Origin of the sequence: Salinicola sp. JS01 (genome assembly GCF_030284585.1) — a bacterium.
In the GTDB taxonomy this organism is placed as follows: Bacteria; Pseudomonadota; Gammaproteobacteria; order Pseudomonadales; family Halomonadaceae; genus Salinicola.
In genome coordinates this window covers 3,435,762-3,551,104 of sequence record NZ_CP127244.1, presented here as the reverse complement: position 1 = coordinate 3,551,104, position 115,343 = coordinate 3,435,762, and the positions used below count along the sequence as shown (strand labels likewise).

87 protein-coding genes, 3 tRNA genes, 3 rRNA genes and 1 CRISPR repeat array (2 of these 94 cut by a window edge) are annotated in these 115,343 nt (G+C 63.9%); of the genes, 49 read left to right on the top strand and 44 right to left on the bottom strand.

Going from position 1 to position 115,343, the window contains the following annotated elements; translation table 11 throughout:
• Window positions 1-653, top strand: partial view of a 3,4-dihydroxy-2-butanone-4-phosphate synthase gene (ribB, locus tag QO259_RS16130; protein WP_285950722.1) — the 3' portion only. The gene continues 511 nt to the left of window position 1, outside the view; 653 of the gene's 1,164 nt are visible here — the last part of the coding sequence; its start codon lies off the left edge, out of view; it ends in the stop codon at window positions 651-653.
• On the opposite strand, the gene QO259_RS16125 is transcribed toward ribB, so the two are convergent.
• From QO259_RS16125 to QO259_RS16100, 6 genes are all read right to left on the bottom strand, one after another.
• Window positions 638-1,213 (bottom strand): NUDIX hydrolase, encoded by a 576-nt coding sequence (locus tag QO259_RS16125; protein WP_285950721.1) that lies wholly within the window; start codon window positions 1,211-1,213, stop codon window positions 638-640. The genes ribB and QO259_RS16125 overlap by 16 nt on opposite strands.
• Window positions 1,210-1,947: a GntR family transcriptional regulator gene (locus QO259_RS16120; RefSeq protein WP_285950720.1), complete on the bottom strand. Its 738-nt coding sequence runs from the start codon at window positions 1,945-1,947 to the stop codon at window positions 1,210-1,212. The genes QO259_RS16125 and QO259_RS16120 overlap by 4 nt, the downstream gene beginning before the upstream one ends.
• Before the next feature lie 110 nt (window positions 1,948-2,057).
• Window positions 2,058-2,567 (bottom strand): flavin reductase family protein, encoded by a 510-nt coding sequence (locus QO259_RS16115; protein ID WP_285950719.1) that lies wholly within the window; start codon window positions 2,565-2,567, stop codon window positions 2,058-2,060.
• 16 nt (window positions 2,568-2,583) lie between these two features.
• Window positions 2,584-4,065 carry an aldehyde dehydrogenase gene (locus tag QO259_RS16110; RefSeq protein ID WP_285950718.1) on the bottom strand — a complete coding sequence of 494 codons (1,482 nt, stop codon included), beginning with the start codon at window positions 4,063-4,065 and terminating at the stop codon, window positions 2,584-2,586.
• Complete coding sequence (locus QO259_RS16105) at window positions 4,062-4,892, bottom strand: alpha/beta fold hydrolase (RefSeq protein WP_285950717.1); 831 nt, start codon at window positions 4,890-4,892, stop codon at window positions 4,062-4,064. The genes QO259_RS16110 and QO259_RS16105 overlap by 4 nt, the downstream gene beginning before the upstream one ends.
• A gap of 17 nt (window positions 4,893-4,909) precedes the next feature.
• Window positions 4,910-5,503: an amino acid synthesis family protein gene (locus QO259_RS16100; RefSeq protein WP_285950716.1), complete on the bottom strand. Its 594-nt coding sequence runs from the start codon at window positions 5,501-5,503 to the stop codon at window positions 4,910-4,912.
• Window positions 5,504-5,786: 283 nt separating this feature from the next.
• Here QO259_RS16100 and QO259_RS16095 point away from each other — a divergent pair, with 283 nt between their 5' ends.
• Together QO259_RS16095 and QO259_RS16090 are read left to right on the top strand one after the other, a co-directional pair.
• Window positions 5,787-7,361: a BCCT family transporter gene (locus tag QO259_RS16095; RefSeq protein ID WP_285950715.1), complete on the top strand. Its 1,575-nt coding sequence runs from the start codon at window positions 5,787-5,789 to the stop codon at window positions 7,359-7,361.
• Window positions 7,362-7,392: 31 nt separating this feature from the next.
• Window positions 7,393-8,433: an LLM class flavin-dependent oxidoreductase gene (locus QO259_RS16090; RefSeq protein ID WP_285950714.1), complete on the top strand. Its 1,041-nt coding sequence runs from the start codon at window positions 7,393-7,395 to the stop codon at window positions 8,431-8,433.
• A 162-nt stretch (window positions 8,434-8,595) separates the two neighbouring features.
• Here QO259_RS16090 and QO259_RS16085 read toward each other — a convergent pair whose 3' ends face one another.
• Window positions 8,596-9,120 carry a GNAT family N-acetyltransferase gene (locus QO259_RS16085; RefSeq protein ID WP_285950713.1) on the bottom strand — a complete coding sequence of 175 codons (525 nt, stop codon included), beginning with the start codon at window positions 9,118-9,120 and terminating at the stop codon, window positions 8,596-8,598.
• A gap of 179 nt (window positions 9,121-9,299) precedes the next feature.
• On the opposite strand from QO259_RS16085, the gene QO259_RS16080 reads away from it, so the two are divergent.
• Window positions 9,300-9,488 (top strand): hypothetical protein, encoded by a 189-nt coding sequence (locus QO259_RS16080; protein WP_285950712.1) that lies wholly within the window; start codon window positions 9,300-9,302, stop codon window positions 9,486-9,488.
• Window positions 9,489-9,655: 167 nt separating this feature from the next.
• On the opposite strand, the gene QO259_RS16075 is transcribed toward QO259_RS16080, so the two are convergent.
• Complete coding sequence (locus tag QO259_RS16075) at window positions 9,656-10,291, bottom strand: peroxiredoxin (protein ID WP_035475066.1); 636 nt, start codon at window positions 10,289-10,291, stop codon at window positions 9,656-9,658.
• Between the two features lie 213 nt (window positions 10,292-10,504).
• Window positions 10,505-11,572, bottom strand: a complete 1,068-nt coding sequence (locus QO259_RS16070) for an aldo/keto reductase (protein WP_207033949.1) — start codon at window positions 11,570-11,572, stop codon at window positions 10,505-10,507.
• A gap of 198 nt (window positions 11,573-11,770) precedes the next feature.
• Here QO259_RS16070 and QO259_RS16065 point away from each other — a divergent pair, with 198 nt between their 5' ends.
• On the top strand, window positions 11,771-12,757 hold the full coding sequence (locus QO259_RS16065) for an AraC family transcriptional regulator (RefSeq protein ID WP_285950711.1): 987 nt from the start codon (window positions 11,771-11,773) through the stop codon (window positions 12,755-12,757).
• On the opposite strand, the gene QO259_RS16060 is transcribed toward QO259_RS16065, so the two are convergent.
• Entirely contained in the window at window positions 12,727-13,269 is a 543-nt protein-coding gene (locus tag QO259_RS16060; protein WP_285950710.1) for a C40 family peptidase, read from the bottom strand. The genes QO259_RS16065 and QO259_RS16060 overlap by 31 nt on opposite strands.
• Window positions 13,270-13,545: 276 nt before the next feature.
• On the opposite strand from QO259_RS16060, the gene gloA reads away from it, so the two are divergent.
• From gloA to QO259_RS16045, 3 genes are all read left to right on the top strand, one after another.
• Window positions 13,546-14,076, top strand: a complete 531-nt coding sequence (gloA, locus tag QO259_RS16055) for a lactoylglutathione lyase (protein ID WP_285950709.1) — start codon at window positions 13,546-13,548, stop codon at window positions 14,074-14,076.
• A gap of 285 nt (window positions 14,077-14,361) precedes the next feature.
• A complete protein-coding gene (locus QO259_RS16050; RefSeq protein ID WP_285950708.1) occupies window positions 14,362-16,017 on the top strand; it encodes an OpgD/OpgG family glucan biosynthesis protein in 1,656 nt (551 codons plus the stop codon).
• Window positions 16,018-16,382: 365 nt separating this feature from the next.
• Window positions 16,383-17,741 carry a Na+/H+ antiporter family protein gene (locus QO259_RS16045; protein ID WP_285950707.1) on the top strand — a complete coding sequence of 453 codons (1,359 nt, stop codon included), beginning with the start codon at window positions 16,383-16,385 and terminating at the stop codon, window positions 17,739-17,741.
• 46 nt (window positions 17,742-17,787) lie between these two features.
• Here QO259_RS16045 and QO259_RS16040 read toward each other — a convergent pair whose 3' ends face one another.
• Window positions 17,788-18,699: a polysaccharide deacetylase family protein gene (locus QO259_RS16040; RefSeq protein ID WP_285950706.1), complete on the bottom strand. Its 912-nt coding sequence runs from the start codon at window positions 18,697-18,699 to the stop codon at window positions 17,788-17,790.
• 164 nt (window positions 18,700-18,863) lie between these two features.
• Here QO259_RS16040 and QO259_RS16035 point away from each other — a divergent pair, with 164 nt between their 5' ends.
• Complete coding sequence (locus tag QO259_RS16035; protein WP_285950705.1) at window positions 18,864-20,060, top strand: M42 family metallopeptidase; 1,197 nt, start codon at window positions 18,864-18,866, stop codon at window positions 20,058-20,060.
• A gap of 56 nt (window positions 20,061-20,116) precedes the next feature.
• Here QO259_RS16035 and QO259_RS16030 read toward each other — a convergent pair whose 3' ends face one another.
• The 9 genes from QO259_RS16030 to QO259_RS15990 form a co-directional block, all read right to left on the bottom strand.
• Window positions 20,117-21,061, bottom strand: coding sequence for an efflux RND transporter periplasmic adaptor subunit (locus QO259_RS16030; RefSeq protein ID WP_285950704.1), 945 nt, complete (start codon window positions 21,059-21,061; stop codon window positions 20,117-20,119).
• Between the two features lie 125 nt (window positions 21,062-21,186).
• On the bottom strand, window positions 21,187-21,402 hold the full coding sequence (locus QO259_RS16025) for a DUF1656 domain-containing protein (protein WP_110675987.1): 216 nt from the start codon (window positions 21,400-21,402) through the stop codon (window positions 21,187-21,189).
• Entirely contained in the window at window positions 21,392-23,671 is a 2,280-nt protein-coding gene (locus QO259_RS16020; protein ID WP_285950703.1) for an FUSC family protein, read from the bottom strand. Before QO259_RS16020 ends, QO259_RS16025 begins: the two co-directional genes overlap by 11 nt.
• A 248-nt stretch (window positions 23,672-23,919) precedes the next feature.
• Window positions 23,920-24,549 carry an OmpW/AlkL family protein gene (locus QO259_RS16015; protein ID WP_285952787.1) on the bottom strand — a complete coding sequence of 210 codons (630 nt, stop codon included), beginning with the start codon at window positions 24,547-24,549 and terminating at the stop codon, window positions 23,920-23,922.
• Between the two features lie 151 nt (window positions 24,550-24,700).
• Window positions 24,701-25,927: a winged helix-turn-helix domain-containing protein gene (locus QO259_RS16010; RefSeq protein ID WP_285950702.1), complete on the bottom strand. Its 1,227-nt coding sequence runs from the start codon at window positions 25,925-25,927 to the stop codon at window positions 24,701-24,703.
• 91 nt (window positions 25,928-26,018) lie between these two features.
• Window positions 26,019-27,092, bottom strand: coding sequence for a metal ABC transporter substrate-binding protein (locus QO259_RS16005; RefSeq protein ID WP_285950701.1), 1,074 nt, complete (start codon window positions 27,090-27,092; stop codon window positions 26,019-26,021).
• 99 nt (window positions 27,093-27,191) lie between these two features.
• Complete coding sequence (locus QO259_RS16000) at window positions 27,192-28,076, bottom strand: metal ABC transporter permease (protein WP_035475051.1); 885 nt, start codon at window positions 28,074-28,076, stop codon at window positions 27,192-27,194.
• Entirely contained in the window at window positions 28,073-28,783 is a 711-nt protein-coding gene (locus QO259_RS15995) for a metal ABC transporter ATP-binding protein (protein ID WP_285950700.1), read from the bottom strand. Before QO259_RS15995 ends, QO259_RS16000 begins: the two co-directional genes overlap by 4 nt.
• A 2-nt stretch (window positions 28,784-28,785) precedes the next feature.
• Window positions 28,786-28,932: a hypothetical protein gene (locus QO259_RS15990; protein WP_207033974.1), complete on the bottom strand. Its 147-nt coding sequence runs from the start codon at window positions 28,930-28,932 to the stop codon at window positions 28,786-28,788.
• 379 nt (window positions 28,933-29,311) lie between these two features.
• On the opposite strand from QO259_RS15990, the gene cas3 reads away from it, so the two are divergent.
• The 8 genes from cas3 to cas2e all read left to right on the top strand — a co-directional run bounded on the left by cas3 (window position 29,312) and on the right by cas2e (window position 38,529).
• Window positions 29,312-31,990, top strand: coding sequence for a CRISPR-associated helicase Cas3' (cas3, locus tag QO259_RS15985; protein WP_285950699.1), 2,679 nt, complete (start codon window positions 29,312-29,314; stop codon window positions 31,988-31,990).
• A gap of 275 nt (window positions 31,991-32,265) precedes the next feature.
• The gene (casA, locus tag QO259_RS15980) at window positions 32,266-33,966 is read left to right on the top strand and encodes a type I-E CRISPR-associated protein Cse1/CasA (protein WP_285950698.1); all 1,701 of its coding nucleotides are present in this window, start codon (window positions 32,266-32,268) and stop codon (window positions 33,964-33,966) included.
• On the top strand, window positions 33,963-34,646 hold the full coding sequence (casB, locus tag QO259_RS15975; RefSeq protein ID WP_285950697.1) for a type I-E CRISPR-associated protein Cse2/CasB: 684 nt from the start codon (window positions 33,963-33,965) through the stop codon (window positions 34,644-34,646). The genes casA and casB overlap by 4 nt, the downstream gene beginning before the upstream one ends.
• 69 nt (window positions 34,647-34,715) lie before the next feature.
• Window positions 34,716-35,816, top strand: coding sequence for a type I-E CRISPR-associated protein Cas7/Cse4/CasC (gene cas7e, locus QO259_RS15970; RefSeq protein WP_285950696.1), 1,101 nt, complete (start codon window positions 34,716-34,718; stop codon window positions 35,814-35,816).
• A gap of 11 nt (window positions 35,817-35,827) precedes the next feature.
• Entirely contained in the window at window positions 35,828-36,610 is a 783-nt protein-coding gene (gene cas5e, locus QO259_RS15965) for a type I-E CRISPR-associated protein Cas5/CasD (protein WP_285950695.1), read from the top strand.
• Window positions 36,610-37,314: a type I-E CRISPR-associated protein Cas6/Cse3/CasE gene (cas6e, locus tag QO259_RS15960; protein ID WP_285950694.1), complete on the top strand. Its 705-nt coding sequence runs from the start codon at window positions 36,610-36,612 to the stop codon at window positions 37,312-37,314. Before cas5e ends, cas6e begins: the two co-directional genes overlap by 1 nt.
• Window positions 37,311-38,231 (top strand): type I-E CRISPR-associated endonuclease Cas1e, encoded by a 921-nt coding sequence (cas1e, locus tag QO259_RS15955; RefSeq protein WP_035475045.1) that lies wholly within the window; start codon window positions 37,311-37,313, stop codon window positions 38,229-38,231. Before cas6e ends, cas1e begins: the two co-directional genes overlap by 4 nt.
• A 1-nt stretch (window position 38,232) precedes the next feature.
• Window positions 38,233-38,529, top strand: coding sequence for a type I-E CRISPR-associated endoribonuclease Cas2e (gene cas2e / locus QO259_RS15950; RefSeq protein WP_285950693.1), 297 nt, complete (start codon window positions 38,233-38,235; stop codon window positions 38,527-38,529).
• Between the two features lie 110 nt (window positions 38,530-38,639).
• Window positions 38,640-44,771: a CRISPR direct-repeat array (repeat unit 29 nt; unit sequence CCGTTCCCCGCAGGCGCGGGGATCAACCG).
• 90 nt (window positions 44,772-44,861) lie between these two features.
• On the opposite strand, the gene katG is transcribed toward cas2e, so the two are convergent.
• The 4 genes from katG to QO259_RS15930 all read right to left on the bottom strand — a co-directional run bounded on the left by katG (window position 44,862) and on the right by QO259_RS15930 (window position 48,409).
• Window positions 44,862-47,150 (bottom strand): catalase/peroxidase HPI, encoded by a 2,289-nt coding sequence (katG, locus tag QO259_RS15945; protein WP_285950692.1) that lies wholly within the window; start codon window positions 47,148-47,150, stop codon window positions 44,862-44,864.
• A 244-nt stretch (window positions 47,151-47,394) separates the two neighbouring features.
• Window positions 47,395-47,745, bottom strand: coding sequence for a hypothetical protein (locus QO259_RS15940; protein WP_285950691.1), 351 nt, complete (start codon window positions 47,743-47,745; stop codon window positions 47,395-47,397).
• 245 nt (window positions 47,746-47,990) lie between these two features.
• On the bottom strand, window positions 47,991-48,185 hold the full coding sequence (locus QO259_RS15935) for a hypothetical protein (RefSeq protein WP_035475037.1): 195 nt from the start codon (window positions 48,183-48,185) through the stop codon (window positions 47,991-47,993).
• Window positions 48,182-48,409 (bottom strand): hypothetical protein, encoded by a 228-nt coding sequence (locus QO259_RS15930; RefSeq protein ID WP_207033980.1) that lies wholly within the window; start codon window positions 48,407-48,409, stop codon window positions 48,182-48,184. The genes QO259_RS15935 and QO259_RS15930 overlap by 4 nt, the downstream gene beginning before the upstream one ends.
• Before the next feature lie 488 nt (window positions 48,410-48,897).
• On the opposite strand from QO259_RS15930, the gene QO259_RS15925 reads away from it, so the two are divergent.
• Together QO259_RS15925 and QO259_RS15920 are read left to right on the top strand one after the other, a co-directional pair.
• A complete protein-coding gene (locus QO259_RS15925; RefSeq protein ID WP_285950690.1) occupies window positions 48,898-50,046 on the top strand; it encodes an AI-2E family transporter in 1,149 nt (382 codons plus the stop codon).
• Window positions 50,047-50,157: 111 nt separating this feature from the next.
• Window positions 50,158-51,648 carry an efflux transporter outer membrane subunit gene (locus QO259_RS15920; RefSeq protein ID WP_285950689.1) on the top strand — a complete coding sequence of 497 codons (1,491 nt, stop codon included), beginning with the start codon at window positions 50,158-50,160 and terminating at the stop codon, window positions 51,646-51,648.
• A gap of 73 nt (window positions 51,649-51,721) precedes the next feature.
• Here QO259_RS15920 and QO259_RS15915 read toward each other — a convergent pair whose 3' ends face one another.
• Entirely contained in the window at window positions 51,722-53,296 is a 1,575-nt protein-coding gene (locus QO259_RS15915) for an EAL domain-containing protein (protein WP_285950688.1), read from the bottom strand.
• A 134-nt stretch (window positions 53,297-53,430) separates the two neighbouring features.
• Between QO259_RS15915 and QO259_RS15910 the strand changes: the two genes are divergently transcribed.
• The 6 genes from QO259_RS15910 (at window position 53,431) to rrf (ending at window position 59,951) form a co-directional block, all read left to right on the top strand.
• A tRNA-Thr gene (locus QO259_RS15910) sits at window positions 53,431-53,506 on the top strand.
• Window positions 53,507-54,531: 1,025 nt separating this feature from the next.
• Window positions 54,532-56,072, top strand: a 16S ribosomal RNA gene (locus QO259_RS15905).
• A 94-nt stretch (window positions 56,073-56,166) separates the two neighbouring features.
• Window positions 56,167-56,243, top strand: a tRNA-Ile gene (locus QO259_RS15900).
• A 121-nt stretch (window positions 56,244-56,364) separates the two neighbouring features.
• A tRNA-Ala gene (locus QO259_RS15895) sits at window positions 56,365-56,440 on the top strand.
• A 347-nt stretch (window positions 56,441-56,787) separates the two neighbouring features.
• Window positions 56,788-59,676, top strand: a 23S ribosomal RNA gene (locus QO259_RS15890).
• Window positions 59,677-59,835: 159 nt separating this feature from the next.
• A 5S ribosomal RNA gene (gene rrf / locus QO259_RS15885) occupies window positions 59,836-59,951 on the top strand.
• Together the 16S, 23S and 5S rRNA genes with 2 tRNA genes alongside form the textbook arrangement of a ribosomal RNA operon.
• Window positions 59,952-60,253: 302 nt before the next feature.
• Here the strand turns inward: rrf and QO259_RS15880 are convergent.
• Window positions 60,254-60,943, bottom strand: coding sequence for an FMN-dependent NADH-azoreductase (locus QO259_RS15880; protein WP_285950687.1), 690 nt, complete (start codon window positions 60,941-60,943; stop codon window positions 60,254-60,256).
• A 182-nt stretch (window positions 60,944-61,125) separates the two neighbouring features.
• On the opposite strand from QO259_RS15880, the gene QO259_RS15875 reads away from it, so the two are divergent.
• The gene (locus QO259_RS15875; RefSeq protein ID WP_285950686.1) at window positions 61,126-62,040 is read left to right on the top strand and encodes a LysR substrate-binding domain-containing protein; all 915 of its coding nucleotides are present in this window, start codon (window positions 61,126-61,128) and stop codon (window positions 62,038-62,040) included.
• An 88-nt stretch (window positions 62,041-62,128) separates the two neighbouring features.
• Here QO259_RS15875 and QO259_RS15870 read toward each other — a convergent pair whose 3' ends face one another.
• Window positions 62,129-62,431 carry a hypothetical protein gene (locus QO259_RS15870; RefSeq protein WP_035474774.1) on the bottom strand — a complete coding sequence of 101 codons (303 nt, stop codon included), beginning with the start codon at window positions 62,429-62,431 and terminating at the stop codon, window positions 62,129-62,131.
• A 179-nt stretch (window positions 62,432-62,610) separates the two neighbouring features.
• Here QO259_RS15870 and QO259_RS15865 point away from each other — a divergent pair, with 179 nt between their 5' ends.
• A complete protein-coding gene (locus QO259_RS15865; RefSeq protein ID WP_285950685.1) occupies window positions 62,611-63,813 on the top strand; it encodes an ABC transporter substrate-binding protein in 1,203 nt (400 codons plus the stop codon).
• Window positions 63,814-64,058: 245 nt separating this feature from the next.
• Here QO259_RS15865 and QO259_RS15860 read toward each other — a convergent pair whose 3' ends face one another.
• The 5 genes from QO259_RS15860 to typA form a co-directional block, all read right to left on the bottom strand.
• Entirely contained in the window at window positions 64,059-65,354 is a 1,296-nt protein-coding gene (locus tag QO259_RS15860) for a branched-chain amino acid ABC transporter permease (protein ID WP_207033598.1), read from the bottom strand.
• Window positions 65,354-66,352, bottom strand: coding sequence for a branched-chain amino acid ABC transporter permease (locus tag QO259_RS15855; protein WP_285950684.1), 999 nt, complete (start codon window positions 66,350-66,352; stop codon window positions 65,354-65,356). The genes QO259_RS15860 and QO259_RS15855 overlap by 1 nt, the downstream gene beginning before the upstream one ends.
• Window positions 66,353-66,391: 39 nt before the next feature.
• The gene (locus QO259_RS15850; protein ID WP_285950683.1) at window positions 66,392-67,096 is read right to left on the bottom strand and encodes an ABC transporter ATP-binding protein; all 705 of its coding nucleotides are present in this window, start codon (window positions 67,094-67,096) and stop codon (window positions 66,392-66,394) included.
• A 65-nt stretch (window positions 67,097-67,161) separates the two neighbouring features.
• Window positions 67,162-67,932: an ABC transporter ATP-binding protein gene (locus QO259_RS15845; protein ID WP_035474779.1), complete on the bottom strand. Its 771-nt coding sequence runs from the start codon at window positions 67,930-67,932 to the stop codon at window positions 67,162-67,164.
• 406 nt (window positions 67,933-68,338) lie between these two features.
• Window positions 68,339-70,183 carry a translational GTPase TypA gene (gene typA / locus QO259_RS15840; protein ID WP_285950682.1) on the bottom strand — a complete coding sequence of 615 codons (1,845 nt, stop codon included), beginning with the start codon at window positions 70,181-70,183 and terminating at the stop codon, window positions 68,339-68,341.
• 488 nt (window positions 70,184-70,671) lie between these two features.
• Here typA and QO259_RS15835 point away from each other — a divergent pair, with 488 nt between their 5' ends.
• Both QO259_RS15835 and QO259_RS15830 read left to right on the top strand, forming a co-directional pair.
• Window positions 70,672-72,249: a TerC family protein gene (locus QO259_RS15835; protein ID WP_285950681.1), complete on the top strand. Its 1,578-nt coding sequence runs from the start codon at window positions 70,672-70,674 to the stop codon at window positions 72,247-72,249.
• Window positions 72,246-72,815, top strand: coding sequence for a nucleotidyltransferase family protein (locus tag QO259_RS15830; protein ID WP_285950680.1), 570 nt, complete (start codon window positions 72,246-72,248; stop codon window positions 72,813-72,815). The genes QO259_RS15835 and QO259_RS15830 overlap by 4 nt, the downstream gene beginning before the upstream one ends.
• A 226-nt stretch (window positions 72,816-73,041) precedes the next feature.
• Here the strand turns inward: QO259_RS15830 and QO259_RS15825 are convergent, their stop codons facing one another.
• Window positions 73,042-74,037 carry a polysaccharide deacetylase family protein gene (locus tag QO259_RS15825; protein WP_285950679.1) on the bottom strand — a complete coding sequence of 332 codons (996 nt, stop codon included), beginning with the start codon at window positions 74,035-74,037 and terminating at the stop codon, window positions 73,042-73,044.
• 437 nt (window positions 74,038-74,474) lie between these two features.
• Here QO259_RS15825 and glnA point away from each other — a divergent pair, with 437 nt between their 5' ends.
• The 5 genes from glnA to QO259_RS15800 all read left to right on the top strand — a co-directional run bounded on the left by glnA (window position 74,475) and on the right by QO259_RS15800 (window position 81,174).
• Window positions 74,475-75,881: a glutamate--ammonia ligase gene (gene glnA, locus QO259_RS15820; protein WP_233076632.1), complete on the top strand. Its 1,407-nt coding sequence runs from the start codon at window positions 74,475-74,477 to the stop codon at window positions 75,879-75,881.
• Between the two features lie 190 nt (window positions 75,882-76,071).
• Window positions 76,072-76,635: a DUF4124 domain-containing protein gene (locus QO259_RS15815; RefSeq protein WP_285950678.1), complete on the top strand. Its 564-nt coding sequence runs from the start codon at window positions 76,072-76,074 to the stop codon at window positions 76,633-76,635.
• 158 nt (window positions 76,636-76,793) lie between these two features.
• Window positions 76,794-77,837, top strand: coding sequence for a nitrogen regulation protein NR(II) (glnL, locus tag QO259_RS15810; RefSeq protein ID WP_207033587.1), 1,044 nt, complete (start codon window positions 76,794-76,796; stop codon window positions 77,835-77,837).
• Between the two features lie 88 nt (window positions 77,838-77,925).
• Window positions 77,926-79,335 carry a nitrogen regulation protein NR(I) gene (gene glnG, locus QO259_RS15805; RefSeq protein WP_285950677.1) on the top strand — a complete coding sequence of 470 codons (1,410 nt, stop codon included), beginning with the start codon at window positions 77,926-77,928 and terminating at the stop codon, window positions 79,333-79,335.
• 90 nt (window positions 79,336-79,425) lie between these two features.
• Window positions 79,426-81,174: an alpha-amylase family glycosyl hydrolase gene (locus QO259_RS15800; protein ID WP_285950676.1), complete on the top strand. Its 1,749-nt coding sequence runs from the start codon at window positions 79,426-79,428 to the stop codon at window positions 81,172-81,174.
• Between the two features lie 47 nt (window positions 81,175-81,221).
• On the opposite strand, the gene QO259_RS15795 is transcribed toward QO259_RS15800, so the two are convergent.
• Window positions 81,222-82,331, bottom strand: coding sequence for a cobalamin-independent methionine synthase II family protein (locus tag QO259_RS15795; RefSeq protein ID WP_285950675.1), 1,110 nt, complete (start codon window positions 82,329-82,331; stop codon window positions 81,222-81,224).
• Between the two features lie 439 nt (window positions 82,332-82,770).
• On the opposite strand from QO259_RS15795, the gene QO259_RS15790 reads away from it, so the two are divergent.
• The 7 genes from QO259_RS15790 (at window position 82,771) to QO259_RS15760 (ending at window position 90,785) form a co-directional block, all read left to right on the top strand.
• Window positions 82,771-83,634, top strand: a complete 864-nt coding sequence (locus QO259_RS15790; protein ID WP_285950674.1) for an oxaloacetate decarboxylase — start codon at window positions 82,771-82,773, stop codon at window positions 83,632-83,634.
• A 143-nt stretch (window positions 83,635-83,777) separates the two neighbouring features.
• The gene (locus QO259_RS15785; RefSeq protein WP_207033579.1) at window positions 83,778-85,112 is read left to right on the top strand and encodes a deoxyguanosinetriphosphate triphosphohydrolase; all 1,335 of its coding nucleotides are present in this window, start codon (window positions 83,778-83,780) and stop codon (window positions 85,110-85,112) included.
• Window positions 85,113-85,368: 256 nt separating this feature from the next.
• Entirely contained in the window at window positions 85,369-86,301 is a 933-nt protein-coding gene (locus QO259_RS15780; RefSeq protein WP_285950673.1) for a formylglycine-generating enzyme family protein, read from the top strand.
• A gap of 65 nt (window positions 86,302-86,366) precedes the next feature.
• On the top strand, window positions 86,367-87,293 hold the full coding sequence (locus QO259_RS15775; RefSeq protein WP_285950672.1) for a formylglycine-generating enzyme family protein: 927 nt from the start codon (window positions 86,367-86,369) through the stop codon (window positions 87,291-87,293).
• A 224-nt stretch (window positions 87,294-87,517) separates the two neighbouring features.
• A complete protein-coding gene (locus QO259_RS15770; protein ID WP_285950671.1) occupies window positions 87,518-88,105 on the top strand; it encodes a formylglycine-generating enzyme family protein in 588 nt (195 codons plus the stop codon).
• A gap of 587 nt (window positions 88,106-88,692) precedes the next feature.
• Entirely contained in the window at window positions 88,693-89,631 is a 939-nt protein-coding gene (locus QO259_RS15765; protein ID WP_285950670.1) for a formylglycine-generating enzyme family protein, read from the top strand.
• A gap of 251 nt (window positions 89,632-89,882) precedes the next feature.
• Window positions 89,883-90,785, top strand: a complete 903-nt coding sequence (locus QO259_RS15760) for a formylglycine-generating enzyme family protein (RefSeq protein ID WP_285950669.1) — start codon at window positions 89,883-89,885, stop codon at window positions 90,783-90,785.
• 43 nt (window positions 90,786-90,828) lie between these two features.
• Here QO259_RS15760 and QO259_RS15755 read toward each other — a convergent pair whose 3' ends face one another.
• From QO259_RS15755 to QO259_RS15745, 3 genes are all read right to left on the bottom strand, one after another.
• On the bottom strand, window positions 90,829-93,030 hold the full coding sequence (locus QO259_RS15755) for a hypothetical protein (protein WP_285950668.1): 2,202 nt from the start codon (window positions 93,028-93,030) through the stop codon (window positions 90,829-90,831).
• Complete coding sequence (locus QO259_RS15750) at window positions 93,027-95,816, bottom strand: type VI secretion system Vgr family protein (RefSeq protein ID WP_285950667.1); 2,790 nt, start codon at window positions 95,814-95,816, stop codon at window positions 93,027-93,029. Before QO259_RS15750 ends, QO259_RS15755 begins: the two co-directional genes overlap by 4 nt.
• Window positions 95,817-96,104: 288 nt before the next feature.
• Window positions 96,105-97,031 carry a LysR family transcriptional regulator gene (locus tag QO259_RS15745; RefSeq protein ID WP_035477269.1) on the bottom strand — a complete coding sequence of 309 codons (927 nt, stop codon included), beginning with the start codon at window positions 97,029-97,031 and terminating at the stop codon, window positions 96,105-96,107.
• Between the two features lie 210 nt (window positions 97,032-97,241).
• Here QO259_RS15745 and QO259_RS15740 point away from each other — a divergent pair, with 210 nt between their 5' ends.
• From QO259_RS15740 to betT, 5 genes are all read left to right on the top strand, one after another.
• Window positions 97,242-98,330: a 4-oxalomesaconate tautomerase gene (locus QO259_RS15740; RefSeq protein ID WP_285950666.1), complete on the top strand. Its 1,089-nt coding sequence runs from the start codon at window positions 97,242-97,244 to the stop codon at window positions 98,328-98,330.
• 70 nt (window positions 98,331-98,400) lie between these two features.
• Window positions 98,401-99,516 (top strand): Bug family tripartite tricarboxylate transporter substrate binding protein, encoded by a 1,116-nt coding sequence (locus QO259_RS15735; RefSeq protein ID WP_285950665.1) that lies wholly within the window; start codon window positions 98,401-98,403, stop codon window positions 99,514-99,516.
• 39 nt (window positions 99,517-99,555) lie between these two features.
• Window positions 99,556-101,511 (top strand): tripartite tricarboxylate transporter permease, encoded by a 1,956-nt coding sequence (locus tag QO259_RS15730; RefSeq protein WP_285950664.1) that lies wholly within the window; start codon window positions 99,556-99,558, stop codon window positions 101,509-101,511.
• A 375-nt stretch (window positions 101,512-101,886) separates the two neighbouring features.
• A complete protein-coding gene (locus QO259_RS15725) occupies window positions 101,887-103,941 on the top strand; it encodes a choline transporter (RefSeq protein ID WP_285950663.1) in 2,055 nt (684 codons plus the stop codon).
• 281 nt (window positions 103,942-104,222) lie between these two features.
• Window positions 104,223-106,286 carry a choline BCCT transporter BetT gene (betT, locus tag QO259_RS15720; RefSeq protein WP_285950662.1) on the top strand — a complete coding sequence of 688 codons (2,064 nt, stop codon included), beginning with the start codon at window positions 104,223-104,225 and terminating at the stop codon, window positions 106,284-106,286.
• Window positions 106,287-106,313: 27 nt separating this feature from the next.
• On the opposite strand, the gene QO259_RS15715 is transcribed toward betT, so the two are convergent.
• Window positions 106,314-107,165, bottom strand: a complete 852-nt coding sequence (locus tag QO259_RS15715) for an ATP-grasp domain-containing protein (RefSeq protein ID WP_285950661.1) — start codon at window positions 107,163-107,165, stop codon at window positions 106,314-106,316.
• Between the two features lie 358 nt (window positions 107,166-107,523).
• Between QO259_RS15715 and QO259_RS15710 the strand changes: the two genes are divergently transcribed.
• Both QO259_RS15710 and QO259_RS15705 read left to right on the top strand, forming a co-directional pair.
• Window positions 107,524-109,155 (top strand): sodium:solute symporter family protein, encoded by a 1,632-nt coding sequence (locus QO259_RS15710; RefSeq protein WP_285950660.1) that lies wholly within the window; start codon window positions 107,524-107,526, stop codon window positions 109,153-109,155.
• Entirely contained in the window at window positions 109,142-109,672 is a 531-nt protein-coding gene (locus QO259_RS15705) for a hypothetical protein (protein ID WP_285950659.1), read from the top strand. Before QO259_RS15710 ends, QO259_RS15705 begins: the two co-directional genes overlap by 14 nt.
• A 15-nt stretch (window positions 109,673-109,687) precedes the next feature.
• On the opposite strand, the gene QO259_RS15700 is transcribed toward QO259_RS15705, so the two are convergent.
• The 3 genes from QO259_RS15700 to QO259_RS15690 are packed head-to-tail and all read right to left on the bottom strand — an operon-like array spanning window position 109,688 to window position 112,723.
• Window positions 109,688-110,659, bottom strand: a complete 972-nt coding sequence (locus QO259_RS15700) for a sugar kinase (protein WP_285950658.1) — start codon at window positions 110,657-110,659, stop codon at window positions 109,688-109,690.
• A gap of 26 nt (window positions 110,660-110,685) precedes the next feature.
• Window positions 110,686-111,600, bottom strand: a complete 915-nt coding sequence (locus QO259_RS15695) for a nuclease-related domain-containing protein (RefSeq protein ID WP_285950657.1) — start codon at window positions 111,598-111,600, stop codon at window positions 110,686-110,688.
• 37 nt (window positions 111,601-111,637) lie between these two features.
• Entirely contained in the window at window positions 111,638-112,723 is a 1,086-nt protein-coding gene (locus tag QO259_RS15690) for a diguanylate cyclase (protein WP_285950656.1), read from the bottom strand.
• An 85-nt stretch (window positions 112,724-112,808) separates the two neighbouring features.
• Here QO259_RS15690 and QO259_RS15685 point away from each other — a divergent pair, with 85 nt between their 5' ends.
• On the top strand, window positions 112,809-113,687 hold the full coding sequence (locus QO259_RS15685) for an NAD-dependent protein deacetylase (RefSeq protein WP_285950655.1): 879 nt from the start codon (window positions 112,809-112,811) through the stop codon (window positions 113,685-113,687).
• Here QO259_RS15685 and QO259_RS15680 read toward each other — a convergent pair.
• From QO259_RS15680 to QO259_RS15670, 3 genes are all read right to left on the bottom strand, one after another.
• Window positions 113,662-114,654, bottom strand: coding sequence for an aldo/keto reductase (locus tag QO259_RS15680; protein ID WP_285950654.1), 993 nt, complete (start codon window positions 114,652-114,654; stop codon window positions 113,662-113,664). The genes QO259_RS15685 and QO259_RS15680 overlap by 26 nt on opposite strands.
• Before the next feature lie 85 nt (window positions 114,655-114,739).
• Window positions 114,740-115,171: a YbaY family lipoprotein gene (locus tag QO259_RS15675; RefSeq protein ID WP_285950653.1), complete on the bottom strand. Its 432-nt coding sequence runs from the start codon at window positions 115,169-115,171 to the stop codon at window positions 114,740-114,742.
• A 68-nt stretch (window positions 115,172-115,239) separates the two neighbouring features.
• On the bottom strand, window positions 115,240-115,343 hold the final stretch of the coding sequence (locus QO259_RS15670; protein ID WP_207033538.1) for a translation initiation factor Sui1. The gene runs 271 nt beyond the window's last position; the window shows 104 of its 375 coding nt (coding positions 272-375); the start codon falls outside the window, past its right edge; the stop codon is at window positions 115,240-115,242.

The window sequence follows — 115,343 nt, the reverse complement described above, 5'->3', positions numbered from 1 at the left end:
CGGTGATCGTGGAGGTGATGGAGGAGGATGGCAGCATGGCCAAGCGCGACTCGCTGCTGGCCTTCGCTCGGCAGCATGGGATCCGCATCGGGACCATAGCCGACCTCATCCATTATCGCTCGAGTACCGAGCAGACCATCGCCAGCGTTGGCCACCAGGCGCTCGACACCGTGCATGGTCGGTTCGAGCTCTACAGCTTCGCCGATAGTGTCGACGATGAGGTTCATCTGGCGCTGATGATGGGCACGCCCGATGCCGAGCGCGCTTTTCCGGTATATGTCCATGTCACCGATCCGCTGCGCGATCTGGTCGGAGCGCGGGTGCCCGGCGCCCCGCTGGGCTGGACGCTGTGGCAGGCACTGGAAACGATCGCCGCGCAGGGCGAGGGCGTCGTGGTCATCCTTGCGCACCAGGACTCGCCGACTTCGTTGCTGTCACGGGCCGTGCACATACAGCAGGGTGACCTGACCAGGCTGCGTCGCGACAAGGCGCGTACCGGCACCGGATCGCAGATCCTGGCGCGGCTTGGCGTGACTCGGATACAGCTGTTGGGCGCGCCGGGCCCCTACCGCGGGTTGGCGGGGTTTGGGCTGGAGGTCGTGGATACGCTGACGCCGCAAGGGGCAGAGGATGGCACTCACGAGATGAAGTGAATGTGCCCGCTTTCCATGCTGCCACTGTAGACGCCGTGGCGGCCGGTAAGGCCTTCGTCGAAGTAGCGCGTGAGAATCTGGCCGATGGCAGGGTAGAAGATCTCCTGCCACGGCAGATCGTCGGCGCCGAACCACTGCACTTGCAGGCTTTCGGGGCCAGGCTCGGTCTCCTGGACGACCAGGGTGGCGCGATAGATCAGATAGATCTCGTTGGTCGGCGGGACGCTGAAAATCGAGTAGGGGGAGCGGATCTCGACCCGCATCCCGGTCTCTTCCATGACCTCCCGCGCGGCGGCCTCCTCGACGCTCTCGCCGTGCTCCATGAACCCCGCCGGTAGCGTCCAGCGCCCGACGCCGGGCGGAATGCCGCGCTGACACAGCGCGATGCGCCCGCCTTCATCGATGATCGCCCCGGCGATGACGCGCGGGTTGTCATAGATCAGGTGGGCACAGGCAGGGCAGCGTAGCCGCATGTGGGTATCACCCGGCGGCACGCACTGCTCCAGCGGCGCGTGGCCGCACTGGGGGCAGTGGCGGGCGGCGGGGTGGAGTGGATTCACGGCAGGTTCTCGACCGGTAAGGGAGGGGTGATGGGATCGGCGCTGACACCGTCGCGCTCGGCCAGCATCTCCAGCGCGATGCGACTGGCGGACTCGATATGGGCGACACAGGCCTGATGCGCCGCGGCGGCGTCGCGCGCCCGGATCGCCTCGACGATGCGCGACATCTCGCGGAAGCTCTCGCGATAGCGCCCCGAGCGCGAGACGGTGGTTGCACGCAGATAGCTCACGCGGGCCTGTAACTGGGCCAGCAACTGCCCGGCGACGCGGTTGCCGGAGCCATCGTAGAGCACGCCATAAAACGTACTGACCGCTTCCACGATGGCATCTGTCTTGCCGCTGCGCAGATGCGTCTTGAGTACCTCCCAGGCGGCATCGAGCTGAGCCATCTGCACGGCCGTCGCCTTCTGGGTGAACAGCTGCACGACCAGGCTCTCCAGACTGCAGCGCAGCTCATAGATGTCGCGGGCGTCCTGCAGCGAGATCACCGCCACGCGCGGCCCGCGGGTGCCGCTCTGCTCGACCAACCCTTCGGCCTGCAGATGCCGCAATGCCTCGCGCACCGAGGTGCGGCTGACGCCGAGGCGTTCGCACAGGTCGCGTTCGACCAGGCGATCTCCGGGCAGGAACTGAAAGTTCATGATCGCTTCGCGGAGCTTTTCGAGGACCATTTCGCGCAGGGTGACCTGGGGGCGGGTCACCTTGAGGCTGTCGTCCATGGGGGTTCTTTTCATCGCTGACGTGTCCCTGGCGTCCGATTGAGCGAGCGAGAGGCCGCCGTCGGCAGGGCCGACGCACGTGCCTCGAGAGCTCGATCTTAGCATGGCGCCGGGGCCCGCCGCGGCTAGCCGCACGGACGCGTGGTCAGCGCCTCGGGCAGTCGACTCATCATGCCGCGGCAGTAGAGCAGCGGATCGGGGCTGTCATCGCACAGCGTCAGATGTTCCACTTCGCCGACGATGATGGCGTGGTCGCCCCCGGGATAGTTCTCCCATAGCCGGCACTCCAGGTAGGCGGCAGCGCCGGCGAGAATGGCATGCCCTCGCGGCGAACGCTGCCAGGCGATGCCTTCGCTCTTGTCGGGGCGCTTGGAGGCGAAGCGGTAAGCAGTCTCTTCCTGGTCGTGGCCCAGAATATGGATGGTGAAGCGCCCGCTTCTGCAGATCACCGGATAGGAGTCCGATGTCAGGGCAGGACAGACCAGCACCAAGGGCGGGTCCATGGAGACGGCCGAGAAGGCGCTGGCGGTGAAACCGACCAGGCGCTCCTGCTCATCCAGGGTGGTGACGACGGTGACGCCGCTGGGGAACGAACCCAGTACGCGCTTGTAGTTGTCGCTGACGCTCGGGGTCATGACGGTCTCCTCTCTCTCAACGCATGACGAAGGGGTCTGGCATCGGCTCATCGGAGAGATTGATCCAGATCGTCTTCAGTTCGGTGTAGTCCTTGACGCTGTCCGGGCCGCACTCGCGACCGTAGCCGCTGGCCTCGAAGCCGCCGATGGGCGCCATTGCCGATACCGCCCGATAGGTATTGACCCACACGATGCCGGCGCGGATGTCGCGGCTCAGTCGGTGCGCCCGTGCCACGTCGCGGGTCCAGATACCCGCGGCCAGGCCATAGTCGGCGTCATTGGCCAGCGCCAGGGCTTCGGCCTCGTCGCGGAAGGGCATCACCACCATCACCGGGCCGAAGACCTCCTCGCGCACGATGCGTGCCTGCGGATCGCGGGTGAGCAGGATGGTGGGCTGGAAGTACCACCCCGCGGCGTCGCCTGACGGACGGCGGCCACCGTGGATCAGCTCCACGCCCTGCGCTTCGGCATCGCGTACGCGGCGCTCGACCGCTTCGAGCTGGGCCTGTGTGGCCATCGGCCCCATCTCGGTCGCGGGGTCGTCGGGGCGGCCGATGACGATGGTCTCGGTACGCCGGCGCAGGGTCTCCAGCAGCGCGGGCAGAACCTGCTCCTGGACCAGCACCCGCGAGCCGGCGACACAGCTCTGCCCGGCGGCGGCGAAGACGCCGGCGACGATACCGTTGGCGGCGCTGTCGAGATCGGCGTCGGCAAAGACGATGTTGGGCGACTTGCCGCCGAGCTCCAGCGATAGCTGGGCGAAGTTCTCGGCGCTGCCGCGGACCACATGACGGGCGCTCTCGGCGCCTCCGGTGAACGCGATCTTGCGCACTTTGGGATGGCGTGTGAGGGCAGCGCCGGCGGTGGCGCCGTAGCCGGTCACCAGATTGACGACGCCCGCCGGGAAGCCGGCGCGCTCGACCAGCCTCAGCAGCCCGACCAGGCTGGCGGAGGCGTGCTCCGAGGGCTTGATGACCAGGGTGTTACCCGCTGCCAGCGCTGGTGCGAGCTTGATCGCGGTCAGATAGAGCGGGCTGTTCCAGGGGATGATGGCAGCGACCACGCCCAGCGGCACACGCACCGTGGCACCGAACATGTCGGGCTTGTCCAGCGCCAGGGTATCGCCGGTGACCTTGTCGGCCATCCCCGCGGCGTAGCGGAAGAAGGCAGGCAGATAGGCGACCTGGCCGCGGGTTTCGCGGATCAGCTTGCCGTTGTCACGGCTCTCCAGCTGCGCCAGCGTTTCGGCTTCCGAGGCGATCAGGTCGGCCAGGTGGTTGAGCATCTGGCCACGGCGCGAGGCAGTCAGCGTCGGCCATTCGCCCTGCCTGAAAGCGCGGTGAGCGCTCTCTACCGCGCTGTCGATATCCTTCTCGCCGGCATCGGGGAAGCGGCACCAGGGCGCGGCGGTGACCGGATCGAAGCTCTCGAAAGTGGCGCCGTCCTGCGCATCGCACCACTGTCCGTCGATGTACATCTGCATGTGCTCGAGTGTCATGACTGCATCTCTCCACGCGAGTGAGCGCAATGGTGGGTCGTGAGGAAGTTGGCGATCAGCTCGGTGGCGACGCGTGGATGCTCCATCACGAACATGTGCCGCATGGCCGGCAGAATCCGGCACTCGGCGTTGGCCAGCCGCTGGCTCAAGCGCCGGGCCATGGCCGGGGTCGAGCCTGGGTCGTCGTCGCCGGTCGCGACCAGAACCGGCACATCGATCTGTGACAGGCGGTCTCGCCCGACGTTGTGCTCGCTGCCGAACAGCGCATAGCTGGCGGTGTAGCCATCTGGATCGTTACTGGCCACCATGTCGCGAATGTGCGCGATGGCCTGTGGATGAGTGGCTCGGTAGGCGGGGCTGAACCAGCGCTCGATAGCGCTATCGACGTTGGCAGCCGGGCCCTCGGCACGCACCTGTGCCAGGCGCTCGCCCACGCCCTCGATCTGGCTCGGGCTGCGCTCGAAGACGCTGGCCAGAATCACCAGCGCCCAGCAGCGCTGGGGGTGATCCAGCGCCATCAGCCTTGCCACCAGGCCCCCCATCGAGAAACCGACGATCGCTGCCGTGTCTATCTGCAGGGCATCCATCAGCTCGCAGGTCTGGGCGGTGTAATCCTCCAGGGTGCAGCCGGAGGGCGGCCGCGGGCTCGCGCCATGGCCTAGCATGTCATAGGCGATGACGTCGTAACGCTCGGCCAGCGCCGCGAACTGGGCCGACCAGATCGTGGCATCGAGACCGACGCCATGGATCAGCACCACGCTGGGGCCATGGCCCGCCCGCCAGTAGCGCGTGCCCGCTGGCGTCTCGCGCGCCTGGAGGGTGTGCATGCTCGCGTCCCGGGAACTCATTGTCCGGTGTCACCCTCCGCCGCAAGCTCCTCGAGGTCCTGATAACGGTTGCCGATCCTCGGATGCAGGCGGCCACCGTCTGCGGCACCCAGCGCGACCACGATTTCGTTGGCGCGGGGGGAATCCTCGATACGCATCTCGAGCGTGATGTAGTGCGAGCGGAAGCCCTCGTCGTCCTTGTGCATCATCGGGATCTGAATGGATGTGCCCGGGGCGCCGCGCTTGTTGGTGAAGCTGAGATAGCTCTGAGCGTTGACCGCACGGCGGTAGTGATTGCCGAAGCGCAGCGTATGGATGATCGCCGAAGCGTGCTCGATCTCACCCTCTGCACCCACCACGGCCGCCTTGCCGTAGGCCTCGATGGTCTCACCCGGCATCTCGCGCAGGAGGCGCGCGACGATCTCTTCACCCAGCGCCGAGCAGTGCTGCCGAATTTCGGGCTTCAGGTCCTCGACGAAGCCCCGGCCGGCCCACGGATTAGTCACCACGGCTGCGATACCCAGCATGGTCACAGGCCGGTCGCCGGCGCGGCCGCCTTCGATGAAGGTGGTCTCGCGGTAGCTGACGATCTTGCGAATCTCGAAACTCATGGCGCTCTCCCTTGAGCTGGTGAACAGGCCGGCGCGCGGCTCTGCGATCGTTTTTATTTTTGGCATACCATAATACAAAAAGTCAAACCCCATGAATCGGCAGCGAATCTCGCGGAAGTTACGAATTGAACTTTGGTATCAGGCGGCCTTTTTTGAGGTGACTGGATACCTCTCTGAGTTTAGAGTTTTGTATTACGGTATACCAAAATCCAAAAAACAATGACGCGCTTCGGCTGACAGTGGCGGGACCGGTTCGGCCCGAGGCACCCGACAGGAGAGGCAGATGCACGATACGCGAGAGGACATTCCTCGATCCGGGCCTTTGGCCGGTGTCGACGTCACGACCACGGTGGCAGCGACGACCATGGTCATCGCCTTCATTCTCTTTACCGTGCTGATGCCGGATACGGCGCAGGCGGCCTATACCTCGATCAAGAACTTCATCACGCAGCGGCTGGGCTGGTACTACATCGCCACCGTCAACCTGGTGCTGCTGGCGGCCGTGGTGCTGATCCTCTCTCCATGGGGCGGCATCCGCCTCGGGCGTGACGAGGATCGCCCCGAATTCAAGTGGTTCAGCTGGTTCGCGATGCTGTTCAGCGCCTCGGTCGGCACCGGCCTGATGTTCTTCAGCATCGCCGAGCCTCTCACCCATATGCAGGGCAATCCGTTTCAGCGCATGGCGGGGATCGAGGCGGGGTCACTGGCCAGCGGCGAGCAGGCGCTGCGGATCACGCTGTTTCACTGGGGCCTGCACGGCTGGGCGATCTACATCCTGATCGGAGCCATGCTCGGCTACTTCTCCTATCGGCGCGGCCTGCCGTTGACCATCCGCTCTGCGTTCTATCCGCTACTGGGACGTCACATCTACGGCCCGCTGGGTCATGCCATCGATCTGCTGGCGATCTTTGCCACCCTGTTCGGCACCGCGACCACGCTGGGACTGGGGGTGGCGCAGATGAATGCCGGGCTCAACCAGCTCTTCGGTCTGAGCATCAGCACCACGCACCAGGTGGTTCTGGTCGTGATCGTGAGTGTGCTGGCGACGCTATCGGTCGTCTCCGGGCTGAAGAAGGGGATTCGGCTGCTGAGCGAATGGAACATTCATCTCAGCATGATTTTGTTCGCGTTCTTCATCATTGCCGGGCCCACGATCTTTCTGCTGACCACCTTCGGCAAGACGATCGGCGGCTATCTACTCGACATGATCCCGATGGGGCTGTGGGTCAATACCGATCCCAGTGACCAGTGGCAGAGTTGGTGGACCCTATTCTATTGGGGCTGGTGGCTCTCCTGGGGCCCGTTCGTGGGCATGTTCATCGCGCGGATCTCCTACGGTCGCACCATTCGGCAGGTGCTGCTCGGCGGCATGGCGGCGTCGCTGCTGGCGGCGGGAGCCTGGATCGCCATCTTCGGTGGTACCGCGCTGCACCTGCAGTTCTTCGCCGGAGTCGATCTGGCCAGCTTGGCGTCGCAGGATCTCGCCTCGGTGCTGTTCCACACCATCGACTCCGTCGCTGGTGGCGCGCTCGGCATCACCATGATCGGCATGGCGACGCTGATGATCATCACCTGGTTCGTCACCTCGGCCGACTCGGGAACCCTGGTGATCTGCACCATCCTCTCGCGCGGGGAGGCGCACCCGCCGCAACTGCAGCGCGTCTTCTGGGGGCTTTTCCTCGGTGCGACCTCTGCCGTCCTGCTGGTCGCCGGCGGCCTGCAGGCGCTGCAGACCGCTGCCATCGCCTCTGCGCTGCCTTTCTCGGTGGTACTGCTGCTGATGTGTTTCTGCCTGTTCAAGGCCCTGGTCGAGGACGGCCGCAGCCCCAGCCCGAAACGCTACGCATCTTGGCAGTAATGACCCCACCACGTTCACCTTGGAGGCAATGATGAAGTTCTCTCTCTTTCTGCACATGGAACGCTATCAGGACAAAGAGTACCGGCAGCTGTTCGAGGAGCTGTGCGAACTGGCCCTGATCGCCGAACAGGGCGGTTTCGACAAGATCTGGATCGGTGAACATCACGGCATGCAGTACACGGCGTCGCCCAGCCCGAGCCAGCAACTGGCCTACCTGGCGGCCAAGACTTCGCGGATCCGGCTGGGCGCCGGCACCTTCATCGCGCCGTTCTGGGATCCGCTGCGCCTGGCCGGCGAAGCCGCCATGCTCGATGTGATCAGCAACGGCCGTCTCGAGTTCGGGATCGCGCGCGGTGCCTACCAGTACGAGTTCGACCGCCTGGTGCCCGGTATGAAGGCCTCGGAGGGCGGTGCCGCGCTACGTGAGATGGTGCCGGCGATCAAGGCGTTGTGGCAGGGCGACTATGCCCATCAGGGCGAGGTCTACCAGCTCCCTACCAGCACCTGCGTACCCAAGCCCCAGCAGTCGATGCCACCGATGTGGATCGCGGCGCGCGATCCCAGCTCGCACGAGTTTGCGGTCGCCAATGGCTGCAATGTCATGGTCACGGCGCTGATGAAGGGGGACGAGGAGGTGGCCGACCTGGCGGACAAGTTCGCCACTGCCTGCGCCAAGCATCCTGAGGTGCCGCGGCCGGAGCTGATGCTGCTGCGCCACACTTATGTCCACGAAGAAGACGATCCGGAGGGCTGGAGGGTCGGTGCCGAAGGGCTCAACCGCTTTTACCGCCACTTCCTTGGCTGGTTCAAGAACGAGTCGCCGGTGACCGATGGCTACATGCCCCCGGCCAGCCCCGAGAGCGTGGCCGACAATCCCGAATTCACCCTCGAGAGCCTGCACCGCAACATGATGGTGGGGACGCCGGGCGCCTTGACCGAGCGCTTGCGCTATTACGAGTCCCTGGGCATCACCGAGTATAGCTACTGGACCGACAATACCCTGTCGTTCGAGGAGAAGAAGCGCTCGCTGGAACGCTTCATTCGCGACGTGATGCCGCGCTTCGCAGCCTAGCACGCCAGCGCCCGGTTGCACGGTTGCGGGGTGTCGTGGCCGCCTATGGGCCGCGACCCCCGCTCTCGATCTGCTCACGCGGCTGGTGCAGGAGGCGCTGCTAGCGGGGGGCTCGAAGAGAACGTGGTGAGTTTCTTCGCAGGGCTGCTCGACCGTCGAGACTTACTTCAGGCCGTTATGCCGACGGTAGATGTCGATTGTCGAGTCATGGTACCGGGATCGTGCCTCACGGCGCATGCCGGTCTTTTGGGCGACCCTGGCCGACGCTCGATGGCCGATGTCGACGATCGCAATGATGGAATCCAGGCCGCATTGCTCAAACCCGTAGCGAAGTGCGGCGCTGGCCGCTTCGGTGGCGAGGCCGGTACCCCAGGCTCTCCTGGCGAGACGATAACCGAGCTCGATCTCTTGCCTGCCATTGAGTTCTGTCTGACTCAGTCCGCAGAAGCCGAGCAGCACCCCGTGGGCTCTGTCTTCCAAAGCCCACAACGCGAAGTCTCGCTCTGCCTGACAAGCCCGGTTGGCTGCAATAAAATCACGAGTCTTTTCAGTGCTGTAAGGGCCATGAAGCGAAAACCGCATGACCCCTGCATCGGCCAGAATCTTTGACAGCGCGCCAATATCGGCTGGCTGAAATCCGCGCATTCGGAGTCTGCCGGTATCTGCAATGACGATGCTGTCGGTCATGTTGCCGCCCACTTGCTCCGCTTCTGGGAACAGTCTAATCGGAGAGCGTGAGTCAGGGGCATTCGAGCTCATCGATGACCCGCATACCGATTATCGACGCCTTCAATTTTCCGTCACACTCTTGTGCTTATATCCTTGCTGTCAATCCCCCCAATATCCCTCTCGCAAGGAGACGCAGCGTGAAAATCTCAGGGCGCATCAAGGCGTTGATCATCATGGCCGTGGTTATCTACGTGGTTGCCCACGTAGTGCGTGTCATGGTGATGATGCTGGCGCGCTCGGCCACGCTGCGCTTGCCGGCCCGCGAGGCGCAGCCGCGCCTGACGCGCGAAGTGCGCAAGGCGCTGAAGTCCTGCTCACGTTGCTGAGTCATTGCTGCTCGCTCGCAAGACAAGACTGCAAGCCAAGACCGTAAGCCAAGACTGCCAGACAAAAAAGCCCGCGCTCGATGAGCGCGGGCTTTTTTTCAGGACTTGCTTGTCGCGCTTTTTACGGCGCTTTTCATACAACGATCTTACGAGATCGGGCAGCCGGCTTATTTGTTGGGCTGCTTGGTCACGCGCAGGTAGGGCTTTTTCTCGTCCCAGCCGTTGGGGAACAGCTCCTTGGCCTTCTCGTTGTCGATCGACGGCACGATGATGACGTCGTCGCCGTCCTGCCAGTTGACCGGGGTGGCGACCTTGTAGCCGTCGGTCAGCTGCAGGCTGTCGAGCACGCGCAGGATCTCGGCGAAGTTGCGCCCGGTGCTGGGCGGATAGGTAATGGTCAGGCGCACCTTCTTGGCCGGATCGATGATGAACACCGAGCGCACGGTGTTGGTGCCGCTGGCGTTGGGATGGATCATGCCGTAGGCCTCGCTCACCGAGCGGTCGGCATCCGCCAGCAGCGGGAAGTTGAGCCCGCAGCCCTGGGTCTCTTCGATATCGCCGACCCAGCGCTGGTGGTCGTCCAGCGGGTCGACCGAGAGGCCGATCGCCTTGGTGTTGCGGCGCTCGAACTCTGGCTTGAGGCGCGAGACTTCGCCGAGTTCGGTGGTGCACACCGGGGTGAAGTCGGCCGGGTGGGAGAACAGGATGACCCAGCTGTCGCCTGCCCACTGGTGGAACGAGATCGGCCCTTCGGTGCTCTCCTGGGTAAAGTCCGGGGCGGTATCGCCGAGCTGTAACGCCATGACACTCTCCTGTTTGCCTGTTGACCTGGGGTGGCCGTGAAGCCGGAATCGGACACTCATCATGACGCAGCGCCGGGAACGTGTGAAACAACCGCTGGCGCTAACGACATGCCCGACACCCCGGGTGGCAGCGCCGCCCCGGAATGTCGCTCTCTGTCTGAGGTGGTAGCGCTGCAGGCGTTTCTCAAGCCCTGCGCAGGATTCGACGCGGTATTAGCGCTTGCGCGCCTGGCGCAGCTGCTCGCGGCGGTAGTCGCCCTGGCGCTCGAGCATCCAGCCTGGGTACTCGGCGGGCAGCGCGCTGACCTGGTCGAGCCGCGCCAGTTCGTCGTCGCTCAGCGTGACACCGGTCGAGGCGATATTGTCGTCGAGCTGATCGAGGCGCTTGGCGCCGACGATCACGCTGGTCACGCGGGGCTGGTGCAGCAGCCAGGCCAGGGCGATCTGGGCCACCGAGACGCCCTTGGCGTCGGCGATCTCGCGCATGGTGTCGATGCAGTCGAAGCCGCGCTCGCGGTCGACCGGCGGGAAGTCGAAGCTGGCGCGGCGGTCACCGGCCTGGGCTTCGCCGTCACGGCTGTACTTGCCACTGAGTAGCCCACCCGCCAGCGGGCTCCACACCATCAGCCCCAGATCCTCGCTCTCGAGCAGGGGGATCAGCTCACGCTCCAGGTCGCGCCCAGCCACGGTGTAGTAGGCCTGCAGCGACTCGAAGCGGTGCCAGCCGTTGCGCTGGGCGATCCCCAGCGCCTTCATGATCTGCCAGGCTGCCCAGTTGGAGACGCCGACATAGCGCACGTGGCCATGCTCGACCAGGGTGTGCAGGGCGCGCACGGTCTCCTCGATCGGCGTGGCGGGGTCGAAACCGTGAATCTGGTAGAGGTCGATATGCTCGAGCTGCAGCCGCTTCAGGCTCGCCTTGACCCCCTCCATGATGTGATAGCGCGAGGCGCCGCGATTGTTGACCCCGGTCGAGCGGTAGGGGTCATTGGTGCCGGTGGGGCCGAAGACCTTGGTCGCCACCACCACGTCGTCACGGGCCACACCGAGGTTCTTGAGCGCCTGGCCGGTGATCACCTCGGACTGGCCCTGGGAATAGACGTCGGCGGTATCGATGAAGTTGATGCCGGCGTCCAGCGCGCGACCGACCAGCTTATCCGCGTCCGCCTGCTGCAGATCGCCGATCTGGCGCCACATATCGCCGTCGCCGCCGAAAGTCATGGTGCCGAGACAGAGTTCGGAGACGAATAGGCCGGTGTTGCCGAGCTTGCTGTAACGCATGGGAGAGCTCCTGAAACGCGGGTGAAAGGCCGGCGTCGAGCGTCGCCGGTGTCACCACAGTATGGTCAAGGCCGGGTGCGGCGACTGGCTCGATCCGGTCGGATATTTGCTCAAAACTCGCTGTCGTGGTGATTGCTGCCACGCCGGCTGTCGGCTTGGCGTAAGCTGGGCCGGCGCGACAGAGAGGAGGGCGGGGCCGTGCAGCTTTATCGGATAGGCGAGTTGGCGGCGTCGGCACGCCAGGAGGGGGCCGCGGCGAATGCCTGGGCGCTGCGTGAGGAGCTGGTCGAGTTGCTCGATCGTCTGACCCGCGGGCGCCAGGGCAAGTTGCCCACGGCGATCCCCGGGCTCGGCATCAACCGGCTCGACGCGCCGCAGGCGCCGCGCCACGTCATTCATGACCCGGTGTTCAGCGTGATCGCCCAGGGGGCCAAGCGGCTGGCGGTGGGCGAGGCGCTGTTCGAGTACGACCCCATGCACAGCCTGCTCGCCGCGGTGGATATGCCGGTGCTGGCCGAGGTCACCCAGGCCAGCCGTGAACGCCCCTATCTGGGGCTGCGCCTGGATCTGGATCTCGAGTGCATCGGCGAGCTGCTGCGTGACCCCGGCCTGCCCGCCATCGCTAGCGGCGGGACCCCGAGCGGGCTCAGCGTGAGCGAACTGGAAACGCCGCTGCTGGAGGCCTGCGTGCGCCTGCTGCGGCTGCTCGAGACGCCGGCGGATATTCCGGTACTGGCGCCGATGCTGCGGCGCGAGATCTTCTACCGCCTGCTGCGTGGTGAGCAGGGCGCGCGGCTGGCCCAGATCGCCAGCCAGGAGAGCCACGCCCATCGGGTCGCGGCGGCGGTGCGCCGGCTGCGCGAGCAGTACGCCGAGCCGTTGACGATCGCCGAGCTGGCCGCTGGCGTGCACATGAGCGTCTCCGCCTTTCATCATCACTTCAAGGCGCTCACGGCGATGAGCCCGCTGCAGTATCAGAAGCGGCTACGTCTGCAGGAGGCGCGGCGCTTACTGCTGGGCGAGGATCTGGAGGTGACGCTGGCGGCGCAGCGCGTGGGCTACGCCAGCCTGTCCCAGTTCAGTCGCGAATATCGGCGCTGCTTCGGGCTCTCGGCGCAGCAGGACCGCCAGCGCTGGCGCCGCGGCGAGCCGGGTCAGTCGGCCGGGGCCGCCGCTCCCAGATAGTGCTGGCGCCAGTAGCGTACGTCCAAGGATGAGACCGTTACCGTGCGCCCGCTGCCGGGGGCGTGGATCATCTGGCGGTGGCCCATGTAGATGCCGACATGGGTGGCGCGGTTGCCGCCGCCGAAGAACAGCAGGTCGCCGGGGCGAGCGACGTCGATCTCGGGCAGGGCGTGGTACTGCTCGTTGGAGGTGCGTGGCAGCTGCACGCCGATCTTGGCGTAGGCCATCTGTACCAGGCCCGAGCAGTCGTAGCCGGCGGGGGTGCTGCCACCCCAGCGGTAGGGCGTGCCGAGGGCATCCTTGGCCGCGGCCATCACCAGGATGCGCGAGATCGAGAGGTTGTCGCCATCGATCGCCGGGCCGCTGTCGCGGGTGACGATGGCCTTCTGGGTGCTGCAGCCGGCAAGTAGCAGCAGGCTGCATAGCAGCAGCCATCCCAGACCTCGGAAAGGGGCCTTGATGTGCGCACCGCTCGGGCCCGTTGCAGAACAGCGTATTGCGGGTGTCGCCATGCCAACTCGTCTCGCGCCGGTTTGTCAGGAGTGTAGAGCAGGTGGCGGGCGGGCAACAGCGCGTCGCCCCTGCCCGGTTGAGACGCCGGGGTATGCCCCCCATCTCTCTATGTACAGGTTTTCACGACTATGGGTTTTCGAGGCCATAGGTTTTTGAGGACATAGATTTTCGAGGCCATAGGCTTTCAAGCACTAAATGCCGTGGTCGCGAACGGCATCCAGCCTGGCCGCGACGCGCCTGCATCATCATCGATCATACAGAGAAGGAGAGTGCCCATGAGTATCGCCGAAGACCAGGTGCGGGGCGTCGAGCCCGCCACCGCCGAGAGCCAGGGCTTCGTGTTCAACCACACCATGCTGCGGGCCAAGGACCCGAAGGTCTCGCTGGCGTTCTACACCCGGGTGTTCGGCATGCGCCTGCTGCGCAAGCTCGACTTCCCGGAGATGCAGTTCACGCTCTACTTCCTCGGCCACGCCGAGGCCGGAGCGGTGCCGGAGGATGATGCCGAACGCACCGCCTACACCTTCTCGCAGAAGGGCGTGCTCGAACTGACCCACAACTGGGGCAGCGAGAACGACCCCGAACTCAGCTATCACGACGGTAACGCCGAGCCCCAGGGCTTCGGCCACATCTGCTTCGCGGTGCCGGATCTGGCCGCCGCCGAGCGCTGGTTCGACGCCAATGACGTCGAGTTCAAGAAGCGCGCCGACGAAGGCAAGATGCCCAACGTGGTGTTCGTCAAGGACCCGGACGGCTACTGGATCGAGGTGGTGCAGCCTTCGCTCTCCGCCGGTCTCGGCGACTGAGCCGCACGCCTTCGCGCGGCGCTGGCCGGCGTCGCCCTGACGCCGGCCACCCGCGCTGCTTCTCGCGATCACCCCGCGCTTCTCTCACTTCCCCCGCTTGAGTCGCCACGTGTGCCGGGTCGCCATCGACGCCGCGCCAAGACCGGCTCTGCCCGGGAACCCATCCGCCCGGCCAGCGTCTTATCATGAGCTTTTATCGATGCAGCCCGGCGCGCGACGATCGGGTATGCTGCCAATCGTTGGTCCACCGCGGTCGGACTCGAGACGAAAAAGGATGGGGTGTTCATGGATCGTAGAAGTGTACTGAAAAGCGCCATCGCGCTGGCGGCCTGGTATGGCGTGCCTTCGGCGCCACTGTTCGCGGCGGCAAAGGCCTCCAGCGGTATCGCCGATGGCAAGTCGCAGGCGTTCAGTTTCGACTGGCTCAAGGAGTACGCCGGCTCGCTGGCGGCAAAGCCCTACCAGAGCACGGTCGAGAAGCTGCCGCCGACGCTGGCCAACCTCACCCCGCAGCAGTACAACGCCATCGGCTACGACCCGGCCCACTCGCTGTGGCACGACATGAAGGGGCCGTTGGATATCCAGTTCTTCCATGTCGGCATGGCCTTCAATCAGCCCGTGCGGATGTACTCGATCGACCCGCAGACGCAGCAGGCCAAGGAGATCCACTTCCGCCCTGAGCTGTTCGATTACAGCAAGGCGGATGTCGACGTCTCCCAGCTCGAGGGCCAGGGCGATCTCGGCTTCGCCGGCTTCCGTGTGTTCAAGGCGCCCTCGCTGACCCAGCGCGACATCGTCTCGTTCCTCGGCGCCAGCTACTTCCGCGCGGTCGACGACACCTATCAGTACGGGCTGTCGGCACGCGGCGTGGCGGTCAACACCTATACCGACGGTGAGCGCGAGGAGTTTCCCGCTTTCACCCGCTTCTGGTTCGAGACGCCGAAGCCGGGTAGTACCACCTTCACCGCCTATGCGCTGCTCGATTCACCGAGCCTCGCCGGGGCCTACCGCTTCATCATCCACTGCGAAGAGACCCGCGTGGTGATGGAGATCGACAAGCATCTCTATCCGCGCGAGACGATTGCCCAGCTCGGCATCTCGCCAATGACCAGCATGTTCAGCTGCGGCACCCAGCAGCGCGACATGTGCCTGACCTTCCACCCGCAGATCCACGACTCCGATCGCCTGTCGATGTGGCGCGGCAACGGCGAGTGGGTGTGCCGGCCGCTCAACAATCCGCCGCGGCTGCAGTTCAACACCTTCGACGACGACAGCCCCAAGGGCTTCGGGCTGCTGCAGACGGATCACGACTTCGAGAGCTACGAAGATATCGTCGGCAACTACCACGCGCGTCCGAGCCTGTGGGTCGAGCCCAAGGGCAACTGGGGCAAGGGCGAGATCCAGATGCTGGAGATCCCCACCACCGGCGAGACCATGGACAACGTGGTGGCGTTCTGGAAACCGGCCAAGCCGGTGCAGCCCGGCGAGACCTTCAGCTACGGCTACAAGCTCTACTGGAGCGCGCTGCCGCCGGTGCAGAGCGACCTGGCGCGGGTGCGCAAGACCTTCACCGGTGTCGGTGGCTTCCCCGAAGGGTGGGCGCCGGGCGAGCACTACCCCAAGGTGTGGGCGCAGCGTATCGCGGTCGACTTCATCGGCGGCGAGCTCAAGCACTTCTATGACGATGGGATTCCGGTGCATGCCCAGCTCGATGTGCCCGAGGGCAAGGTCGAACAGGTCGAGATCCTGTGGGTGGAGGAGGTCGACGCCTTCCGTATCCAGTTCGACTGGTATCCGACCAGCGACTCCACCGACCCGATCAACATGCGCCTGACCCTCAACGCCGACGGCAAGACGGTCAGCGAGACCTGGCTCTATCAGTACTTCCCGCCGGCGCCGGAGGAGCGCCAGTACCCGGCGCACCCCAACCAGGCGAGCTGAACGACGCCTCGGGCGGCGGATATCCGCCGGACACCATGACGCAGGGCGGCCCGATGGCCGCCCTGCTTGCGTCTGGCGGTGTGGGTCTAGACCGGCGCCGCGCAGCGGCAGGGGCGTCTGGCGCCGGATGCCTCACTTTTCGCGCTTATGGCAGCCTGTTCGCCGCCATTCTCGACATCTCTTCATCCTCAGGGTGTGGGGCGCGCGCTGCGACCTCGGTCGACTCTGACGTTAGGGGCGGCCGGGAGGGCAGGAAAATTCCGCTTTTCCCTGGCGTTCGCGGGCTGTGGCGATATCATCGGCGGCTTCGCGCGCAGGGTCGGCCGCAGGCGCCGGCGTCATGAAGCAAAGAGTCGAGGCGACGCATGAATGCAGTGGTTCTGGCCATCCTGGTGATGGTCACGTTGAGTCTGGCCCGGGTACCGGTGGTCTTCGCGTTGATCGTGGCAGCACTGGTTGGCGGCTGGTATGCCGGTTTGCCGCTGGAGACGATCCTCTCCGCGTTCAACGATGGGCTGGGCGGTGGCGCTACGGTGGCGCTCTCCTACGCGGTGCTGGGGGCGTTCGCGGTGGCGCTGTCGCGCTCCGGCATCACCCAGTGGCTCTCTCACCGGGCGGTGGGCAAGCTGGCGCTGGATGGCAGCGGTCCGTCACGGCGCAGCGTGATCCTGGGGCTGCTGGGCTGTCTGCTGCTGGCGGCGATCAGTTCGCAGAACCTGATCCCGGTGCATATCGCCTTCATCCCCATTCTGGTGCCGCCGCTGCTGGGGCTGATGAACCGGCTCAAGCTGGACCGCCGCGCGGTGGCCTGCGTGATCACCTTCGGTATTACCGCGCCCTATATGCTGCTGCCGGTGGGGTTCGGGGCGATCTTCCTCAATGACATTCTGCTCAGCAACGTCAACGCCAGCGGCGCCGCCTACGGGCTCGAGGTGCAGGCGTCGCAGGTGCCGCTGGCCATGGCGATTCCCATTGGCGGCATGGCACTGGGGCTGCTCACCGCGGTGTTCTTCAGCTACCGCCGCCAGCGCCACTACGAGGATCTGCCCTATGTCGGCGAGAGCCCGGCCGATGAACACCATCCGGCGGCCAGCGCCGGCGGGCTGGCGCTGTGGCAGAAACTGCTGCTGATCGTCGCCCTGGTGGGCACGGTGCTGGTGCAGCTCTATACCGACTCGATGGTGCTGGGCGGGCTGTTTGGCTTCGCCGTGCTCGCGCTCACCGGGGTTTTCCGCTGGCACGAGCAGGACAGTGTCTTCACCGAAGGCATGCGCATGATGGCGCTGGTCGGCTTCATCATGATCGCCGCCGGCGGCTTCGCCAGCGTGATGCAGGCGACCGGCGCGGTCGACAGCCTGGTCGGCAGCTCCACCGCGCTGATCGGTGACCATAAGGGGCTGGCGGCGCTGATCATGCTGCTGGTGGGGCTGTTCATCACCATGGGTATCGGCTCGTCGTTCTCGACCATTCCGATCATCGCCTCGCTCTACGTGCCGTTGGCGCTCAACTTCGGCTTCTCGCCGCTGGCCACGATCGCCCTGGTGGGCACCGCGGCGGCGCTGGGCGACGCCGGCTCGCCGGCCTCCGACTCGACCCTGGGGCCGACCGCGGGGCTCAATGCCGATGGCCAGCACGACCACATCTGGGACAGCGTGGTGCCCACCTTCCTGCACTACAACGTGCCGCTGCTGGTGTTCGGCTGGATCGCCGCGATGACGCTGTGAGGGTGTCCGAGGCTCATTCGGCGCTCCTGCGAGGCTAACCCGGGGCTCACTCGCGGCTAGCGCTGGCCGTTTCTGCCTGCACCTGGCGGGCGATGGCGCCGGGGGTGGTCCACCACACGCCCTCGGCTTCACGGTAGCCGGCCAGCTCGGTGAGCACTTCGCGCAGCTGGCGCAGGCGAAACGGCTGGCCCACCAGCCAGGGGTGCAGGGCGATCCCCATCACCAGCCGCTGCTGCTGCGACTGCGCCAACAGTTCCAGGAACTGATCGCGGATCATGGTGCAGAACTCCTGCATGCTCACCCGGTGGGTGGAGATGGTGGGTATGTCGTTGACCTCCTGCGGATAGGGGATCGACCACAGCGTGCCCCGGGTGGTGCGCATGGCGGTCGGGCGCTCGTCATGGGCCCAGTTGAGGACGTAGTCGAAACCCGCCTCGGCGAGCAGATCCGGGGTGTGCTCGCTCTCCGAGATCCAGGGTGACAGCCAGCCGCTCGGCGCCTGGCCCAGATGGGCCGCCAGGCGCTGGCGGCACTCGCCGATCAGGCGGCGCTCGGCGGCTTCATCGAGCTGGCCCTGACGCTCGGCGTTGGTATGGCCATGGGCGATGATCTCATCGCCCCGCGCGGCGAACGCCTCGATCAGCTCGGGGCAGTGGTCGAGCAGGGCGGTATTGGCGATCACCCCCGCCGGCAGCGCGAGCGATTCGAACAGTTCCAGACAGCGCCAGGCGCCGACCCGGTTGCCATACTCACGCCAGGCGTAGTTGAGCACGTCCGGCTCGCCCGCCGGGGCGGGCGGGGCGATGCCCACGCCGCGCCCCTCGCCGAAGGCGTAATGTTCCAGATTGAAGCCGAGATAGACCGCCAGACGCGTCTCGCCGGGCCAGTGCGCGGGGTCGCGGTCGGTGATCGGGCGGTAGGGGAAGCGGCCGTGGTGGCGCAGCGGTGGTTGAGACATCCTGTCGGCTCCTGTCCATCCTGGGGCGATGGCGCGGTCGCCGGCCATCGGATCTACCCAGCGTAGCTTGCGCCTTGCGCCGGCGCTGCCCATTCGGGCGCGGGCACTGCTAAGCTGAACGAGGACTCTTCTTCTTCACGACAGACACCCGTCAGGAAGGTGGCATGAGCAAGACTACCGGTAAGAGCGCTGGTTCCAGCAAGAACGCTGGTGCTGGCAAGAACGCTAGTTCCAGCAAGAACACTAGGGCCAAGACGCCGAAACGCACGCGCAGCGGCGGCAAGCCGCTCGACGATCAGGCGATGGCGTTCCTCGAGCGCTATCTCAACAACGCCTCGCCCACCGGCTACGAGTGGGAAGGTCAGAAGCTGTGGATGGAGTATCTGCGCCCCTACGTGGATGAGTTCATCACCGACACCTACGGCACCGCGGTGGGCGTGATCAACCCCGACGCCGAGTACAAGGTGGTGATCGAGGGCCACGCCGACGAGATCTCCTGGTACGTCAACTACATCACCGACAATGGCCTGATCTACGTCATCCGCAACGGCGGCAGCGACCATCAGATCGCCCCCTCCAAGCGGGTCAACATCCATACCGACAACGGCATCGTGCCCGGCGTGTTCGGCTGGCCGGCGATCCATACCCGGCGCCAGGGGCCGCAGGAGAAGCCGCCGGAGCTGGACAACATCTTCATCGACGTTGGTGCCAGCACCAAGGACGAGGTCGAGGCGCTGGGCGTGCACGTCGGCTGCGTGATCACCTACCCCGACGAGTTCTTTGTGCTCAATGGCGACAAGCTCGTCTGCCGTGCGATCGACAATCGCATCGGCGGCTTCATGATCGCGGAAGTCGCGCGGCTGCTGAAGGCGCGCAAGCAGACGCTCGATTTCGGCCTGTATATCGTCAACGCGGTGCAGGAGGAGGTCGGGCTACGCGGGGCGGAGATGATCGCTGAGCGGTTGAAGCCAAACGTGGCGATCGTCACCGACGTCAGCCACGACACCTCGACGCCGATGATCGAACCCAAGCGTGAAGGCGCCAACAAGATCGGCGATGGCCCGGTGATCTGCTACGCCCCGGCGATCCAGAACAAGCTGCGCGAGCGCCTGATCCAGGTCGCCACCGCGCAGAAGATCCCGTTCCAGCGGCTGCCGCGTTCGCGCGCCACCGGCACCGATACCGACGCCTTCGCTTACTCCAACTCAGGGGTGGCTTCGGCGCTGATCTCGCTGCCGCTGCGCTATATGCACACCACGGTGGAGATGGTCCACAAGCAGGACGTCGAGCACGTGATCGAGCTGATCTACCATGCGCTGCTCGATATCAAGTCAGGCGAGACCTTCAGCTACTTCGAGTGATGGCCGGCGTCTGACACCTCCCGACCCGCGCCGGCGTTATCGCCGGCGCGCGCTTTTCACACGCTGATCAGATTCTCCCACCACCGCTTCACCGACACCCACCAATCGGGCTGCTGCTCGTGCTCGGCGCGATCGCCGCCGAGGTAGATGGTGGCGGTGAGCCCGGCGGAGAGCTTGGTCCCCGGCGGAATGTCGTCGAGGGCGATGCGTACCGGAATGCGCTGCGACAGGCGCACCCAGTCGAAGGAGGCGTTGACCGAGGCCAGCCCGCCATTCTGATTGCTCAGGCTGCTGTCGCTGATGCCGCGGGCGAAGCTATCGACATGGCCCCAGATCGGGCGACCGTTGGCCAGCAGCTGGACCCGCGCCGGTTCGCCGATCTCGATGCTGTCGAGCTTGGTCTCCTCGAAGTAGCCCAGGGCGTAGAAGCTGTTGGCGTCGACCAGAGTGAGGGTCTCGGCACCCACACCGACATACTGCCCCGGACGCAGCAACAGGTTGGTGACATAGCCATCCACCGGGGCGCGTACGGTGGCCCGTTCCAGGTCGAGCTCGGCCCTGGCCACCTCGACCTTGGCCTGCTCGACCGCAGCCTGGGCGGTCGACAGGGTGAAGCGGGCGTTGTCCTTGTCCTCCTGGGAGACATAGTTCTTCAGCCGCTGGCGCCGGCCGCTGGCGGCCTGGGCTTCGTCGCGCTGCTGCTGCAGGCGGTGCAGATTGGCGCGGGCATCGTCGAGCGCGAGCTGATAGCGGCGCTTGTCGATGGTGAAGAGCACGTCGCCCTTGGCCACCCGCTGGTTGTCGTGAACCTCGAGATCGTCGACCAGCCCCGCCACGTCTGTGCCGAGATGGATGACGTCGGCGCGGATACGGCCGTCGCGAGTCCACGGGTCGTGCATGTAGTGGTTCCAGATCTCGGCCACGGCGACCAGGGCCGCCGCCACCAGGATCAACGTCAGGGCCGGACGGATCGCTCGGCGAAGTCGATGGGTCATGGTCATGGTGTCTCTTCTATTATCGGTCTCGGACAGCCTGGCGATGTCCATCCAGAGATGTCGTTCAGGCGATGTCTATCGGGTCGGGCGTCATCCACATCGGTGACGGCGCAAGCCCCCCAGCGCGGCGGTCATGGCGCGATCGGTAGCGCGCCGCTGAGCGCAAGCACCGCCCACAGCAGCAGCGCGAAGATCGCGATATCCGCCAGCACCGGTTGCCACAGCCAGTGGTAGAGCCGCCAGCGCACGAACAGCCGGCGGATCAGCAGGTAGAGCGCCAGCGCCAGCAGCACCGGCAGCGCCAGCGGGGGCAGCAGAAAGCCGAGGAACGACCACTCAGCGAACATGGGTGTCATCTCCCGTCTCTGGCTCGTCCGAGCCGGTGTCTGTCTCGTTCACGTCAGTGCCTGATTCGTCCGACCCGGTATCTGACTCGTCGCTCTCCGTGTCCACCTGAGTGGGCTCAGACTCGCGCGCGGCGGCGCTGTGTGCCGTCACGGGGTTTTCCTGGGCATCTTCCTCTGTATCGTCCGGTGCATCTTTTTCCTGGGCACCTTCCTGGGCGATGCCCCGCGGTGCCGGCGCCGTGGTGTCGCCCTGTTCCAGCATGACCCCGGGGGCGTCGCGCATTAGATGCCCGAGCATGGCGATCTCGCCGATGCTGGCAATGGGCAGGCGCGTTTCATGGTAGAGCCGCTCGACCCAGGCGATCGCCTCGTCGGCGAGCTGACGCCAGACCGCGGGATCGTGGCGCTGGCGCGCCAGCAGGCGGGTACCGATGCCCGCCAGCCATGCCTCGATCCCTTCGCGGTGCGCGCCCAGCTCCGGGCCCAGGCGGCGAATACGCCATACGCACAGGGCCAGGGCGTGGAGGTCGATCGCCTCGCGCAGCGCCGTATCGCTGCCACCCAGCGCCACCAGGCGGCCGAGGCGGTCGTAGAGGCGGCTCTCCAGGCGTGCGCGGCTGGGCTGGCTACGCTCACCGAGCAGCCGCGCAAGCCCCTGCCAGTAGGCTGCCATCAAGGTACGGATACGCTCGGCGGGTGAACGCTGGCGCATCACCGAGTAGGTGATCATCGCCACCAGGGTGCCGATGATCGAGGCCACCCCGCCGTTGATATAGCGCGCCGGGGCGAAGGTATAGGTCGAATTGAGATTGAGCAGGGTCATCATGGTGATCGCACCAGCCAGCCCCATCGCCGACCAGCGCGGGTGCGGCGTCAGCAGGGTGCCGATGGTCACCGGTACCGCCACTGCCAGGGCCAGCAGCGGGAAGCCGTTGATCACCGGCAGCACCAGGAACAGCAGCACACCGCCGAGCACCACCGCCGCCAGCGACCCCCACAGGAACTGGTAGACCACCGCCGCGGGGTTGGGCGCCTTGGCGAACAGCATGGTGAAGACCCCCAGCAGCATCATCGCCAGGTAGCCCGAGTGCCAGCCGCTGTGGATCCAGTAGAGCCCCAGCAGCTCGAAGGCGACGAACACGCGCAGGGCGTTGTAGCGCGCCACGAAGTGCTCGTTGTGGGTGGTGCGCGAACGCCGTTTTCGCGGCAGCGTCTCGATCCGCGCCGAATCGGTGGCGGTCAGGGCGTGGCGCAGGCGCTGGCCGTGGTGGAGCAGATCGAGCACTTCGCCCAGGCGCTGGCGCACCAGCTCGGCACGGGTACGGCTGCGCGGCGAGACCTGCTCGGGGTCCCAGTCGAATGCCGCCAGCACCGGCGGCTCGCCCGGCTCGGCGGCGGGCTCGGCGGCGGTACGCTCGAGCACTGGCAGGGCCTGATCGAGCAGCGGTGACAGCCAGCGCTGGCCATCGTCGCAGGCGCGCAGATAGTCCAGCGCGGTTTCCAGCTCGCGGATCGCGGTGATCAGCGCCAGGCTGTCGCTAGCGAAGCGGTCCAGCGCGGGGATGAAGTGGCTCAGCCGCCGGGTCTCCAGGCGGGTCAGCCCGCGCAGCTTCTGGAACTGCTGGTAGTGGCCCAGCAGGCGCTTGAACTGGCTGTCGCGCAGCCCCCGCGGGCGCGGCTGCGCCAGCACGTCGAGGGTGTCGCGGGCGCCCTCGGCGAGAAACTCGGAGAGTGTCTGCGGCAGCGCGCGGCTGCCGAAGCGTGGGGCGATGGCGATATGCGTCAGCAGCGCACAGCCGATGCCCAGGGCGGTCTCGCTGAAGCGCGCCTGGGCCACATGCCATATCTGATCGACCCCGGTGCCGATGGCGGTCAGCGAGACCAGGGTCGCGGTATAGCCGCTGAGCATCATCACGTAGCCGAGATACTCGTCCTGCTCGAGCATCACCCAGTACATGCAGAAGGTCAGCCAGCCGCCGGCGAACAGCAGATAGAGCATCGGCTGCTGGCCGAACAGCGAGATCAGCACCAGCCCGACGATGGCGCCGAACAGGGTGCCGAACAGCCGCGCCACGCCGCGCCCGATGATGATGCCGATGGGCGGTGTGCCGCCGGTGAACATGACCGGCTGCAAGGTCACGATCATCACCGCCAGGATCGCCCAGGCGGGCTGATAGAGATCCAGGCGCATGGCCAGGAACAGCGCCAGCCAGACGGCGAGCACGGTACGCAGGGCGAGCAGCCAGTGGTCGGCGGGAATGCGTGTCATAAAAGCACCAGCGCCCGGGCATGTGTACACGCCCGGGCCCGTTGTCGATGTCTCGAAAAGACGCGAAGAAGCAATCTAAAAGTTAGTCTGCGAAGTATTGCATCGACTACGACGTTTGTCTAGTGCTGGCCAGCGGCCTGGGGCAGACGAAAAAAAGCCACCGCACGGGTGGCCAAGGAGAGAGTGGGAGCTCCCTGAGAAGATCGGACCGCCGGCGCTGCTGGCCGGCGGCTGGAAAAAATGGTGGCCTAGAAGCGGTAGCCGAGGCCCGCCATCACCACCCAAGGGTCGATATGCAGGGTGGTGTCGTAGGACTGCCCGCCGACCTTGGCGGTGGCGTCGGAGTCGATATCCAGATACCAGGCGGCGGCGTTGAGCGACCAGTGGTCGTCGATCAAAAGATCGACCCCCAACTGCCCGGCGGCACCCCAGGAGTCGTCCAGGTCGAGACTGGCACCGGGCACGTCGATCTTTTCGTCGGAAAAGTGGGTGTAGTTGAGCCCCGCGCCGACATAGGGCTGGACCCAGGCGTCGGTGCCGCCGAGCGGGTAGTACTGCAGCGTCAGCGTCGGCGGCAGGTGCTTGATCGAGGCGCCTTCACTGCCGTTCAGGTTGATATCGTGCTTGAACGGTGCCGCCGCCAGCAGTTCCACCCCGAAGTTGTCATGGAAGCGGTAGCCCAGGGTAAATGCGAAGTCGCTCTTGTCCTGGACGTCGACATCGATGTCCAGGGCATCGAAGCGGCCGTTGTCGTCCTTGGGAGAGACCTTGGCCACACCGAAGTGGGTGAACCAGTCGCCGGCGCCATAGGCGAGGGCAGCGCTGCTCGGTAGTGCGGTAGCCACGGCGACGGCAGCGAGACAGAGATGACGAGTCATTGCGTTCATTAGCGTTCCCTTGTGCGATCCACAAGCGCAGGGTACGCGGCAAAGACCTTATAGTTAATGTGGTTATTTGTCGCAAAAGCAAACTTAGGCTGCGTACCGCCCCCTGGTTCTGACGAAACGCCGTCTCATCACAAACGCCGTCTCATCCCAGATGGCGGGCGAGCCACTGCCCCGGCGGGCGAGCATCGTGCAGTTGCAGGCGCAGCCCGAGCCATGCCGCCAGGCGTTCGAGCTCGCCCGACAGCGCGCCCAGGGCCTCGGCGTCCAGCGTGGCCCCCGGCTCCGGATGCAGCGCCAGCACCGCGAGCTGCCCCTCGCTGCGGCGCGCGCGCAGATCGAGCCGGGCGATCAGGCGCTCGCGATAGAGAAAGGGCATGACGTAGTAGCCGTAACGGCGCTGCGCCGGCGGCACGTAGAACTCCAAGCGGTAGTGGAAATCGAACAGCCGCTCGGTGCGCTCGCGTGCCCAGATCAGCGAGTCGAACGGCGATAGCAGCGCCGCGGCCTCGACCCGGCGCGGCACCCGCGGCGTACCGCAGACGAAGGCGGTCTGACGCCAGCCCTTTACCGCTACTGGGGTCAGGGTGGTCTCCTCCACCAGGGTCGCCAGCGCCGCGCGACTATCCGCGGGCGCCAAGCGGTAGTAGTCGCGCAGGTCGCGCTCGGTGGCGACCCCGAGCGCCTGGGCCGCGTGGCGCAAAAGCTCGCGATGTGCCTCCAGCGGGGTCGGTTCGGGGCGTGCCAGCACGGCGGCGGGGATCACCCGCTCGGGCAGATCGTAGAGGCGTTCGAAGCCGCGACGGCTGGCCACGGTCACCTCGCCGGCGGCGAACAGCCACTCCAGTGCCTGCTTCTCGGCGCTCCAGTCCCACCAGGGGCCGGCCGGCCCCTCGCGGGTGCTGAGCTCGCCGGCGCCGAGCGGGCCCTGGGCGGCGACCCGCGCCAGGACGTGATCGATCAGCGGGCGCTGTTCGCGGCCGAAGCGCGCCAGATGCTTATAGATGCCCTGGCCGCGGCGTGCCCGGTGCATGCGCCAGCGCATCGCCGGATAGCTGGCGAGCGGCAGCAGCGAGGCTTCGTGGCCCCAGTACTCGAACAGGCTGCGCTGACGATTGCGGCCCCAGGCGAGTTCGTCGAGCAGCGCCGTGGGGTAGGCGCCGAGACGCGCAAAGAGCGGCAGGTAGTGCGAGCGGGCGAGGGCGTTGACCGAGTCGATCTGGAGCACGCCGAGGCGTGTCAGCAGCCGGCGCAGATGGCCGCGGTCGATCGCCGTGGTGGGCGCCGCGCCGAAGCCCTGGGCGCGCAGCGTCAGGCGGCGGGCCTGGGCCAGCGTCAGGGTGTCTTGGGCGGGAGGTAGCGCGGCGGGCATGGCAGCTCAGGACGACAGCGTGTAGCCATCAGTCTCGTCGAGCCGGCCAGGAAAGGCCAGCGGCGTGCGCCGCCGGCCCGTCGCGGTGGTCTCAGTGGTCGCCTTCCAGGGCGTCCATCAGGGTATCCACGTTGTGGCGGAACATGCCCAGGTAGGTGCTGCCTTCACCGTCTGGGGTCAGGGCGTCGGCGTAGAGGGTGCCGCCGATGGCGATCCCGGTCTCCTGATGCAGCTGCTGCACCAGCGCCGGGTTGCTCATGTTCTCCAGGAACAGCGCCTTGGCGTGGTTCTGCTCGATCTGCTGGATCAGCTGAGCCATGTCGCTGGCGCTGGGTTCGGCCAGGGTGTTGAGTCCCACCGGCGCGAGCAGCTTGAGGCCATAGGCGTGGGCGAAGTAGCCGAAGGCGTCATGGCTGGTGATGATCAGCCGGTCGGCCTCGGGGATCTTGGCCAGACGCTCGCGGGTTTCGGTGTCGAGCACTTTCATCTTTTCGATATAGCGCTCGGCGTTCTGGCGGTAGTCGTCGGCGTGGCTGGGGTCGACCTTGATCAGACCGTCGCGGATATTGCGCGCGTACTGTTCGCCGTTGCGCAGATCCTGCCAGGCGTGGGGGTCGAGATTGCCGTGGTGATGATGCCCGGCCTCGGCATGCTCGTGATCGGCGTCGCCGTGGTCGTGATCAGCGTCGCCGTGATCGTGGTCGGCGTCGCCGTGATCGTGATCGGCATCGCCATGGTCGGCATCGCCGTGGTCATGGTCGTGATCGGCGTCATCCGCGACTTCTTCGTCGTGGTGGCCGTCGAACGTCAGCGGCTGTATACCGCGGCTCGCCACCACCACGTCGCCCTGATAGCCACTGGCCTCGATCAGGCGATTGATCCAGCCCTCGAACTGCAGGCCGTTGACCACCACCAGATCGGCGCCGGCCAGCGACTGGGCATCGGAGGGCTTGGGCGAGAAGGTATGCGCATCGCCATTGGGGCCGACCAGCGAGGTCACCGCAACGTGATCACCGCCGATGGTCGAGACCATGTCGTCGAGGATGCTGAAGCTGGTGACCACCTTGAGCGGCTCGTCGGCATGGGCCGGGCCTAGCAGGGCCAGGCCCAGGGCGCCGGCGATCAGCCCCTGACGCAGAGTGGCTGAGAGCGAGAGACGGGACATCGCGAATTCCTCCTTCGGTTGCGCGGCAAAGACCGCAGTGACGTGACGACAAGCGCGGCGTGACGCCGAATGGATCTGATGGCTGCCGGACGCGACGGCTCAGCCGTGCGCATCCGGCGGCAGAATCGGTTGTACCCGTCGGCGCCAGCGTGCGAACACGCTGTGGTAGCGGCCGAACAGCGCGGAGAGTAGATAGATCGCCCCCGCCAGCAGAATGATGCAGGGCCCCGAGGGCAGGCCGGCGTGATACGACAGCAGCAGCCCACCGACGCTCGAGAGCATGCCGATCGCGATCGCCAGCCCCATCAACCCTTCGAGACGCTTCGACCAGAAGCGTGCCGCAGTGGCCGGCAGCATCATCAGCCCCACCGCCATCAGCGTGCCCAGAGTCTGAAAGCCGGCGGTGAGGTTGAGCACCATCAGCCCCAGGAAGAGCCCGTGCACCGCGCCGCCGCGAATCCCCTGGCCGCGCAGGAACAGCGGGTCGAGACACTCCACCACCAGGATGCGAAAGATCGCCGCGAGCACCACCAGGGTGGCGCTGGAGACGCCCACGATCAGCCACAGCGCGGTGGTGTCCACAGCCAGGATCGAGCCGAACAGCACATGGGTGAGGTCGACACTCGAGCCGCGCAACGAGATCAGCATTACCCCGGCGGCCAGCGAGATCAGATAGAAACTGGCGATCGCCGAATCCTCGCGGTGCCCGGTCAGGCGCGAGACGCTACCGGCGAGCCCGGCCACCAGCAGCCCGGCGGCGAGCCCGCCTAGACTCATCGCGGGTAGCGAGAAGCCGGCGAGGAGAAAGCCTACCGCCACCCCAGGCAGCACCGCGTGGGCCATGGCGTCGCCGACCAGGCTCATGCCGCGCAGGGTGAGAAACACGCCCAGCGGCGGCGCCACCAGCGATAGCGCCAGCCCGGCCACCAGCGCGCGGCGCATGAAGCCGAAGTCGAGTAGTGGCGAGATCAACCAATCGATCATGACGTCGGCCCCTGAGCGGCCGCCGCCACGGGCTGGCCGTTGGGCGCCCAGGCCATGGTCTGTGGCGTGTACCAGTGGCCGTGACCGCGGTCGAGATGGAGCACCCGGTCGGCCAGGCGGCGTAGCTGGTCGTGGTCGTGCAGCACGATGATCACCGACACCCCCTCGGCGGCCATGTCGCGCAGGGTCTCGATCAGCAGCTCGACGGTCGCCGCGTCGACGTTGGCGAAGGGTTCATCGAGCAGCAGCAATTGGGCTTCCTGCATCAGCGTACGCCCGAGCAGGGCGCGCTGACGCTGGCCACCGGAAAGCTCGCCCAGCGGGCGGTGCTCCAATGCCTGCAGCCCCAGGCGCTGCATCACCGCCTGGCCGCGGCGATACTCTGCCGGGCCGTAGCGGCGGAAGCTGCCGTGGGTGGGCCAGCAGCCGCTCATCACCAGCTCTTCGACGCTCATGGGGAAGGAGAGATCCAGCGCCAGCTGCTGCGGCAGCCAGGCGCGGCGGGCGTGGGGCACCTGGCACCGCACGCGTCCGCGCAGCGGCCGCAGCACGCCCATGATGCCCTGCACCAGGGTGCTCTTGCCGGCGCCGTTGGGGCCGACCAGAGCGGTGATGCTACCGGCGTCAAATTCGCCGCTGAGGTCTTCCAACACCAGGCGATTACCCTGGGCCAGCGACAGCGATTCGAGGGTCAGAATGGCGGCCATGCTCAGCCCAGCATCCCGACGGACCACGCCGCCGCCAGCCACAGCACGGCCAGCGGTAGCAGGGTGAGCAGCATGCGGCGTCCGGCGCCGAGCGACATCAGCGAAAAATGACAGGGCCCATCCGGGCGGTGGCGGTGACGATGCGACATGAAACGACCTCTTGGATAGGTCGTGAAGGTTATAACGTAACAAAACGCGAGGGAAGGGGGCGCTATCATCTTCTTCTTGTCGGTGCTCCTGTCAGGCTGAGACAGTCGCGTCAGTGTCATGCTATGTCGGTCTCATGGACGGCGTTGATTCGACGCCTAGCCAAGTTGGCTGCAGGCACGTCGGTATCTCGACGGTGACTGCGGATCGTGTTGGCCGCACGGCACAGCGGCCCGGATCGTTCTTGGCGTAACCCGAGGAATGCACGTTGACGGCTATCTCGGCGGTCAATTGTCTGGCACTGGGCAGCGGACTATCGAGCGCCGATTGGCGCATCAAAGACCCAGCGCTTTCGCCGATAGCCCACCCAAAGGAGGTGACATGGCAGCCAGTGCGACATCGACCCCTGACTACCATCGCTACGCGGGGAAAGCGCTACCCGGCGATACCGGCGATGCCTGCCATTTGCTAGCGTGGCACAGCCTGGATGTCGCCGCCGTTGGTTGGCAGCTGCTGGCGCCGGAGCGCCCACTAACGCAGCAACTGTCTGCGCGCCTCGGTATCGAGCCGGAGCCCTTACGGCAGTTGCTGGTTTTCCTGCTCGGCCTGCACGATCTGGGTAAGTTCTCGCGTGCCTTTCAGGAGATATTGAAGCTCGATCTCGCCGGTATGGCGCCGCCGCTCGGCAAAGCATATAGCGAGCGACATGACAGGCTGGGCGTGTTGCTCTGGGACAAGTGCTGGAGGCAGTGGCGCAAGGAGGGCACGCTTTCGTGGCCGGCCGATGATGCGAGCTCTGCCAGAAATCTGTCCAAACCCATGAATAGCCTGATGGCACCCTTCTTTGGCCATCACGGGCGCCCGGTCGCTACGGGCCACCTGCAGCTCGACACCTTCTATGGCAACGACGGTGCGCTGGACGACGTTTCGGCGGCGGGGGCTTTCGTCGCCGACTGGGCTGCCATTATCGAACCGCACTGGCCACTCGAGCGGCTGCTCGATGAAAACTGGCTGGCCGCCTTCAAGACGCTAAGCTGGACCATCGCCGGCTGGGCGACGCTGAGCGACTGGCTGGGCTCGCACCGTGACTATTTTCCCTACTGGCAGTCCGCCGTGCCGCTCTCTGACTACTGGCCGCGGGCGCGTCAGCAGGCCGGGGCAGTACTCAAGGCCACCGGCTTCCTGCGGCCTCCTCGGCCCATTCCCTATGAAGGCTTGGCGCAGTGGTTCGGTACTGACGTCACACCGACCCCGCTGCAGCAGGCAGCGGAAGCCCTGTCATTGGCGTCGAGCCCTCAGCTTTTCATTCTCGAGGACGTCACCGGGGCGGGCAAGACCGAAGCCGCCTGTATTCTGACGCAGCGCCTGCTGGCGGCGGGGCATGCTGAAGGGCTCTACTTCGCGCTACCCACCATGGCGACGTCGAACGCGATGTATGCCCGCCTCGGCAACTTCCATCACCGGTTCTTCAGCGCCGAATCAAAGCCCTCGTTCGTGCTTGCTCATGGCGCCCGCGAGTTGAACGAAGACTTCGAGCGTGCCGTCATGGCGGCTCAGCCGGATGACGACGACTACACCGCGACGGATGCCAGCGCCTCCACGCAGTGCAACCGCTGGCTGGCCGACTCCAACAAGAAAGCGCTGCTCGCCGATGTCGGTGTCGGCACCATCGACCAGGCCTTGGCAGGGCTACTGCCACGGCGCCATCAATGTCTGCGCTTGCTCGGGCTGGCACGCAAAGTGCTGGTGGTCGACGAAGTCCACGCGTTCGATCACTACATGCAGACACTGCTGCATCAGCTGCTGGCGCATCATGCCCGCCAGGGCGGCAGCGCGATTCTCTTGACGGCCACTCTACCGTTCAAGATGCGTCAGGCACTGATCAACGCCTGGCGCGACGGGCTGGGAGAGGGCGCTGCGCCATTGGCCTCGACCGACTATCCGCTGCTGACCCACTGTAGCCGCGAGCCGCTGCGGGAGACCGCGCTGGCGACGCGCCCCGAGGTCATCCGGCGCGTCGAGATCGGCTGGTTGACCCAGGAAGACGAAGCAATCGCCCTGGTGATGGCGGCCGTCGACGCGGGCGAGTGCATTGTCTGGATTCGCAACACCGTCGACGACGCCATCCGCGCCTGGCGTCAGATTCGTGACCTTCACCCCGACCCGGCGCGCTGCCTGCTGTTCCATGCGCGCTTTGCGATGCTGGATCGCCGGCGGATCGAGTCGGAGGTGATCGAGCGTTTCGGTAAGGCATCGACAGCCGCAAACCGCCAAGGCCAGGTGCTGGTCACCACGCAAGTGTTTCAGGAAAGCCTGGACTGCGATGCCGACCAAATGGTCAGCGACATCGCCCCGATCGATCTGCTCATCCAGCGGGCGGGTCGTCTACAGCGCCATCAGCGCGGTGAGCGCGCGTCGCCGGTTCTGCAGGTGCTGGCGCCAAGCTGGGACGATGACCCGAAGGCCGATTGGTTGAGCCAGGCGCACCGCGGTACCCAGGTGGTCTACAAGGATACCTCGCTGATCTGGTTGACCCAGCGAGTGCTCCGCGAGCGTGGTGCCATCGAGATGCCCGGCGGCGCGCGTGAACTGATCGAGAGCGTCTACGCCTATTCCTTTGACGACATTCCCGAGGCATTGGACGGGGCGCGTGTCGAGCGTAGCGGCATGGACAAGATGGCAGGCTCGATGGCGACACACAACGCCCTCGATCTGGAGGCGGGCTATCGCCTCGACCCTAATTTTGACCAGTGGCAGGAGGATCGCGACATCGGCACGCGTCTCGCCGACGAGCCGAGTATCGAGATCGTTCTGCTCAAGCGTGAAGGTGACGCGCTGGTGCTCTGGGCTGACGGGGAGCGACACGCCGACAGGCTGAGCCGGTGTCAACTGAGACAGAGCCAGGCCCGCAAGCTCATGCCCCTTTCCGAGCGCGACACCGAGCGATGGGAGGCACTGCTGCAGCGTCACAAGGGCTTGCGCTTCGCTCAGCCCTGGCTGCCGGAGGAAGACACTGAGTGCTGCTACGACAAAGCGTGGGGAGTGAGCTTCGAGCGCTAGGAGAAAATCCCCGCTGGCGCGGGGAACGGAGAACCGTTAATACCAGCTATTTAAAACATTCTACGATAGGAGGAAGTAAGGGAGGCTCCTCATGGAGCCGAGCAATCACGGCCGGCCAACGCTCGCTCTCATCCCGCTCCGCTTCTGAGGTTGTCGCGGTTTAACTGTGTGAGATTTATCTCACAAGAGCGTAGGAAAACCGCCATTGCAAATCTTGAGTGCATTGTGAAAGCTAATGTAACGCTCGCTGCAAACCTTCGTCGCCTGGAACGCCCATGAATCTGTTGACCGATCCCTGGCTGCCTTTTCGTCATGTCGACGGCAGACTCCGCTATCGCTCGCCCTCGGCGCTCGCCGATCCTGATGTTCTCGACCTCGCGCTACCGCGCGCCGACTTTCAGGGCGCCGCCTGGCAGTTTCTGATCGCCTTGTTGCAGACGGCGATGACGCCGAAAGACACCGACGCCTGGCTGGATCGCTACCAGCAGCCGCCGAGTATCGCGGAAGTGGACGTAGCGCTGGCGCCTTTCATGGCCGCCTTCGAGCTCGACGGCGACGGACCGCGCTTCATGCAGGATCTCGACCCGCTCGAAGACGTCAAGGAAGCACCCGTCAGCGGCTTGCTGATCGACTCCCCCGGCGCCAACGGCATCAAGAACAACACCGACTTCTTCGTCAAGCGGGGACGGGTCGAATCCGTCTGCCAGCGCTGCGCGGCGCTGGCGCTCTATACCATGCAGATCAATGCGCCCGCCGGGGGCGCCGGCATTCGGGTCGGCCTGCGCGGCGGCGGCCCGCTGACCACCTTGATTCTTCCGGAAGACGAGACTCAGCCGCTGTGGGCGCGCCTCTGGCCCAACGTCATGCCAGCCGACGCTGTGGGTCAGCCCGGACAGCGCTGGCGAGCCCCTAGCGCGGACGATGGCGATCTCTTCTTCTGGATGGCCGACACCCGTGTCAGCGACAAGAAAGGTACGGAGGTGCTGCCCGATGACGTGCATCCGCTGCATGCCTTCTGGTCGATGCCGCGTCGCTACCGGCTGCTCTTCGATGACGAGCCCGGCTGCTGCGATCTCTGCGGCGACGAGACGGCGCATCCGGTACGCCGCCTGCGCTCGAAGAAACAAGGCGCCAACTACGATGGGCCCTGGCGGCATCCGCTGACGCCTTATCGCCTGCTCAATCCCAAGAAACCTGACGAGCTGCCGCTTTCCAGCAAGGGCCAGCCCGGCGGACTCGGTTATCGCCACTGGCCGGGGCTGGTGCTCGAAGACGAGGCGGTCAGCGGGGCTTTACCTGCCCGCGTAGTGACGCACCACCTGCAAAAATACGAGTTGGTCGAGATAGCCCGAGACGACGGCGAGGCGTTCGACGCACTGTTTCGCCATGCCCGGCTGTGGGTCTTCGGCTACGACATGGACAACATGAAGCCACGCGGCTGGTACAGCGTTGAGATGCCGCTGGTGGGTGTACCGACAGCGCATCAGGAGACGCTGCGTGAGTGGGTCAAACGCTTCGTCGATCTCGCCGGCGATGTTGCCTGGCAGGTGCGCAATCAGCTCAAGCGTGCCTGGTTCAAGCGCCCCGAGGATGCCAAGGGCGATATGAGCCAGATCGATGCCCAGCTCTTCGAGGCGACCCAGCTCGCCTTTTTCGATGCCCTACGTCAGATGGGTGAGGCGCTGCGCGATGCAAAGGCCACGCCGACGCTCTCACCCGATATCTCCAGGCAGTGGTATCTCACGCTCAAGCGCCGGGCTCTGAGGCTCTTCGATGCCCAGGCGATCAGTGGGCCGTTGGAGGGCATGAAGATGCAGCAGCTAGAGCGCATCACCGGCGCCAGGCATTACTTGCAGGAGTATCTGAACGGCAGCGGCAAGAAACGCGGCAATACCGTTCAAACGTTTGCGCAGAGCAGCGGGTTCGAGCTGCAAACGCCGCAGTCGGAAGGCAATCAGCAGGAGAGCACGGCATGAGTGAGGTCGAGCAGGGAATAGCGCAGCAAGCATCGGATGACGATAAGAAGGTGTCTGTAGAAGACTATTTTTATGCACTCGAGCATCAGGAGGCGCTCGTGCTGCGCCGCTGGTGGCAGCGTCTGACGCTAGATCCGCCGGCGCTCAGAAGGATCACGGAGGCACCGGCTTATCCCCGTGGTGTGCGCGCCGCACTGCGCCGCTGCGACACCGTCGAATCCGTCATGCTGACCGAAGCGTTTCGTCATCTCTGGCAGGCGCTCGAATCAAAGGTCTGGCATGAGGCGCCTCCCAAGACTGCTCGCGCTCAGCGCATCGAAACCTGGGCTGCCATTGCCGCCGTCGCCTGCGAGTTGCGCAACGAGACCTTCGATGCCCCCTTGGGTAAACGGCTGGGCGAAAAGCGAGCCAACACCGCCGACACTCCATGTGTCAGCGATCTGCGTTTTCAACAGCTGCTCGACTGCCATACGCCAGAGGAGCTGATTCGTCGCTTTCGCCGCGCACTGAAGCTCGCCGGCAATGAGCGCATCAGTGTGGTTCGCTTGGCCGATATGGTCGCCCTCTGGCATCGCGAGCGGCAGGGCCAGTACCGCCCTGAGGCGACCCAGCGCTTCGCCTTTGTCATGAGCGATGCCTACTTCACAGCGCGAGCCTCGAAACAGAGAGCGGCCGATTGAGCGGCCACCGCCACGCTTCATTGTTACTTACGCCCTCGCATCTGATCGGATCATTCCAGGGAACTTGTCATGAGCCATTTTATTCAGCTTCATCTTCTCACCGCCTACCCGCCCTCCAACCTCAACCGCGACGACTTGGGCCGCCCGAAGACGGCGTTCATGGGCGGCGCGCGTCGGCTGCGCGTCTCCTCGCAGAGTCTCAAGCGCAACTGGCGCACTTCCGATCTGTTCGAGTCGGCGGTCGATGGTCACAAGGGCACGCGTACCAAGCGTCTGGGCAAGCAGATGTATGACCGTATGAAAAAAGCGGGTGCCAACGATAAAACTGCTGAAAATTGTGTCAAGCAGATCGTTGCCCTATTCGGAAAGGCAAGCGGAAAAGGAGAAAATCATGAGTATGAGACCGAGCAGCTAGTTCATATTGGGCCCGAGGAATTAACGGCCTTAGAAAAATTGGTAGACGTGCTGGGCAGTGAGAATCGTCTACCGAACGAAAAAGAGATTATAGAGGTCCTTGCAAGACGCCCGTCTGCTGTCGATATTGCTCTGTTTGGACGCATGCTGACTGGCGATAAAAACAAAATTTCCAAATATAGCGTCGAAGCTGCCTGTCAGGTGGCGCATGCCATTACGGTACATGCCGCCGAGGTCGAGGATGACTATTTCACCGCTGTCGACGATCTCAATACCGGTGATGAAGATCGCGGCGCGGCGCACATCGGCGAGGCGGGATTCGCCGCCGGGCTCTTCTATCTCTACCTCTGCATCGATCGGGATTTGCTGATCGAGAATCTTCAAGGCAACTCGGCGCTGGCCGACCGCGCCATCGCGGCGCTGGTGGAGTCCGCTGTCAAGATCTCGCCCAAGGGCAAGCAGAACAGCTTCGGCTCCCGCGCCCACGCCAGCTATCTACTGGCAGAAAAAGGCGATCAGCAGCCGCGCTCGCTGTCGGCCGCCTTTTTGCAGCCGGTCAACGGCGAAGGGCAGGCGGTCAAGGCGATCGAGAAGCTGGAACGACAGGCGCAGGCGTTCGATGACGCTTACGGCCCGGGGGCCGACCGCCGCTTCGTGCTCTCCGCGACGCCGGAATATGAGAAGCCCGCGCTGGAAGGAGATGTCACCCAAGGCAATCTGCAAGCGCTTCAGGCCTTTCTCCAGGGCGACGACTGAGCGGAGGCGATATGCCAAACCATCTTGTCTTTCGCCTCTATGCGCCGATGGCGAGCTGGGGGGAGGCCGCTGTCGGTGAAACCCGCCCCACGGCCACTCACCCCGGGCGCGGCGCCATTCTCGGGCTGATCGGGGCGGCGCTGGGTATCCGCCGTGACGATGATGCCGGCCAACTCAGCTTACGGCAAAGCGTGAGTATCGCGATCAAACAGCGCTCTCCGGGTTTGCTGCTACGCGACTACCACACCGTTCAGGTGCCGGCGTCGCAGGCGAAAGTGACCCATCAGACCCGGCGGGAAGAGCTGGCGGTGCCCAAGAACGTACTCAATACGATCCTCTCCTCGCGGGACTATCGCTGCGACGGTTTCTGGGTCGTCGCACTGCGGGTAACGCCAGACGCCGACTGGTCGCTGGAGACGATCAAGCGCGCTTTGGAAAGACCCCGTTTCATGCTCTATCTCGGGCGCAAGGCCTGCCCATTGGCGGCGCCGCTGGTTCCACACATCGTTGAGGCCGCGCACTGGCGTGACGCCCTGGATCACGACGTCGCAAGCGAGCTGGACGGCGATAAGCCACGGCTGCCCCTGGTCGGCAACGACGCTCAGGATCAGCGCCTGCTGCGATTGCCCGAACAGGTGGTCTACGCCTGGGAGGGCGAGGCCAGCGCGCTGGATGGCGATACCGCTGCGGTCGAGTCTAGTGAGATCTGGGACGAGCCCTTGAGTCGCCGCCGCTGGCAGTTCATGGCACGTTTGGAACATCGGCGTACCGAGTCCGTCGAGGGGGAGGGCTAATGTATCTTTCGAGTGTCAGAGTCGATCTCAACGCCCTCACCCGAGAGCAACTATTCGACGTGCTGGAAGGCGGGGCCTATACCGCGCATCAACTGCTCTGGCAGTTATTCGCCGATACGCCCGGCGAAGAGCGCCCGTTTCTCTTCCGTCAGGAGATGGAGGAGAGTGCCAACGGGCAGAGTGCCGGGCTACCCCGGTTCTACGTCTTGTCTTCACGCCCTCCGGGATCCGTCGAGGGGCTGGACGTCCAGTGCAAACCCTTTGCGCCACAGCTGGAAAAAGGCGACAGGCTGGCCTTCCGGTTACGGGCCAATCCGACGATCGATAAAGCGACGGAGAAAGGCAGGCGTTCGCATCGTGCGGACGTGCTGATGGACGCGAGAAAGCCTTTTTCTCCCGGTGAACGAACGAGTCAGGCCTGCGTCGAGGCCATGGATTCGGCCGCACGCCAATGGCTCAGCCGCCGTGTCGACACCTTGGGGTTCACGCTGCCGGTGACACCGGAAGTTGGCGCCTATCGCCAGCATGTTTTGAGCAAGAAAGGCGGCGCTAACCCCATCCGCTACTCCAGCGTGGATTACGAAGGGCTGCTGGACGTCAATGATCCTGCCCGGTTGAGCGAGACGCTGGCGCACGGTATCGGCCGCGCCAAGGCCTTCGGCTGCGGGCTATTGCTGCTGCGTCGAGTGACGGGCGAGGTATGAGCTTCATCCCTCTCAAGCCCATTCCAATCAAGGATCGCGTGTCGATGATCTTCGTCGGCATGGGGCAGATCGATGTGCGTGACGGGGCCTTCGTGGTGATCGACGAGGTCAACGGCGAGCGCATGCATATTCCGGTGGGGTCGGTGGCTTGCTTGCTGCTCGAGCCCGGTACACGGGTGTCTCACGCCGCGATCAAACTGGCGGCGACTGTCGGTACCTTGTTGATCTGGGTAGGGGATGCTGGGGTACGGCTCTACAGCGCCGGCCAGCCTGGCGGCGCGCGCTCGGACAAACTCCTCTATCAGGCGCAGCTGGCGCTGGACGACAGCCTGCGGCTCAAGGTAGTCCGCAAGATGTTCGAACTTCGGTTTGGCGAAGAGCCGCCATCGCGCCGCAGCGTCGATCAATTGCGCGGGCTCGAGGGGGCTCGGGTGCGTAAGACCTATCAGGCGCTGGCGAAACAGTACGGCGTCAAATGGCAGGGGCGACGTTACGATCCCAAACAGTGGGAGGCGTCCGACGTCACCAATCAGTGCCTCTCCGCCGCGACCGCTTGCCTCTATGGCATAACGGAAGCGGCGGTTCTCGCCGCGGGCTATGCGCCGGCCATCGGCTTTCTGCACACGGGTAAACCGCTGAGTTTCGTTTACGATATCGCCGATATCGTCAAATTCGAAACCGTCGTGCCGGCGGCCTTTCGCGTCGCCGCCAGGAACCCGCCCATGCCTGAGCGCGAGGTTCGCATCGCTTGTCGTGATGCCTTCAAGCAGACCCGGCTGCTACAGCGGATCATCCCCATGATCGAAGACGTACTGGCTGCTGGCGAGATAGCACCGCCACCCCCACCCGAGGACTCGGTACCGCCTGCCATACCGGAGCCCAGTTCCGTCGGCGACGCCGGGCACAGGAGCCAGTGATATGGCCATGCTCGTCGTCGTCACGGAAGCCGTGCCGCCGCGTTTACGGGGCCGGCTTGCCGTTTGGCTGCTGGAAATTCGCGCTGGTGTCTATGTGGGGGACGTCAGCAAACGCATTCGAGAGATGATCTGGGAGCAGATCGAGGCCCTAGCCGAAGAGGGCGGCAACGTTGCCATGGCTTGGGCCAGTAGTCACGAATCGGGCTTCGAATTTCAGACGTTCGGCGATAATCGACGTGTTCCAGTCGATCACGATGGACTCCGCCTGGTACGATTTTTGTCGCCAACCGATAAGTAGCTGTTTCTAAAGCTCTTTAACAAAAAGTTGCAGCTCAAGTAATGATCAGAATCGCTGGTGGAATTTCCACTGGCGATTTTGTTCTTTCAAAACAAACGTCTACGATTAGACCGTTCCCCGCAGGCGCGGGGATCAACCGTCGCCGCTCAACTACGTGAGTATTGAGGGATACCGTTCCCCGCAGGCGCGGGGATCAACCGATGACGTTCTCAGCCGATTGACTCGACATGAACCGTTCCCCGCAGGCGCGGGGATCAACCGTCTGCAATGGACTGCAGCGAGCTGTTCGAATCCCGTTCCCCGCAGGCGCGGGGATCAACCGGCTGCCGCCTGCTGTACAGCGCTATGAATCGACCGTTCCCCGCAGGCGCGGGGATCAACCGCGAAATTCTCCAGACCTCATTGAGCTGATGCGCCGTTCCCCGCAGGCGCGGGGATCAACCGCTGGAACGCTCGGCTACGACGTCACGTGGACGCCCGTTCCCCGCAGGCGCGGGGATCAACCGAGTATCGGGAAAAACTGATACGTTCAGGTGTGCCGTTCCCCGCAGGCGCGGGGATCAACCGAGCTAGCCGACGTGTCGCCGTCCGCCGGTAAACCGTTCCCCGCAGGCGCGGGGATCAACCGTGAGGCGGATCGGAGTGAAAGCGGGGATCGTCCCGTTCCCCGCAGGCGCGGGGATCAACCGTCCACCGCCGTCGTCAGCGTGAAGACGCCGACCCGTTCCCCGCAGGCGCGGGGATCAACCGCTGACGCCGAGGTCGCGAATTTGATCGATGACCCGTTCCCCGCAGGCGCGGGGATCAACCGGGATTGTCGCCGCGATAACGACCCATGGCGACCCGTTCCCCGCAGGCGCGGGGATCAACCGTAATGGTTTCAAGATCGCCGTAGCCAACAGCGCCGTTCCCCGCAGGCGCGGGGATCAACCGGCTATCCGTCTACCTGAAACGGAGCTGTCCTACCGTTCCCCGCAGGCGCGGGGATCAACCGCAGCGCCGGCCTTTTGACGTAGGCATCGCCTCCCGTTCCCCGCAGGCGCGGGGATCAACCGCCTTCGAGAAAGCTGCCTCGAAGCCCCTTCAACCGTTCCCCGCAGGCGCGGGGATCAACCGCCGCTTGAAGAGAGCACGGGCGCCATCGAAGCCCGTTCCCCGCAGGCGCGGGGATCAACCGTCTCTGTCAGATTTTTTCTAAAGGGTACGAGGCCGTTCCCCGCAGGCGCGGGGATCAACCGTTCGAGAAAGGGCGGTCGCGTGGACGAATCCGCCGTTCCCCGCAGGCGCGGGGATCAACCGTGCTTTCCGAGCAGCTCGTAGCCTTTGAGGGCCCGTTCCCCGCAGGCGCGGGGATCAACCGCACGTAAGTGGCGACGATGAAGAGGGTTTGAAACCGTTCCCCGCAGGCGCGGGGATCAACCGCTGGCGATGATTGCCTTGTCGTTCATGGGGTCCCGTTCCCCGCAGGCGCGGGGATCAACCGATGGTCTGCTCCCGCTCGTCCTCCAGCAGGTGCCGTTCCCCGCAGGCGCGGGGATCAACCGCGCCGCTTGGCGCCGCTGTTCCAGTTCCTCAGCCGTTCCCCGCAGGCGCGGGGATCAACCGTTTTTATAAACAGCCCCGTACTACTCGTCACCCCGTTCCCCGCAGGCGCGGGGATCAACCGCGCTCGCTCATAGAGGCGTGAGGCTACTTCGGCCGTTCCCCGCAGGCGCGGGGATCAACCGGAATTTGCCGACGTACCCCTGTCTATAATTATCCGTTCCCCGCAGGCGCGGGGATCAACCGCATGCCTGGTGGGGCGGCGTTGCCCTGGCCGTCCGTTCCCCGCAGGCGCGGGGATCAACCGCGCTCGAGCGCCGCGGCATCGTCACCGCCCTGCCGTTCCCCGCAGGCGCGGGGATCAACCGAGGTCCATGTTGTCGCGCGGCGGCAGCGGGCGCCGTTCCCCGCAGGCGCGGGGATCAACCGCCCTGGAAGAGTCGGCCAAGACTTACAATGAGCCGTTCCCCGCAGGCGCGGGGATCAACCGCCCCGCCGAGCCGGTTGCGTAGACGATCACCACCGTTCCCCGCAGGCGCGGGGATCAACCGGAAGAGCGCTACCCGCATCTGCTCGAGCCCGACCGTTCCCCGCAGGCGCGGGGATCAACCGGCGATAGGTGGGTAGCCAGATGTGTTGCCAGACCGTTCCCCGCAGGCGCGGGGATCAACCGTGTTTTTTCCTTGTGATATTGTTTGCCGCCTCCCGTTCCCCGCAGGCGCGGGGATCAACCGTTTCCGCACAGGAAACGCAGAACATGATGAACCCGTTCCCCGCAGGCGCGGGGATCAACCGAGCTATTAGGCATGGGGCCTCAAGCGGATTACCCGTTCCCCGCAGGCGCGGGGATCAACCGTTTTGGGTGCCACCCCTAAAGTTCTGCAACTGCCGTTCCCCGCAGGCGCGGGGATCAACCGCGACATTTTACGGTCGACCTGACGGCACGGGGCCGTTCCCCGCAGGCGCGGGGATCAACCGCTCGATGTTCTTCAGCTTATCCGGCCACTTGACCGTTCCCCGCAGGCGCGGGGATCAACCGGCATCCTTGATCTGCGTCATCTGCTTCTGGGCCCGTTCCCCGCAGGCGCGGGGATCAACCGCAGCAGCTCCCCTCGATCCTCATCTCTAACCTCCGTTCCCCGCAGGCGCGGGGATCAACCGCTTCCTCCGGCTCATCAATCTGGTTCTGATGGCCGTTCCCCGCAGGCGCGGGGATCAACCGACCACCTCTCGCCGCAGACTGATGTCGGGCTCCCGTTCCCCGCAGGCGCGGGGATCAACCGGTTTTCTCCACGCTGCAGCACTGGCTCGGCGACCGTTCCCCGCAGGCGCGGGGATCAACCGCGAAATCCGCCGGGTTGGCAGTGTGGCCTTGTCCGTTCCCCGCAGGCGCGGGGATCAACCGACCACTGGCGAGGGTGATCTTGGCGGATTAATCCGTTCCCCGCAGGCGCGGGGATCAACCGCCATCCAGCCGCTGCCGACCGGCGGCTTCCTGCCGTTCCCCGCAGGCGCGGGGATCAACCGGCCATGCAGGCCATTAGCCAGTTGACGTGGTCCCGTTCCCCGCAGGCGCGGGGATCAACCGGATGAATTGATGCCGACCAATGGCATGACCATCCGTTCCCCGCAGGCGCGGGGATCAACCGCGCTCTTCCAGCGTGGAGCCGTTGACGACGCGCCGTTCCCCGCAGGCGCGGGGATCAACCGCCGACAAGTACGCCAATGAGCAGCGACCAAGCCCGTTCCCCGCAGGCGCGGGGATCAACCGGCGCCAGGTGGGTAGCCAGATGTGTTGCCAGACCGTTCCCCGCAGGCGCGGGGATCAACCGGAATATGCCGGGCTGGTGCTGACCGGCCAGTTCCGTTCCCCGCAGGCGCGGGGATCAACCGGCCGGCACACGATCACAGACGGCGACATCTACCCGTTCCCCGCAGGCGCGGGGATCAACCGCATTGGATGATGAGACCAACAGCGATCAGGAACCGTTCCCCGCAGGCGCGGGGATCAACCGACGTAGAGCAGCCGGCGGCGCCGGCGCTCGGTCCGTTCCCCGCAGGCGCGGGGATCAACCGAGCACGAACGCGGCTACGCCATCCACCTGGTGCCGTTCCCCGCAGGCGCGGGGATCAACCGAATCCGACCGTGGCGCTGTCTGAGCTGGTGCGCCGTTCCCCGCAGGCGCGGGGATCAACCGTCGGGGCAAAGTAGCCCATGTTAATGCGAGGACCGTTCCCCGCAGGCGCGGGGATCAACCGAACCCGCCCGGCGGATGGCCGAGATCGCCAGACCGTTCCCCGCAGGCGCGGGGATCAACCGTAATACCCCTGGCCATCACACAGCCTCCCTTACCGTTCCCCGCAGGCGCGGGGATCAACCGGACGGCGAGACGCAGATATGGCCCGGCAAGACCCGTTCCCCGCAGGCGCGGGGATCAACCGGCTATGGCTCCGAGCCGCTGGTAACTGCCGGCCCGTTCCCCGCAGGCGCGGGGATCAACCGGTAGCCCTGCACCTGCGGCAGCATCTGCTGCACCGTTCTTCGCAGGCGCGGGGATCAACCGCTAAAGCCATGACGCTGCTGTGCGAGCTGGGCCCGTTCCCCGCAGGCGCGGGGATCAACCGCATGATGACTGTGGAAGAGGCCATCGCCATGGCCGTTCCCCGCAGGCGCGGGGATCAACCGCATTCGGGGCAGTCCTCGTGCGGGCGCAGCGTCCGTTCCCCGCAGGCGCGGGGATCAACCGCCGAGTTCGGCCCGTTCGTCCAGTACCGCGACCCGTTCCCCGCAGGCGCGGGGATCAACCGCTGTACTGCTCGAACGCTATAGGCCCGCCGAACCGTTCCCCGCAGGCGCGGGGATCAACCGGTAGCCATCGCGCTATCGAAGTGCGGCGACAGCCCGTTCCCCGCAGGCGCGGGGATCAACCGCTCACCGCGAGCGCTTCCGGGCCGCCGGCCACCCGTTCCCCGCAGGCGCGGGGATCAACCGCAGGCATGGCGCGGTTATCCTGTAGACAAGAACCGTTCCCCGCAGGCGCGGGGATCAACCGGTTTGACAGTTGCGGCGTTGAAGGGGCTTTGACCGTTCCCCGCAGGCGCGGGGATCAACCGTTTTCAGGCTCCGGTGACTCGAACTTTCGTCGCCGTTCCCCGCAGGCGCGGGGATCAACCGCCGGTAACAATATCGGCTCGGCTCTTTTCGGCCCGTTCCCCGCAGGCGCGGGGATCAACCGGCCAGCGCGACCTGCCGCAGTTCGCCAGCACCCCGTTCCCCGCAGGCGCGGGGATCAACCAGCGCTCGGCGGGTCTGTTCAGCTCGCGATAGACCGTTCCCCGCAGGCGCGGGGATCAACCGCCGAGAAGGCCAGCGCAGAATGACTGAAGTGGCCGTTCCCCGCAGGCGCGGGGATCAACCGTCCTCTGGCCGGATCGCGAGAGTCACAGGCGTCCGTTCCCCGCAGGCGCGGGGATCAACCGATCGCAATCGCGACAGTCCATATCACCTATGGCCGTTCCCCGCAGGCGCGGGGATCAACCGGCCTTGAGCGCCTGCAGCAGCTCACCGCTGAACCGTTCCCCGCAGGCGCGGGGATCAACCGCTGAGCGGTATCGATAGGGAGGCTTCATTGGCCCGTTCCCCGCAGGCGCGGGGATCAACCGCGCCCGACGGCGGCGATTATCGTCGAAGAGTCCCGTTCCCCGCAGGCGCGGGGATCAACCGTATGCGAGTGTGCGCGGGTCAGCCGGCCTCGACCGTTCCCCGCAGGCGCGGGGATCAACCGTCCGCGCTGGACGTGCCGTAGAGCGTCTTGACCCGTTCCCCGCAGGCGCGGGGATCAACCGTCGAGCAGCGCGGCCGCATCGGCGGCGTCCTCCCGTTCCCCGCAGGCGCGGGGATCAACCGCCGTCCATCAATCGACTGCTGAAATCGTCGAACCGTTCCCCGCAGGCGCGGGGATCAACCGTCAGGATTCGCAACACCCTGCTCGATTCGTTGCCGTTCCCCGCAGGCGCGGGGATCAACCGGACGAGATGATTGTCCCGTCGCGAAGCGGCATCCGTTCCCCGCAGGCGCGGGGATCAACCCACGAATATCTCGACACGATCTATCGCGAGTTCCCGTTCCCCGCAGGCGCGGGGATCAACCGCTCATGCCCGCGCTCGGTATGACGGTTACCGCCCGTTCCCCGCAGGCGCGGGGATCAACCGGGAATCAATCGCATCAGGACGGCCGTCAGCCACCGTTCCCCGCAGGCGCGGGGATCAACCGCACTGCCGATGAATGTCGGCGATCATCGCGTGCCGTTCCCCGCAGGCGCGGGGATCAACCGGCCTACTTCACCGGCATGTCCCAGCAGTTCGACCGTTCCCCGCAGGTGCGGGGATCAACCGGCGATAGGTGGGTAGCCAGATGTGTTGCCAGACCGTTCCCCGCAGGTGCGGGGATCAACCGCGCGTTTCCGTGATCGCCAGCCGATCCGCATCCCGTTCCCCGCAGGTGCGGGGATCAACCGGGGCTCGGCTTTACGGCGGGCGCTGGAACAGCCCCTTCCCCGCAGGTGCGGGGATCAACCGCACCCATCGACCAACTTCGCGCCGTTCACCAACCGTTCCCCGCAGGCGCGGGGATCAACCGTCGCCTTCGTAGATGCGGTACTCCTCCATCGACCGTTCCCCGCAGGCGCGGGGGGCAACCTGCTTCATTGATTCGCTGCCGTCGCGGCGGCATAAAAAAACACCCGGCGCTCTCGGCGCCGGGTGTCGGTTTGGATCGTAGCGAGAAGGGCTTACACGTCGAAGCGGTCGTGCATCATCACCTTGTGCCACGCCTTGGCGAAGTCCTTGACCAGCTTCTCGTGGCCACCTTTCTGGGCGTAGAACTCGGCTAGCTGACGCAGTTGGGCGTTGGCGCCGAAGATCAGATCGCAGCGGGTCGCCTTGAACTTCGTCTCGCCGGTGTGGCGGTCGTCGAGGGTGAACGTCAGCCCTTCGGCGTCGACCTTGTTCCACGCGAAGTCCGGTGAGGTCAGGTTGACGAAGAAGTCGTTGGTCAGCACGCCCGGGCGGTCGGTGAACACGCCGTGCTCCCGGTAGGCGCCCTTGGCGTTGACGTCGAGCACCCGCAGGCCGCCGACCAGTGCGGTCCACTCCGGCGCGGAGAGGCCGAGCAAGGCCGCGCGGTCGAGGAAGATCTGCTCCGGCGAGACGTTGTAGCGGATGTCGTCGCGATGGAAGTTGCGGAAGCCATCGGAGACCGGCTCGAGCCAGCGGAAGGTCTGCTCGTCGGTCTGCTCGGCGGTGGCGTCGTTGCGCCCCGGGGTGAACGGCACCTCGAGGGTGATGCCGGCATCCTGGGCCGCTTTCTCCACCGCGGCACAGCCACCGAGCACGATCAGGTCGGCCAGCGAAACCTTCCTGTTGCCGCTCTGGGCGCCGTCGAAGTCACGCTTGATGCCTTCCAGCACGCCGAGCACGTGGGCCAGGTCGTCGGGGTTGTTGACCGGCCAATCCTTCATCGGTGCCAGGCGGATACGCGCGCCGTCGGCGCCGCCGCGCTTGTCGGAGGTGCGGAAGGTGGAGGCGGCGCCCCAGGCGACCGCGGCGAGCTGGGAGACGCTGACGTCGGCACCCAGAATCTTGGCCTTGAGCTCGGCGATGTCACGGCTATCGACCAGCTCGAAGTCGACCGCGGGGATCGGGTCCTGCCAGATCAGATCTTCCTGCGGCACCTCCGGGCCCAGATAGCGCGCCTTGGGGCCCATGTCGCGGTGGGTCAGCTTGTACCAGGCGCGGGCGAAGGCGTCGGTGAAGTAGTCGAAGTCGTCGAGGAATTTCTCGCAGATCTTGCGATAGGCCGGGTCGACCTTGAGCGCGATGTCGGAGGTCATCATCATCAGCGGATGATCGACGCCTTCGAGGTGGGCGTCCGGCGTACGCGGGGCGTTCTTGTCCACCGGGGTCCACTGCAGGGCGCCGGCGGGGCTGCGGGTCTGCTCCCACTCGAACTTGAACAGGTTCTCGAGGTAGCTGTTGTCCCACTGGGTCGGGTTCTGGGTCCACGAGCCCTCGATCCCGTTGGTCATGGTGTCTTCGGCGTTACCCTTGCCGCGCGGGTTGTGCCAGCCCAGGCCCTGGGATTCCATCGGCGCGCCTTCCGGGGCGAAGCCGATCTGGTCCGGCGGGGTCATGCCGTGGGACTTGCCGAAGGCGTGGCCACCGGCGATCAGCGCCACGGTCTCTTCGTCGTTCATCGCCATGCGGCCGAAGGTGATGCGGATATCGGCGGCGGAGTCCTCGGGGATGCCCTTCTTGGCCGAGCCTTCCGGGTCGACGTAGATCAGGTTGGAGTTGGAGGCGGCCAGCGGCGCTTCGAGATCGTAGTCGTCGTCACCCGCTTCACCGGTCCAGCGCAGGTCGCGGTTGACCATCTGATCCGGGTGGCCTTCGAACGGGCCGCGCGGGGCGTCCTCGATCTTCTTGCCGTACCACGCCTCCGGCCCCCAGTAGGTCAGGTTGTCCGGCTCCCAGGCGTCGATGCGCCCACCGGCGAAGCCGTAGGTGGGAAAGCCCATCACTTCCAGCGAGCAGTTGCCGGTGAGCACGATCAGGTCGGCCCAGGAGAGCGCGGCGCCGTACTTCTGCTTGATCGGCCATAGCAGACGCCGCGACTTGTCGATATTGCCGTTGTCCCACCAGCTGTTGATCGGGGCGAAGCGCTGCATCGCTTCGCCGGCGCCGCCGCGGCCGTCGGCGATACGGTAGGTACCGGCGGAGTGCCACGCCATGCGAATCATCTGCGGGCCGTAGTTGCCGTAGTCCGACGGCCACCAGTCCACCGAGGAGGTGAGCAGCGCCTTGATGTCCTGCTTGACCGCGGCCAGGTCGAGCTCGCTGAAGGCCTTGGCGTAATCGAAGTCAGGGTCTTCGGGGTTGGCCTGGGGCGCGTTCTGATGCAGCAGCTCGACCTTGAGGCGATTGGGCCACCACTGATCGGTGGTGGGTTCGGAGCCGGCGACGCCGCCCACGGTATCGCCAGCGAAAGGGCACTTGCCGCCGATCTTGATCTCTTCACTCATGCTGTCCGTCCTTAAACGCTACTGTGTCGACTTCCGATATCTTTCCGGCACCGCGATGACGACGCGGCGAGACGATATCGCAATGCGTCGGAGCGGCACTGCGCCCGGCCGCTCGTGTCTCGGCGTCGTCGCCGAATCTTCAGCATAGGTAAACTTCGGGGTCGGCGTGTGACGCTGACGATAGTTTCTGCCTACCACTTGATTTGGCTGACGCTATGAAGCCGTCGGCTCAAGTTAGCCGGGGTCACGCTTTGAGCCAGCCGTAGAGCAGGCGATAGAAGGTCTCTTCACTCAGGGTGTCGTATTGGGAGAGATCGCGTCGCTGGCCGTACTGCAGGTCGGAGTAGCGGTAAGCGCCTTCGGCTTCGACTACCTCCTTGATGTCATCCTCGTCGGTGGAGGCATAGAGCAGTACACGATGGCCGGAGAGATACTGCTCCTCGGGTTTCAGGTGCAGCTTGCACGCCCCCATGCAGATGGTTTGTTCATGCAGGGTGAGTTGATAGGTCTCCTCGAAGCGGGTCAGGGTCTGGGTCGTCTCCGCGTAGTGGATCTCGACCCCCCTCGAGGGCGAGTGATTCGATCCACTCGGCAATACACTGCTGCAGCGCTTCCAGGCGCAGGCGTAGATCCTCGAGCCCCTGCTCGAATTCGAGGCGCCGCTGCTGGCTTTCGACGACTGCCTGCTGAATCCCGGTTCTCAACTGCTCGATATCGGCCATGGCTGGATTTCCGTGGAGTGAGTGACCCCAGGGGTCCGGGCAGACAGGACCCCACAACAAGAAGCCGCCCAGGTCAGGCGGCTTCTCGGTATTACCCCGTTCACGCTCGGCGTGACCGTCAGGCAGCAGCGGGCTGGCGATTATCCGGCGAGCGCTGCATTGCGGTCAGCGCGCGTTCCAGGTCCAGTGCCTTGCATTTGAAGGCGCTGCAGTTGGCGCAGCAGACGTTGGCGCCCTCTTCTGCCTTGATCGGCAGGTGAAACTGTTGATGACCGCAGATGGAGCAGGTGAGGTCCAGTGTGACCGTGATCATGTCCTGCCACTCCGATGTTCGGCGCGGGCCATCTGCAGCGACAGCGAACGTGCCAGGTTGAGGGTGTGCAGCAGGTAGTTGGGGGTTGCGATCTCCTGCTGGTGCCCATAGGTATCGATGAAGTCACCGCACTCGATGCAGGTGATTTCGTCCCAGGCCTGATGACATTCGGAAGAAGCGGTTTGCGTATTTCCGCAGCGGGTGCATGAAATCTGGTGTTCCATGGTCAGCCCTCCTTGGCGTCGATGTCCGGTCTTCCTGACCGGTGATGAGTGGTGGCAATCCTTGCCGTCGCCCCCGGTGTCCTTACCGGGTTGGCCACCTGGGGTGGCCGCTGCGACAGGTGCAGAATGGCACAGCGTTTCTTGCTGTACAAGACTTGTACCAGTGTCGAAAGGTCGTAGCACTTATCCTGGGTTAACATTACCCTGCTAACCGCTTGAATTGCTTGAACTATTCTTCGGGGCCGAATTGAAAAATCAACGCTTTCAGATGGTTGCGTTCTGCAACCTGGGGCGCTGAGCGGATTGTTAATAAACTGTACAAAAGCTGATTCCGGCGCCTGACCGACGTCCGCCGGGTGACGATGAGAGGTCTCGGCGGCGCGCTCGAACAGCGGCCGACTTGCGCGCAAAGCGGTCAGCGTGGCCCGGTTGCGGCTATGCTTGGCGTGTCATTCTTGACGTGTCATTCACTGGAGCCTGTCGATTCCATGAGTTCATTGAGCCAGCACAAGGCGTTCATTCTGCTGCTGACGGCGGTCTCCATCGCTTTCGTATGGCTGCTGCTGCCGTTCTATGGGGCGATCCTGTGGGCGGTCATCCTGGCGATCCTGTTCCAGCCGATGCACCGGCGGCTGAACGTGCGACTGGGGCAGCGGCCCAACACGGCGGCCTTTCTCAGCGTGCTCGCCTGCGTGTTCATCGTCATCATTCCCATGTCGCTGATCTTCTTCTCGCTGTTGCGCGAGGGGGCGAGTCTCTACCAGCGGCTCGACCAGGGCGATATCGATTTCAACGCCTACATCGCCCAGTTCCGCGACTCGCTGCCGCCTTACGTGCAGAGCTGGATGGGCGATGCCGGTATCGGCAGCTTCGCCGATCTGAGCCAGCGGCTGGCGTCGGCACTCGAGCAGGGCAGCCAGTTGATCGCCCAGCACCTGCTGAGCGTCGGCCAGAACACCCTGCAGTTTCTGATCAGCTCGGGGATCATGCTCTACCTGCTGTTCTTCCTGTTCCGTGACGGCCGTAAGCTGGGCCAGCAGATCCGTGCCACGGCGCCACTCAGCGACGCCTATACTTCGCGCCTGATCGAGAAGTTCACCGCGGTGGTGCGGGCCACGGTCAAGGGCAATGTGATCATTGCCATGGTGCAGGGGGCGATCGGTGGGGTGGCGTTCTGGCTGCTGGGAATCGAGGCGGCGCTTTTATGGGGCGTGCTGATGGCGTTTCTGTCGCTGCTGCCGGCCATTGGCTCGGCGATCATCTGGGTACCGGTGGCGGCCTATCTGCTGCTGAGCGGCGACTACGCCAGGGGGTCGATCCTGGTCTTCGTCGGCGTGGTGGTGATCGGGCTGGTGGATAACCTGCTGCGGCCGCCACTGGTGGGCAAGGAGACCAAGCTGCCTGACTATGTGGTGCTGATCTCTACCGTCGGTGGCATGACGCTGCTGGGGATCAACGGCTTCGTGCTGGGGCCGCTGATCGCGGCGCTGTTCATGGTGTCTTGGTCGCTGTTTCGCTCCGAGAAAGAGGACGAGGCGCGGCCGCTCTCCGGTGGCGGTGGCATCACCCACGATTCTCGCCAGCACCAGCCAGCGCACGCCGCGCAACAGACGCAACAGGGCCATCGGGAGAGCTAGTGGCGTCGAGACCGCTGGAGCGTCGGTGGCTTCAAACGCGGGACGATGCCCGGCCCGCCGGGCAGACAAGTGGGGACAAGGATGTCGTTACACCAAGGAAAGGCGCGGCCGGTGCCTCGGCTGCTGGCCGGTGGGTTGATGCTGACACTCATGCTGCTGGCGGGGTGTGCCAACTATGCCGGCATTTCGCCGCAGACGACGCTGACGCCGATCAGCCGGCTGAGCGCGCAGCAGGTGCTGGGTGATACGCCGATATCGCCCGCGGCGTGGCCGGAGCGGGCGTGGTGGCGCGCGCTCGATGATCCCGAGCTGGATGCGCTGATCGACGAGGCGTTGGCGGATTCGCCGGATATCGATGCGGCACGCGCGCGGCTGCGCTCGGCCAATGCGGCGATCGCCAGTGCCCGCGCCAGTGGCCTGCCGAGCGTCGATGGCTCGGCCCAGGTGTCGCGCGCACGGGTCTCGGAGGTGCAGGACCCGCGTGGGCAGGGCAACTTCTACTCCACCACCCGCAAGCTGATGCTCTCGTTCGACTACGACCTCGACCTATGGGGCGGCAAGCGGGCCGCCTGGCGTGCGGCGCTGGGCGAGGCCCGGGCGCAGGAGATCGAGTTCCATGCCGCGGCGCTGACGCTCTCGGTCAACGTGGCGCGGGCCTATGTCAGCCTGGCCCACGCCTTCGAGCTGCGCGATATCGCCAATCGCCAGCTCGACCGCGCCCAGCGGATCGACGCGATCAATCGCGAGCTGCAGCAGGCCGGCCTCGACAACCAGCTGCAGAGCCTGCAGTCCCAGGTTACGGTCGCCAATGCGCGGCAGACGCTGGAGGCCGCTGAGCAGTCGATCCGCAGCCAGCGTATCTCGCTGGCCACGCTCCTGGGCAAGGGGCCGGATCGCGGCCAGTCGATCCCGCGGCCGCGGGATCTGGCGCCGGCGATCGCTGCGCTGCCGAGTGTCATCCCCGCCGAGCTGATCGGGCACCGCCCCGACGTGGTGGCGGCGCGCTGGCGGGTGGAGGCCGCCTCCCAGCGTATCAAGCAGGCCAAGGCGAAGTTCTATCCCAATCTCGACCTAACCGCGATGGCCGGCTTTCAGTCGCCGCTGGGGGATTACTTCTTCAGCGAGGCAGCGAAATCGGCCAGCGTGACGCCGGCGATCTCACTGCCGATCTTCGAAGGCGGGCGGCTTCGCGCCAATCTGGAAAGCAGCGATGCCGAGTACGATCTCGCCGTGTCGCGCTACAACGCGACGCTGGTCGAGGCGCTGGGAGAGGTGGTCGACGATATCACCACGCTCGACTCGGTGGCTCTCCAGCGCCAACGCCAACAGCAGGCGGTGGCCAGTGCTCGAGATGCCTATGCGCTGGCCGACGAGCGCTACCGGGCTGGGTTGGCCAACTATCTCGACGTGCTCAGCAGCGAACAGCAATTACTCAGTGCCGAGCAGAGCCTGGCGCAGCTCACCAGCCAGCGTCTCGACCGCTCGGTGCAATTGGTCCAGGCCCTGGGAGGCGGGCTGGCGCTGGATGCGGCGGTACCCCACGCACCCGGCGGCTTTCCGCAAGCGCCGGATCCGGCGGCGATGGCTAGCATGCAGCCGTGATTCGCCGATGCTTGCGCCGCCGCGGCAACATCGGCGCTATGGCCGTGCCAGCGATATCCGTGGCGGCCGCTCGCTAACTCAGATCGGGGCAGGCGCCGTGGCTTTCACTGGCCGCGCGGCTGGGCGGGGTCTTGAGACGCGCCAGCATGTCGCGCAGCGGGGCCGGGCGGGCATAGAGGTAGCCTTGCAGGTAGCGCACACCATGCCCGCCTAGATAGTCGGCCTGGGCCTCTGTCTCGACGCCCTCGGCGATCAGCGTCAGCGTCAGGCGCTTGGCCAGGTCGATGATATTGTCGAGCAGGTGTCGAGAGAGGATGTCTTCGTCCGCCATGGCGACGTAGCTGCGGTCCACCTTGAGATAGTCGACACGGAAATGACGCAGATAGTCGAGCCCGACGCTGCCGGTGCCGAAGTCATCCAGCGCGATCAGAATCCCCATCTCGCGCAACCGCTCGAACAGCCGGAAGGTGTGTGGCGTGGCCCGGAACGGCTCGCGTTCGGTCAGCTCCAGCACCAGCGTGATCCGCCCCGGCGGAAAGGTATCGAGAAAACGCTGGCAATCGTCGAGCAGCCGCCAGTCGTGGCAGTGCGCGGCGGAGAGATTAAAGCCAATGTGAAAGCCGTGAGGCAGCTCGGCCAGGCGAGATGTCAGCTCGTTGGCGACTCGGTGCATCAGTGCCTGGGTCAGCGGCACGATCATTCCGCTGCTCTCCGCCAGTGGGATGAACTGGTCCGGCGGGATGATGCCCTCCCCAGGGTGGCGCCAGCGCACCAGTACCTCGGCACCGTTCCAGCGGTCGGTGTCGGCATCCACGAACGGCTGATAATAGGGCACGAACTCGCCATCGCGCAGGGCTCGCTCCAACTCCTCCGCCGGCGAGCGGCGTTTGAGCATCAGCCAGAACATCAGCGCGCCACACAGGATCAACAGACCCAGGATGGGCAGGAAGTAACCCTCCAGGGTGTGCCACAGGCTGCCCGGGGCCAGCGTTGCGCGCAGCCGGAACGGATATTGACTGGAGACGCGCTCGGCACTGGTACCGTTGGCATCCCAAGGCACCGGGGACACGGTGCCGTCGGAGGAGAGCTGATAGTCGCCGATCTGGAGTTTCAGCGTCAGGTCGCGCTCCGCCAGCTGCAGAACATTGATCACATACTGGCTGTCGATGCCGGCCAGCACGCTGCCGCCCGGGGTCGGCAGGCGGAACACGAGTACCGCTCGCTGTGGCGTGACCTGATTGCCTGCCATCAAGCGCAGACGTCCGGCACTGTAGTTCTGGCTCCGCTCAGGATATCGCCCGGTGCCCTGCAGAGAGGTGCAGTAGATCTGGCCGTCGCTCACGAGATTGAGCGAGCGCACGAACGGTGTGGCCATGCTCTGCTGGCGCAGCGCGAACACTGCCGACTTGCACGGGGCGCTGACCAGATAACGCACCCGATGGGTAGCGGCCTCGGCATAGTCGAAGATCGACTCCACCTTGCGTAGGGCGAAGTCGAAACTCTCTTGGGTCTGCCAGTTCAGCTCGCGCTCCGCCTGCCACAGCATCAGCGGCACGCCCACCAGCGCCGGCGCGAGCGCGGCGAGTAGCGGCAATGTGAACTGCCGGGCTAGCTTGGCGAAGCGGAGACGATAGAGAACGTGAGGCATGACGGCGGGTTGTTGTCATTTCGCCATCAATAGCACGTTGCTCCGCTCGGGGCCAGGCGAGTGAAAATCCACAGCTGGCACCCGCGTTTACGCTTGTCCCCGTGGCCCCGCCTGATTATGATAGGCGCCGCCTGGCCGGTGTAGCTCAGTCGGCAGAGCAACGCATTCGTAATGCGTAGGTCGGTGGTTCGAATCCACTCACCGGCACCAAAAAGACTCGTGGAAGCATGGGTTCAGGCATTGAGAAAAGTCACCTTAGGGTGGCTTTTTTCGTTTGGTGTCAACCAAGCCTCAACGCTTGTACGTTACGCCGACTTTGGCATCCCGTCGCACAGCCTCTGGCGAGTCACACGCTCAGCTATACTCTCGTGCTCAGATTGGAGTGGAGGCTAGTGCTCACGATCCCCTCAAGGCTTGGATCTATCAAGATCGATGGTGCTGATACCACCACTGGCGGTTCAACAGCGTGTAGGCGGACCAATACATATTCAGTGCATCTACCTGTCCAAGCGCCTCACGGATGCGGCGCCTCAGGCGTTTGCCGATCTCTTTTCGTTACTCGATCGCGGCGCGATGAAACCGTCCTGCTTCTCTGGTCTCTATATGGCAATGCTTGCACAGGCCACCCGGGTGGCGTATGCGCCCCGTCGTGCCGCCATGTTTTGGTCCGCTTCCTATCAGTAGAGGATGGAGGCAGTTTTTTTGCGCGTAGCCCTTGCCAAGGCCGAGGGAGATCCGTAAAGTACGCATCCGCTGACGCCGAGACAGGTTCTCGGAGGCAGCAGGAAAGCTAGCTAAGCTGTTGAAAAGATTGAAAAAATCGATTGACACTTAGCCTCGGGGGCAGCAGAATACGCCCCTCGCTTTTCCAGGATCGGTTCTCAGGCAGCAACGTGAACCGGGCAAGAATCGACAAGAAAGACGTTGACATCTTCGCCAAGATCCTTAAAATACGCCTCTCCTTACGGCGACCCAGAAAGCAAGCGCTGACAAGCACTTGAGTGACTTTCGGGTCACGGCAGAAGGCTCGGCACTCTACGTGAGACGAGACTTCAAGTAAGGACGCTCTTTAACAATCGATCAGGTAATTGATGTGGGCGCTTGTCTTGCGTGACGCCAGTCACAGCATATCAAGGCAAGCGACTCGTCTAAGATTCGTTTGACCTTGAACCAAGTTTGGTCCGCTTCGCTTCTTCTGTCTTCGGGCAGAGAAGAGGTAAGGACTATCAGACTTTTAACTGAAGAGTTTGATCATGGCTCAGATTGAACGCTGGCGGCAGGCCTAACACATGCAAGTCGAGCGGCAGCACGGGGAGCTTGCTCCCTGGTGGCGAGCGGCGGACGGGTGAGTAATGCATAGGAATCTGCCCGGTAGTGGGGGATAACCTGGGGAAACCCAGGCTAATACCGCATACGTCCTACGGGAGAAAGCAGGGGCTCTTCGGACCTTGCGCTATCGGATGAGCCTATGTCGGATTAGCTGGTTGGTGAGGTAATGGCTCACCAAGGCGACGATCCGTAGCTGGTCTGAGAGGATGATCAGCCACACTGGGACTGAGACACGGCCCAGACTCCTACGGGAGGCAGCAGTGGGGAATATTGGACAATGGGCGCAAGCCTGATCCAGCCATGCCGCGTGTGTGAAGAAGGCCCTCGGGTTGTAAAGCACTTTCAGCGAGGAAGAAGGCTTGGCGGCTAATACCCGTCAAGAAGGACATCACTCGCAGAAGAAGCACCGGCTAACTCCGTGCCAGCAGCCGCGGTAATACGGAGGGTGCGAGCGTTAATCGGAATTACTGGGCGTAAAGCGCGCGTAGGTGGTTTGGCACGCCGGTTGTGAAAGCCCCGGGCTCAACCTGGGAACGGCATCCGGAACGGCCAGACTAGAGTGCAGGAGAGGAAGGTAGAATTCCCGGTGTAGCGGTGAAATGCGTAGAGATCGGGAGGAATACCAGTGGCGAAGGCGGCCTTCTGGCCTGACACTGACACTGAGGTGCGAAAGCGTGGGTAGCAAACAGGATTAGATACCCTGGTAGTCCACGCCGTAAACGATGTCGACTAGCCGTTGGGACCTTTAAGGACTTAGTGGCGCAGTTAACGCGATAAGTCGACCGCCTGGGGAGTACGGCCGCAAGGTTAAAACTCAAATGAATTGACGGGGGCCCGCACAAGCGGTGGAGCATGTGGTTTAATTCGATGCAACGCGAAGAACCTTACCTACCCTTGACATCCAGAGAACTTGGCAGAGATGCCTTGGTGCCTTCGGGAACTCTGAGACAGGTGCTGCATGGCTGTCGTCAGCTCGTGTTGTGAAATGTTGGGTTAAGTCCCGTAACGAGCGCAACCCTTGTCCTTATTTGCCAGCACGTAATGGTGGGAACTCTAAGGAGACTGCCGGTGACAAACCGGAGGAAGGTGGGGACGACGTCAAGTCATCATGGCCCTTACGGGTAGGGCTACACACGTGCTACAATGGCCGGTACAAAGGGTTGCGAGACCGCGAGGTGGAGCGAATCCCAGAAAGCCGGCCTCAGTCCGGATCGGAGTCTGCAACTCGACTCCGTGAAGTCGGAATCGCTAGTAATCGTGAATCAGAATGTCACGGTGAATACGTTCCCGGGCCTTGTACACACCGCCCGTCACACCATGGGAGTGGACTGCACCAGAAGTGGTTAGCTTAACCTTCGGGGGAGCGATCACCACGGTGTGGTTCATGACTGGGGTGAAGTCGTAACAAGGTAGCCGTAGGGGAACCTGCGGCTGGATCACCTCCTTAAACGATTAGCGGATCGCGAGATAAGCGCTCACAATCAATTACCTGATCGACCAAGAGCAATGACTGTTTGGGTCACGGACCCAGTGGTAAAGCCGGGTCTGTAGCTCAGTTGGTTAGAGCGCACCCCTGATAAGGGTGAGGTCGGCAGTTCGAGTCTGCCCAGACCCACCAAATTCGATTGATGCATCGTTGAAGAAACACTCGTGTAGCAGGCTACACGTCGCGCTTCTTCGCCTCGCCTGAATCGAATTTAAACAGGTTCAAGGGTTACCCTTAAATCTGTACTTGTCATGGGGCCATAGCTCAGCTGGGAGAGCGCCTGCCTTGCACGCAGGAGGTCAGCGGTTCGATCCCGCTTGGCTCCACCACTGTTTTCGGAAAGTGCTGAAGAAGCTCAGCTGGGAGAGCACCTGCCTTGCACGTCAGGTGGTCAGACCGGGGTCGCGCACGACTTCGATCCCGCTTGGCTCCACCAAATCGTTCCCCGTTGGCTCGCGCCACACAGTCACCGAGTTCTAAGCCATCCGCTTCGTCGCGAACCGCGACCGAGTCGATCGCTTAGAGCTTCTGCTCTAAACGCTCTTTAACAATGTGGATCATGCTGACAGTTCTTCACCATTCGTAGTTGGAATGGCGAAGAGCGAAAAGTGATACGTCTCAAGCGTATCCGGCAATTGTCGTTGTGATCGCGCGACCAGACTCCTTCGGGTTATATGGTCAAGCGATTAAGCGCACACGGTGGATGCCTTGGCAGCCAGAGGCGATGAAGGACGTTGTAGCCTGCGAAAAGGCTCGGTGAGGTGGCAAACAACCTGTGACCCGGGCATGTCCGAATGGGGAAACCCACCCAGCATAAGCTGGGTATCCCACACTGAATCCATAGGTGTTGGGAAGCGAACCGGGGGAACTGAAACATCTAAGTACCCCGAGGAAAAGAAATCAACCGAGATTCCCCCAGTAGCGGCGAGCGAACGGGGAGTAGCCCTTAAGCAGGTGACTGGTTAGACGAACGGTCTGGAAAGTCCGGCCATAGCGGGTGATAGCCCCGTAGTCGAAAACCTGATCCTGTGAAATCGAGTAGGTCGGGGCACGTGAAACCTTGACTGAACATGGGGGGACCATCCTCCAAGGCTAAATACTCCTGGCTGACCGATAGTGAACCAGTACCGTGAGGGAAAGGCGAAAAGAACCCCGGAGAGGGGAGTGAAATAGATCCTGAAACCGTGTGCGTACAAGCAGTGGGAGCAGACTCGTTCTGTGACCGCGTACCTTTTGTATAATGGGTCAGCGACTTATATTCAGTGGCGAGCTTAACCGTATAGGGGAGGCGTAGAGAAATCGAGTCTTAACTGGGCGACCAGTCGCTGGATATAGACCCGAAACCGGGCGATCTATCCATGGCCAGGGTGAAGGTCAGGTAACACTGACTGGAGGCCCGAACCGGGATCTGTTGAAAAAGATTCGGATGAGCTGTGGATCGGAGTGAAAGGCTAATCAAGCTCGGAGATAGCTGGTTCTCCTCGAAAGCTATTTAGGTAGCGCCTCACGTATTACCGCCGGGGGTAGAGCACTGTTTCGGCTAGGGGCCCATCCCGGGTTACCAACCCGAGGCAAACTCCGAATACCGGTGAGTAGAGCGTGGGAGACACACGGCGGGTGCTAACGTCCGTCGTGAAAAGGGAAACAACCCAGACCGTCAGCTAAGGCCCCCAAATTCTGGTTAAGTGGGAAACGATGTGGGAAGGCATAGACAGCTAGGAGGTTGGCTTAGAAGCAGCCATCCTTTAAAGAAAGCGTAATAGCTCACTAGTCGAGTCGGCCTGCGCGGAAGATGTAACGGGGCTCAAACCAGATGCCGAAGCTACGGGTTCATCCTCAGGATGAGCGGTAGAGGAGCGTCGTGTAAGCCTGCGAAGGTGTGTTGAGAAGCATGCTGGAGGTATCACGAGTGCGAATGCTGACATGAGTAACGACAAGGGGAGTGAAAACCTCCCCCGCCGGAAGACCAAGGGTTTCTGTTCTACGTCAATCGGAGCAGAGTGAGTCGGCCCCTAAGGCGAGGCTGAAAAGCGTAGTCGATGGGAAACGGGTCAATATTCCCGTACCGGATGTGGTTGCGATGGGGGGACGAAGAAGGCTAGGTGAGCCAGGCGTTGGTTGTCCTGGTGAAAGTCAGTAGGCTGAGAGCTTAGGCAAATCCGGGCTCTCAAGGCCGAGAGACGAGACGAACGGACTACGGTCCGGAAGTCATCGATGCCACGCTTCCAGGAAAAGCCTCTAAGCTTCAGATCACATGCGACCGTACCCCAAACCGACACAGGTGGTCAGGGTGAGAATCCCAAGGCGCTTGAGAGAACTCGGGTGAAGGAACTAGGCAAAATGGCACCGTAACTTCGGGAGAAGGTGCGCCGGCGTAGCGTGAAGAGACTCGCTCTCCTAGCGCGAACCGGTCGAAGATACCAGGTGGCTGCAACTGTTTATTAAAAACACAGCACTCTGCTAACGCGTAAGCGGACGTATAGGGTGTGACGCCTGCCCGGTGCCGGAAGGTTAATTGATGGTGTTAGCGCAAGCGAAGCTCCTGATCGAAGCCCCGGTAAACGGCGGCCGTAACTATAACGGTCCTAAGGTAGCGAAATTCCTTGTCGGGTAAGTTCCGACCTGCACGAATGGCGTAATGATGGCCACGCTGTCTCCACCCGAGACTCAGTGAAATTGAAATCGCAGTGAAGATGCTGTGTACCCGCGGCTAGACGGAAAGACCCCGTGAACCTTTACTATAGCTTCACACTGGACGCTGATGTTGCTTGTGTAGGATAGCTGGGAGGCTTGGAAACCGTGACGCCAGTTGCGGTGGAGCCAACCTTGAAATACCAGCCTGGCATCATTGGCGTTCTAACTTCGCACCGTGATCCGGTGTAAGGACAGTGTGTGGTGGGTAGTTTGACTGGGGCGGTCTCCTCCGAAAGAGTAACGGAGGAGCACGAAGGTACCCTCAGCACGGTTGGAAATCGTGCATTGAGTGCAAGAGCATAAGGGTGCTTAACTGCGAGACAGACACGTCGAGCAGGTACGAAAGTAGGTTCTAGTGATCCGGTGGTTCTGTATGGAAGGGCCATCGCTCAACGGATAAAAGGTACTCCGGGGATAACAGGCTGATACCGCCCAAGAGTTCACATCGACGGCGGTGTTTGGCACCTCGATGTCGGCTCATCACATCCTGGGGCTGAAGTCGGTCCCAAGGGTATGGCTGTTCGCCATTTAAAGTGGTACGCGAGCTGGGTTTAGAACGTCGTGAGACAGTTCGGTCCCTATCTGCCGTGGGCGTTGGAGATTTGAGAAGCGCTGCTCCTAGTACGAGAGGACCGGAGTGGACGCACCTCTGGTGTTCCGGTTGTCACGCCAGTGGCACTGCCGGGTAGCTATGTGCGGACGGGATAACCGCTGAAGGCATCTAAGCGGGAAGCCCCCTTCAAGATGAGATCTCCCTGAGACTTCGAGTCTCCTAAAGGGTCCAGCAAGACGAGCTGGTTGATAGGCACGGTGTGGAAGCGCTGCAAGGCGTTGAGCTAACGTGTACTAATGCCCCGTGAGGCTTGACCATATAACCCCAAGGGGTCTGGATACTCCAGACAGGGGTCGCGCGATCACATCGCGACAATGGCCGGATAGGCAAGAGACGTATCATCAGCATGATCCAGATTGGTCGATGTGAAGCTGGCGCGTGAAAGCGTGTCACAGGTTCATGTCGACGTCAGTTTTGCCTGACGACCATAGCGAGTGGGAACCACCTGATTCCATGCCGAACTCAGAAGTGAAACCGCTTAGCGCCGATGGTAGTGTGGGGTCTCCCCATGTGAGAGTAGGTCATCGTCAGGCACCTATACCGAACCCCAGTCTCGACAGAGGCTGGGGTTCACTCGTTTCTGGGTGTTGATATCTTCAGCACCTATCTCCCTTCGCCTGTCTCAGGCGCTTTGACTTATCCCCACCTCCTTTGGTGTTTTAGAGCTCGACCGCCTGTGGGTAGTTGCCGTTCTCCGCCACGCGACTCAGGCATACTGCCCTTAACTTACCCCCATCCCCTTTGTTGAGCGCCGGCGATGAGCGGTCGTAATACGCCATGTGGTCGCCATTGATTGATTGGCATCCTTGGCCCAATAAGTATCCCACTGTCGCACTCAGGCGGGGCAGGGCTCCTCTATGGCCTGCAGACGTGCGACCAGCTTTTCTACCTGCCCGAGCGCCTCTCGGATGGAACGTTGCAGACGTTCGCCACCCTCTTCCTGGTACTCGATGGCGATCTCGTGGAACCGTTCGATCCCGATCAATTCCAGGGCGGTGCGTACGCTGGCTTCCAGATGGTTCATGTGCGCCATCGTCCCGCCGGCCCCCAACCCGTGCCCGCCGCGGGAAGAGAGAATCACTGCCTGGCGCGGTCGGTCATTGAGCAGCGGGAGCACCGGGTGTTCCAGGTTGCTGGGGTCGAAACCGATCGTGCGGCCCAGGCGGACGATCTGGTCGATCCATGCCTTGAACGGTGCCGGGTAGCTGTAGTTGTAGAGTGGTATCCCCAGTACCAGCACGTCGGCGTCGATCACTTCGTCCACCAGGCGGTCGCTCTCGGCGAGCGTCTGGTGCATCGCCAGCGTACGGCTCTCCTGCGGGGTAAAGGCTGCCGCGATCCAGGCTTCATCGAGATAGCTCGGCGGCTGGGCGCCCAGGTCGCGGCGGGTCACCGGGTCGCCGGGCCGGGCCGCCTTCCACTGTTCGATGAAGTGATGCGTCAAGCGGCGGCTCAAGGAGCCATGCACGTGGGTGTCGGCGCGGCCCGGCCGCGGGCTGGCATCGAGATGGAGCAGCTGAGTCATGGTGTTCTCCGTAGATGAGGGGCAGGTTCGTTCGGCCCAGCCAGGCGCTCTTGGTACGGCTTGGAATGAGCCTGCTTCAGCCTTGAGTGGCTTCACCACCATGAAATCCCACCCGCATCGGGGCGACAAACGACCATTTCTTGCCATAATGAGCAAATAAAATTCATCCATGAGGTGGTGCCATGAGCGCGCGTAAACTGCCCTCGCTCTCTGCGCTGCGTGCCTTCGAAGCGGCGGCGCGCCATCTCAGTGCCAAGCGTGCCGCCGCGGAGCTGTCGGTGACGCCCACCGCCATCAGCCACCAGATTCGCCAACTGGAGTCGCAGCTAGGCGTTGCGCTATTCATTCGTCAGCCGCGGCAGCTACAGCTCACCGTACAGGGGCGAGAACTGCTTGCCGCTGCCAGCGAGGCCTTCGATACTCTGGCGGCCACGGTGGCGCGCCTGCGTCTGCAACCTGCGCCTCTCAGTGTCACCCTCTCGACCATTCCGGCGGTGGCCGCGCGCTGGCTGCTGCCACGGGTGAGCGAGCTGCGCCAGGCCCATCCGGATCTCAATCTCAACCTGCAGATTTCCCACCACCTGGTGCCGCTGGATGGTGTCGCGGCGGATATGGCGATCCGCTACGGCGCCGGTAGCTGGCCAGGGCTCGAGGCCGAGAAGCTGTTCGACAATACCTTCGTGCCCGCCTGCAGCCCGAGCCTGGGCGTGCGCGGCCATGCGGATTTGCACCGCGCCACGCTGATTCACTACGAGCCGCCCAATCACAAGGGCGCGCTGCTCAGCTGGGGTGCTTGGCAGACGCTGGCGCGCGTCCCCGAACTGGAGATCGGTCAGGGGTTGGTGTTCTCGGATGAAACCCACACCATCGCTGCCGCCCTGGGGGGCCAGGGCATTGCGCTGATGAGTCGCACGCTGATCGCCGAGGAGCTGGCCGATGGGCGCCTGGTAGCGCCGTTCGGCCCCGAACTGCCAGGCGAGCCGTTCCATCTGGTATATCCGCCGGCACGGCGTGACGAGCCCGCTATTCGTGCTGTGCGCGAGTGGGTGATGGGGCTGGCCGAGGGTGACCAAAGAGGTCGTGATGAAAAGGCGTGAGAAGAGACTGTCAGAAGAGATTGCGGGAAAAGGCGCGGCGCTGGCGCCTTGGACAAGAACGCGGCGGCCCTGAGCCGCCGCGTTTGGTTCAGTCGTCTTCGTCGCGAGGGGATTGGAAGGCGCGCTTGTCATCGGGCAGGCGCACCATGTCGCCCAGGTTGAGGTCGCCGTGGCTGTCGTGGCGTTCGCCGTCGTCGCCGATCAGGGCGGCGACCTTGCCAATGCTGACGCCATCCTTGTAGGCCTCGACCTGGATGCGCACGGTGGCACCGTGGTAGCGCGCGGTGAGGATCATTCCGGGCTGTGGCTCGACCCGGTGCTGTTCGTCCTTGGCGTAGTGGGCGTCGACACTGGCACCGCCCGGGGCGTCCCACTCGACATGCTTGTGCATGCGTTTCTCCTTGTCCAAGAGGTTCATGTGCTCCTAGCGTAGCGCGCTTTGCCCGCGTCTGCCGCGTGGTGACCTCGCCGAAAGACGCACGCCACGGGTGAGCGCAACGCTTGTCTTTTGCCCGCGCCGGCAGCACAGTTGAAAGGTCTTTCGTAACCCAACAATGAGTGACAACAACGATGAAAAAGACAGTCATGGCACTGGCGGTCGCGGCGGCCTCGGTGTGCAGCATCGCGGCGCAGGCGGACGTCAAGGTAGGCTTTCTCGGCGGTTTCACCGGCGGTATCGAGAGCCTGACGCCGCCGATCTTCGATGGTGCCAAGTTGGCGGTGGCCGAGGTCAACGAGCAGGGCGGGCTGCTGGATGGCGAGAAGATGGTGATGCCGTCCGGCGATACCACTTGCTCGGATGCGGCCGCGGCCTCCAACGCCGCCGACCGCCTGGTCAACAGCGAGAAGGTGACCGCAATCGTCGGCGCGCTGTGCACCGGGGCGACCATCGCGGCGGCCAACAACGCGGCGATTCCGGGTGGGGTGGTGATGGTCTCGCCGGCCTCCACCGCGCCGGCGGTGACCGATCTCGCCGACAACGATCTGGTCTTCCGTACCGTGCCTTCCGATGCCTTCCAGGGGGAACAGCTCGCCAAGCTGCTGCTCTCCAAGGGGATCGACAATGTCGCCGTGACTTACGTCAACAATGACTATGGCCAGGGCCTCGACGGCGCCTTCACCAAGACCTTCGAAGCCGAGGGCGGTACCGTTGCCGCCAACCTGGCGCATGAAGACAACCGGGCTGACTACCGCTCCGAGATCGGGCAGCTCGCGGCCAGCGGTGCGCCGACCCTGGTGGTGCTCGCCTACGCCGACACCTCGGGCCAGACGATCCTGCGTCAGGCCTACGAAAGCGGTGCCTTTACCCAGTTCGCGGGTGGCGATGGCATGGTCGGCAACTCGCTGGTGGATGCGGTGGGCGCCGATGTGCTCGAGGGCATGATTGCCACGCGCCCCGGGTCGCCGCAGTCGCCGGGCACCGAGACCTTCACCAAGCTGGCAGAAAAGGCCGGCATCGACCCCACCGCGGTGTTTGCTGCTCAGTCCTACGACGCCGCCTTCCTGCTCGCCATGGCGATCGAGAAGAACGGCAGCGCGGATCGCGAAGGGCTCTCCAAGGCGCTGCGCGAGGTCGCTGGCGCGCCGGGCGAGAAGATCCTGCCGGGTGAGTGGGCGAAGGCCAAGAAGCTGATCGACGCCGGTAAAGACGTCGACTACGAAGGGGCCGCCGGTGACGCCGAGTTCGACAAGAACGGCGACGTGCCGGGCGTGGTAGTCGAGATGGCGGTGGAGGATGGCAAGTTTGTCACCAAGGGGCCGGTTGGTGAATAAATAGCGTCACCAAAGGGCCGGTTGGTGAATAAGCCGGTTGGTGAATAAATAGCGTTATCAAGGAGCCGGTTAGCGAGTCATCGCGCCGGCGCTTCCCGGAATAGAAAAACCCGGGGCAGGAAAAACCCCGAGTCGGCGGCTGCCGGCTCGGGGTTTTTGGTTTTTCACGTGAGCCCAGGGGACCGTCAGAATGAGCACTCGTCGCGATGAGCGCCCATTGGGGTGGGCGCCCGTCGCCGTGAACGTCAATCGTGCTGGGCGACCCGTTCCGGGATCATCCCGCGCGGGGCAAAGCGCAGCACCATCAGGATCAGCAGCCCGATCACGAAGACCCGCGCTTGCAGTGCGCGGCTATCGAGATTGCCCGGCTGCCAGCCGAACCAGTCGCCGCCCAGAGCGGTCACCAGATGCATCAGCGCCAGCGCCAGCGGGCCGGACATGATCCAGATCACATAGACCAGTACTGCGCCGAACAGGGTGCCCAGGTTGTTGCCCGGCCCACCCAGAATCACCATCACCAGTACCAGGAAGGTGTGGTTGAGCGGCAGATAGCCCTGGGGGTCGAAGATCCCGGTGAAGCTGGTCAGCACCGCGCCGCCCAGACCCATCAGGATACAGCCGAAGACGAAGATCTCCTGGCGCCGGCGGTTGATCGACTTGCCCATCGCCGCGGCGGAGACTTCGTTGTCGCGGATAGCACGGATCATCCGCCCCCAGGGCGCGTGGTAGGCGCGGTGGAGCAGGAAGAAGATCACCGCGATCAGCACCGCGGTCACGCAGAAGTAGAGCGCGCGGGCAGTGACGAAGCCGACCTCGCCGGGGTCGGGCACCGGCCACGGCAGCGGGGAGATGGTGGCGGTGCCGCGGGTCAGCCAGTCCGAGTTCTTGAGAAACGCCTTGATGATCTCGGCGATGCCCAGGGTGGCGATGACCAGATAGTCGCTGCGCAGCCCCAGGCAGATATGCCCGATGACATAGCCGATCCCCCCGGCGAGCACGCCGCCGACGATCCAGCCGAGCCATACCGGTAGCCCCAGGCCGCCGATGAACTCCACCTGGGACTCGATATCGCCAGTGACGTTGCGCAACCAGCTGATCACCACCAGATAAGCGATGAGCGCGACGACCACGGTGAGCAGGGTGCGCAGCCAGCGCGGCACGCCGAGCCGGTCGATGCGGCTGACGGCGAAGACCAGCGCGACCGCGGCGACGATCGCCAGCAGCACCCAGCCCAACCGGCCCGGCAGGTCGCTGGCCCAGAAGGCGTGATTGACCGGAATGCTGAAGAAGGTGGCGGAGAAGCCGCCAAGGGCGACGAAGCCCATGATGCCGGCGTTGAACTGACCGGCGTAGCCCCATTGGATGGTCAGGCCGAGGGCCAGGATGGCGTAGCAGGCGGCCTCGACCATCATGCGCGTGGCGTAGGCCGACCCCATGCTGGCGAAGACGGCGAGCACCACCAGCGCCAGGCCGCCGAACAGCAGGATCTCGCGGCGGGGGAAAGGGCGCTGGGACGGCGTCTGTTGGGTGGACGGATTCATTAGATCACCTTCCCTTTGAACAGGCCGGTCGGGCGCCAGATCAGCACCGCGATCAGAATGAAGAAGGGCACCACGATCTTGTACTCGGTGCCCACCAGCGCCAGGTTGTTGGGTAGCTCGATCCAGCTCGGCAGGCTATCGCGCAGCGGGCGCAGCAGCACCGACCAGTTGAATACCGCCAGGGTCTCGGCGAAGCCGACCAGGAAGCCGCCGACGATGGCGCCGTAGGGGTGGCCGACGCCGCCGACGATCGCCGCGGCGAAGATCGGCAGCAGCAGGAAGAAGCTCAGGTCCGGCTTGAACGCCACATCCAGCGACAGCAGCGTCCCCGCCAGGGTTGCCAGCGAGCCGGCGATCACCCAGGTCAGGGTGATGATCAGTTTGGTATTGATGCCCGAGGCGCGGGCCAGGTCGGGGTTGTCCGACATCGCCCGCATTGCCTTGCCCAGGCGCGCCCGGGTCAGGAACAGATGCAGCCCGATCACCGCCACCAGGGTGACCACGAACAGGATCACCTGCGGCTCGGTGATGATGATCGGGCGCGTCACGCCGGGCAGCTCGATGCGGAAGATCGCCTTGCGCGCCTCGACGTAGAGGCTCTCCGCGCCGGTGCCGGAGAACAGCCGGATCAGCCCCTGGAGCATCAGCGTGACCCCCAGCGAGGCGATCACCATCACGATCGGCTTGACCCCGTGGGCACGCAGCGGTTGATAGAACACGCGGTCGATGCCCACCGCCACCAGCGAGGTGAAGATCATCGCCAGCGGCAGCATCACGATCGCGGTGGGCAGCCCCAGAGCGTCGCCGGCGTGGGGAAAGGCCAGCGTCAGCAGCAGCACCACGAAGGCGCCCAGGGTCATCATGTCGGCGTGGGCGAAGTGGGCGAAACGCAGGATGCTGTAGATCAGCGTCACCCCGATCGCGCCCATGGCGTAGATGCAGCCGGTCACGCTCCCGGCCACCACCACGTAGTTGAAGAAGTAGATCAGCTCATTCACGGCGAAATCTCTTGTCCTGTCGGCATGGCAGCGGCGCTCTCAACCGCCGAGGAAACTCTTGGCCACCTGCGGGTCGGCGAGCAGCGCCTCGCCGCTGTCGGTGAAGCGGTTCTGTCCGGCGGCGAGCACGAAGCCGCGGTGGGCGATACGCAGCGCCTGCTTGGCGTTCTGCTCCACCATCAGCACCCCGACCCCGGTGGCGCTGATGCGCTTCACCTGCTCGAAGATCTCGTTCATGTAGCGCGGCGAGAGACCGGCGGTGGGCTCGTCGAGCAGCAGCACGCTGGGTTCGTTCATCAGCGCCCGGCCCATCGCCACCATCTGGCGCTGGCCGCCGGAGAGTTCGCCCGCGGGCTGGTGGCGCTTGTCGTAGAGCGGCGGGAAGATGTCGTAGATCTGGCGCTTGAGCCGCGACACCGTGGCCGGCTTGAGAAAGGCGCCCATCTCCAGGTTCTCCGCCACCGAGAGGCTGGGGAAGATGTTCTTCTCCTGGGGCACGAAGCCCATCCCGCGCTCCACCAGCTTGTGTGGTGGCAGGTTGGTGATCGGGTCGCCGCGCAGGCGAATCTCGCCGCCGGTGATGGTGAGCAGGCCGAACACGGCCTTGAGCATGGTCGACTTGCCGGCGCCGTTGGGGCCGACGATGACCCCGATCTCGTCGGCTTCGATCGCCATGTCGACGCCGTTGAGAATGTTCATGCCGCCGTAGCCGCCATGAACGTCGATCGCTTCGAGTAGTGGCATGGTGAGCTCGTTTGTTATTGAAGCGGTTGGCGCGCCGGGCTGCCCGGCACGCCGGCCATGAGGCGTCAGGCCGTGGTGGCCCCGAAGTAGGCCTCGATGACCGTCGGGTCGTTCTGGATCTGTGCGATCGGGCCCTCCATCATCACCTGGCCCTGGGCGAGCACGATCACCGGATCGCACAGCCGCGCGATCATGTCCATGTCGTGCTCGATCACCAGGAAGGTGTAGCCGAGTTCCCGATTGAGCCGTTCGATGTTGCCCATGAGATCGCCTAGCAGGGTGCGGTTGACCCCAGCGGCGATCTCGTCGAGCAGCACCACGCGGGCATCGGTCATCATGGTGCGACCCAGTTCGAGCAGCTTCTTCTGCCCGCCGGAGAGATTGCCGGCCAGCTCGTTGCGCACGTGGGCGAGGCCGACGAAGTCGAGCACCTCGAGCGCACGGCGGCGGGTCTCGGCCTCCTGGCGGCGTACCTCGCCCGGCTTGAACCAGGTGCTGAAGAGGTTCTCGCCCTCCTGGCCCGGCGGCACCATCATCAGGTTCTCCAGCGCGCTCAGATGGCTGAACTCGTGGGCGATCTGGAAGGTGCGCAACAGCCCTTTGTGGAAGCGATGGTTGGCAGTGAGATGGGTGATCGGCTCGCCGTCGAGCAGGACCTCGCCACTATCGGGCATGAGGCTGCCGGCGATGATGTTGAACAGCGTCGACTTGCCGGCGCCGTTGGGGCCGATCATGCCGGTGATCGAACCGCGGGCGACCTGGATGGAGCAGTCGTCGATGACGGTAAGACCGCCGAACGACTTCTTGATGTTGCGGACATCGATGATCGGAGTCATCGGCGTCTCCCCTGCAGCGTTGTTGATATTGTGCTGTTGCTGGCGTACTGGATGTGCTTGGTCTTGGTCTTGGGCTTGGGCTAGTGCTTCTGGCTCGAATGCCTGTCTCGAGAACCTGTCTCAAGAACCTGGCCCGAGTGTCCATCTAGAGCGCTTGTCTAGAGAACCTGTCTAGAGGACTTGTCTAGATAGCCTGGCTAGCGTGCTGCTGTCCTGTTTCCTGTCGCTTTGAGGTTAGGTGTTGGGTCGGCACTTGCCGCTTTTTTGATCGTTCAAACGCAAAAAGGCGGCAACCCGCCCGATCATCGCCGCCGCGGGTGGGCAGGTCCAGGCCTGCCGGCGCGGTGGCGATGGGTGCGAGTGCCGCCCATCTTAATCCGATTTCGGAGCGGGTATCAGCCCTTCCTCAATTCTTCTTGGCGCGCTTGCGCTCGTTCTCGGTCAGATACTTCTTGCGCAGACGGATGTGGTTGGGAGTGACTTCCACCAGTTCGTCGTCGTCCAGGAACTCGATCGCCTGCTCCAGCGAGAAGCGTACCGGCGGGGTCAGGACGATGTTCTCGTCGTTGCCGGAGGCGCGCATGTTGTCGAGTTTCTTGGCCTTGGTCGGGTTGACCACCATGTCTTCGGCGCGGTTGTTGATGCCGATCAGCATGCCTTCGTAGACCTCGGTGCCGTGCTCGACGATCAGCTTGCCGCGCTCCTGCAGGGCGTAGAGCGCATAGGCCAGCGCCTTGCCGGACACCATCGACACCAGCACGCCGTTGCGGCGCTTGATCATGGCGTCGGGCTTGAGCGGGCCGTAGTGATCGAAGCGGCTGGTCAGGATGCCGGTGCCGGAGGTCAGGGTCAGGAACTGGCCACGGAAGCCGATCAGCCCGCGCGCGGGGATGATGAAGTCCAGGCGCACACGGCCCTTGCCATCCGGGTTCATGTTGGAGAGCTCGCCCTTGCGGTAGCCGAGTTCTTCCATCACCGAGCCCTGGTGCTGCTCTTCGCAGTCGATGATCACCTCTTCGTACGGCTCCTGCTTGACGCCGTCGATCTCGCGGATGATCACCTCGGGGCGGCCCACAGCCATCTCGAAGCCTTCACGCCGCATGGTCTCGATCAGGACCGAGAGGTGCAGCTCGCCGCGGCCGGAGACCTTGAACTTCTCCGGGCTGTCGCCCTGCTCGACGCGCAGCGCCACGTTGTGGATCAGTTCCTGGTCCAGACGCTCCTTGATGTTACGGCTGGTGACGAACTTGCCGTCCTTGCCGGCGAACGGCGAGTCGTTGACCTGGAAGGTCATGGAGACGGTCGGCTCGTCGACGGTCAACGCCGGCAGCGCCTCGACCGCGGCGGTGTCGCACAGGGTGTCGGAGATCGCCAGATCCTCGATCCCGGTGACGCAGACGATGTCACCGGCGGTGGCCTGCTGGGTCTGCACCCGCTCCAGACCCATGTGGGTCATCACCTGGCCGATCTTGCCACGGCGGGTGTTGCCCTCCTTGGTGATCACGGTGATCTGCTGGTTGGGCTGGACGCTGCCGCGCTTGATGCGGCCCAGACCGATGACGCCGACGTAGCTGTTGTAGTCGAGCGCAGAGATCTGCATCTGGAAGGGGCCGTCGAGTTCGACCTTGGGCGGCTCGACGATATCGACGATCGACTGGAACATCGGCGTCATGTCGTCGGCCAGCTGGTCCGGTTCCATGCCGGCGATGCCGTTGAGTGCCGAGCAGTAGATGATCGGGAAGTCGAGCTGGTCATCGCTGGCGCCGAGGTTGTCGAACAGGTCGAAGATCTGGTCGATGACCCAGTCCGGGCGTGCGCCGGGGCGGTCGATCTTGTTGACCACGACGATCGGCTTGAGGCCTTGGGCGAATGCCTTCTGGGTCACGAAGCGGGTCTGCGGCATGGGGCCGTCGACGGCATCGACCAGCAGCAGGACCGAGTCGACCATCGACATCACGCGCTCGACCTCGCCACCGAAGTCGGCGTGTCCCGGGGTGTCGACGATGTTGATGTGGTAGTCGCGGCCGTTGCCGTCGTTCCACTGGATCGCGGTGTTCTTAGCCAGGATAGTGATGCCGCGTTCCTTTTCCTGGTCGTTGGAGTCCATGATCCGCTCCTGGCCTTCCGCTTTGCGGTCCAGGGTGCCGGATTGGCTCAGCAGCTTGTCGACGAGCGTGGTCTTGCCATGGTCGACGTGCGCGATGATGGCAATGTTGCGGATGCTCTCGATGCGAGCGTCAGTGTCACTCATGGGGCGGTATCCATATAAATGTGTGCGCCCACGTTGGCTGTCGATCGCCTGTTGGCACGGGATCGACGAATGACCCTGGGCACGGGTAGGAAGGTCGGCCGCGCATTGTACAGGCAAGGGCGCGAGACTGGCTACTTTCGTCGTGTAGACCGTGGCGTAGAGATCGCAAGTCGCTGGTCTTGATGGCAGTTTCCCGCGTGTGCGATGACATTTCGATGGCGATCGCCGCCGATGCCATCACGCGACGGGATTCCCTTTGGCCGCTGCCGGTCCTAGACTGGCCGCTCCATAGTCAACGAGGGACCTGGCTTGTCCACGTCTAACGACGACGGTTGTCGTCGCTCCACCGCGCTTTTTCTCTCCGCGCCGGCGTGTTTTCCGGCGCACTTTCGACCCCGCCCGTGTGCTCGCCCCCGGCGACCCAGCCGGCCCCCTGGCGCGGCGCGTGTCGCGGCGCCGACGTGCTTCACCGCCGCGGGTGAACGGCGATGATGCACTGGTTCGAATTCTCCTGGATGCTCGAGCCCGCCGCCTGGGCGGGGCTGCTGACCCTGGTGATCATCGAGATCGTACTGGGGATCGACAATCTGGTGTTCATCGCCATTCTCGCCGACAAGCTGCCGCCGGCGCAGCGCGACCGTGCGCGCGTCTTGGGGCTGTCGCTGGCACTGGTCATGCGCCTGGTGCTGCTGGCGGCGATCTCCTGGCTGATGGGGCTGACGCGGCCACTGTTCCGGCTCTTCGAGCACGGCTTCAGTGGGCGTGATCTGATCCTGATCGGCGGCGGGCTGTTCCTGATCTACAAGGCTACCAGCGAGCTGCACGACCATCTCAATGCCGCCACCGCCCACCAGGGGCGCAACCGCGGCCACTATGCCGCCTTCTCGGTGGTGGTGGCGCAGATCGTGGCGCTCGATGCGGTGTTCTCGATCGACTCGGTGATCACCGCCGTCGGCATGGTCGACCATCTGATGGTGATGATGATCGCGGTGATCATCGCGGTGGGGCTGATGCTGCTGGCGAGCAAGCCGCTGACGCGCTTCGTCGGCGAGCACCCCACGGTGATCCTGCTATGTCTCGGCTTTCTGCTGATGATCGGCTTCAGCCTGGTCGCCGAGGGCATGGGGCTGCACATTCCCAAGGGCTATCTATATGGTGCCATCGGCTTCTCGATCCTGATCGAGCTGATGCACGAGTGGCGCCGACGCAACGAGGATCGCGCCGGTGCCCGCCTGGGCGCGCGCCGGGCGCGGACCGCGGATGCGGTGATGCGCCTGATCAGCGGGGGCGACATGAGCCTGGAGCAGCGTGCCGGCGAGGCGCCGCGCGAGGAAGGCGATGACGCCGATGCGGCGGTCTTTGGTGCCGACGAGCGACGCATGGTGCGCGGCGTGCTGTCGATGGCGGACAAGCCGATCAGCGCGGTGATGACTCTGCGCCGGGATCTCGACTGCGTCGATCTGGACGAACCGCTCAGCGTGCAGCAGACACAGCTGCGCGAGAGCACCCACGCCACCCTGGTGGCGATTCGGGGCGGCGAGCGCGATGCCCCGCTCGGCGTGGTGCACAAGAAGCGCCTGATCGACACGCTACTGACCCAGTCGCCGCTGGCGCTGGAGACGCTGGTCGAACAGCCGCTGGTGCTGCTCGAGAACACCAGCCTGGTCGAGGCGCTGCGCCAGTTCCAGCGCAGCGGCGCGCTGATCGCCTTCGTGGTCGACGAGTTCGGCACTCTGGAGGGCGTGGTCACGCTGTTCGATATCCTCATGGACATCGCCGAGGAGGACCCCCAGGCCCAGGGCGCCCAGGCCAAGATCCGCCAGGTCTCGGCGGATTGCTACGAGATCGACGCCAGCGAGGATGTGGTCGACGTCAACCAGCAGCTACCCGAGCCGCTGCCGCTGGGGCGCAACTACACTAGTCTCGGCGGGCTGGTGGTCGACCGCCTCGAGACCCTGCCCTATATCGGCGCGCGGGTGGCGATCGAGCGCTGGCAGGTCGAAGTGCGTGATGTCGAGCGCCACCGCATCCGCCGGGTGAGGCTGTGTCTGGACCCGCCCGAGTGAGTGCCGGGCACGCGGTGGCGCCCGCCACCGCGTGCCTGCTGGTGTGGATCGCGCAGGACTCCCGGCGCCTGGCCGCGCTCCATCAGGCGCGCGAACTGGCGCTGCCGGATGCCTGGCTGGCCGCCGGCTTCGTGCGCAACTGCGTGTGGGACCGGCTGCACGGCTACGCGACCGCCACCCCGCTCAACGATATCGATCTGATCTATCACGACCCCAACGACACCCGCGAGGCCCGCGACCGAGCGCTGAGCGAGCGGCTACGCGCAGCCAGCGGGCAGCCGTGGTCGGTCAAGAACCAGGCACGCATGCATCGGCGCCACGGCCACGCGCCCTATGTCTCGGCGAGCGATGCGATGCGCTACTGGGTCGAGCGTGAGACCGCGCTGGGGGTGCGTCTGGAGGCGTCCGGGGCACTGCGTCTGAGCGCTCCGTTGGGTCTCGACTCGCTGCTGGCGGGGCGCTTGTCACACAACCCGCGCCACGGCGATGTCACGGTGTTCCATCGGCGTGTCGCCGAGAAACGCTGGCGAGAGCAGTGGCCTCGACTGAAGGTCATGCCGGCCTGAGCCGAGCGCACTCCTTTTCATCACAGCGCCCGGGTTCATCACAGCGTTCGGGGCCAGACAGCCTCCGGATAAGAAGAAAGCCCCTAGGGTTTGTACGAAAAGTCATCGAGCGAAGGCAAGACAAGGCAAAAATCGGCGAAAACGCGGAGTTTACGGGGTGTAAATGAGCATTTTGAGCCGATTTTTAACGCCGTATTGCCGAGCGCAGGTAGTTTTCGTACAAAGCCTAGTGCGGCAGATGCCCCAGCAGCCAGTCAAACAGCTTGCCGGTGCTGCTGGCCAGCGGTTGGCCGATGACGAAGCGTGGCAGCCGCCGGGTGTCGCTGCCGGGTTCCAGCCAGCCGGGCGTGCGCGTCAGCCAGCGGGCATCGGCATCGAGCCGGGTGAAGCGGTCGAGGGTGGCAATATCGCCGGGGTCGGTGCAGGCACGGGTGCTCAACGGCTCGCGACACAGCCGCGACAGCCGCTGACGCCCGGTCTGCAGGGCGCGCCGGGCATCGGCGCTGGCGCCGAGGGCGGCGACGTCGGTCAACTGGCCGAAGCGCAACAGTCCTGCCTGATCGAGCCGGCGCACGCTGAAGGCATCGAGTGCCGGCTCCATCTGGTCTTTGCCTGCCAGCTCTTCCCGCCACAGCGTCTGGGCGATCTCCTTGAGGCGCGGCGCCTGTGCCGCCGGCTGCGCCTGCAGATAGTCCGCGATCGCCTGGCTCTTGCGCTCGTCCTGCCCGCCGCGAGGCGCGCCCGGCAGGTCGAGTTCGGCGAGCCGGGTCGCGACGCGGCCGCCGTCGCTCTCGTCGTGCCACAGCGCTTCGGCGATCAGTGTGCGATCCGGCATCCAGGGTTGGCGAACGGTGGGGTCGGGCAGAAAGACACTGGCGGGGAAGGCCAGCCGTTCCAGCAGCGGATGCAGCCGCGTGGCGACATCCCGCCAGCCGCCGTCGATGGTCAGCGCTATGCGCGGCAACTGGTCGTGATGCAACTGCAGGGCACTCTCGAGACTGACGATCTGGGCGCTCTCGGTGAGGGTAGCAACGAGATGCGCCAGGCTCTCCGGCCCCAGGCAGGTATCACGTCGATGCGGTAGCCGTGCTTCGTCTTCGCTGTCGAGCACGCGGTTGAGCGCCAGAATCGCGCTGCGCCCCCATAGCGGCTCACTCAGGCTGCGCCGCCAATGGCCGCGCAAGCGTTGTACCACGTCCTGTGGGCGATCCAGCCTGGGCATGTGTAGCCTTCCGTGATCAGGTGGCGACGGGGGCGCCCGGCGCCCTCAATGCAGTATCTCTGCCCGGCGCGCCGTGGAAAAGGGCCTGGCGCAAACTTGCATGAGCGAGTCGTGCGTCAAATTGGTGCAGGCTGGCTTTTTGGTTGGCGCTTTTGGTGCATTCATCTGCGTATGACGCACCAGTATGAACCCTCGGCGCGTCTTCGGCGATTTTAGTGCATCGGAGTGACAGCAAAAAAACTCCACATTACAGGGTCTTATTATTGTGGCAGGTGCATGTGCCTCATTTTGGCACATTACTTGCTCTTGTTTCGTAACACGCTTTATCGATCCGCGGGCAGTGATTGCGCGCATGGGCAAGTGCCCGGGTCACATGCTAAAAAGCGGTGTTGGACATTCGCCAACGAATCGAGCCATGGCTCACAGTGGAGGAAAACATGTCTGAGAAAACCCTCGCCCTTATCGAAGAACACGACGTCAAGTGGGTCGATCTGCGCTTTACCGATACCAAGGGCAAGGAGCAGCACGTCACCATTCCGGCCAGCGCCGTCAACGCTGAGTTCTTCGAAGATGGTCAGATGTTCGACGGTTCTTCCATCGAAGGCTGGAAGGGCATCAACGAATCGGACATGATCCTGCGTCCGGAAGACGGTACCGGCTTCCTCGACCCGTTCACCGAAGACGCCACGCTGATCCTGCGCTGTGACATCATCGAGCCGGCCACCATGCAGGGCTACGAGCGTGATCCGCGCTCCATCGCCAAGCGCGCCGAAGCCTATCTGAACAGCACCGGCCTGGGCGATACCGCCTTCTTCGGCCCGGAGCCCGAGTTCTTCATCTTCGACGAGGTCCACTTCAAGTCCGACATCGAAGGTTCGATGTACAAGATCACCTCGGAAGAGGGTGCCTGGGCCACCGATCGTCAGATCGAAGGCGGCAACCTGGCGCACCGTCCGCGGGTCAAGGGTGGCTACTTCCCGGTACCGCCGGTCGACAGCTTCCACGACATCCGCAGCGCCATGTGCAACACACTGCAGGCGATCGGCCAGTCGGTCGAAGTGCACCACCACGAGGTCGCCAACGCCGGCCAGAACGAGATCGGCGTCAAGTTCAACACCCTGGTGAAGAAGGCCGACGAAGTTCAGGAACTGAAGTACGTGGTCCACAACGTGGCGCACGCCTACGGCAAGACCGCGACCTTCATGCCCAAGCCGCTGGTCGGTGACAACGGTTCCGGGATGCACGTCCACCAGTCGTTCTGGAAAGACGGTCAGAACCAGTTCGCGGGTGACGAGTACGCCGGCCTGTCCGAGATGGCGCTGTACTACATCGGCGGCATCATCAAGCACGCACGTGCCCTGAACGCCTTCACCAACGCTTCGACCAACTCCTACAAGCGTCTGGTGCCGGGCTTCGAAGCGCCGGTCATGCTCGCCTACAGCGCGCGTAACCGTTCTGCCTCGATCCGTATTCCGTACACCTCCAACCCGAAGGCCAAGCGTGTCGAGACGCGCTTCCCTGACCCGACCGCCAACCCGTACCTGGCGTTCTCGGCGATGCTGATGGCCGGTATCGACGGCATCAAGAACAAGATCCATCCTGGCGATGCGATGGACAAGAACCTCTACGACCTGCCGCCGGAAGAGGGCAAGAAGGTTCCGACCGTCGCCAACAGCCTGGATCAGGCGCTGGAAGCACTGGACAAGGATCGCGCCTTCCTGACCGAAGGTGGCGTCTTCACCGACTCCATGATCGATGCCTACATCGAGCTGAAGGGCGAAGATGTCGAGCGTCTGCGCATGACCACGCATCCGGTCGAGTTCGAGCTCTACTACAGCCTGTAATCGACGGCGTTCGCGCACGACGACAAGCCCCACTTCGGTGGGGCTTTTTCGTCTGCGGCCGATAGAGAGCGGAAACGCAGCGCCGAAACGACAAGCGGGGGTGATACCGATGCGCAGCGATACCCAATGTGAGGCCCGGTGCGTGTGGCGCCGGCGTGAGCGGTTCGCAAGACGTGTGCTGAGGGACGTCATGGCGGGCGTGACGGTCGCGGTCATGGCCACCGGCGTGGTGCTGGCGGCGCCGGTCTACCGGCATATCGATGCCCAGGGCAACGTGGTCTACAGCGACCGCCCGGCCAGCGGCGAGCGGGTCGAGCTGGCGCCGATCAGCGTGGTCGACCCGCAGGGGGAGGCTGAGGGGGTCTCGGGGATGGTGCCGTCGTCGCCACCGCGCGAGGCGTCGGCGCCCGAGGCGGCAGCGTCTTACACGCGCTTCGAGATCGCCAGTCCCGCCGACGGCACGACCCTACCCACCGGGCGCGCCGGCGACGTGCAGGTGCGTCTGGCCATCCAGCCGCCGCTGGCGGACGCCGACCGCGTGCAGCTACGCGTGGACGGCGAGGTGCGCCAGTCGCCGATGCGCACCCAGGTGTTCGCGGTGAGCGGCCTGGCGCGCGGCGAGCACCAACTGCTCGCGGAGATCGTCGATCCCCAGGGTCAGGTGCAGCTGGCCACGCCACCGGTCACGCTCTACGTCCAGCGCGCCAGCGTGAATCTGCCCGCCAACCCGAATCGCACCAACGGTTCGAAGTGATCCGCTCCTGGACCGACTCGCCTTGAATCCAGTGCGCCATTTTGGTGCATTGACGATAGGATAGCGCGGCCCCCAGGCCACCAAAGCCCGCCGGCGTGGAGGTGGCGCGGTTCTTGCACTGAATCAGGACATGGCGGATCACCACGATGGATCGACGTATGTATCAACGCTTGCTGGAACATCTGACGACGGCGGTCGTGCTGCTCGACGAGCGGCTCCAGGTGCGCTGGCTCAACCCCGCTGCCGAGGCGCTGCTGGCAGCCAGCCGGCCGCGGGTGGTGGGGCAGTGGCTGGAGTGTCTGGAGGGCGAGTCGGGGCGGGTGCGCGAGGTGTTGAGCAAGGCGATGCACGAATTCCACCCCTATACCCAGCGCGAGGCCTCGCTGTCGCTGCCCGGCGGCGAGACGATCACCGTCGACTTCACCGCGACGCCGATCACCAGCCGCGAGCTGCTGCTGGAGATCGAACCGCGCGACCGGCTGCTGCGTATCTCCCGCGAGGAGGCGCTGATCGCGCGTCAGGAGACGGTCAAGGTGCTGACCCGTGGGCTGGCCCACGAGGTCAAGAATCCGCTGGGCGGCATTCGCGGCGCGGCCCAGCTGCTGGAGCGCGACCTGCCCGACCCGCAGCTGGCGGAGTTCACTCGTATCATCGTCGAGGAGGCCGACCGCCTGCGCGATCTGGTCGACCGCATGCTCGGCCCCAACACCCTGGTGCGCCACGAGCCGCTCAACGTGCACAAGGTACTGGAGCGGGTGCGCGCGCTGCTGGAAGCGGAGCACCCCAGGCTCGCCTTCGAGCGCGACTACGACCCCAGCGTGCCGGATCTGATCGGCGACGAAGCGCAGCTGATCCAGGCCACGCTCAACGTCGCGCGCAATGCGGTGCAGGCGATGACCGAACACGCCACCCCCGAGCCGCGGCTGACCCTGCGCACCCGGGTGCGGCGCCAGTTCACCCTGGGCGCGGAGCGCCATCGCCTGGTGTGCGAGATGGCGATTCTCGACAACGGCCCGGGGATTCCCGAGCCGATCCGCGAGACGCTGTTCTTCCCCATGGTCTCCGGGCGCGCCGAAGGCAGCGGCCTCGGGCTCTCCATCGCGCAGTCGATCCTGCACCAGCACCAGGGGTTGATCGAGTGCGAGTCGCGCCCCGGGGCCACCGAGTTCCGTCTGCTGATTCCGTTCGAGGCGCCGGTTTGAGCGCCTCTCGCTACCCCCGCGGGCGCGCAAGGACGCGCTCTGCCGCCATCGCCACGAGCGCGATTCATCTTAATGAAGGAGGAGTGTCATGAGCGATGTCGCCCGTATCGTGATCGTCGACGACGATCGTGCCATCCGCTGGGTCCTGGAGCGGGCGCTGGCGCAGCCGGATCTGGAAGTGAAATCCTTCGAGCGTGCCGACGCCGCGCTGGAGGCGATCGAGCGCCAGCCACCGGAAGTGCTGTTGACCGATATCCGCATGCCGGGGATCGACGGGCTCGACCTGATGGCCAAGGTGCGCGAAAAGCACCCGGACCTGCCGGTGATCGTGATGACCGCGCACTCGGATCTCGACAGCGCGGTGGCCTCCTACCAGGGGGGCGCCTTCGAGTATCTGCCCAAGCCGTTCGATGTCGACGACGCCCTGGCGCTGGTGCGCCGTGGGGTCGCCCACGCCCGCGAGCGGCGCTCGCCGGCGGCGCTGCCGGAGGGGCTCTCGGCGGAGATCATCGGCGAGGCCCCGGCGATGCAGGAGGTGTTCCGCGCCATCGGCCGGCTGTCTCAGTCGCATATCACGGTGCTGATCAACGGCGAGTCGGGCACCGGCAAGGAGCGGGTGGCCCAGGCGCTGCACCAGCACAGCCCACGTCGCGGTCAGCCGTTCATCGCCCTCAACATGGCGGCGATTCCCAAGGATCTGATGGAGTCGGAGCTGTTCGGCCACGAGAAGGGCGCCTTCACCGGCGCCACCGCCCAACGTCGCGGACGCTTCGAACAGGCCGACGGCGGCACCCTGTTCCTCGACGAGATCGGCGATATGCCGGCCGATACCCAGACTCGGCTGCTGCGCGTGCTCGCCGACGGTGAGTTCTATCGGGTCGGCGGGCACACCCCGGTCAAGGTCGACGTGCGGATCATCGCTGCGACCCACCAGAACCTGGAGACCCTGGTCGCCGACGGGCGCTTCCGCGAGGATCTGTTCCACCGTCTCAACGTGATCCGCGTGCACCTGCCGCGGCTGGCTGAGCGGCGCGAAGATATCCCGCGGCTGGCCCAGCACTTCCTCGCCGAGGCCGCCAAGGAGCTCGCCACCGAACCCAAGGTGCTGACCCAGGAGGCGACCGCGCATCTCACCCGGCTGCCGTGGCCGGGCAACGTGCGCCAGCTTGAGAACACCTGCCGCTGGCTCACCGTGATGGCCTCGGGGCGCGAGGTGCTGGTCGACGATCTGCCGCTGGAGCTGCGCGATCTCGACGGCGTGGAAGCGCCCAGCGGCGACTGGCGCGCGGCCTTCCGCGAGTGGGCGGATCGCGCCCTGGCCGCGGGCCACACGCATCTGCTCGAAGAGGCGGTGCCGGACTTCGAGCGTATCCTGATCGAGACCGCGCTCAAGCACACCGGCGGACGCAAGGGTGAAGCCGCAGAGCTGCTGGGCTGGGGGCGCAACACTCTGACGCGTAAGTTGAAGGTGCTTTTGCCGGCGCTGGCGGACGATTGAAACCGAATTTAACCTCGATCATAAAAGCGGCTAGTCTGACACGACGCTCGGTGTTGTGACCGGGCGTCAATCCATCACCCAGGGGATGCCATGATCGAGAACACCGCCTGGTGGCGTGGCAGCGTCATCTATCAGATCTACCCGCGCAGCTTCATGGATGCCCGCGGTGACGGCGTCGGCGATCTGCCGGGGATCACCTCGAAGCTCGACTACGTCGCCGAGCTGGGGGTCGATGCGATCTGGATCTCGCCGTTCTTTCCCTCGCCGATGAAGGACTTCGGCTACGACGTCACCGACTATCGCGGCGTCGATCCGATGTTCGGCTCCTTCCACGACTTCCAGATGCTGCTCGAGCGCGCCCACGAGCTGGGGCTCAAGGTGATCATCGACCTGGTGCTCAGCCACACCTCCGATCAGCACCACTGGTTCGTACAGAGCCGCAGCTCGCGCGACAACCAGAAGGCGGACTGGTACGTCTGGGCCGACCCCAAGCCCGACGGCACGCCGCCCAACAACTGGCTGTCGTTCTTCACCGGCAGCGCCTGGACCTTCGATAGCCGGCGGCGCCAGTACTATCTGCATAACTTCCTGTCGTGCCAGCCGGATCTCAACTTCCACAATCCGGTGGTGCGCCGGGCGCAGCTCGACAACGCGCGCTTTTGGCTCGACATGGGCGTCGACGGCTTTCGCCTCGATACCTCCAACTTCTACTTCCACAGCCAGGGGCTCGAGAACAACCCGGCGTTGGGCAGCGGCGAACTCAAGACGCCCAGCGTGCCGGCGTCCAACCCCTACGCCATGCAGCGACACCAGTTCGACATCAGCCAGCCCGAGAACCTGGGCTTTCTGCGCGAGCTGCGTGAGCTGATGGAGGAGTACCCCGGCACCACCACGGTGGGCGAGATCTCCGACGATCGCCCGCTTGAGCGGATGGTCGAGTACACCACCGGCCACGACCGCCTGCACATGGCCTACACCTTCGATCTGTTCGATGCGCGCTTCGAGGCCAAGCAGCTGCGCGATGTGATCGAGCACTTCCAGTACTACGCCGTCGATGCCTGGCCGTGCTGGGCGCTCTCCAACCATGACGTGATGCGCGTGGTCTCGCGCTGGACCGATCACGAGCATCTGGAGCAGCACGGGCCGCTGGTGGCGCGGCTGGCCACGGTGATGCTCTGCTCGCTCTATGGCAGCGTGTGTCTCTATCAGGGCGAGGAGTTGGGGCTACCCGAAGCCGATGTGCCCTACGAGCGGCTGGTCGACCCCTACGGCCTGGCGCTGTGGCCGGAGTACAAGGGACGCGATGGCTGCCGCACGCCGATGCCGTGGAGCGAGGGCGACCGCGGTGGCTTCTCCAGCGTCGAGCCCTGGCTGCCGGTGGATGTTCACCATCGCCGCCTGTGCGTGGATCGTCAGCTCGCCGACGCCGACAGTACCCTGAACGTGACCCGCGCCTTTTTGCACTGGCGCAAGGCGCAGTCGGCGATGGTCGACGGCACCCTGATCCTCTCCGACTTCGACGACGAGCTGCTGGGCTGGCTGCGCGTCTCCCGCGATCAGGCGATCCTCGCGGTATTCAACCTGACCGCCGAGACCCGCACCACCGGGCTACCCGAGGGCGCCGGGGAGATCGTCTATCGCCAGGGCTTCAGCCCCGAGCTGGTGGAGGGGCAACTGACGCTGCCGCCGTTCCAGGCGGCGTTCATCGAGATCGCCCGCGACAGCATCGACCCGCGAGCGCTGATCGAGCAGGAGCCGGATCTCGAGCGCAAGGGCTTCCTCAGCCGCCTGCTGGGCTCGTTGATGGGGCAGGAGGAGGGCGGCACGCGGCCGAGCTGAGGCCGCGCGTCGCCGGATTAGACCGGGTGAGGGCGGGGCGTGACGCGTTACGCGCCCCAGTAGTCGCGGGCCAGATCCACCACCAGCCGGATCTTGTCCCACTGGGCCTGCTCGGCCAGGTCGTTGCCCTCCTCGGTGGAGGCGAAGCCGCACTGCGGGCTCAAGCAGAGCTGCGACTTGGCGACGAAACGGCTGGCCTCGTCGAGTCGCGCACGCACGCCGGCGGGGTCTTCGAGGTCGCCCACCTTGGTGGTGACCAGACCGAGCACCGCCTGCTGATGGCCTTCGGGAATGAAGCGCAGCGGGTCGAAGCTGCCGGCACGATCACTGTCGTACTCCAGGAACCAGGCATCGACGCCGACCTGGCCGAATAGCGTCTCGGCCACCGGCTCGTAGCCGCCTTCGCTGATCCAGGTGGAGCGGAAGTTGCCACGGCAGACGTGCAGCGAGACGAACAGGTCATCGGGCTTGTCGGCGAGGGCATGGTTGAGCATCTCGGCGTAGATCGCCTGCAGCCGGTCGGGGTCGTCGCCCCGGGCGCGGGCGGCTTCGCGCTCCTTCTCCGAGCAGAGATAGGCCCACACGGTGTCGTCGAGCTGCAGATAGCGGCAGCCGGCCGCGTAGAAGGCGCGGATCGCCTCGCGATAGGCGTCTGCGGTATCGGCGAAAAAGGCGTCCAGACTCGGATAGACATCGCTGTCGATCTTCTTGCGGCCACCGCGGAAGTGCAGCACGCTGGGGCTGGGAATGGTCATCTTGGGCATCGCCGTGGCCACCTCGGCCAGATAGCGGAAGTGCCCGAGCATCGGATGATCGGGGTTGAAGCCGACCTTGCCGTCGACCCGGATCTGCTTGGCCCCGGTCTGCATGCCCTGGAACTGGATACCCTGCTCACCGACGAAGCCGGTGACGCCGTTTAGCTGTTCGAGAAAATCGAAGTGCCACCAGGCACGCCGGAATTCACCGTCGGTGACCACCGCAAGGCCGGCCGACTCCTGCTGCTCGACCACCCGGCGAATTTCGCGATCCTCCACCGCGGCGAGTGCGGCCGCATCGATCTCGCCCTGCTGATAGCGGGCGCGGGCCGCCTTGAGTGCCGCCGGACGCAGAAAGCTACCGACGATATCGGCTCGGAATGGGGGATGCGCTTGTGACATGGCAGTTTTCTCCGGTAGTAATGCGACGGCATGCTGAGGGGCTAGGCTTTGGACGAAAACTGTCTACGCTCGACAATACGGCGTCAAAAATCGGCTCAAAATGCTCATTTACACCGCGTAAACTCCGCTTTTTCGCCAATCTTTTCCTTGTCTTGCCTTCGCTCGCCGACTTTTCGTTCAAACCCTAATAGTGCGTGATGAGTACGATCGACACCAATGAAGGCGCTTCACGCAGATCATGCACGGCGCTCACCTTGGCGCTCGAGACCGCCGAGCCATCCTCGGCGCTGACGTTTGGCGATAAGACTTTAGTGGTAGAATCGTCGGCATTCTGACTCAACCCGTCGCGCCAGCGCGCGCCGGCTCGCGTTCGTTTTTCATCATCTCATTCATCACCGCGCGTGACGCAAGGCGCGGGGCGACATCACAGGAGTCTTCCGTGGCGACACCTTCCCAGCACGATCTGCGCAACGCCTTCCGCCAACTGTTGGCCAACGACGAGTGCTACTACACCGCCTCTGTGTTCGACCCGATGTCGGCGCGTATCGCCGCCGATCTGGGCTTCGAGGTAGGCATTCTCGGCGGTTCGGTGGCCTCGCTGCAGGTGCTGGCGGCGCCCGACTTCGCGCTGATCACGCTGAGCGAGTTCGTCGAACAGGCGACCCGGATCGGCCGCGTGGCGCGGCTGCCGGTGATCGCCGACGCCGACCACGGCTACGGTAACGCGCTCAACGTCATGCGCACGATCACCGAGCTGGAGCGCGCCGGGGTCGCTGCCCTGACCATCGAAGACACCCTGCTGCCGGCGCAGTACGGCCATAAGTCCACCGACCTGATTCCGGTCGAAGAGGGCGTGGGCAAGATGCGCGCCGCCCTCGAAGCGCGCATCGACCCGGCGATGTCGATCATCGCTCGCACCAACGCCGGGCAGCTCGATGACGACGCCGCAGTCGCACGGATTCGTGCCTATCAGGCCGCCGGCGTGGACGCCATCTGCCTGGTCGGCGTGCGCGATTTCGACCATCTCGAGACGCTGGCCTCGGTGCTGACCGTACCGCTGATGCTGGTCACCTACGACAATCCGGCCCTGCGTGACCGTGCGCGCTTGGCCAAGCTCGGCGTGCGCATCGTGGTCAACGGACACGCCGCCTACTTCGCCGCGATCAAGGCGACCTACGACTGCCTGCGCGAGCAGCGCGACATCGCCACCAACGACCTCGACGCCTCGCGTCTCTCGACGCGTTACTCCACCCTGGAGGAGTACCGCATCTGGGCGCGCGAATACATGGACGTCAAGGAGTAAGCCCCAGCATCGACGAGGCGCGATGCCGGGGCGAGCGCTTTTCTTCGTCCCGAGCTATCGGCATGCTAGGTGTCGAGGGGAATACCTAGCCCCCTTTTGTGGCTCTCGGCAGTGAGCCGCTGTCCTTTCGAACGGAGATACCGATGACCGCCATGCACTGGGAGCGCCTGCTCGACCCCGTGCGTCTACACGACGCCCGCACCTCGCGCGGCGAGGTGGGGCGTAGTCCTTTCCACAAGGACTTCGACCGCATCGTCTTCTCCGGCTCGTTCCGGCGCCTGGGGCGCAAGACCCAGGTGCACCCGCTCACCGACAACGATCATATCCACACCCGGTTGACCCACTCGCTGGAGGTCGGCTGTGTCGGGCGCAGCCTGGGGATGATCGTCGGCGAACAGCTTCGCGAGCGGCTGCCCGAGTGGGTCAGCCCGGCGGACCTGGGGGTGATCGTGCAGGCGGCCTGCCTGGGGCACGACATCGGCAACCCGCCGTTCGGCCACGCCGGCGAGTACGCCATCCGCGACTGGTTCAAGTGGACCGAGCAGCAGGGCGGTGGCCTGCTCGATGGGCTGGACGAGGCCGAGCGTGCCGACCTGCTCACCTACGAAGGCAACGCCCAAGGCTTCCGCATCGTCACCCAGATCGAGTACAACCAGTTCCGCGGCGGCATGCGGCTGTCGGCAGCGACCCTGGGCACGCTGCTCAAGTATCCGTGGACGGTCGAGCACGGCGGCAAGATGGGCAAGTTCGGCTGCTATCAGTCGGAGAAGCACCTGCTCTCCGAGGTGGTCGACCGGCTCGGCATGAAGCCGGCCGGGGAGTCCAAATGGTGCCGCCACCCGCTGGCCTATCTGGTCGAGGCCGCCGACGATATCTGCTACGCGCTGCTCGACCTGGAGGATGGCCTGGAGATGGGCATTCTGCGCTTCGATGAAGTCGCGGAAGTACTGCTGCAGATCGCCGGAGAGCCGCCCAAGGGCTACCCGGGCATGCAGGAAGCCGGGGTCTCCCAGCGCCGCCGTATCGCCGCCCTGCGCGGCGCGGCGATGGAGCGCGCGGTCAACGAGGTCGGCGATGTCTTCGTCCAGCATGAGCAGGCGCTGCTCAACGGCACCCTGACCGACGACCTGCTCGAACTGTGCCACCCGGACCTGGCCTGGGGCGTGTCCGCGGCCAAGCAGCTCGCGCGTGAGCGCATCTTCCAGAACGAGCGCAAGGCCAAGCTGGAAATCGGCGCCTACACCACCCTGGGCATCCTGCTCGAAGCCTTTATCGGCGCCGCCCACGAGCTGCACCACACCGGCCAGTCATCCTTCAAGCATCAGCGCGTGTTGGCGCTGATCGGTGAGAACACCCCCAAACCCTCCTGGTCGCTCTACGCCAGCTACCGCCGCATGCTCGACTTCATCGGCGGCATGACCGACCACTACGCGGTCGAACTCGCCCAGGAGATGGGCGGCCGCCTCAAGGGGGATTGAGGGAAGCGCGGCAGGGCGCAACGCCCTGCCGTCTCGGCCTCAGTAAGAGCGTTAGAACCCGCGGCGTTGCGCTCACCGGTGTGCCCAAGGGCATTGCCACTCGCTTGGTACCTGCTCATTAAACTTAGTGCTTCTTGAACATATCACCGGGTGACATGACCATCACTGCCCGCCGTTACCGGTATTGACAGTTTTGCCCTCTACCGTGCCATCTTATATGGCATCATGTTGGCGATATCGGAAGCGCGAGGCGCTCATGAAACCTTGGTCGATACTGGCAGCGATAATATCGCTCTCTCTAACAGCATGCGGGCAGAGCAACGCTGACCCGGAAAACCAGCAGGCGGTCGATGCACTAATCAATAAGACCAAAGAAAATTTGGTCTATGTGAAAGGCGGTAGCTTTCAGATGGGCGATTTTGGACAAGTCGACTCTAAGGCCGGGAAGTTACCTTATACTTATGGTGAAGACAATAAGCACCTGCATGAAGTGACCTTAGATGGGTATTATATGGCTTCGCGTCAGGTCTCTTATTCTGACTTCGGTGTTTACACAAAGTCTACGGGGCAGCCAGATGTCAGTATCGAAGGTTTTGGGGCGCGATTCCAGAGTCCCAACGTTCCCGTAGGTGTTAGTTGGAATCAAGCACACGACTATTGTCAGTGGATGGCAGAAAAAACGGGGCGACCATACGCCTTGCCGACTGAGGCACAGTGGGAATATGCTGCCAGAAATCGTGGTGAGTTTTGGCCTTACGCTACAGATGACGGTACACTTGAACGTGGAAAAAATGCTCCCTCTAAGGCAGAAATCAGGAAGACAACAGTTGATGGAGCAGCGCCAAAGGTATTTGAGATAGCTTCGATTCCAGCTAATCCATTGGGCATCTATCAGATGGGGTTGAATGGATTCGAATGGGTGAATGATTGGTACGGAAAGGATTATTATGAGCATTCTCCCGAGAAAAATCCGATGGGCCCTGAAGAAGGAACAGAGAAAGTACTTCGTGGTGGTGGGTTCAGCGCCTCAGATCAAGGGATGCTGACTGTCTACCGTAGCAAGGCAAAGCCGGATCTGACACGAGACGCTTCTGACGCGATCGATAACCCGCGCCTGGGAGAGATGCTCTCGACACGGGCTCCTTTTGAAACGACTTTTAGGTGCATGGTCAATGAGCTCGTGAGGTAAAATTGTATGAAGTCAGGCAGTATTGGTGCGTTTCGCCATGCCGAGTATACAGGATAGGTGAAAGTATGAAGCTTTCATGCGCTTTGGTGTTTTTGTTGTCTTGTTTGTTGACTGCCTGTGGGCAAAGCGGTGCCAGCCAAGATACAGAGAAAGCGGTTGATGCGCTGATCAAAAAAACCAAGAAGCATCTAGTTTATGTGGAAGGTGGCAGCTTTGAGATGGGGGATTTTGGGCCCAAAGACCCCAAGGCTGATCATTTGCCATGGAGTGTTGGGGAAGACGACAAACACCTCCATAAGGTTACGCTTGACGGCTATTATATAATGGATCGTCAGGTTTCCTACGCCGATTATGATACTTACACCGAAGCTACCGGCCAACCCAAAATCAACACGAACAACTATAGTAGTCGAACCCGCGCTCCTGACGTGCCGGCGGGCGTGGACTGGTATCAGGCCCGGGATTATTGCCAATGGTTGGCAAAGCAAACCGGCCTTCCTTTCGCACTCCCGACCGAAGCCCAATGGGAATATGCTGCTAGAAGTCGCGGGAAAATGATGCCCTACGCTACAGATGATGGCATTTTGCGAGAAGGCAAAAACTATCCTACTCGAGAAGATAGGCGGAAGGCTACGCCGGGTAATAGCCCTATGGCACCTTACACTATTGCCAAAAAGTATCCCCCCAACCCTTTGGGTATCTATCAGATGGGGCTTAATGGTTATGAGTGGGTCAGCGACTGGTATGGTGAGGACTATTACGAGCATTCACAGGAGCTTAACCCGACTGGCCCTGAATCCGGGGCACTCAAAGTACGCCGAGGGGGAGCTACTGGAGAAAGCTTTTTGGGCATGGTCACCGTTATACGAACGCCCTATAATCCGGATCTGACTCAGATTCCACCGAAGGGCAGCGACGTAGAGGTTGATCCGGAAAAAAAACAACCCTACAGCATGAGCACAGTTCGTTGTGTGGTCGACCAGACAAACTAGCCTTTGCTTTGTATGAAAACTGTAATGACCCAGTGAATTCCTGTTCAGGGTATTATCCAAAAAGGAGACACCTGTGAGCATCGAGATGAACGACGAGATCAAGCGTTGGACCGCTAAGCGAAAATCGGCCCTGGTGATGTAGATTATTCAGGACAAGCAGACAGTGGCGCCGGCCATGCGCATAAGATATTTTTATATGTAGAAAAATAGAAGAGGAGCCATCTATGAAGCCGAGGTTGATTCTGTTGGTGCTATCGGCCTTGAGCTTGGTTGCCTGTGGCGATGGTCAGGCGGACTCGAAAAACCAACAAGCGGTAGATGCGTTGATCAAGAAGACCAAAGAAAACTTGGTCTATGTGAAAGGTGGTAGCTTTCAGATGGGCGATTTTGGCCAAATTGACCCCAAGTCTGAAAAGCTTCCTTATAGCGTGAATCAAGATGATAAATATCTTCATCGAGTCACTTTAGATGATTTTTACATACAAGATAGGCAGGTGACCTACTCTGACTTCAATGTCTATGCCAAGTCGATAGATGAACCTGGAATAGAATACGATCAGCAGGAAAGTCAGCAAAATACTTCGGATCTTCCTGTTGGAGTAGATTGGTATAAGGCGAATAAATATTGTCAGTGGTTGTCTAAGCAGACCGGTAAAGATTACTCTTTGCCGACTGAAGCCCAGTGGGAATATGCTGCTCGTAGTCGTGGGAGAATGATGCCCTACGCTACCGATGATGGCATTCTGCGAGACCTGGCAAAAACTATCCTACTCGAGAAGATAGGACGGAAGGCTGACGCCGGGTCAAAGTGACGCCCTATGGCACCTTACACTATTGCCAAAAAGTATCCTCCCAACCCTTTGGGCTATCTATCAGATGGGGCTTAATGGTTATGAGTGGGTCAGCGACTGGTATGGTGAGGACTATTACGAGCATTCACAGGAGCTTAACCCGACTGGCCCTGAATCCGGGGCACTTTAAAGTACGCCGAGGGGGAGCTACTGGAGAAAGCTCTTTGGGCATGGTCACCGTTATACGCAACGCCCTATAATCCGGATCTGACTCGAGATTCCACCGAAGGGCAGCGACGTAGAGGTTGATCCGGAAGAGAAACAACCCTACAGCATGAGCACAGTTCGGTGTGTGTGGTCGACCAGACAAACTAGCCTTTGCTTTGTAGTGAAAACTGTAATGACCCAGTGAATTCCTGTTCAGGGTATTATCCAAAAATGGAGACACCTGTGAGCATCGAGATGAACGACGAGATCAAGCGTTGGACCGCTAATGCGAAATATCGGCCCTGGTGATGTAGATTATTCAGGACAAGCAGACAGTGGACGCCGGCCATGCGCATCAACCCGATATTTTTATATGTAGAAAAATAGAAGAGGAGCCATCTATGAAGCCGAGGTTGATTCTGTTGGTGCTATCGGCCTTGAGCTTGGTTGCCTGTGGCGATGGTCAGGCGGACTCGAAAAACCAACAAGCGGTAGATGCGTTGATCAAGAAGACCAAAGAAAACTTGGTCTATGTGAAAGGTGGTAGCTTTCAGATGGGCGATTTTGGCCAAATTGACCCCAAGTCTGAAAAGCTTCCTTATAGCGTGAATCAAGATGATAAATATCTTCATCGAGTCACTTTAGATGATTTTTACATACAAGATAGGCAGGTGACCTACTCTGACTTCAATGTCTATGCCAAGTCGATAGATGAACCTGGAATAGAATACGATCAGCAGGAAAGTCAGCAAAATACTTCGGATCTTCCTGTTGGAGTAGATTGGTATAAGGCGAATAAATATTGTCAGTGGTTGTCTAAGCAGACCGGTAAAGATTACTCTTTGCCGACTGAAGCTCAGTGGGAATATGCTGCTCGTAGTCGTGGGCGTATGATGCCCTATGCTACCGATGATGGAAAGCTCGAACCTGGTAAAAACTATCCTACCCGAAGTGAGAGGATGGAGGTGACGCCTCAAAGTGACGCGTATTCCCCCTTCCCTGTTGCCAAAAAATATCCTCCCAATCCTCTTGGCCTTTACCAGATGGGGCTCAATGGATATGAGTGGGTGAGCGACTGGTATGATAAGGGTTATTATGAGAAATCACCTGAGCATAATCCCAAGGGTCCTGATTCCGGCACTTTGAAAGTGCGCCGGGGAGGCGCGACGGGGGAAAGCTCTTTAGGTTTGGTTACCGTTATACGCAACCCTTACAGTCCGGATCTAAGCTTGAAAGTGCCCGAAGGGGCCGACAAGGATCTAGATATTTTTAAGAAGAGAAAGCAATCGGCAAAAATAAACACTTTTCGGTGCGTCATAGCAGGGTCTTCCACGAATTAGGGGCGTTGCTATTCGGAGGTGATTTAATGAGCATTTCATGCTTAGTAGAAGACGTTTTGCAAAACTTTGTGGCTGGTTGCTGAAGGGGTGAGTGCGATTGAATAGCAAGTTAAGCCCTAGCTTTCTATTATGGTGAAATGATTTCGAATTGGGGCTGTCGACATGCCTCATATGCGTTTAATGTGGACGTTCGTCGATGCGTCAACCCCCGGTTTGGTTGCTGCACCGGAACCCCAAAAGAGGAAAAACCTATGAAGTTGCGATTTACTTTGGTGGCGCTGTCGACTTTGAGCTTGGTTGCCTGTAGCGATGGTCAGGCTGACTCGAAAAACCAACAAGCGGTAGATGCGTTGATCAAGAAGACCAAAGAAAACTTGATCTATGTGAAAGGTGGTAGCTTTCAAATGGGCGATTTTGGCCAAATCGATCCTAAGGCGAACAATCTTCCTTATAGTTTTTACGATGACAACAAGGTTTTGCATGAGGTTGAGCTGGATGGCTTTTTCATCTCCAGTCGTCAGGTTTCTTACGCGGATTACGATGTATTTACAGAGGCCTCTGGTCAGCCCAATATTAACAATGAAGGGCCAGAGGCAAAATACCGAGCACCTAACGTGCCAGCGGGAGTGGATTGGTATCAAGCTCATGATTATTGCGAATGGCTGTCAAGAAAGACAGGCCAATCATTTTCATTGCCAACAGAGGCACAGTGGGAATATGCTGCTCGCAATCGTGGAGAGTTTCGACCTTTTGCAACTGATGACGGAACGCTAAAGCCCGGTGTGAATCACTCTACTCCGGAAGAGCGTAAAGAGGCGACATCTGCCAATGATTCACTCTCACCTGGTGTGATCGCTAGTTACCCACCCAACCCTCTCGGGATCTATCAGATGGGGTTGAATGGATTTGAATGGGTAAGTGATTGGTATGATAAAGATTACTATAAAAAATCTCCAAAGATGAATCCTTCCGGGCCGGAGCATGGTTTGGAAAAAGTCCGTCGTGGTGGTGAGCTAGGCAGTGAAGGAAGAGATTTGTTAACAATGAATCGGCGCCACGCAAAGCCCGATCTGTCAATAGACAATAATCCTGTGCTATCTAACGAACCCTTGTATCCCAATACGTTTCGCTGCGTTTTGAATGAGAGTCGATAGGTGGTGGGTAATAGTGCAGGTGGGATTTTCCCACCTGCATATACTACGCTATTCTACTTTCAGGCTTTGGTAAGCATTGCGTTGAATTGAAGCATGGTTTGTCAAAGTCATTCGAGACATCATTTTGGGTTAGATACTCCTCCATGTCGTTTCGGATTATGGGATCTCCTTTGTTAGCTTTGTTGCGCAAGCTTTTATAAAATGAGATTAGGTTCTCTGGATAGTGGCTTGAAAGTATGGGCATTTCTCCTCGGCCCAAAAATTCAAGGAGCTCTTCTTCCCCTCCATGCACCGAAATGTTTGAGCTGTCTGTGCTTGCCTTTATTCTTTGCATTATGTTTTCGTATTCTTTTTTGGATTGCACCCAAGTGAAAACTCTTATGATTGCTCTTTTACGCTGCGTCATGTACCCAAAGCGCCAAAAATTCAAGTCGCTGTAATCTGTGGTGCGGTTGTCTGGGTCGAGGTTGTCGAAAGCGTTTGTTTGCATTAATCGATAAATTATGGCGCCTTTGGCGTCTGGTGTGGCATACCGCAGAAAATCTGGGTCCGAGTTGATTCTGACGACCAGTTCACCACGCTCACTTGCTGATTCTAGGCTGTTTTGAAGATCGGCTAATGCACCCTGTGCAGTACGTTTTATAATGCCGGTTGTTTCGTACATATAGTTTGCGAGACTTTCTCCGTACTGTGCTGCCAGGACTATTATTTCCGATAAGGCCTCGAAAGCTTCCTCGTCTATGAAGTCTAGCTTGCCATAGTCTGCATTCTTGAGTTGATATGCGACCCATTTTGCGAATTCCAGTATTAAGCTGCCATCTACCTCTAGCGATAGTTTACCTTTCGCACCTACCCCGAAGCAGAGAGCCGCCTTTGCAAGAATTCTGAATTTCCCGCCTGCATATGAGATTTTAAATGTCGCTTCGCCTCCGATACCTGCCTGGGCTGCCAACGCCGGGGCAATTTTCGCAAACGGCTCGAATTTCTCGCTCTCTGGGCTTTTCCACTCAACCTGTCCTGCCACGGTGGCTTCGAGCTGACCACCGATAAAGGCACCAAGTTCGCCACCCTGGCTATTGTCGGGTAGCGACATATCGACGGTTTGCTTTCCTGGAACCCCCCTGTTCCTTGAAGAACCCCTGACGCCCTTGGCCTTGGCGCCGCTGCCGCTGAACTCCGCATCGATATTGAGTTCTGCGGCGATACTGGCGCCGATGCCGCCGGCCACGCTCAGAATGGTGTGAGAGCGCAGCATGCCAAGATTCATGCCCGCAAAGGCCATCATGTATCCGCCCGGCGGCTCGTAGCAGTCGATGGACGCCTTGGCCTCCGCCAGCATCAGCTCTGCGTGTCCGCTGGCCTTGATGGCGCCTTTTTTCTTGAATGGGTTGGCTTCACCGCTGAGACCGCTCGCCCCATAGGACCATCGCATCAGTTGCGCTTCCGCACTGAGATCGACTTTGAGGCTGTCCACGTCATGCTCGCCACCACTCTGATAAGAGCGGACGATCTGAAGGTTTTCGTTGATATGTTCGCTCCACTGGAAGAGCTCCTTGTGCTGATCTTCCAGCTTCATCCAGTCGTCGAACCACGGAATGTCCGTCTTGATCGAGGTGCTTCCACTGATATCCGTGAGCTGCTGCTTCAGCTTCTTCCAATCGACTTTGCCCTGCGTGATGACGCTGTCGTCACCGCCCGTCGTATCGGCTTGAGAGGTCAACCGATACTTTCTCCAGTGGTTCTGGATTTTTTGTGAGCGAACGTAGGTCATCTTGAAGCCCACAGCAGATGCGTGGCCGCCACGTCGCTGGATGGGGATGAGTTCGCTGATGTGGTTGGTGTTGTCACTGAGTTGGGTCAGCGGCGTTATCTGCTCGATGAGCGCGTTGTTCGCTTCGTCCAGTGCAGACTGCGCCTTGACGACTTCGCTCTCTAACTTCTCGGCACTATCCGATTCTGACAGCACGACGCGGTCTTCGGGCTTGAAGTAGTCGCCCTGTTTGATCTGAATGTACTTGTCCTGACAGCTCTTGAGATGGCTCGTCGCCTGCTGCTGAGACTCGACGACACTTTCGAGCAGACGCATTTCAGCGAGTAGATCCGGCATATCCTCGCGGGGCACAGCGAGAATCGTACCTTTGCCGACCATATAGAAAAGCTGATCCGCCGGCGCGTGGTAGGCGTCCTGGCCTTTGCTCTTGTTTCTGGTCTGAGTGTTGCCGTCGGCTTTAACGCCCTGACTCATGACAGTTCTCCCTCGGCGTCGTCGAACCGATCCAGTATCGTCACCTGGATTTCCTCAGGTTTGCTCGTGAAGATTTTCTGGGTTTTTCCTTCGCTATCGCTGCGACCTGTCATGACCCGCCCTTCGGCGGTCGACACGCGATAACGCGCATGGGCGAGAGGTTTGCCCGACTCCTTGTCCTTCAGCGTGAAGAACTCCTCGAATGGCCCCTGCGCATCAGGTAGCTCGGGTTGGGTGCGGCTAAGGCTCGTCGGCCCACCGAAGTTGTGCTGGGCGCCTTTGAAGTCCGCAGCACCCGGGCAGTGAACCTCGATATTGCCGCCTTCGATGCGGATATAACCGCCGCCGCTCTGTAGCAGGATGCCGTTCTCGGCCTGGACTTCGATACGGCCTTCGGTGGAGGTCACCTGGACGCCTTTCTCCGCGGTGAAGGCCATCTCGCCATCCTGCGCCTGCACTTCGACCTTGCCGCGGGCGGCGAACAGTTTGATGCCGGCTTTCTGCACGAACAGCGAGAGCTTCTCGGAGATCGAGGCGACCAGACTCTTGCCGGTGGCCACGTTGACGTCCTCGCCGCTGGAGACGCTCAGCGAGCGGCCCTGGGCCAGGTGGGTCGATTCCGGCGTGCTCAGGGTGATGCCGGCGGGCGAGGCCATATGCAGCCACGGCGCTTTCATGCGTGCTGCTTCGCCACGGCCGCCGCTGTCGGTGGCACCACGGGCGTTATCCTGCTTGGCATCCGCAAGCTGTTCGCTATTGCCGTAGGTGTCGTCGGCGTCTTCACCGGCCTGCTTGAGATGCTCGCGCGCGTCGAGGGCGTCGGCGTTGTGGTCTGCCGCACTCTGGCTGAGGCTGTCGCTGAGCTGGTAGGCGCTGTCGAGCTGCTGTTTGGCCGGGGTGAGGTCGAGCTGGTCACCGCTGGCGCCGAGCTGGCCCCAACTGGTGAGGTAGAGCCCCTGATTGGCGCGGATGGCGCCATAGGCATCGGTGCGCAGCTCGAACCCGGTGCCGCGGAAGGCGCCGCGGGTGTTGCCGGTCTGGTGGATCAGGTAGCCGAGGTTGAGCTGGCTCTTCTCGGCTTCGGAGTTGAGGCGGACGCGCTCCTGGTCGGTGGCGTCGTCGAATACCAGCTCGTTGTACTTGCTGCCGCGGTAGGTCTTGCTCTTGAAGCCCGAGAGCAGGCCGTGACTGTGCCAGTCCGGGGTCTGCTCGCCGTTGTAGACCCGCCCGGTGATCAGCGGGCGGTCGGCGTCGCCTTCGAGGAAGTCGACGAGGACTTCCTGGCCGATACGCGGCACGAACACCCCGCCCCAGCCGGCGCCGGCGTTGGGCTGGGAGACCCGCAGCCAGACGCTGGAGTTTTCGTCATTCTGGCCCTGGCGGTCCCAGTGGAACTGCACCCGCACGCGGTTGAGGTGATCGGTGTGGATCTCTTCATTGGCCGGGCCGACCACGGTGGCGGTCTGCGGCCCGCCGATCACCGGGCGGCGGTGGGTCAGCGGATGGCGGTAGGGTTGGCTAAGGCGCTGGGCCTCGAGATCGACCAGAAAGTGGCCGGTGCCGCCACTCATGTAGTCGGAGAGACGGTCGCTATCGCCTTCGTCTGCCAGCCCATGCGCCTGCTTGGCGGCGTCGAGCTGGGGCTGCAGGCTGCCCGGCAGCGCCTGGAGCTGGGCCGAGACCGGCAGCGCGTTCTCGGCGTGGACGGTCACCCCCAGCAGCAGGAACTGGCGCTCGGGCTCACCGCCGCTGTCGTGCAGCGGGTGCTGGGTGAGCTCGAACCAGCGCCCGGCCTGGAGCTGGCGCGCACCGCCGCTGCCGCGGAAGCGCTTGGCGCGGGACTCATGCGCTTCCAGACGATTCTCGGTCAGCCGCTCACCGCGCTCATAGCCGTGGTAGTAGTACTCGCCGGCGTAGTCGTAGAGCTCGGTCTTGGGCAGGTTGCCCTGGTCGCTGAGGGTGTCGAGCCCGGTGCGCTTGGTCAGTGAGGGCTGCTTGTAGTCGAAAGTGCCCACGCTGACCCGGGTGGGCTGCTGGGTACGCACGCCGCCCCACTGGGTCAGGGCGTCCTCGCGCTCGGTGGCCGCCTGGCGATGGAAGCGGATCGCCTGGGGGCTGACCGGTTGGGTGGTATCGACATCGTCGGTGATCACCAGCCGATGGCCGTCGAAGTCCGCCCCAGACTCTGTCGACGCGGCGTTATCCTGGCCATTGTCAGCAGTGGTTGAGGACCCTGAATGTTCGAAATAGAACCATAATCCTTCTTCCTCTAGAAGCCTGCTAATAAAGTTCAGATCGCTCTCGCGATACTGCACGCAGTAGCTTCTGGCGGGGTAGTCGCGGCGCAAATCGAAGCGGTAGCGCCCCTTGGCGAGGTCGTAATCGTCAAAGACGGCAGTGAGCACATCGACGACGCTGCGATCCTGGAAGATGCGGCTGTCGCGGCCCAGGCCGAGCATGGCGAGCCACGGCACCAGGGTAAGCTGGTAGTAGGTGACGCCGCCATCTTCGCCCAGCAGCGCGGCCTCGGAAACCAGCCCATGCAGCGGGCGGTAGCTGCCGTCGGCCTGCAGGATCGAGAGCCGCGCCGGCTGCGCCATCAGCGTCTTGAGCTCGATATCGCCCTGCTGGGAGATGCAGTCCAGCGTGTAGGTGAAAGGGGCGCTGACGCGCTCTTCGCCCACCAGCCGATGGGGCACGAGGGCGGTGCCGGCGATATCGAGAGTCAGCAGCCGCTGCGACTGCGACAGATCGATATCGAAGGTGTCGAGAAGATCGTTGAGCATGCGGTTTTCCTGATCGCGGTGGCGAAGCCGGTCGACGAGGGTCAGAGACAATGGTCAGAGAAAAAGGGTCAGAGAATCAGGATAACGCATCATGCGAGAAATGTTTGTAAGCGATCGACTACAAAGCGTGTGAGATATCGGCCAAAAAAGACGCATTTTCGCCCAAAGGGCGAGATATCAATAGCATCTAAAGCTCAGGCACTGTCTGTCCAAAGTTTAGGGACTGCCTGCCTAAAGATTAGGCACTGTCTAAAAGTACCGTACTTGCCCATACCGCGTTATCAACGCCTAGAGATATATCGGCCCGCCGTTTTCGCCACCCTCGCCGCGGTCCCAGTGCCGCAGCAGCGTCTCGACGAAGCGCTCCGCGGCCGGCGAGAGCGCGCTGTCGCGGCGGCGCACCATGCCGAGCGTGCGCTTGACCAGCGGTTCGACCAGCGGGCGCTGCACCAGCAGCGGGTGCTCGTCGTCCGGCATCGACAGCCGCGGCACCGCGGCCACGCCCAGGCCCGCTTCCACCATCCCCAGCGAGGTCGAGAGATGCTGTACCTCGTAGAACCAGGTCGGGCGCTGGGTCAGTGACGACAGCTCGTGGTCCAGCAGCATGCGGTTGCCGCTCATACGGCCCACGCCGATCAGCTTGTGCTCGCTCAGCTCGCTCCAGGTCACCTGCGACTGCGCGGCCAGCGGGTGATCGTGGCGGCATACCAGCACGAAGGGCTCGACCACCAGCGGCGTGAAGCGAATGTCCGGGTGGTGCCCGCTGAGCATGTTGATGCCGAATTCGGCCTCGCCGCTGAGTACGGCGCCGAGCCCGTCGTTGGCGCTGAGGTCGAGCAGGCGGATGCGGATATTGGGGTAGCGGGCGTTGTACTCGCGGATCACCGCGGGCAGGAAATAGAACGCTGCGGTGGGAATACACGCGAGGGTGATCTGACCGATGCGGTTCTCCGCCAGGGCGCGAATGTTGAACAGGGCGTGGTCGAACTCGTCGAGCAGGCGCTTGGCCTGGGGGAAGAAGTCGCGGCCCACGGTGGTCAGGCTCACCTTGCGCGTGGTGCGCGCCAGCAGTGGGGTACCGAGTACCGCTTCGAGCTTCTGGATGCGTCGGCTCAGCGCCGGCTGCGAGAGGTTGAGCGCCTCAGCGGCGGCCTGGAAGCTTTCCAGCTCGGCAACCTTGAGGAAGGCCTGGATCTGCTGAATCTCATAGTTCATTAGTCGAATGCCTCTCTGCCGACATGTCGATGGTTGACCTCCGGAGATTTCGTTTTTCTCTTTTTTATCAAAAGGTTGCGTTAAAATCTGCAATTGATGCGTAATATGCATCAATGGTCACGATAATGGCATTGGAATGGCGATTTCAAGCATGCGAGCTTCCCCGTCACTTGTCGGCCATGAGGGCCGTCACGGGAAAGGAAACACGTCATGCGAGCCATACCCTGCGTCCTGATGCGCGGCGGCACCTCCAAGGGGCCGGTCTTTCTGGGGCACGATCTGCCCAGCGATCCTGCGGAACGCGATGAGCTGCTGCTGACCCTGATGGGGTCGGGCAACGAACTCGAAGTCGACGGCATCGGCGGCGGCTATCCGCAGACCAGCAAGGTCGCCATCGTCACGCCTTCCGCCGAGCCTGGGGTCGACGTCGACTATCTCTTCGTGCAGGTGATGGTCGAGCAGCGCCGGGTGGATACCTCCCCCAACTGCGGCAACATGCTCAGCGCCGTGGGGCCTTTCGCCATCGAGCAGGGCCTGGTCGCCGCGACGGCAGACGTCACCCGGCTGACCATCCGCAACCTCAACACTGGCAGCCTGATCGATGCCGAGATCTGCACGCCGGGCGGGCAGGTGAGCTACGTCGGCGATACGCATATCGATGGCGTGCCCGGCAGCGCCGCGCCGGTGCTGTTGGAGTTTCGCAACGTGGTGGGGGCCAAGACCGGCAAGCTCTACCCCACGGGCAAGCCGGTGGACACGATCGACGGGATCGAGGTGAGTTGCATCGATGCCGCCATGCCGATGGTGCTGATGCGCGCCGCCGATCTCGGCAAGTGCGGTGACGAAACACCTCAGGCGCTGGACGGTGACAGCGAGCTGCTGGAACGGCTGGAGTCGATTCGTCTTCAGGCCGGTGCGGCCATGGGACTGGGCGACGTGCGCGAGCGCGTGATTCCCAAGCCGGTGCTGATCAGTGCGCCCGCCGCCGGAGGCACGCTGTGCGTGCGCTATTTCATGCCACAGCGTTGCCATCGGGCACTGGCGATCACCGGTGCAGTCGGGCTGGCGGTGGCTTGCGCCGATGGGCAGAGCCTGGTCAGGGATCTGGCCGGCGCGCCGGGAGCGAACGGTTTGCTCGAGTTCGAGCATCCGAGTGGCAAGCTCGGGGTGATCGCGCGCTGGCCGACGGGGCAGGCATGGCCGAGCTGTTCACTGATCCGTACCGCGCGGCGGCTCTTCAGCGGCAACGTCTACGTGCCCGAGACAGTATCCAGCGACTCCGATGCAGCAATCGGCTGAGCATGGCGCGAGCCGACGAGATGACGACACAACAGCCATAACAGCTACAACATCAATGAGGAGAAGTGCCATGCACGCCAAGCGCACACACACCTTTTTCCCCCGAGTTGGCCGCCGCTGCGTCCTCGCGCTGGCCGCGGCGCTGCTGCCGTTGGGCGCACAGGCCGCGGAGACCGCGACGGTACCCGATACGCTCGAGTGGACCGTGCCTTTCGGGGTCGGTGGCGGTACCGATGTCTGGGCCCGTTTCATGTCGCACTGGATGGGGGAAGCGCTGCCCTCGCATCCGACCATCGTGATCGACAACGTGCCCGGTGGCGGCTCGATCACCGGCACCAATCTGTTCTATGCCCGCGCCGATGCCGATGGATCACAGATGCTGGTGACCTCGGCCTCGACCCAGTACCCGGCCATGCTCGACGATCCGCGGGTGCGCTACGACTACGCCAAGTGGACGCCGATCATCGCCGCGCCCACCGGCGGCGTGGTCTACGCCCAGCCGGGCTACGGCAAGGACACGGATACGATTCTCGCCGCGCTGCGCGAGTCGCCGACCAAGTTCGCAATGCAGACCCCCACCGGGCTCGAGATGCCGGTGCTGCTGGCCTTCGACCTGCTGGGTCTGAAGGTGGAGCCGGTGTTCGGCATGCGCAGCCGAGGCGAAGGGCGGCTGGCGTTCGAGCGCGGCGAGGCGGGGGTCGATTTCCAGACCACGTCGGCCTATTTCAGCAACGTCGCCCCACTGGTCGAAGCGGGCAAGGCAGTGCCGCTGTTCTCGCTCGGGGTGATGAATGCCGACAACGTCATCGAGCGTGACCCAGCCTTCCCCGATCTGCCGACCTTCTCCGAGCTCTATCTGGCGCAGCCTGGTCATAGCCGCGACGACATCGCCTACCAGGTGTTCCACAAGTTCTTTGCCTCCGGCTATGCCCTGCAGAAGCTGCTGCTGGTGCCCAAGGACACCCCGCCGGCACTGATCAAGGCCTACCGTCAGGCCGCGGCGACGCTGCCCGAGCGCGAAGACTTCCTGACCGCGGCGCGCAATCAGGTCGGCCCGTACACGCCTGTCGTGGGTGAGGTCGCGGCCAAGCAGCTCGACTCTGCCATGCAGCTCAGCGACGCGCGCCGCCAGTGGGTGATCGACTGGCTCAAGTCGCGCTATGGCGTGCGCGTTGCCACGCGCTGATCAAGGGCCGGCGCCAAGGCCGGCCAAGGAGAGACAACGATGATCGATGCGTTGATGACGAGCCTGGGCGAGGTGTTCAGCGGCGCCCATCTGCTCTACATGGGCTTCGGCGTGCTGGTGGGGCTGCTGGTGGGGATCATTCCCGGCCTGGGCGGTATCGCCGGCATGGCGCTGCTGCTGCCGTTCCTGTACGGCATGTCGCCGGGACTGGCGCTGGGCATGCTGATGGGCATGGTGGCGGTGATTCCCACTGGCGACACCTTTACCTCGGTACTGCTGGGGATACCTGGCTCGAGCGCTTCCCAGGCCACGGTGATGGATGGCTTTCCGCTGGCCAAGAAGGGGCAGGCCGCGCGGGCGCTGGCCAGTGCCTTTCTCTCCTCGCTGTGCGGTGGGGTGATCGGGGCAGTGGTACTGACCGGCTTCATTCTGGTCGCGCGGCCGCTGGTGCTGGCGTTCTCCTCGGCGGAGCTGTTCGTGCTCACGCTGCTGGGGCTGGCGATGGTCGCGGTGCTTTCCGGCGAGAGTCAGTTCAAGGGCATGGCGGCGTGCGGTCTGGGGCTGCTGCTCGGGGCGATCGGCACCGCGCCGGCCACGGGCGAGTTCCGCCTCAACCTGGATGTGGGCTATCTCTACGACGGTATCCCGCTGATCGTGGTGGGCCTGGCGATCTTCGCCCTGCCGGAGATCATCGACCTGTTGATCCAGCGCGGCAGCATCGCCCGTGAGCGTACCTCGCTGGGGCACGGTTGGCGCCAGGGGATTCGCGACGTGGTCGACAACCGCGGGCTGGTCGCCAAGTGCGCCGGCATGGGCAGCCTCATCGGCACCATCCCAGGGCTGGCGGGCTCGGTGGTCGACTGGCTGACCTACGCCTTCGCCTCGCGCACGGCCAAGGGGGAGAAGCACTTTGGCCAGGGCGATATCCGCGGTGTGATCGCCCCGGAATCGGCCAACAACGCCTGCGCCTGCGGGGCGATGGTGCCTACGCTGCTGTTCGGCGTGCCGGGCTCCGGCACGGCGGCGATCTTCCTCGGCGGCCTGCTGCTGCTCGGCCTGGAGCCGGGGGTGAGCATGATCTCCACTCACCTCGATCTGACCTACACCATCATCTGGTCGCTGGCGCTGGCCAACATTCTGGGCGCGGCGCTGTGTCTGGTGCTGGCGCGCCCGGTAGCGCAGCTGACACGGATTCCCTTCGTGCTGCTGGCGCCGGTGATCACCACGCTGATCATGTTCGCTGCCTACCAGGCCACGCGTTCGCTGGGTGACTGGTACACGCTGCTGGCGGTGGGTGCGGTCGGGGTGCTGTTCAAGCGTGCCGGCTGGTCGCGACCGGCGTTCTTGATCGGCTTCGTGCTGGCACCGGGGGCAGAAACCTATTTCTATCAGAGCGTACAGTTCCAGGGCATGTCGGCCTTCCTGCGCCCTGGGGTGCTGATCATCCTGGGCCTGATCGCCCTGGCGCTGTTGTTCCCGCTGGGCAAGCGCCTGCTGAGCCGTCGGCGTCCGCTGGCCGTCGGTGCCGGCATCAGTTCGCCGCAACAGACACCGGCAGCCCCCACCTTCGGGCGCGTCGATGTGCTGCTGGTGGTGGGCTTGCTACTGCTGGCGGCGGCGTCCTGGTACGACATCAGCGGGCTCTCCTTCCTCGGCGGTATCTTCCCGCGGCTGGCGATCACGATCATGGCCCTGGGGGCTGCGCTGAGCGCGGTGGAGGCTTGGCGTCGCGGTGCGCGCTGGGAAGCACAGCCATTGGGTGAGCCGCTACTGTGGCTGGCCGGGTTGCTGGGGCTGGTCGTGGTGGCTTCGCTGCTCGGATTCGTCAGCGCGGCGACGCTGATGGCGTTCGTATTCCTGCGTGGTGTGGCCAGGGCGCGCTGGGCGACGGCGCTGGCGATCGCCGCGGGAATCGCCGCCTTTTTGCTCGGCATGCAGGCGCTGCTCAATCTGCACTACCCCAGTGGCTGGCTGGATGCGTTGATCGGCATCTGAGCGCTCGTCACAGCGGTGATCGAAGGCGCCTCCCCAAGCGGGGAGGCGCCTTTTTTTGGTTCATCGAGCCTGTCAGGGCAAGCCGTTGGCCATAGCGGGACGCGCCACGCGCGGGCCCCAGCGAGATGGCTTTGAGCCCCGTTCGGTGCCAGTCCGCACCGAAGAAAGGCGAGAGAGGTGCGGTTGAAAGTCGCAGCATAACGCCGTATTTTAATTGAACGATCAATCAATAAAAACAGGTAACGTCTCTCTGGCAGTCTTCGCCGGTCCGCGCCGTGTGCGCTACCTCCTGGCTGTGGCCCCGTGTGGGCGACCACCGCCGGCGCGTGGATACGCTCGGCTGCCGCTGCACTCCAACAACGACGAGGATTGCTCATGCATCCACAACACACCGACGACGTCAGCCGCGACCGCCTCAACCCGGTGGTCTTCTACGGCTCGGCTATCGGGATCGTGCTGTTCGCGCTCTGGACCATGCTCTTCACCGAGTCGGCCGGGCGCGTGATCAACGCGATCCTCGGATGGATCTCCGACAGTTTCGGCTGGTACTACTTCCTGGCTGTGGTGGTCTATCTGGCCTTCGTGATCGTGATCGGGGTGTCGCGCTTCGGCAAGATCAAGCTGGGGCCGGAGCACGCCAAGCCCGACTTCAACATGGTCTCCTGGGCCGCGATGCTGTTCTCGGCGGGTATCGGCATCGATCTGCTGTTCTTCTGCATCGCCGAGCCGGTGACCCAGTTCCTGGCCCCGCCCGACGGCGAAGCCGGCACGGTGCAGGCGGCGCGCCACGCCATGGAGATCACCTTTCTCCATTGGGGGCTCTCCGGCTGGGGCATCTATACCCTGGTGGGGATGTCGCTGGCGTTCTTCAGCTACCGCCACAACCTGCCGCTGACCATCCGCAGCGCGCTCTATCCGATCTTCGGCAAGCGTATCGAGGGGCCCATCGGCCATACCGTGGACATCGCCGCGGTGCTGGGCACGGTGTTCGGGATCGCCACCAGCCTGGGGATCGGCGTGATCCAGCTCAACTTCGGCCTCAACTACATGTTCGACGTGCCGGAGAACATGCTGGTGCAGGCCGCGCTGGTGGTCATGATCGTGTTCTTCGCCACCATCTCGGCGGTGACCGGCGTCGAGAAAGGCATCCGCCGGCTGTCCGAGTTCAACATGCTGCTGGCGCTGCTCCTGATGCTGTTCGTGCTGTTCAGCGGCAAGACGCTGTTCCTGCTCAATGCGCTGGTGCTCAACATCGGCGACTACTTCTCCCACTTCATCGATCTGTCGATGAACACCTACGCCTTCGCGCCGCCGACCGACTGGCTGAACGCGTGGACGCTGTTCTTCTGGGCCTGGTGGATCGCCTGGGGCCCGTTCGTGGGGCTGTTCCTGGCGCGTATCTCGCGCGGGCGCACCATCCGTGAATTCGTCGCCGGTACGCTAATCCTGCCGCTGGCGTTCATGATGGCGTGGATGTCGATCATGGGTAACAGCGCCATCGACATGGTGATGAATGGCGCCAGCGCCTTCGGCGATACCGCGATGAATACGCCAGCCTCGTCGATCTACCTGTTCCTCGAGTCGCTGCCGTGGAGTGGCCTGACCACCATCGTCACCACCATTCTGGCGATCGTGTTCTTCGTCACTTCCGGGGATTCCGGCGCACTGGTGCTGTCGAACTTCACCTCGCGGCTCAAGGACGTCAACAGTGACGCACCGATCTGGATGCGCATCCTGTGGGCGGCGGTGATCGGCGTGCTGACCCTGGCGCTGCTGATGGCCGGCGGGCTCTCGGCGCTGCAGAGCGCGGTGGTGATCACCGGGCTGCCGTTCTCGATCGTGCTCTTCTTCATGATGGCTGGCCTGCTCAAGGCGCTGCGCGTCGAGGGCTACAAGGAGGACAGCCTGCGCGCCAGCCTCTCCGGGCATCTCTCCGGGCGCACCCAGGCGGGTGGGCGCAATTCGCGTAGCTGGCACCAGCGTCTGGGGCGGGCGATGAGTTTCCCCGGGGCCAAGCAGGCGCGCCGCTTCCTCGACGAGACCGTACAGCCGGCGATGGAGGCCGTCAGCGAGGGGCTGCGCCAGCAGGGCGTCGGCGTCGAGCTGCAGGAGGTCAAGGGCGAAAACCCGCACCTGGCGCTGAACGTCTCCCTGGGGGACGAGCAGAACTTCACCTATCAGGTCTGGCCGCGCCAGTTCACCACGCCGTCGTTCGCCCTGCGCACGCCGCAGAGCCATGCCCGCTACTACCGGCTGGAGGTCTACCTGCTGGAGGGAAGTCAGGGGTACGACCTGATGGACTACACCCAGGAGCAGGTGATCGAGGACATCCTCGACCAGTACGAGCGCCATCTCCACTTCCTGCACATGAGCCGCGAGGCGCCGGGCAGCGTGACCATGCCCGATAGCCCCGAGCAGCCGCCGGCTTGAACCGCCACGGCCGCCACCTTTGCCAGCGGGTGGCGGCCGCTTTTCTGGGCGCCTCGCGCGGCGGTACGCCAGGTGGCGCCGGGTTGCGTTGACCGTGGGGAGGGCGGGCGTTGAAAGTCGCCCTGGCCGGTATGCCCCAAGTCGACTTAACTCAAAGCAAGATCGCAGCGCCCCGCGAGGGACAGCGGGAGCAAAGCGCTGTGTTCGACGGTTCGTCGTCGCCCGGGGAACCCTCTGGGCGTGGCGCGCCGGACGTCATTTCGACACCGGATGGATATCGCATGCACACACAAACCGATAATAATTCACCAGCCCGGGACCGGCTCAATCCTGTCGTGTTCTACGGCTCGGTGATCGGCATCGTCGCCTTTTCGATCTGGGCGATGGTCGCTACCCAGCAGGCCAATGAGATCATCAACGCGCTGCTGGGATGGATCTCCAACACCTTCGGCTGGTACTACTTTCTTACCGTCGTCATCTATCTCGCCTTCGTGATCTTCCTGGGCGTCTCGCGCTTCGGCAAGATCCGCCTCGGGCCAGAGCACGCCAGGCCCGACTTCAATATCTTCTCGTGGTCGGCGATGCTGTTCTCGGCGGGTATCGGTATCGGGGTGATCTTCTTCGCCCTGGCCGAACCGTTGACCCAGTTCTACCAGTCGCCGCAGGTACCCAGCGACCAGGTGCTGGCGGCGCGCCACGCCATGGAGCTGACCTTCCTGCACTGGGGCATCTCGGGCTGGGGTATCTATACCCTGGTGGGGATGTCGCTGGCGTTCTTCAGCTACCGCCACAACCTGCCGCTGACCATCTCGAGCGCGCTCTATCCGATCTTCGGCAAGAAGATCTACGGCCCGATCGGCCATGCGGTGGATATCGCCGCGGTACTCGGCACGGTATTCGGCATTGCCGCCAGCCTGGGGATCGGCGTGATCCAGCTCAACTACGGCCTGGACTTCATGTTCGGTATCACCGAGAGCGTCTGGACCCAGACAATCCTGGTGCTGATGATCGTGCTGTTCGCCACCATCTCCGCGGTCACCGGGGTGGAGAAGGGCATCCGGCGGCTATCGGAGTTCAATATTCTGCTGGCGGTCGCGCTGCTGCTGTTCGTGCTCTTCGCCGGCAAGACCATCTTCCTGCTCAACGCCCTGGTAATGAACGTCGGCGACTATCTCTCCGACTTCATCTCGCTGTCGTTCAACACCTATGCCTTCGATCGCCCGACCGACTGGCTCAATGCCTGGACGATCTTCTTCTGGGCCTGGTGGATCGCCTGGGGTCCGTTCGTGGGGCTGTTCCTGGCGCGCATCTCGCGCGGGCGCACCATCCGCACCTTCGTCGCCGGCACCCTGACGCTGCCGATCGCCTTCATGATGATCTGGATGTCGATTCTGGGTAACAGCGCGCTGGACATGGCGATGAACGGTGCCCACGACTTCGGTCAACAGGTGATGAACAACCCGCCGGCGGGCATCTATCTGTTCCTGCAGGCCTATCCGTGGCCGGTGTTCACCACCATCGCGGTCAGCGTGCTGGCTATCGTGTTCTTCGTCACCTCGGGGGACTCCGGGGCGCTGGTGCTGTCGAACTTCACCTCGATCCTCAAGGACGTCAACAGCGATGCGCCGATCTGGATGCGTATTCTATGGTCGGCGGTGATCGGCGTGCTGACCCTGTCGCTGTTGCTCGCCGGGGGGCTTTCGACGCTGCAGAGCGCGGTGGTGATCACCGGGCTGCCGTTCTCGATCGTGCTCTTCTTCATGATGGCCGGGCTCTACCGGGCACTGAAGGTGGAGGCGTTCAAGGAGGACAGCCACCGGCTCAGTCTCTCGGGTTCGCTCTCCGGGCGCATGTCTGCCGGCGGGCGCGATGCGGGTTACGACTGGCGCAAGCGGCTCAAGCGGGCGATGTCCTTCCCCACCCGCGACGAGGCGCGTCAGTTCCTCGAGCAAACCGGCCGCCCGGCAATGGAGGCGGTGCGCGACGAGCTCGAAGGCCAGGGCGTGAAGGTACAGATCAGCGAGGGCACGCAGAATGACGACGACTATCTGTCGCTCTACGTCGACCTCGGCAGCGAGCAGAACTTCACCTATCAGATCTGGACGCACCCGTTCGCCACGCCCTCGTTCGCCATGCGCACGCCGCGCAGCAGTAGCCGCTACTACCGCCTAGAGGTCTATCTGCTCGAAGGCAGCCAGGGCTACGACCTGGCCGGTTACACCCGCGAGCAGGTGATCGACGACATGCTCGATCAGTACGAGCGCCACCTGCAGTTCCTGCATCTCAACCGCGAAGAGCCGGGCAGCATCAACATGCCCGACAGCCCCGAGCAGCCGCCGGCCTGAGGCGAGTGATCCGCGGCCCTGACAGCGTCAGGGTCGCGGTTCGCAGGCGGTCTCCGTCGGCGGTTCCCACGCCGGCGGCAGCTCTGCCGCCTCGGGCACCGGGGCGGTGAGGCCGAGTTCGCGCCGCCCCAACCAGTCGAGCATCGCCGCGCCGGTCACGCGACCGGCGTCGGCGATGCCCTGGGTGCCGAACAGGCGGTTGAACTCGAACAGTATCGGCGTCTCACCGAGCATGGCGACATCGAAGCCGCCATGGTCGATCTGGAACGCCGCCGCCACCCGCTTCACCAGCGCGACGGCCGCCTCGGGAATGTCCTCGTGGTCGATCCGGCCGCCCTGGGCCACGTTGGCGCGATAGCCGCCCAACGGCGTCACCCGCCAGTAGCTGGCGAGAATGCGGTCCCCCACCAGCACGATACGCAGATCGCGATCGATCGGTAGCCTGGGCTGGGCGTAGAGCACCGGGTTGTCCGCGGCGAAGCGCTCGAGTTCGCGACGCCGTTCGACCAGATGCACGCCGTTGCCGCGGGCGCTGCGAATCTCCTTGAGAATCATCGGATAGCCGATTTCCGCCTCCACGGCGTCGATACCGTAGGCGGTATTGGCCTGGATCGCGGTGGGCGGAATGTGCTGCGGGAAGGCCGCGCGCATGGCACGGGTCTGCTCCACCTTGTCGTGCCCCAGGTAGTAGGTCGCCGGGGAGGGAAAGATGCGCTTGTGCAGCGCATGCAGCAGCACGTTGACCTGCCAGTAACTGGGGAACAGCAGCCAGTCGGCGGCCTGGATCTCGTCCAGATGATCGAACATGCGCTCGGGTTTGATATAGCGAACGTTCGGCATGCCGAGGGTGCGGGAGACATCGAAAGTGATCAAACGCATCGGAGACCTCATCGAGGACAGGCGCGCCAGCGGGGAAGGGAGCGCATCATCCGAGGCTTTCTGACGTTTGGCAAGAGGGGGCGCCAAAGAGGGTGCAAGAAGGGTGGAAGATGGGCGTAAGAGCGGCGCGCGAGTTTATGTTACCGCCGCCGCGCCTGGCTTCAGGCCACGTCATACGGGGCTTGGCCGCGACCGCGAGGCTATCGCGACGTGGCGTCGCGATGGTTGTGTGACGACATGCTAGGCTGAAGTTATCGATACAAGGCGCTTCAAAGACACCTCACCACTCGATGGACGACATCGACGGATAACACCGACGTATAACATCGACGTATAACAACAATGCGAGGATTGGCTCATGGGGGCTTTCACTGTCTGGGACAGCATCGTGCTGGTCGTCTACGTGCTGGGCATCGCGTGGGTCGGGGCTCGCTTCGGCAAGTCGCAGGCGACGACCCAGGACTACTTTCTCGGTGGGCGCAGGATCCCTGGCTGGGCGATTGGCCTTTCGGTGATGGCGACCCAGGCCAGCGCGATCACCTTCATCGGCGCGCCGGGCTGGGGCTTCGAAGGCGGTCTCGAGCGGCTGGTGACCTTCATCAACGTGCCGCTGGCAATGGCGGTGCTGATCGTGGCGCTGGTGCCGATCTTCCATCGCGCCGGTATCTACAGCATCTACGAGCTGCTGGAGCGGCGCTTCGGGCCGCTGACCCGGTCGCTGGCGGCGCTGCTGTTCCTGGTCGCCCGCGGCCTGGCCACAGGAGTGGTGCTCTACGCGCCGGCGCTGGTGCTTTCGGTGGTGACCGGCTGGAGCGTCGATCTGACCATCGTGCTGATGGCGGTGATCGCAGTCGGCTACACCGTGCTCGGCGGTATCAGCGCGGTGATCTGGACCGATGTGATCCAGATGTTCGTGCTCTGGCTCGGCGCCATCCTGAGCATGCTGCTGATGGTCTCGAGCCTGCCCGGCGGCTGGAGCGACGTCTTCGCTTTCGGCGCCGCCCACGGCATGTTCGATACCTTCGACCTGTCGCTCGATCCCAGCGTGACCTATTCGCTGTGGGCGGGGTTGATCGGTGGTGTGGTCATGCACGTGGCCTACTTCGGCACCGATCAGAGCCAGATCCAGCGCGTGCTGACCAGCCCGAGCATCGCCGAGGGGCAGCGTTCGCTGCTGATCGGCGGCTATCTGCTGGTGCCGCAGATGCTGCTGTTCCTGTTCATCGGGGTGATGCTCGCGGCGTACTACCAGCAGCACGGGCTGACGCCGCCGGAAAATCTCAACGAGCTGTTCCCGCGCTATGTGGTCGAGGCCTTTCCGGTCGGCATCACCGGCCTGGTGATCGCCGGGGTCTTCGCCGCCGCCATGTCGAGCCTGGATTCGGCGCTCAACTCGCTCTCGGCGGTGAGCGTGCGCGACTTCTATGCGCGCTTCGTCAGGCCCGACGCCGATGAGGGGCACTACCTCAAGGCGTCGCGCTGGGCCACCGTGTTCTGGGGGCTCTACGCCACTCTGTTCGCCTTCTTCGCCGGCAACCTCGGCCCGGTGATCGAGGCGGTCAATCGGATCGGGTCGTGGTTCTACGGCGCCCTGCTCGGCGTCTTCCTGCTGGCGGTGCTCAGCCGACGCAGCAATGGGCGCGGCGCGGTGGCGGGCATGCTTCTGGGCATGGCCGCGGTGTGGGCGGCCTCGCACCAGGGGATCTCCTGGCTCTATCAGAACGCGGTGGGGCTCGGCGTATCGCTGGCGGTCGGCTATGCGGTCAGCCTCAGCGCCCCTGCGCCGAGTCGTGATCAGCTCGCCGATGTGACACTGGAAGAGACCGCGCCGGATATGCAGGCGCTGCTGTGCCGGCGCAGTGCCGCGGCCACGCCGCTGGGGCGTGATGCCCGTGTGACGCGTGCCCGCTGTCTCGGCCTGCTGGCCTGGTTCGTGATCTCGCTGGTGGCCCTGGGTGGGCTGCAACTCTGGGCCCATGCCAATGGCTGAGGGCTATCTGCGCCGCCGGATCGATGGCGTGGCGGCGAGCCGGCGGCTGCGGCGCTACGCGGCCGCGCGCTTCGAACCGGCCTGGCTGGCGCTGTGGGCGGTGGCGCTGACGGCACGCGGGGCGCAGACGCCGGATGCCTGGCTGCTGGGGCGCAGTGGGCTTTCACGGGCGCTGCTGTGGCCCGGGCCGCTGGGCCACGATGCCTGGGAGCACGAGGCGCCGGCACGCGCGGAGAGCCGGCTGGGGGGCGAGATCAGTGAGGCGGGGCGTCCCTCGCCAGAGGCGTTTGCGCGCTGGTGGCTGTGGGAGCGGCTGGCCAGGCCGCGACTGTGGCCGCTACGGGTGCAGCCCGCCACTCAGCAGCGGCTCTGGCTGCCGCTGTGGCTGGGCTACCACCAGGGGCGCCAGACGCGGCTGATCGTGCTGAGTGGGGTCTCCGGCGAAGCCCTCGGCGCGCTCAAGCCCGCGGTGCTGGCCGCGCTTCGGGCCGAGGCGCGGACTGCAATGCCGGATTGAGTCGCCGCCCGCGTGTCAGCCGGGCATCGCCTCGCCGCTGCGCTCCATGGCGGCGAGTTCGGCGCGCCGGGGCAGGCCCTCCATATCGCCGATCACCTGCACCTGACGCGCGCCGATCAAGTTGGCGCGGTGCAGCGCGGCGGGCCAGTCGAGCCCATCGAGACGCGCGCTGATGATGCCCACGGCGAAACCGTCGCCCGCACCCACGGTGTCCACGACCCGGGCCACCGGGGTGCCGGCGACGCTGCCTTCGCTGTCTCGCGTGCGGAAGTAGCTGCCCTCGGGGCCGAGCTTGATCACCACCGCCTGGGCGCCGCTGTCGAGATAGAACCCGGCGATGTCGTGCGCGCTGTCGCGCCCGGTGAGCAGGCGCCCCTCGGCGAGCCCGGGCATCACGATGTCGGCCTTGGCCGCCAGGGCGTTGAGCGTCTGCTTCATCTCCGCCTCGCTGGCCCACAGGCTGGGGCGCAGGTTGGGGTCGAAGGAGATCGACAGCCCCGCGGCGCGGGCGCGGGTGAGCAGCTCGAACGAGAGCTCGCGGGTGGTGGCGGAGAGCGCCGGGGGGATACCGGTGGCGTGCAGATGGCGCGCGGCATCGAGCGGTACTTCGCGGCAGTCGTCGAGGCACAGATGGCTGGCGGCGCTGCCGCGGCGGACATACTCCACGTGGGGGTCGGCGCCACCTTCGGCGCGCGCCTTGAACAGCAGCCCGGTGGCGTGCGCCGGGTCATCGATCAGATGGCGGCAGTCGAGGCCCTCGGCTTCCAGTGCCCGGCGCAGGAAGGTGCCGTTGTGGTCGCGCCCGACCCGGGAGAGCCAGCGCACGTCGAAGCCCAGCCGGGCCAGCCCGATGGCGACATTGGTGTCGGCGCCGGCGGTGCGCCGGTGAAATTGGCCGACGCTATCCAGCGGCCCGGCTTCGTCGGCCACGAACATCGCCATGGCTTCGCCGAAGGTGAGAACATCGAATGCGGGTGCAGCGGACATGATATCTCCTGGAAAACCGGCGGCGATCAGCGTGCGGCCGCCTTGCGTTGATATTGTTGTTGGCGGCGGTCTAGCGACTCCACCAGGCGCTGGCGCTGCTCGTCGTCGATCACTTCGTTGCCGTCGATACCCAACTGGGCGGCGAGATCGGCGCCGTCGATCACCTGCACCTCGCGGTCGCTGCCCAGATGCTGGGTCTCGTCGTCGATGGTCCAGCCCGGCAGCACCAGCACGCCCTTCACCGGCACGTTCAACTGGGTGTGGCGCGTCAGCCACTGGCGCAGCCACACCGTGGCCATGCGCACCTTGCGCAGCATGCTGCGCTGGCTGCCATCGGGGAAGCGCAGCCGCTCGGACTCCACCGCCACGACCTGGTTGGGGTTACCCTCCAGATCGAGGGGAAAATCCCGCGCCATGGTCTGGATCACGAACACCCCCTGGGGGGTGACCAGCACGTTGTCGATGCTGTAGCTGTCGGCGGGGAAGTCGTGGAACACGAAGAAGGGCTTGGCCACCGGGCGGATCAGGTGATCCAGCGCCTGACCGATGGCCAGCTCCGAGGCCAGGCTGCGGGTGAGCCGGCGCACCCGCTGCACGTCGCGCAGGATCAGAAAACCGAAGAGCATCGCCAGCAGGGTGCTGAACACCCCGTAGAGCGACCATTCGAGCCAGCTCTGCTCGTCGGCGAACAGTATGCGTCCCATGCCGTAGACCAGCGGCATCAGGGTCAGGGTCGGCGCCAGCGCGGCATCGAGAAAGAACGCCACCCGGGCGCGCTCGAGACGGTCACGGTGGAGCTGGGCGATCTCGCGGATCGGCTTGCCGTCGTGGGGGGAGCGCAGGCCGACGTTCTGCAGGTCCCGCAGGGTGATCGCCACCAGCGCGGCCGCCCCCAGCGGGGCGAGAAAGATCAGCGGTAGCAGGTATTCCAACCAGGCCATGGGCAGATGTCCTTGCGGCGGTGGCGAAAATGCCATTCTAGCCGAGGTCGAGCAGGCTCCGCGATGCCGCACTAGACGCGACCTCGAGGCGATCACGGCCGGCACCCTTGGCCGCGTAGAGCGCCTGGTCGGCCTGCAGCAGCCACTGCTCGTGGCTGGCCATGTGCGGCGCCTTGGCGGCGACGCCGATGCTGCAGGTGGGCATTCGCGCCAGCGGCGCCGGTGGCGTGTGCCGGTGCAGACGCTGCTGGAAGGCGCGCAGCGCGGCCTCGGCCTGCGCCAGCGTGGTCGCCGGCATCAGGATGCCGAACTCCTCGCCGCCGTAGCGCCCGAGCAGGAAATGCGCCGGCAGCGAACGACGCAGCAGCGTGGCCAGTTCGCGCAGCGTTTCATCCCCCACGCCATGGCCGTGCTCGTCGTTGATGCGCTTGAAGAAGTCGAGGTCGATCAGGGCGATGACGGCAGGTGAATCACTGATCTGCTCGGCGGCGACCTGTGCCTCCCAGAAGCGGCGGTTGTAGAGCCCGGTCAGGCCGTCGGTACGACTCAGGTCGGTCAGGTTACGCTTCTGCTGACTGAGCTGCCGTGCCTGCAGGTAGGTGATGTAGCCGATCGCCAGGGGGTAGGCGATCAGCATCGGCAGGCTACACAGGAGCACGCTGGCTGTGGGAATGACCGGCGGCGCACCGGGGGCGATCAGCCACATGCCGAACAGGCTGCCCAGTGCCAGCAGGCCGATACCGCGCAACAGCAGGCGGGTGCCACCGACGGCGATGTTGTTGAGGCTGATCATGCTCAGCACGACGATCGTCGGCAGCAGATTGAAGTGCATGGCGGCGAGCCAGAAACCGCCCAGGAGACTGTCGATGCCGAGGTTCTGGCGTTCGGCGTGATAGGGTGAGCTGTGCCGCTTGGCGCGCCAGTAGGCGAGATGCGACCAGCCAGTGATCTGCAGCGCCCACAGTAGCCAGACCCAGGGCGGCGTCGACAGCGTCAGCAGCGCGCTGCCGATGCACAGCCCCCCGGCAGCCAGCCCCAGGGTGCGCGGCGGATAGATCCGCCGGGCCAGGCGCAGGCCGCGCTGGCGCTGTTCGATCAAAGGGTCCAGAAGCGTATTGGGCATCGGGCAGCCGTGCTGTGTCTCCACGGGACACAGTCTATTGGGAGTAGATTGTCTCCCTTTCTATCACCGATCGAGGGCAAAAAGCATGTGCGACACGTCGGCGGCGGGCGTCGAGGCGCTGGGAGCCTTCCTCGCTCGTCATCCTGAGCTATTCGTGCTCAGCGGGGCAGGTGTGAGCACCGCCAGCGGCATTCCCGACTACCGTGATGCCAGCGGGGCGTGGAAGCGGCCGCCGCCGGTCAGCCATCAGGCGTTCATGGCCAGCCGAGCGGTGCGCCAGCGCTACTGGGCGCGCAGCCTGGTCGGGTTCCGCGCCCTCGCCGCGGCGCGCCCGGGGGAGGCGCATCGTGCCCTGGCGGCGCTGGAGGCCGGGGGCGGTATCTCGCAGCTGGTGACCCAGAACGTCGATGGCCTGCATCAGCGTGCCGGCTCGCAGCGGGTGATCGACCTTCACGGTCAGGCCGATCTGGTGGTCTGCATGCACTGCGGCGCGACGCTGATGCGCCACGCCTTGCACGACGAGCTGGCGCGGCGCAATCCGCGCTGGCTCGACCTGCCGGCGGCGGTGGCGCCGGATGGTGACGCCGATCTCGAGGGCGTCGATTTCACGGATTTCGAGGTGCCGGACTGCCAGCGCTGCAGCATCGGCATTCTCAAGCCGGACGTGGTGTTCTTCGGCGACAACGTGCCCAAGGTGCGGGTGCAGGCGGCCTTCGACGCCCTCGAACGGGCGCCGGCGATGCTGGTGGTGGGGTCGTCGCTGATGGTCTATTCGGGCTATCGCTTCGCCCGCCACGCGGCGCGGTTGGGCAAGCCGATCGCCTGTCTCAACCTGGGGCGGACGCGCGCCGATGCGCTCTATGCGCTCAAGGTCAACGCGCCGATCGGGCCCACGCTGACGGCGCTGCTGGCGGCACGGGTGCCGCCAGCAGCCGCGCTCAGCGGCGGGTCGGCGGGGCCATGAACTCGGGCCCGACCGGGTCCTTGATGTGCTCGGCGAGCAGCGCATCGATATCGGCCAGGTCGCGATCGCTCAACTGCCAGCCGCTGATGTCGCCGACCGGGTCGACCTGGGCCGGCTTGCGCGCGCCCCACAGCGCCACGATGTTGGGCGAACGGTCGAGAATCCAGCGCACCGCCAGGGCCAGCACCGACTTGCCGTGGCGCTCTTGGGCCAGCGCTTCGAGATCCTTCACCGCGGCCAGATACTGCGCGAAGCGCGGCGACTGGAATTTCGGGTCCTTGTTGCGCAGGTCGTCGCCGGAGAAGGTGGAGTCGCGGTGCATCTTGCCGCTGAGCAGGCCGCGGCAGAGCGCGCCGTAGGTGAGCAGGGTCAGATCGTTGTCCTCGGCGTAGGGCAGGATCTGCTCGTCGATATCGCGCTCGAACAGGTTGTACGGGGGCTGCAACGTATGCAGCGGCGCCACCTCGCGGAAGGTCTCGCACTGTTCGGGGGAGAAGTTGCTGACCCCGATGGCGCGGATCTTGCCCGCCTGATGGAAACGCGCCATCGCCTCGGCGGTCTCGGCGATATCCACCAGCGGGTCGGGCCAGTGGATCTGATAGATGTCGATGGTGTCGGTCTTGAGCCGCCGCAGCGAGTCGTCGAGCTCCTTTTCCAACCGCTTGGCGGTGGCGTTGCGGGCCAGGCTGTCGTCGTCGTACCACTCCAGCCCTGCCTTGGTCGCCAGCACCAGCCGCTCGCGCTGGCCGCTCTCGGCAACCGCCTTGCCCACCACCTCCTCGGAGTGGCCGAAGCCATAGGCCGGAGCGGTATCGATCAGCGTGATGCCCTGATCGATGGCGGCGTGAATGGTGCGGATGGCATTGGGATCGTCAGTGCCGCCCCACATGCGTCCGCCCATGGCCCAGGTGCCCAGGCCCACGCGGGACATTTCGATATCGGTACCGGGTAGCTTACGCGTTTCCATGCTCGTCTCCATCGAGGAATGACAGTCGAATCAGCGTGGTCGGTTTTCGCTCGGGCATCAAGCCAATGCCGCTGGGGTGAGCGCTTCAGGGTGCCGAGGGGGCAAGCGCGTCGGCCCCGGTCGACACCACCGGAATGTCGGGCTCCGCGGGATCTTGGCGGCCGAACACCGCCACCGGTTTCTGGCTCAGGTAGATGATGCGTCCATGGCTGCGAATCTGGGCGCTGAGCTGGTAGATGTCGTCACGCGCGATGGCGTCGGGCAGATACTGCAGCGTGACCGGCAGCGGCAGCTGGTCGAGCTGCTCGTAACGGCTGCTGGCCACCACGTCGCCGTGGGTGACGTCTTCGATCTGCACTTCCAGGGTGGCATCGGCGGGCAGGGTGACCGGGTTCTCGGAGACCACCCGGGCGGCTAGGGTCTCGAACTGCGGTCCCCCGGCGCAGCCGGCCAGCAGGGCGACAGCCAGCAAGACGGCGGCCGAACGGACACCGCGCGAAAGGGCGGGTAGCGGCATGGGATGCGATCTCCTGAAATAGCGAGCGGGAAGCTGGCATTGAGACACAGGTGGCGGCGATAAATTCCTCAACCGCCGGCCAGCTTGACCGTATAGCCGCGGGTTTCCAGCTCGCGCTTGAGCACCTCGCGATGGTCGCCCTGGATCTCGATCACTCCCGCCTTGAGCGCGC

Excerpts from the sequence above, each read along its gene's own strand:
- QO259_RS16120 (WP_285950720.1), bottom strand. The coding sequence starts at position 1,947 with ATGAAAAGAACCCCCATGGACGACAGCCTCAAGGTGACCCGCCCCCAG.
- QO259_RS16115 (WP_285950719.1), bottom strand. The coding sequence starts at position 2,567 with ATGACCCCGAGCGTCAGCGACAACTACAAGCGCGTACTGGGTTCGTTC.
- QO259_RS16110 (WP_285950718.1), bottom strand. The coding sequence starts at position 4,065 with ATGACACTCGAGCACATGCAGATGTACATCGACGGACAGTGGTGCGAT.
- QO259_RS16105 (WP_285950717.1), bottom strand. The coding sequence starts at position 4,892 with ATGCACACCCTCCAGGCGCGCGAGACGCCAGCGGGCACGCGCTACTGG.
- QO259_RS16100 (WP_285950716.1), bottom strand. The coding sequence starts at position 5,503 with ATGAGTTTCGAGATTCGCAAGATCGTCAGCTACCGCGAGACCACCTTC.
- QO259_RS16095 (WP_285950715.1), top strand. The coding sequence starts at position 5,787 with ATGCACGATACGCGAGAGGACATTCCTCGATCCGGGCCTTTGGCCGGT.
- QO259_RS16090 (WP_285950714.1), top strand. The coding sequence starts at position 7,393 with ATGAAGTTCTCTCTCTTTCTGCACATGGAACGCTATCAGGACAAAGAG.
- QO259_RS16085 (WP_285950713.1), bottom strand. The coding sequence starts at position 9,120 with ATGACCGACAGCATCGTCATTGCAGATACCGGCAGACTCCGAATGCGC.
- QO259_RS16075 (WP_035475066.1), bottom strand. The coding sequence starts at position 10,291 with ATGGCGTTACAGCTCGGCGATACCGCCCCGGACTTTACCCAGGAGAGC.
- QO259_RS16070 (WP_207033949.1), bottom strand. The coding sequence starts at position 11,572 with ATGCGTTACAGCAAGCTCGGCAACACCGGCCTATTCGTCTCCGAACTC.
- QO259_RS16060 (WP_285950710.1), bottom strand. The coding sequence starts at position 13,269 with ATGGCGACACCCGCAATACGCTGTTCTGCAACGGGCCCGAGCGGTGCG.
- gloA (WP_285950709.1), top strand. The coding sequence starts at position 13,546 with ATGAGTATCGCCGAAGACCAGGTGCGGGGCGTCGAGCCCGCCACCGCC.
- QO259_RS16050 (WP_285950708.1), top strand. The coding sequence starts at position 14,362 with ATGGATCGTAGAAGTGTACTGAAAAGCGCCATCGCGCTGGCGGCCTGG.
- QO259_RS16045 (WP_285950707.1), top strand. The coding sequence starts at position 16,383 with ATGAATGCAGTGGTTCTGGCCATCCTGGTGATGGTCACGTTGAGTCTG.
- QO259_RS16040 (WP_285950706.1), bottom strand. The coding sequence starts at position 18,699 with ATGTCTCAACCACCGCTGCGCCACCACGGCCGCTTCCCCTACCGCCCG.
- QO259_RS16035 (WP_285950705.1), top strand. The coding sequence starts at position 18,864 with ATGAGCAAGACTACCGGTAAGAGCGCTGGTTCCAGCAAGAACGCTGGT.
- QO259_RS16030 (WP_285950704.1), bottom strand. The coding sequence starts at position 21,061 with ATGACCATGACCCATCGACTTCGCCGAGCGATCCGTCCGGCCCTGACG.
- QO259_RS16025 (WP_110675987.1), bottom strand. The coding sequence starts at position 21,402 with ATGTTCGCTGAGTGGTCGTTCCTCGGCTTTCTGCTGCCCCCGCTGGCG.
- QO259_RS16020 (WP_285950703.1), bottom strand. The coding sequence starts at position 23,671 with ATGACACGCATTCCCGCCGACCACTGGCTGCTCGCCCTGCGTACCGTG.
- QO259_RS16015 (WP_285952787.1), bottom strand. The coding sequence starts at position 24,549 with ATGACTCGTCATCTCTGTCTCGCTGCCGTCGCCGTGGCTACCGCACTA.
- QO259_RS16010 (WP_285950702.1), bottom strand. The coding sequence starts at position 25,927 with ATGCCCGCCGCGCTACCTCCCGCCCAAGACACCCTGACGCTGGCCCAG.
- QO259_RS16005 (WP_285950701.1), bottom strand. The coding sequence starts at position 27,092 with ATGTCCCGTCTCTCGCTCTCAGCCACTCTGCGTCAGGGGCTGATCGCC.
- QO259_RS16000 (WP_035475051.1), bottom strand. The coding sequence starts at position 28,076 with ATGATCGATTGGTTGATCTCGCCACTACTCGACTTCGGCTTCATGCGC.
- QO259_RS15995 (WP_285950700.1), bottom strand. The coding sequence starts at position 28,783 with ATGGCCGCCATTCTGACCCTCGAATCGCTGTCGCTGGCCCAGGGTAAT.
- QO259_RS15990 (WP_207033974.1), bottom strand. The coding sequence starts at position 28,932 with ATGTCGCATCGTCACCGCCACCGCCCGGATGGGCCCTGTCATTTTTCG.
- cas3 (WP_285950699.1), top strand. The coding sequence starts at position 29,312 with ATGGCAGCCAGTGCGACATCGACCCCTGACTACCATCGCTACGCGGGG.
- casA (WP_285950698.1), top strand. The coding sequence starts at position 32,266 with ATGAATCTGTTGACCGATCCCTGGCTGCCTTTTCGTCATGTCGACGGC.
- casB (WP_285950697.1), top strand. The coding sequence starts at position 33,963 with ATGAGTGAGGTCGAGCAGGGAATAGCGCAGCAAGCATCGGATGACGAT.
- cas7e (WP_285950696.1), top strand. The coding sequence starts at position 34,716 with ATGAGCCATTTTATTCAGCTTCATCTTCTCACCGCCTACCCGCCCTCC.
- cas5e (WP_285950695.1), top strand. The coding sequence starts at position 35,828 with ATGCCAAACCATCTTGTCTTTCGCCTCTATGCGCCGATGGCGAGCTGG.
- cas6e (WP_285950694.1), top strand. The coding sequence starts at position 36,610 with ATGTATCTTTCGAGTGTCAGAGTCGATCTCAACGCCCTCACCCGAGAG.
- cas1e (WP_035475045.1), top strand. The coding sequence starts at position 37,311 with ATGAGCTTCATCCCTCTCAAGCCCATTCCAATCAAGGATCGCGTGTCG.
- cas2e (WP_285950693.1), top strand. The coding sequence starts at position 38,233 with ATGGCCATGCTCGTCGTCGTCACGGAAGCCGTGCCGCCGCGTTTACGG.
- katG (WP_285950692.1), bottom strand. The coding sequence starts at position 47,150 with ATGAGTGAAGAGATCAAGATCGGCGGCAAGTGCCCTTTCGCTGGCGAT.
- QO259_RS15935 (WP_035475037.1), bottom strand. The coding sequence starts at position 48,185 with ATGATCACGGTCACACTGGACCTCACCTGCTCCATCTGCGGTCATCAA.
- QO259_RS15930 (WP_207033980.1), bottom strand. The coding sequence starts at position 48,409 with ATGGAACACCAGATTTCATGCACCCGCTGCGGAAATACGCAAACCGCT.
- QO259_RS15925 (WP_285950690.1), top strand. The coding sequence starts at position 48,898 with ATGAGTTCATTGAGCCAGCACAAGGCGTTCATTCTGCTGCTGACGGCG.
- QO259_RS15915 (WP_285950688.1), bottom strand. The coding sequence starts at position 53,296 with ATGCCTCACGTTCTCTATCGTCTCCGCTTCGCCAAGCTAGCCCGGCAG.
- QO259_RS15880 (WP_285950687.1), bottom strand. The coding sequence starts at position 60,943 with ATGACTCAGCTGCTCCATCTCGATGCCAGCCCGCGGCCGGGCCGCGCC.
- QO259_RS15875 (WP_285950686.1), top strand. The coding sequence starts at position 61,126 with ATGAGCGCGCGTAAACTGCCCTCGCTCTCTGCGCTGCGTGCCTTCGAA.
- QO259_RS15870 (WP_035474774.1), bottom strand. The coding sequence starts at position 62,431 with ATGCACAAGCATGTCGAGTGGGACGCCCCGGGCGGTGCCAGTGTCGAC.
- QO259_RS15865 (WP_285950685.1), top strand. The coding sequence starts at position 62,611 with ATGAAAAAGACAGTCATGGCACTGGCGGTCGCGGCGGCCTCGGTGTGC.
- QO259_RS15860 (WP_207033598.1), bottom strand. The coding sequence starts at position 65,354 with ATGAATCCGTCCACCCAACAGACGCCGTCCCAGCGCCCTTTCCCCCGC.
- QO259_RS15850 (WP_285950683.1), bottom strand. The coding sequence starts at position 67,096 with ATGCCACTACTCGAAGCGATCGACGTTCATGGCGGCTACGGCGGCATG.
- QO259_RS15845 (WP_035474779.1), bottom strand. The coding sequence starts at position 67,932 with ATGACTCCGATCATCGATGTCCGCAACATCAAGAAGTCGTTCGGCGGT.
- typA (WP_285950682.1), bottom strand. The coding sequence starts at position 70,183 with ATGAGTGACACTGACGCTCGCATCGAGAGCATCCGCAACATTGCCATC.
- QO259_RS15835 (WP_285950681.1), top strand. The coding sequence starts at position 70,672 with ATGATGCACTGGTTCGAATTCTCCTGGATGCTCGAGCCCGCCGCCTGG.
- QO259_RS15825 (WP_285950679.1), bottom strand. The coding sequence starts at position 74,037 with ATGCCCAGGCTGGATCGCCCACAGGACGTGGTACAACGCTTGCGCGGC.
- glnA (WP_233076632.1), top strand. The coding sequence starts at position 74,475 with ATGTCTGAGAAAACCCTCGCCCTTATCGAAGAACACGACGTCAAGTGG.
- QO259_RS15815 (WP_285950678.1), top strand. The coding sequence starts at position 76,072 with ATGGCGGGCGTGACGGTCGCGGTCATGGCCACCGGCGTGGTGCTGGCG.
- glnL (WP_207033587.1), top strand. The coding sequence starts at position 76,794 with ATGTATCAACGCTTGCTGGAACATCTGACGACGGCGGTCGTGCTGCTC.
- glnG (WP_285950677.1), top strand. The coding sequence starts at position 77,926 with ATGAGCGATGTCGCCCGTATCGTGATCGTCGACGACGATCGTGCCATC.
- QO259_RS15800 (WP_285950676.1), top strand. The coding sequence starts at position 79,426 with ATGATCGAGAACACCGCCTGGTGGCGTGGCAGCGTCATCTATCAGATC.
- QO259_RS15795 (WP_285950675.1), bottom strand. The coding sequence starts at position 82,331 with ATGTCACAAGCGCATCCCCCATTCCGAGCCGATATCGTCGGTAGCTTT.
- QO259_RS15785 (WP_207033579.1), top strand. The coding sequence starts at position 83,778 with ATGACCGCCATGCACTGGGAGCGCCTGCTCGACCCCGTGCGTCTACAC.
- QO259_RS15780 (WP_285950673.1), top strand. The coding sequence starts at position 85,369 with ATGAAACCTTGGTCGATACTGGCAGCGATAATATCGCTCTCTCTAACA.
- QO259_RS15775 (WP_285950672.1), top strand. The coding sequence starts at position 86,367 with ATGAAGCTTTCATGCGCTTTGGTGTTTTTGTTGTCTTGTTTGTTGACT.
- QO259_RS15770 (WP_285950671.1), top strand. The coding sequence starts at position 87,518 with ATGAAGCCGAGGTTGATTCTGTTGGTGCTATCGGCCTTGAGCTTGGTT.
- QO259_RS15765 (WP_285950670.1), top strand. The coding sequence starts at position 88,693 with ATGAAGCCGAGGTTGATTCTGTTGGTGCTATCGGCCTTGAGCTTGGTT.
- QO259_RS15760 (WP_285950669.1), top strand. The coding sequence starts at position 89,883 with ATGAAGTTGCGATTTACTTTGGTGGCGCTGTCGACTTTGAGCTTGGTT.
- QO259_RS15755 (WP_285950668.1), bottom strand. The coding sequence starts at position 93,030 with ATGAGTCAGGGCGTTAAAGCCGACGGCAACACTCAGACCAGAAACAAG.
- QO259_RS15750 (WP_285950667.1), bottom strand. The coding sequence starts at position 95,816 with ATGCTCAACGATCTTCTCGACACCTTCGATATCGATCTGTCGCAGTCG.
- QO259_RS15745 (WP_035477269.1), bottom strand. The coding sequence starts at position 97,031 with ATGAACTATGAGATTCAGCAGATCCAGGCCTTCCTCAAGGTTGCCGAG.
- QO259_RS15740 (WP_285950666.1), top strand. The coding sequence starts at position 97,242 with ATGCGAGCCATACCCTGCGTCCTGATGCGCGGCGGCACCTCCAAGGGG.
- QO259_RS15735 (WP_285950665.1), top strand. The coding sequence starts at position 98,401 with ATGCACGCCAAGCGCACACACACCTTTTTCCCCCGAGTTGGCCGCCGC.
- QO259_RS15730 (WP_285950664.1), top strand. The coding sequence starts at position 99,556 with ATGATCGATGCGTTGATGACGAGCCTGGGCGAGGTGTTCAGCGGCGCC.
- QO259_RS15725 (WP_285950663.1), top strand. The coding sequence starts at position 101,887 with ATGCATCCACAACACACCGACGACGTCAGCCGCGACCGCCTCAACCCG.
- betT (WP_285950662.1), top strand. The coding sequence starts at position 104,223 with ATGCACACACAAACCGATAATAATTCACCAGCCCGGGACCGGCTCAAT.
- QO259_RS15715 (WP_285950661.1), bottom strand. The coding sequence starts at position 107,165 with ATGCGTTTGATCACTTTCGATGTCTCCCGCACCCTCGGCATGCCGAAC.
- QO259_RS15710 (WP_285950660.1), top strand. The coding sequence starts at position 107,524 with ATGGGGGCTTTCACTGTCTGGGACAGCATCGTGCTGGTCGTCTACGTG.
- QO259_RS15705 (WP_285950659.1), top strand. The coding sequence starts at position 109,142 with ATGCCAATGGCTGAGGGCTATCTGCGCCGCCGGATCGATGGCGTGGCG.
- QO259_RS15700 (WP_285950658.1), bottom strand. The coding sequence starts at position 110,659 with ATGTCCGCTGCACCCGCATTCGATGTTCTCACCTTCGGCGAAGCCATG.
- QO259_RS15695 (WP_285950657.1), bottom strand. The coding sequence starts at position 111,600 with ATGGCCTGGTTGGAATACCTGCTACCGCTGATCTTTCTCGCCCCGCTG.
- QO259_RS15690 (WP_285950656.1), bottom strand. The coding sequence starts at position 112,723 with ATGCCCAATACGCTTCTGGACCCTTTGATCGAACAGCGCCAGCGCGGC.
- QO259_RS15685 (WP_285950655.1), top strand. The coding sequence starts at position 112,809 with ATGTGCGACACGTCGGCGGCGGGCGTCGAGGCGCTGGGAGCCTTCCTC.
- QO259_RS15680 (WP_285950654.1), bottom strand. The coding sequence starts at position 114,654 with ATGGAAACGCGTAAGCTACCCGGTACCGATATCGAAATGTCCCGCGTG.
- QO259_RS15675 (WP_285950653.1), bottom strand. The coding sequence starts at position 115,171 with ATGCCGCTACCCGCCCTTTCGCGCGGTGTCCGTTCGGCCGCCGTCTTG.